The organism is Kribbella sp. NPDC051587, from assembly GCF_044453945.1.
Classification (GTDB): Bacteria; Actinomycetota; Actinomycetes; order Propionibacteriales; family Kribbellaceae; genus Kribbella.
In genome coordinates, this window is the sequence record NZ_JBITDE010000010.1 from 177214 (window position 1) to 290276 (window position 113063).

A 113063-nucleotide genomic window follows, 5' to 3' on the forward strand; every position below is an offset into this window, starting at 1 on the left:
CCGCGCTCAGCCACCCCGTCTTTAATCGGCCGCAGACATGCTCAGCCACAGCGAGACCTACCCGGCCGAGTCGCCTACCTGGCTGCGCCAACCACATTTTGGGGGTGTGCAGCTGCTGCGGTGGGTGTGCACAAGCTATGACCTGTTCACGTCCCCGAGGTCTTGTTCAAACCCCCGGTGGTTGGCGCCGCTCCGGCCGCCTGCGGCGGTCGACTGAAACCTTCGGGTGCGGCGGGGTAGATGGCTAAGGGGGATGGCGCGGTCGGCGACCCAGGCTTGGCGTTGTCTGAGCTTCCGGGCTGTGGCTGAGGTACGGGATGCTCGAGGGGTCTTGCGCTAGGGGTGAACTTTTCGGGTCCAGGTGACGAAAAAGTACCGAGCAACGTCATCGGGAGGTGTGGGCAAGTTGAGTGTGCAATCAGCCCACACGAATTGCCCACACATCCGTTGTAAATAAGGGGTTCTCGGCTCGAAAACTGTCGGTAGGCGTGGCTATGCTTTTGGGTATGGAGAACTTGGCGATGGCGCCGGTGTGGTCACAGAGTGGCAGCGAACTGCTGACCACTCTCGACAACCTGTACGCCGCCAAGTCCCTCATCGAGACCTACATCCTGCAAACCACCGGACGACTCGACGAAATGGGCACCGCCCAAGAACTCGGCGCCCGCGACACCGTCGAACTCGTCGCGCAGCGGTACCGGCTCGACCCCGCCGCCGTCCGCAAAGACCTGAAGCTTTCCGGTGCCCTCGGCAAGTACCCCGCCGTGACCGACGCGCTGCCCGACCCCACCGACCCAGCACACCCCGCGGTCCTGGACCCCGCGCTGGCCAAGGTGATCGTCACCACCCTGGAGAAAGCGCCCGCCTCGGTCCCGGTCGACGTACTAGAGGTCGCCGAAGAACAAATGGTCGACATGGCCCGCATCTCCAACCCCCGCGAACTGACCAAGTTCGGCCAAGAGGTCCTGGCCCGCCTCGATACCGACGGTGCTGAACCCGCCGAAGACGCAGCCCTCGCGAAAGAAACATTCCGGCTGCGGCAGGTCAACGGCGGGGTCAAGTTCTCGGGGTTCGTGGCCGGCGCCAGCGGCGAATTGTTGCTGACCCAGATCCACACCGGGGCCAAGCCGCACAAGACGGTCGATGGTGAACGCGACCCGCGGCCGCTCGACGTCCGTCAGGTCGACTCGTTCAAGGGAGTCTTGGATGCCGCCGCAGGCAACCCTGATCATCCGGGCGTACCGCACATCACCGTCACCATCGACTTCAACGACCTCAAAGCCGCGCTCCTCGCCAACACCCCCGAAGCCTTCCGCGGCGCCGACAACGAGTCCGGCGCTGGTGCGGTCGGTGAAATGGTGCTCGGAGGCAACCTGTCCGCCTCGGCCGTGCGGCTGCTCGCCTGTGACGCGACGATCCTGCCGATCGTGCTCGGTGGTGACTCACAACCGCTCGATGTCGGTACCGAGCAGCGCTTCGTCAACCGGTACCTGCGCCGCGCCTTGAACAAGCGCGACAAAGGCTGCGTGGTCTGCAAAGCACCACCGTGGATGTGCCACGCCCACCACATCATCTACTGGGCCGACGGCGGCCCCACCAGCCTTCAGAACCTCGTCTTGCTGTGCGCCGCCCACCACCGCGCAGTGCACGCGGGCCAATGGGCTGTCGCCATCACCGGCGGACAAGTCCACGTCACCCGCCCCGACTGGGCCGACCCACCACCCCACACTGACCCCGCCGCCATTGCCGCCCTACTCGCATGGGTCACGCCTGACCCAAGCACGGCTGCTGACAGCAGCGGGGGTGATGGGCTGTGCCCTGACCGCAAGGGCAGCGTTGTCGGTGCCAGCACCAACCCGATGTACGAGCAGTCGGCTCGACTTCCTGCCGGCAGTCGACTGCCCAGTCCGGAACTGGCAGCCGCTCGCGAGGCCTTCCGGACCCGGTTGAGGGCGATGGTGCCCGACTTCACCGATCCCTGGGGGACCGACCCCACACCAGCAGCCGGGCCGTAAGCCTCACCTACTTCCGTCCTGGATGGGCAGGTCGTCGAGGTCGGCCCAGGCCTCCCCAGACATCCTCGGGCCCGCGCGGGCGAGCGCCCGGCTCCATATCTTGTGGATCGCCGGGCACTGCTACGTGTCCGGACCCGCCCCGACGTACCGGCTTGGGAGTGCGGGGTCAGGGCCAGATGGAGGTGACCCATTCGGGGTGGTCGATGAAGGGGTTCCGGTTGTGTTGGTAGGTGGTGTAGATGACCTCGTTGCGGCGCTTCTCGAAGGCGTCCGGCGGGTCGGCGGCGGCCCAGGCCTTCAGGACGGAGAGCTTGCCGATGTAGGGCGCGGTGCCGTTGTTGACCGAGTTGTTGGGCTCGAGGTTGGCGAAGCCGTCGTCGCCTTCGTAGCGGACCGCCATGTAGAAGATCATCCGGGCGACGTCGCCACGGACGGCCGCGCGGGGGGCGAAGGAGTCGGCGTCGGCGGTACAGCCGGGGCATTCGGTGACGGCGGTGCCGCCGTTGTCGAAGTCGAGGTTGCCGCGGGACGAGTTGACCGAGACGTCCTCGGGGCGCAGGTGGTGGATGTCGGTACCCGGGCCGGTCGCCGTACCGAAGTCGCCGTGGGACTTGGCCCAGACGTGTTCACGGTTCCAGTCGTTGACGCCGCCGCCGTTGGTGCTCTTGCTCTGGGAGCGGCCGGAGTAGATCAGGATGACGTTGTTGGTGTTCGCCGGGTCCTGGTCGGTGTCCTTCAGGGCGTTCCAGGCCTGGTCGTAGGTGAGCTTGGTCTGGCTGGAGATGATCGTGTGCAGCGCGGACTTCAGCGCCGTGCCGCTCTTGCCCGCGGCGGCTGCGTAGTAGTCGCCCGGGTCCGGCGGATCACCCGGATCCGACCGGCCACCACCGGTGAACGCGGTCGCGTCCTTGAGACCCGGGTGCGAGAAGTACGCCGCCAGCGTGCCGGTGACGGTGATCTGCTTGCCCAGCAGAGTCGGGTTGCTCTGCAGCCCGTACGACGCCCGGAACGCGGCCGGGATCTGTACGTACAGCATCGACCCCGTGCTCGTCTGACTCGCGGAGTCCGCGAGAGCGAGGGCGTAGTCGTTCGGGAAGTTGCTGCGGACCACCGTGCTGGTGGCGGTCGGCTGGCCGACCACATACCCGGTGACGGAAGCGGTAGAGCCGTCCTGCCGGCCGATCGCCGTCGCAACGGTGATCGGGGTCGCGGCGGTCGACGGCGTGATGCCGAAGCCGAACAACGCGAGGACGGCGGTGATGATCAGGACCGGGCGGAGCGAGCGGGCCACAGCGACTCCCAGGGCGGTTGGGTGGGTCGCAGGTCAGCTTGCCCTTCCGCCCGGTATTGCGAAACGTCCCAGCACCTGAAGATTGCCGGACGATCCGGCAAACCACCGGGGTCAGGGCAGCTGCACCGACCCGAGTGGCTCCCCGCCCTTCGACGCGTAGACCAGGTACGAACCAGGCTGCTTGTTCCACTGGCCGCACCCACGCACGGTGAGCTTCACATCAGACACGTGCGAGGCACCCGGCTTCAGCACGACGTCCAACTGGACAGGTTTGGCCACTGCCTGACCGACCAGCTTCTGATCACCCCGCGCCGGCACGACGAGGTATTCCGTCGGCGCGTTCATGGTGTACAGGGTGAACTTGGTCCTGTTGGTGATCTTGATCTTGACGGTCCCGGTCCACGTGTTCTCGCCGGTCTGCTTCATGGCCCGCTGGGTCAGTTCCATTCTCAACCCTGCGGTCAGCTGAACATCCAGGTGCGGATTGCATTGCGCCGGTTGGTGCGTCGGGGCGGTGAAGCCACCGGCGACCGGAGCGTCCGGGGCACCCGGCAGTACGGCGTACGCGCCGACTGCGAGCGTGGTGACCGCGGTGACGCTGCCGGCGCCTATGGCGGCCGAGCGGACGCGGCGACGGCGGCGGATGGTGGGGAGCAGCGCACTGCCGTCGACGCTCACGTTCTCGGCCTCTGCGGCGGCATTGCGGAGCAGGTCTCGTAGGTCGGTCATTTCATCGTCTCCTCGGGTACGGCGAGCTGGGTGGCGAGCTTGGCGTGGGCATCGGACAGGTGGCGTTTGACCGTGCCTTGCGCGCAGCCGAGCTGATCCGCGATGTCGGGGACGGTCAGGTCCTCGTAGTACCGGAGCACCACGCACGCCCGCTGTTTCGGCGACAGCGTTGCCAGCGCCTGCCGAACGACGTCCGTGAGGAGCCGGTCCTCGTCGTGGTGTTCGGCGGGGTGGATGAGGAGGTGCCGTTTGGCTCGCCAGAGGCCGGCGCGGCGGTGGCCGTCGACGAACTGGTTGAGCATCGCGCGCCGGACGTAGCCCTCGAGCTGGGCGACATCGTTGCCGACGCGCATTCGGCTGAAGACCTTCAACAGACCGTCCTGGACCAGATCCGCCGCAGCCGCGGAGTCGCCGGTCAGCAGGTAGGCGTAGGCACGTAGAGCACCGCCTCGACCGGCCAGCAGTTCTTCGAAGGATTGTTCCCAGTCAGCCATCTGCACCCCTTTCGAGGATGAAGACGAACCAGGATGCCGGACCGTTGGGGGCAGCCAGAATTGAGTCGGTGGGGCGGTGAACGAGTGAGTGTCGTTCGCCGCCCCACCTAGGTGGCTGGGCCCCCATCAGGCCGCGGCTCTCACCGCGGGCTGCTTGCCCATCCACCAGTGAGGTGCCACTGGCGGGCGGTACCTCACCGTCGAAGTGCGGAAGCGTCCTCCTTCGTGGCGTGGTGCGGACGCCGTTTACGGACCGTACTCAGTCCGGCACAGGTTGTCCATGGGCAAAGCAGCCATCTCACGACATGACCCGATTGCTGACTCAGCAGGAGATGTTGTCCTGGTGGGTCGTGCCTGCGGTGCGGAAGTTGTTCACGCGGGTGGTGATCTGGGCAGGTGTCAAAGTTTCGTTCTTCGCGTAGTAGACCCAGTCGGCCGACTGGACGTAGTTGCTGGTGCCGCCGGTGTGCGCGTCGAGGTCGATGAACCACAGGTTGTAGTTCAGCGTCATCGGCCGCCGCGGGTAGACGTTGTGGCCGGCGTCGTCGGTGGTGTGGTCGGCGGCCAGCGCGCCGTCGATGTAGTACTTGACGTGCCCGCCGGCGACGACCGTGACGAGGGTGTGCCAGCCGTTGTGGCTGGAGTAGCGAGCGGTGCTCTTGCGCCAGCCGTCGAACGGGTCCACCTGGTAGGTGTTCCAGCTGGTAATGAAGTTGACCGGGCCGGTCTCGCCCCAGCCGCCGTTCGGCAGGTACTCAGAGATGTCGAGCTCCGAGTACGTCGGCTCCCAGTCGTAGTCCAGCGGCGAGATCGTGTAGAAGGTCTGGTTGATGTGGTCACCGTCGTTGCCGGTGGTCGGGGTGTCGCTGAACTTGAACCGGGTCGCGTAGGTGCCCTCGAAGAACCGCAGGGCGTTCTGCTGGACCTGCGCCTGCGTCGTACCGCCGGCGGTGCCGTTGGTCGCAGCCTTGAGCTGCAGCGACTTCTGGCCGTCCACGGTCGGGAAGGACACGTTGGCCGCGGTCCAGGTGTCCGGGATCCCGGGGCCGCCGGCGCCGGTTCGGACACTCCAGTCGTGGCCGGTGAAGTTCGGGTCGGTCCGCGACGTGTAGTTGAAGTCGTCGAAGAGCGCACCACATGCGGTCGCCTTGGCGACGGCTTCGGGGCGGGCGCTGGCGGTGGTCGCGGTCCCGGCGGCGAGGGCAGCCAGTACGACGGCGGCCGCGGTGAAGCGGATCTTGCGCGATCGAGTCATCGGGTTCACACACCTTCAGGTCTCAGGGCGGGCAATCTGCGATCGAGGGTGGTCTATCCAATTGGTAAAGTCAATGCGTAATGCAGGATCATTAATGCGCGGAAGTGGTTGACCACTGGTAAGATTCGCGGATGCGAAGGATCGAAGCGCGGGACCAGCTGCTGCGGCTGATCGAGGCGCGCAACCCCGGCGAGCCGTTGCCGTCGGAGCGGTCCCTGAGCGAGGAGCTCGGCGTCTCCCGGCCGACACTGCGGGCAGCCCTCGACGACCTGGCCCGCGACGGCCTGGTCATCCGCGAGCACGGTCGCGGCACGTTCACCAGCGCCCGCAAGATCCAGCAGGCGCTCGAGCCGACCGCTACCGGCGACTTCCAGGCACCGCTCGCTGAGGGTTCGCCATGGCCGAGCCACCTACTCAGCTTCGAGGTGGGTCCGGCCGGTGCCCGGCTCGGCCACAAGCTGGAGATGTCACCGGTCGACGACCTGGTCACCGCACTGCGGCTGCGAATCGTCGACGGTGCACCGATGTGCATCGAGCACATCCGGATCCCGGCCGCGTTCGTCCCGGGCATCACCGGCCGCGACTTCGAGCTCGGCTCGTTCTACGGCCTGCTGCGCTCGCGCTACAACGTCGCCCCGAAGGACGCCGTACAGACTGCTGAACCGACGGTGACGGATGGGCAGGAGGCCGAGATTCTCGGCGTACCGCTGCATTCGCCGGCCCTGCTCTTCGAGCGTACGACGCGCAACGCGGACCGCGCCGTGATCGAGTACACGCGCTCCATCTATCGCGGAGACCGGTACCGGATCACGACGCGGCTGACCTTCGACTGAGAGCTAGCCCTTCACGGCGCCGGCGGCGACACCCGAGGTGACGCGGCCCTGGAGGACCAGGAAGATCAGCAGGACCGGGAGCATGAACAACGTGGCCGCGGCCATCGTCGCGCCCCAGTCGGTGCCGAACGTGTTGCTGAACGACGACAGCCAGACCGGCAGCGTCCGCTGGTTCTGTTCCTTGATGATCAACAGGTTCGCGAACGCGAACTCGTTCCACGCGGTGATGAACCCGAACAACGAGGTGGACAGCAGCCCGGGCGCGAGCAGCGGGAACACGATCCGCCGGAACGCCTGGAACTGGTTGCACCCGTCCACCTGCGCGGCCTCTTCGAGGTCCGGCGGAATGGCGTTCAGGAATCCGCGCAGCGTCACGATCGTGAACGGCAACGTCATCATGAAATAGATCAGCGTGAGCATCGGCAGCTTGTCCAGCATGTCGGTGTCGCGCGCGATCACGTACATCGGGATCAGCAGTGCTTCCCACGGCGTCATCTGCGCGACGAACACCATCACGATGAACGCCTGCCGGCCCTTCCACTTCAGCCGCGCGACCGAGTACGCCGCCAGGCACGCGACGACGAGTGCGAGCAGGACGCCGCTGATCGCGACGAACGCCGAGTTGCGCCAGAACAGCCAGAACCCGTCCGCGTGCACCGCCGTACTGAAGTGGCTCAAGGTGACGTTGGTCGGGAAGAACGACGGCGTCTCGGCCTGGATGTCCTTGGTCGGCTTGAAGGCCGTCAGGATCATCCAATAGACCGGGAAGACCGCGAACGCGAAGACTCCCAGCGCGATGACGTTGAGGACTATCCGCTTCGGCTTCACAGTTCACCTTCTTCCTTGAACAGCTGGCGGAAGTAGGCCAGCAGTACGACGGTCAGCAGCAGCACCGTCACCATCGAGATCGCCGCACCGAGGTCGTACCGGTTCAGCGACTGGGCGATCTGGTAGGCGTAGACCGGCAGCGTCAGGGTCGCGTCACCCGGTCCGCCCTGGCTGATCACCCAGATCTGCACGAAGCTCTTGAAGACCCAGATCACCTCCAGGCACAGGATCAGCCCGAACATCGGCCGCAGGATCGGGAACGTGATCAGCCCGAACATCCGGATCGGCCCGGCCCCGTCCATCGACGCCGACTCGTAGATCTCCTTCGGCACCGTGGTGATCGCGGCGTACAGGGTGAGCGCCGCGAACGGCACCGACTGCCAGACGATCATGATCACGATGATCGCGAACGTCGACGTACCGTCCGCGAACCACGCGTAACCGTCGTACTGGGTGAAGCCGAGCTGGACGAGTACCCAGTTGACGACCCCGAGCTGGGACTGGAACAACCACTGGAACACGGTCGTTGCCGCCAGCACCGGAATCGCCCAGGCCAGCACCAGGCCGCCCATCACGAGGAAGCGCATCCACTTGCCCAGGGCATCGATCAGCAGCGCGACCAGGGTGGCCAGCACCATGATCAGTACGACGTTGATCGCGGTGAACGCGAAGGTCCGGCCGACCACCGACCAGAACTTGTCGTCGGTGAAGATCGCCCGGTAGTTGTCGATCCCGACGAACTCGGCGCCGCCGCGGATCAGCTGGGCGATGCCGAACTTCTGGAACGAGATGACCAGGTTCCGGATCAGCGGGTAGATCAGTAGGTACGCCATCCCCAGGACGGTCGGCGCGATGAGCAGATAGGGGAGAACCCGGGGGCGCCCCCGCCGGGCCCCGGCCGAAGGTTTCTCGGGCGGGGTGGCGGGGGCGGTCCGCTCGGCTTGAGCGAGAGCCACGGTTACTTTCCGCTGTTCAGGGCCTCGGTGATGATCGCGTCGGCCGCCTGGGCCGCCGCGGCCGGGTCACCGCCGGTGAGCACCTTGGTCTGGTACTCCTTGATCGGGTTCTTCGCCTCGACCGCTGCCCAGTTCGGCGAGTTCGGGGTCGCCTTGCCGTTGGCCGCACCGGCCGCCATCGCGCTGGTGCCCTCGTCGCCGGTGACCTGGGACGCGAGCGCCTTGCGGTTCGGCACGTACTTCATCGACTTGGCCAGGTCGACCTGCCACTTCTCGCCGGCCAGCTCCTTGATGAAGGTGTAGGCCGCGTCCGGAGCGTCCGACGCCTCCGGCACGATCAGGTCCGAGCCGCCGGTGAAGACCGCACCCGGCTTGTCGGCGGTCTTGCCCGGGATCGGGAAGAAGCCCAGCTTGTCCTTGAGCGCCGGGTTCGCCTGGGCGATCAGCTCGGCAGCACCCGGTACGGCGATCATCTGCGCGACCTTGCCCTGCGCGAACACGTCGGTCTGGGTCGGCTTGGCCTCGTCGGAGTCCTTCGGACCCTTGCCGAGCGCCTGGATCTGCTTGTAGAACTCCATGCCCTTGAGTGCCTCGGGCGTCTCGAGGGCGCCCTTCCAGTTGTCGCCGTCCTTGACCGCGAGGTCGCCGCCCTCGTCCCAGATGAAGCCGGACAGCACGTAGAAGTTCTGGCCGGGTAGGTAGATGCCCTGGTTGCCGCCGGTGTTCAGCTTGGCGGTGGCGGCCAGCCACTCCTCGCGGGTCTTCGGCGGGGTCTTGATCCCGGCCGCCGCGAACAGGTCCTTGCGGTAGACGACCACGCGGTTGGCCGCGTAGTACGGAACGCCGTACTGCTTGCCCTCGTAGTTGCCGGGGCCGGCCAGACCTTCGATCCAGTCGTCGCCCTGCAGGTCGCTCTTCTTGTCGGACAGGTCCCGGACACCGCCGGACGCGGAGTACTGCGCGACCTGGGTGTTGCCGACCTCGATCACGTCCGGCGCGTCCTTGCTGGCCAGCGCACCGATGATCTTCGGGCCGATCCCGTTCCACTCCTGGATCTGGACGTTCAGCTTCACGTCGGTGTGCTTCGCGGCGAAGTCATCGGTGAACCGCTTCAGGAAGTCGTCCGAGACGCTCCCCTTCATCAGCCACACGTCGATGGTCTTCGGACCGGAACTTGCGTCGTTCTTGTCGCCGGACGACCCACACGCCGCGAGGGCGGTGAGGGACAGGGCCGCGACAGCAGCCACGGCAAGCGAACGGAACTTCATGGATCACCCCTGGTATGAACCTGTTCCTGCAGAGGCCTCGAGAATTGCCCAGCCGTGACTGACGGGTCAATAGTTCAGAAGTGTCCGTTACTATTCTGTGAGAGCGCGATCGCGCTGGTTCACGCATGCTGGAGCGGCTAAACCGGTCAAGCTGTGCAGCGCAGGTTGCAGATGGCGCAACCACACCACTTCCGCACCTCGTGATGCCAATTAACGAACCAGTTGGCCGAGAACAGCGCCCGCAACGCCCGCGTCAGTGGCCCCGACGCCGGTCAGGTCGGCGACCGAACGACGTACATCCGGCCTTCCGTCGCGAAGCACCTCACCTACTGCGACGTCCGCCGTCGCCTCCACGACGCCAGCCCGGACGGCGTTGCCGAAGTCACCGTGATGGAGGCACTGGGTGTGGTCGTCGGTGGCGATGAACGCATCGGCGAAGACCTTCGGAGGCAACTCGCCCTTGCCCGGCATATCGGTCCCGATGCCCGTGATGTGCACGGCACCCCGGAACGCCTCCAGCGGCAACGGCTCACGAGCAGCAGTCGTCGTGATCACGCAGGGAGCGCCGGTCAATCCGTCCGGCGTCGCGTTGACACCTTCCGCGGTGAGAGCTGCGCACAGACGCTCAACGGCTTCCGGTCGACGTCCCCAGACCTTCACCCGAGTCAGTGGTCGCAGTTCGCGCAACCACAACACCTGCAGAAGCGCCTGCTCACCAGTCCCCAGTACGGCGACCTCGTCGACGCCGGATGGGGTCATCGCGTCGGTGATGAGCGCCCCGGCGGCCGCCGTACGCCATGCTGTCAGCTTTCCCTCATCTGCAAGGACTGCAGCCGGCTGGCCGTTGGTCGCATCCACGGCAAGCATCAGCCCGTTGTTCACTGATCCGAAGGTGCTCGCCACTTTCACCACGAAGTACGGCGTTCCGCCCACGTGACCGGCTTTCACATGGGTGTCACCGGCGTACTCGGGGAACTCGAGCACCATCGGCGCCGGCACCGACGTACGGCCCTCGGCATGCGCGATGAGCGCGGACCGCACCGCGTCGAACACGACCGCCGGCGTCGCTACCTGGCTGATCTCGTCAAGTCCGAAGACCCTCACCTGGCGTCCAGCCACGCGGACCACGCGGCGAGCGCCGGAGCGGGGTTGTGCCGTCCCAGGCCGACACGGAAGCGATCGGTCGGGGTTGCAGTCAGGTCGGAACGGTAGATGCTCGCGGGCAACAGCAGTACGCCGGTCTGCTCGACCAGCTCGGTGCACATCGTTTCCACGCCGTCCGTACCCAGGTAGCGCGGATAGGTCACGCACCCACCATCGGGGGCCGTGAACTCGAACAGATCCGGGTAGCGGTCGAAGAACTCGGTGAAGAGCGGGAGGTTCGTCGCGACGATCCCACGGTTGCGCTCGAGGATCTGGTCGCGGGCCCGGAGTGCGATCAGCGCGAGCACCTCACTCGGCGCCGAGTTGCAGATCGTCGTGTAGTGCTTGGCACGTTCGAGTCGATCCAGTACGGCGCGATCACGGCAGGCGATCCACCCGATCCGTAGCCCGGGCAGGCCGTAGGCCTTGGACATCACGTTCAGGGAGAGCGCCGTACCGGCGACATCTGTTGCTTGCGGCAACGACTCGCGGGTGAGCTCAAGCCCGCGATAGACCTCGTCGGAGAACAGCAGGATGCCGCGTTCCGCGCACAGCTCAACCAGCCGTTGCCACGCCTCGGGCGTCGGGACCGCACCGGTCGGGTTGTTCGGGAAGTTGACCGAGACCATCCGTGTGTTGGGCTTCAGCGCAGCTTCGACCGCATCGACGTCGAGCGCCCAGCCGTCCTCGGGCCGCAGCGCGACCCCGGTGACCGCCGCGACGGACAGCGGCACGGTCTCGGCGGCTTGGTAGTTCGGGGTGAGGACGACAAGGTGATCACTCGGCTCCAGCAAGGTGCGCATCGCAAGGTAGATCCCCTCCTCCGCACCTGCGAAGCAGAGGATGTCGTCCGCCTCCAACTCGTCGTACGTCGCCGCGATCGCCTCCCGCAGCGTCGGCAGTCCACGCGTCTCCGTGTAGCCGAGTGCCAGCGACTCCCAGCGCTCCCGTCCATCGTCGTCGGCCAGCGCGAGCAGCTCAGACATCGTGAGCGTCTGCGCGTCGGATGCGGTCAGGTGGTACCGCGCGGTGAACTCCCAGCGCGCGAAATGGGTCTCCAACCGGAAATCAGGCAGGGTCGGCATGCGGCTCCTTCCGAGCCTCGGCAAGCAGTTGATAGAGCGCAGACCGGGACACCTGCAACGCCCGAGCCACCGCAGGCACCGACCGCCGCTGGCTGAGCACCCCGGCCTTCTCGAGCCGCCTCAGCAGCTCCACGCGGTCAGCCCGCCCCAGCCGCTCAACCGGTACGCCGCGCTCCTGCACGTAGGTCGCGACCAGCTCATTGAGCGTCTCGGTCCAGTCGTGCTCAAAGAACACCCGCGGCTGCCCAGACACCGGCGCCGCGAAGGCCGCCAGCAACCGACTCGCACTCTCGAACGCAGTCCGGTCGACATTGACGCACAGCACGTAAGCCGCCGTACCGTCCTCATCCCGCAGTACGGCGCTCACACTCGACAGCCGGCGCCCATCCGGCAACACCTTCGGATACGGCCCATACGCATCGCGCGCCGTCTCACTCAGCTCGTCAAGCTCCCCAAGCAGCGACGCATCCCCGGGAACGCGCCCCGACAACGGATTCCAGATCGCCACGATCCGATCCGTCGCCGAGTCATGCAGCACCACCTCCGCATGAGGCGACAACAACCGCGCCAACACCTCACCCACCGGCGCAACCTGCTCAGGAGTCATGTCTCCAGACAATACGTCCACTTTGGACAAATTATCCAAACATCGGGCTACTCTCCGCCATCCCGGTCACCCACAGCCGCGCCAGTACGGCGGGGGCCCTCGCCCGCCGCTCCAACCCCGGGCCGGCCAGTACGGCCGGACAGTTGCCCGCCGCTCCAACCCCAGGCCGGCCGGTACGGCGGCGACGGTCGCCCGCCACTCCAACCCCGGGCCAGCCGGTACGGCGAGCATGGTTGCCCGCCGCTCCAACTGCGGCCGGGCACGCCGCCTGTGGTTCCTCGCCGCTGCGGCCGGCTTACAGTGACGGGTGGCTGGCGTCCGGCGCGGGGCTGAGGGAGATGGATCCGTCGCGACCGCGTCCACGTCGCTTGAGCTTCCGGGCTTCGGTTGCCGCCGGTAGCGAGCATGCCTGCAAAGTGACCCACCGCGCCGAACACCCCCACAAGCCCTCACCGGCCCTCACCCCTGATCCCCATTTGATGGGTTCACCCATCAGCTTCTGGGTTCTGCACCCGCATGCGAGTCCAGAACCCACCACCTCACGGGCTAACCCACCAAATGGCGACCGCAGGGGCCGCCGGGAGTACCCCCGCACCCGGCGATCCTCACCAGCCATCCCCATTTGATGGGTCCACCCATCAGCTTGTGGGTTCTGCACCCACATACGAGTACAGAACCCACCACCTCACGGGCTAACCCACCAAATGGCGACCGCAGGGGCCGCCGGGAGTACCCCCGCACCCGGCGACCCTCACCAGCCATCCCCATTTGATGGGTCCACCCATCAACTTGTGGGTTCTGCACCCACATACGAGTACAGAACCCACCACCCCATGGGCTAACCCACCAGATGGCGGTGACCGACATTCCTGGGGTAGTGCCGCGCCCGGCGACCCTCGCTCAGTGGTGGATTTTCGTCACCGAGTCCCCACAACTCCCCAATTAACGCGACCAACGCCCGCACTGGGGTCCGCCTGCTCGTTATCGGTGACTTTTTCGGCGCCTAGACCCGAAAAGTTCACCCATAACGCGAAACACGCCCCCTGCCGACCGCCCCCGTTCGCAGGCTGGAACGTTTTGTCCACATAGCGACCTGACCGTCTCCTCGGCGCCGATCTCGAACCTCAGCCACAGCCCGGAAGCTCAAGCAACGGGAATCGCGGTCGCCGACCGCACCATCCCCCTCAGCCCCGCGCCCACGCCAACCACCCGCCACTGTAAATCGGCCGCAGCGGCGAGCAACCACAAACCCACGCCCCCGGCCGCAGACGGAATGGCGAGCAACCACACACGCCGTACCGAACAGCACCCCGCCCCCCCAACATCCCCCTGATGCATTTGAACGGATATCCCCTGAAATGGTCCCTTCTCACCTCGAATTTCCAGGGGAGAAGGGACCACTTGCGGGGTTATCCGTTCAAATTGCCGGAGGTGGAGCGGCGGGAACGACGGCCGCGCCGTACTGGCCGAGGCGTACGGGCCACCAGTCGGGGGCGTGAACAGGAAGTGGTGGGCGGGGACAGGTCATAGCTTGTTCAAGGGCACGACAGGGAGTGCGAGCCCCGGCGAGCGCGGGTGGGTGGTGCGGCTAGTGGGCGGCGTCCCAGCGTTGGGCTCGGCGGAGGCCGTAGAGGAGGAGGCCGATGGAGATGGCGCCTACTACGGCGTAGGTGACTACGCCGCCGATTCCGTCCCAGGCGGTGTGGAGGGCGACGGCTAGGGCGTACATGCCGGCGAAGCCCGCCAGGTGTCTGCTGGTGGGGGCGCTGACGAACCGCCAGAGGCCCCAGCAGCTCAGGCCGGTCCAGGCGGCGTGGCCGGCGGGGGACAGGAGGCCGCGGACGAAGAGGGTCTGCTCGGCGGCGCCGACGTTTCCGCCCGACTGGAGCAGGGCGACGAAGGCGTAGCCCATCGTTTCCAGTACGGCGAAGCCGGTGCCGACCGCTACGCCGATGACGATCCCGCGTCCGATCGAGCTGCGGTAGCGGTGCCCGAAGAAGACCACCAGGATTGCGGGGACGACCAGTTTGGCCGCCTCCTCGATCAGGCCGACTCCGAGCATCGGGAGTGTGCCCAGTCGGCGCATGGCGTCGTACTCGAGTAGTCCGGCGACCACTACGCCCACCACGCCGCCGAATAGCAGGCAGCCGCCCAGGGTGGGGCCGTCGATCAGCCAGCGGCCGGAGCGGCCGGCCGCGAAGGTGACGAAGGTCAGCGGGACGACGAGGGCCCCGAGCAGGATCATCGTCGGGAAGAGGTTCGGGTTGTTGGTGTCGGCAAGTACTGCGAGGACCGCGAAGTACAGGGCCGCACCGACCAGCAGCGTGCCGAGCCACGCCCACTTCCGCACCGCAGACACAGTCATGTGCTGATGGTGCCGGTGCTGGCGTGGTTGCGCCATGTCGCAGGGACGGCAGTGATGGACAGGGCGGATCACCGTGACGAGATTGCAAACTCAACCCGAAGGGGTTGCCCCCAATCCTTGAACTTCACCCTCCGAACGAGGAGACCTGCCCATGCGCTCCCCACGGATCACCGCGGTCGCAGTCGCCGCGGTTCTGACCCTCGGCGTCGTACCGGTGACCCCGGCCGTCGCCGCGGCACCGCCCCCGCGCGCCAACAGCGCGCATCCGACCACCGCCTCGGTCACCCTGATCACCGGTGACGTCGTGTCGGTCACCGACGCGGGTAACGGCAAGAAGGCGGCCAGTGTCCAGCCGGCACCGGGCCGCGAACGCATCGCGTTCCACACCGTCGAGGCCGACGGCGGCCTCCGCGTCCTGCCGAGTGACGCCGTCCCGTACATCTCCACCGGAGTCCTCGACGTCGACCTGTTCGACGTCGACGAGCTCATCCGGGACGGGTACGGCGACGCTGCCGCCCAGCAACTCCCGTTGATCGTCAAGTACGCCGGTGGCCTCCGCAGCGCCTCCACACTCGCCGGTACGACGACCACCCGGCCACTGGAGTCGATCGGCGCCTCCGCGGTGTCCGCGGCCAAGGACCAACTGCCCACGCTGTGGAAGTCGCTCTCGGGCGCGCATGCGCTGAGCGGTGGCGTCAGCAAGGTCTGGCTGGACGGCAAGGTGCGTCCGGTGCTGGACAAGAGCGTGCCGCAGATCGGTGCGCCGGACGCGTGGAAGGCCGGCTACCAAGGCTCCGGCGTACAGGTCGCCGTACTGGACACCGGTGTGGATGCGCAGCATCCGGACCTGGCCGGCAAGGTCAAGGAAGCTCAGGACTTCTCCGGCAGCGAGACCGGACCGGTTGATCACTTCGGCCACGGCACGCACGTCGCAGCGACGATCGCCGGCACCGGTGCGGGCGCCGGTGGCACCCGCAAGGGGGTGGCGCCGCAGGCGGACCTGCTGATCGGCAAGGTGCTCAACGACGACGGCATCGGCTACGACTCGTGGATCATCGCCGGGATGGAGTGGGCGGCCGCGAAGGGCGCCAAGGTCGTCAACATGAGCCTCGGCGGAGAGGCGACCGACGGTACTGATCCGCTGAGCCAGGCCGTCAACGACATCACCGCCCGGACCGGCACGCTGTTCGTCGTTGCAGCCGGCAACGACGGCCCGAGTGACGAGACAGTCGGTACGCCGGGCTCAGCAGCCGCCGCACTCACCGTCGGAGCCGTGGACCGCGCTGACAAGCTCGCCGACTTCTCCAGCCGCGGACCGCGGCTGGGCGACGGCGGACTGAAGCCGGAGATCACTGCACCGGGTGTGGAGATCGTCGCGGCCCGCGCAGCCGGCACCGCCATGGGCAACCCGGTGGACAACCTCTACACCGCAGCCTCCGGTACGTCGATGGCCACGCCGCACGTGGCCGGCGCTGCGGCGCTCCTCGCGCAACAGCACCCGGACTGGAAGGCCGACCAGCTCAAGAACGCACTGGTCAGCACGGCGAAGACGCAGGCGAACCAGACCGTCTACCAGCAGGGCGCCGGCCGCGTGGACCTCACACGTGCAGTCGCTCAGCAGGTGTTCGCCAGCGGTGTGGCCGACTTCGGCCTGACCGCAGGCAGCCGTCAGATCACCTTCCGAAACGACGGCGCCACCCCGATCACGCTGGCACTGTCAACGGCAGTCACCAACCTCGACAGCGGTAAGGCAGAGTCCGACGCGTTCGGTCTGCCAGCCACCGTCACTGTCCCGGCGCACGGAAGCACCGACGTCTCACTCAACCTGGACGGCGCCAAGCTCGAGCGCGGTCTGCACAGTGGCTGGGTCACAGCGACCGGACCGAACGGAGTGCTCACCCACACTGCGGTTGGCGCCTTCAAGCAGGGCCCCAAGCACACAGTGACGTTGCGGGCGGTCGGACTGGACGGCAAGCCGACCGGTGTCCCGGTCATCTCGCTCTACGGCAGCAACGCGCGGTCCGACGTACTGGCTTGGATCGGTGACGGTCAGACCTACCAGGCCGAGGTCGAGGAGGGCACGTACCTGCTGCACTCGCTGGTCGAGGACTACGACCCGGAGCACGAGCAGGTCAGCCTGTTCACCGATCCGAACGTCCTGGTCGACAAGGACCGGGAGATCGTCATCGACGCGCGCAAGGCGGTACCGATCTCCATCGAGACCCCGAAGCCGTCCGAGCAGCAGTCGATCCTGAGCTACTACGTGCATCGCGAGTACCCGAACGGCCGCTCGATCAGCCACGGGGTGATGCACTTCAGCACCGTGCAACAGGTGAACGTGACGCCGACCAAGCCGGTCAAGGACGGCAAGTTCGAGTTCTCGTCCCGCTGGCAACTGGTCGCACCGATGGTCCAGACCTCGATGCCTGACCTCGACATCAACCTGCTGCACCAGTCGCCGTCGTACGAGGGCAAGCGGCGCTTCCCGCTCACCCTCAAGCCCACCAAGGGCGCACTGCTGGTCGAGCGCACCCGGGACGACGTGAGCGAGAGCGAGCAGATCGCGGCAGCGGCCGCTGCTGGAGCCGCTGCGATCATCCTGGTCCGTCCTGCTGATCAAGGCGCTTGGACGGTATGGCGGCCGACGGGCGATCGTGAACCCATCCCCGCGATGGTGACCACCAATGGGAACGGTCAGAAGCTGATCGAGCGGGCCAAGCGCAGCCACGCCACCATCGACGTCACGCTGACCACGTCGAGCCCCTACCTGTACGACGTACAGCAGGTCTCGACCGGATCGATCCCCAGCAAGATCGACTACCGGGTGACTGCGCAGAACTCCGCTCACGTGACCACGCGCTACAACGACAACGGTGGATTCGGCTGGGAGAAGGAGCAGCGGTTCGGCTGGCGTCCGTGGCAGGACTACTCCTGGAACGACTCGCAGCGGTTCGTCCAGACGCCCAAGGTCCGCGAGGAGTGGGTGACGTCCGGTGACTCGCTCTGGCAGCACCGGGTGAGCCACGGCTACGGCTGGGACACCATGAACCCACTCCAGGGCGGCATGACCGAGCGGCCGAAGAGCTACCGCGCCGGTACGTCGAACGAGACGTGGTTCGGTCCGGTCGTCCGGCCAGCCGCAGCGACCGGTGTGGTCTCCACCCGCACCGGTGACCGGCTCTCACTGCGCATCCCGACGTTCGTCGACGCAGACGGGCACTACACGATCGGTGAGACCACGGCAGCGTCCGCGACGCTCTCACGCAACGGCACTGTGGTCGCCCAGCTCCCCGACGCGTGGCAGGACGTCATCACCAGCAGCGGCGACGCGTCGTACCGGCTGGACCTCAGCACCGAACGGGACGATCCGGACGGTGAGTGGCTCTGGGGCACCAAGACTCAGACCAGCTGGGACTTCCGCTCAGCCAAGACCGCAGAGGACAAGGCGACGCCGCTGTCCCTGCTGCAGGTCGGCTACAAGGCACCGACCGACCTGACCGGCCGTGCGTCACGCACGCACCTCCTGGGCTTCGAAGCGCCGAAGGCCACCGGCCTGCAGGCGTGGGCGTCGTACGACGAAGGCAAGTCCTGGCAGCGACTCCCCGTGGTGGGTGCACTCGGCCACTACCTCGCCATCGTCACCAACGCCCGCAACACCGTCTCCCTCAAGGTCCAGGCGACCGGCACAGGCGGCACCAAGGTCACTCAGACCGTGATCAGGGCCTACGGCATCAAGTAGTCCCGGCCACCGGCCTGGTCAGATCCAGTCGCCCGTCTAGATCCAGTGACGGCGGGCGGCTTGGTAGGCCAGGCCGGTGCGGGTGTCCACGCCGGCGAGGCTCATCAGGCGGTCGAGGCGGCGCTGGACGGTACGGCGGCTGATGCCGAGCTGGGAGGCGATCGACTTGTCGGGGACTCCGGCGACCAGGAGTGAGAGCAGGAAGCGTTCGTTGTCGTCGAGGATCTCGGTCGTCGGCGACTGTGCGGAGTGCAGCGTCACCGGAGTGGCCATCTCCCAGTGGCTCTCGAACAGCGCCAGTACGGCGTCGAGGAGCTGACCGCGGTTGATCACAGCTGCGGTCGGCTCACCGATGCCTAGCTCGTCGTCGCGGACCAGTGGGCAGACTGCGGTCGCCCGGTCCACGATCGCGAGCCGGACCGGCAGGGAGGGGAGTGTCCTGGCCTCCTCACCCCAGCTGATGCCTTCCGCGATGGTGTCGAGCTCACCGGGGGTTTCGAGCAGCGCTCGCTCGTAGATGGCGCGATAGCGCACGCCACGGGACAGAGCGCCGTACTCCTCGGTGTTCTCGGCGCCTTGCATCGCCAGCGGGTTCGCACGGCAGAACCAGAGGATCTCCTCGCGGGCAGACTCCTGCAGGTCGCGGAGCCGCTCGCGCAGTGCCGTCGCGCCGACGACGACCTCGACCAGGTGGTGGGCGTCGCGACGGCTCGCACTGGCCCGGAACTCCTCGCTCAGCAACGCCACCGTCTTGCGGGCTGCTTCGAGGGACTCCTGACGGCGCAGGAGCGTCGTACCGAGTGCGACGTCCGGAGGCAGCGCGCGGAACACCGGCTCGTCGGCGGACTGGCTGACCGCGACCAGCCCCTTCGCCTGCAACCGCTGCAGCAGCTCGTCCGCCTCGTGCGGCGGCAGCTCGGCCACCTCCGCCAGCTCCGCGGAGCGCGCGGCCGACAAGCCGACCAGCAGCCGGTAGGCCCGTTCTTCCCGGGCGTCGAGCAACAAGCCGTCCTGCATCGATTCACCTCCCGACCACCAGCTAACCAGTCCGGCTGCGCCCACGGCGACCGTTTTCCGTGCGGCTTTGATCAAACTCTTACTGGCACTGATCAGACATGACACTTCTGCGCCATCACGAGCAAGGTGAGCGACCGTCACTGCACAGATACGTTCCCCACCCCACCACCCCGATCTGGCCAGTCAGTTGTCAGCGGACCTCGCCGCCGCCGAGTCGTCCCGCCGTTCGAATCGAGAAACTCATGAGCCTGACCGACCTGGCCGGCATCGCCGGTCTCATCAGCGCGGCCCTGCTGGCCCTGTGGATGCTCCTCGGCGCCCCGAACCTCCGCCCCACCGCACAGACCGGACGGCACCGGCGCCCGCGGGCTTAGTTGCCGAGGCCAACATTCCCGCGCCGGTCCGCGGTTCTGTCGGCGCGGGCTGAGACGGTAGGGCGATGACGGGGATTCGCATGGCCATCGCTCAGCCGACCATCACCGCGGACGCGGCCGCGAACGGGAAGAAGGTCCGTTCGCTGATGCGGAAGGCGGCGGCCGGGCGGGCGCGGCTGGTGCAGTTCCCCGAAGGCATGCTGAGCGGTTACGCCAAGGAGCAGATCGGCGACTGGTCGCAGGTCGACTGGGACAGCGTCCGGTCAGAGCTCGAGCAGATCATGGCGCTGGCCGCCGAGCTGGAGATCTGGGTCGTGCTCGGCTCCGCGCATCCGCTGACGCCGCCGCACCGCCCGCACAACAGCCTGTACGTCATCTCCGACGCCGGGCTGCTGGTCGACCGCTACGACAAGCGGTTCTGCTCGCACACCGAGCTCACGCACTTCTACACGCCCGGCTTCGAGCCGGTCGTGTTCGACGTCGACGGCTACCGCTTCGGTGCGCTGATCTGCGTCGAGATCAACTTCCCGCAGCTGTTCAGTCAGTACGAGCGGCTCGGGGTCGAGTGCCTGCTGCTCTCGGCGTACCCGGTCGATGTCGGCTTCGAGCTGAAGGCCCGGGCGCACGCCGCGATCAACTGCTACTGGATCGCCATGTCGCTGCCGGGCCAGACCATCGACCTGATGCCGGCCGGCCTGATCAACCCGGCCGGCATCTACACGACCCAGGTGCTCGGCACCTCCGAGCTCGCCTTCGCCACCATCGACCGCGACGACCAGACCGTCGCCGGCCCACTCAAGGGCGCCCGCCCCTGGCGCGCCGCCGCGACCAAGGGCGACATCTACCGCGCCCGCGCCGTCACCGACCCCCGCTCGGCCAACCGGACGGCCCTGTGAGCGACGACACCCCCGGGGCAACAAAAAATCCCGGTCTCTCGACCGGGATTCCTGCTTGGCATTCGCTGTGCGCGAGGGGGGAGTTGAACCCCCACGCCCTTTCGGGCACACGGACCTGAACCGTGCGCGTCTGCCTATTCCGCCACCCGCGCGCTGCTGCTTGGATCATGTCTGTGACCTGTCCTTGCAACGAGAAGGAACATTAGCACGGGAATGTCGAGTGCTTCACATTGCGGGTTCGGTCGAACCTCCCGTTACGATCGATCGTCGTACCCGGTGTGTCCGCCACGACCGGTGGATACGGACCGTGGACCGACCGTGGAGGAGGAGGCGTGCGACCGCTGCAGCGCTTCGAGCGACGTCTGGAGGGCATCGTGAGCGGTGTCTTCGCGCGTGCGTTCAAGGGCGACGTCGAGCCGATCGAGCTGGCCGCGGCGCTCAAGCGTGAGATCGACAACACCGCCCGGATCCTGTCCCGGGACCGGCGGCTGGTGCCGAATCACTTCACCATCGAACTGGGCCCGGGCGATTTCGAGCGCCTGAACGCGTACGGCCGGACCCTCAACCACGAGCTGTCCAACGAGCTCCGGGACCATGCCGACATCCAGCGGTACACGTTCTCCGGGCCGATCGAGATCGAGCTGACCCAGCAGGACGACCTCCCGACCGGTAAGTTCCGGGTGGTCAGTGCAACCGTCGGGACACCACAACGGCGGAGCCCGTCCTATGAGCAGCCCTACCAGCAGGAGCCCTACGTGCCGCCGAACGACGGCCAGACGGTGCTGCAGAGCGCCCCGGTCCCCCCACCGCCCGTACCGCAGCCACAGCGCAGCGGCCACCCGCAGGTGATGCTCGAGGTCAACGGGCGTCGCCGGCCGGTCAACCCGCCGGGCGTCGTGCTCGGCCGTGGCACCGACGCGGACATCCAGATCAACGACCCCGGGGTGTCCCGGCGGCACGCGGAGATCCGGCTGATGCCCGAGGGCAACGGCGGGATCCGGGTGGTGCTGGTGGACCTCGGGTCGACCAACGGCACGCTGGTGAACGGCCGTCGGGCGGCCGAGGTCGAGCTGGTCGACGGCTCGACCGTCCGGATCGGCAACACCACCATGACGTTGCGGCTGGCGGACGAGCCGATGCCTCAGCCGCCGAGCAGCGGGTGGTGACCGCACCACCATGTCGGAACTGACGCTGACCCTGATCAAACTGGGGTTCCTGGCCCTGCTGTGGATGTTCGTCCTGGCCGTGCTGTCCGTGATTCGCTCCGACCTGTTCGGCGCGAAGGTGGACAGCCGGGCCGCGGCGGCCGTCGTACCGGCGACGGCCCGGACCCCGAAGCCGGCCAAGCCGGTGAAGAAGCGCAAGGGCCTGCCCGGCTCGGTGACGATCGCCGACGGGCCGCAGGCGGGGGTCGGCGCGACCCTGGTCGAGGAGCCCGTCGTGATCGGCCGTGGCTCGGACTGCCAGATCCGGCTCGACGACGACTACTCCTCCACCCGGCACTCGCGGCTGTTCCTGTCCGAGGGTCAGTGGTGGGTCGAGGATCTCGGCTCCACCAACGGGACGTACCTGGACGGCCAGCGGGTGACCCGCCCGGTGCCGGCCGAGATCGGTGGCTCGATCCGGATCGGCCGGACGACGCTGAACATCGCGAAGTAGGCCTGCCTCGATGACCCTGTCGCTCGACTACGCCGCACTGTCCGATGTCGGACGGGTGCGCCGCAACAACGAGGACTCGGCGTACGCCGGTCCGCACCTGCTGCTGCTCGCCGATGGAATGGGTGGCGCGGCAGCCGGTGAGGTGGCCAGCGCGGCGGCGGTCCAGGTGATCCGGCGGCTCGACACCGCCACCATCGGCGGCGAGGACATGATCGAGGCGCTGGCCGGCGCCGTGCACCGGGCCAACGAGCGGCTGTCCGAGCTGGTCGAGGAGGACCCCGAGCGCGAGGGCATGGGGTCCACCGTGACCGCGCTGATGTTCGACGGTCGGCAGCTCGGCCTGGCCCACCTCGGCGACTCCCGCGCGTACCGGATGCGGGACGGCCTGCTCTACCAGCTCAGCCACGACCACACCTTCGTGCAGTCGCTGGTCGACGAGGGCCGGATCTCCCAGGAGGAGGCCTTCACCCACCCGCACCGCAACCTGATCCTGCGGGTGCTGGACGGCCGCCCGGACTCCGATCCCGACCTGCAGATCCTGGACGTCCAGGCGGGCGACCGCCTGATGCTGTGCAGCGACGGCCTGCCGGACTACGTCGCCGCCGAGGTGATCGCCGCCTCGATGGCCGACGGTACGCCGGACTCGGTCGTCGTCGAGCTGATCACCCACGCGCTCGAAGCCGGCTCGAACGACAACATCACCTGTGTCGTGGCCGACGTGGTCGAGACCGCACCGGCCAGCGGCACCACGCCGCAGCTGGTCGGGGCCGCGGCCGAGCTCGCCCAGGGCGGCACCGGTCGCGGTGAGGCGACCACGCTGGTCCCCGGTGGCAGCAACAGCGGTGGCAGCGGTCGCGGTCGCGCCCTCGACCCCGAGGAGCTGCGCTACGCACCCCGGCCACCGAAGCGGTTCCCATGGCTGCGCCGCATCGTGGCAGTGGTGATCATCCTCGGTCTGCTCGGTGGCGCCGGCTGGATCGGGTATCGGTGGACCCAGGACCAGTACTACGTCGGCGCCGACGGTGGCTTCGTGGCGATCTATCAGGGTGTGGACGCGGAGATTCCCGGCCTGAACCTGACGAAGGTGTACGAGAAGCAGCAGCTGCAGGTGGACAAACTCCCGACGTACAACCGCCAGCAAGTGGAGAGCAACATCGAGGCTGACGATCTGTCCGGCGCCCGCGCGATCGTGAGCGAGCTGCAGCGCACTGCCGAGGAGTGCGCCAAGAAGCTCACGCCGACGCCCAAGCCGAGCACGACGCCCACCAAGCCACCCGCCTCGAAGGGGCCGGTCTCGAAGGCGCCGACCACCGCGCCGACGAAGGCCCCGTCCGGTACGCCGAGCACTCCGGCCGGCGAGGCCAACCCGGACGACTGCGACGGCGTCAAATGAGCATTGCCTCCACGTCGGTCATCCAGATCATCCCGCGCACCCGGCGCGGGGTGGAGCTGTTCCTGCTCCTGATCGCCGTCGGGATCTCGGTCGGCGCCTATGTGAACATCGGCATCACCGCCCAGGGCGGTGTCCCGGCGAGTACCGGACCGTACGCCGCCGGGATCGGCGTCCTCGCCCTGATCGCCCATCTCGCGCTGCGCTTCCGGGCACCGTACGCGGATCCGGTGATCCTGCCGTGCGCGGTGCTGCTGAACGGCCTCGGCGTCGCGATGATCCACCGGATCGACCTCGGCCTGCCGACGATCGGCAGGGACAAGGGCGTCCCGTTCGCACCGCAGCAGATCACCTGGACCGCGGTCGGAGTGCTGCTGTTCGTCGCGGTGATCATCGTCATCCGCGACCACCGCCGGCTGCAGGCCTTCACCTACACGCTCGGCCTGGTCGGTCTGGTCCTGCTCATCCTGCCGCTCGTGCCGGGCATCGGCGCGAACATCAACGGCGCCTCGATCTGGATCCGGGTCGCCGGGATGTCGTTCCAGCCCGGTGAGTTCGCCAAGGTCTGCCTGGTCATCTTCTTCGCCGGCTACCTGGTCGTGAAGCGCGACGTGCTGACGCTGGCCGGTCGCCGGTTCCTCGGTCTGGACCTGCCGCGGGCCCGTGACCTCGGCCCGATCCTGATCGCCTGGCTGGTCAGCCTGGGGGTCCTGGTCTTCGAGAGCGACCTCGGCTCCTCGCTGCTGTTCTTCGGCCTGTTCCTGTTCCTGCTGTACGTCGCGACCGAGCGGGCCGGCTGGCTGATCATCGGTGGCCTGCTGTTCGTGGCCGGCGCGTACTTCGCCTACCAGACCTTCGGGCACGTCACCAAGCGGATCGACGACTGGCTGGACCCGTTCTCGATCGACGGCGGTCAGATCGCCGGCGGCCTGATGGGTCAGGCCTGGGGCGGCATCCTCGGCCGCGGTCTCGGCCAGGGCCAGCCGTTCCGGACGCTCTACTCCAACAGCGACATGATCATCTCCTCGATGGCCGAGGAGCTCGGGCTGACCGGGCTGATCGCGATCCTGCTCGTCTACACGCTGATCATCGAGCGCGGCCTGCGGACGGCGCTCGGCTGCCGGGACATCTTCGGCAAGCTGGTCGCGACCGGTCTGGCGATGTCGTTCTCGCTGCAGGTCTTCGTGATCGTCGGCGGTGTCACCGGCCTGATCCCGCTGACCGGTCTGGCCACCCCGTTCATGGCCCTGGGCGGTACGTCGCTGGTCGCGAACTGGGCGATCATCGCGCTGCTGCTGCGGATCAGCGACCAGGCCCGCCGCCCCCAGACCCCAGCCGCCCCAGTGTCCGACGAAACGATCGCGATGGCGGTGCAGAAGCAGTGAATGCGGCAATCCGAAAACTCGCGGTGGCGGCGATGGTGCTGATGCTCGCCCTGATGGCGAACTCGACGTACCTGCAGGCGTTCCGGTCCAACGAGATCAACGGGAAGAACAACAACCGGCGGGTGCAGGACTCACAGTTCTCGATCGACCGCGGCCCGATCCTGATCGGGACCAACAGCCCGATCGCGAAGAGCGATCCGGTGAACGACCGCTACAAGTACCAGCGCACCTACTCCAACGGACCGGTCTACGCCCCGATCACGGGCTACTACTCCTACGTGTTCGGCCGGGCCGGGATCGAGCTGAACCAGAACTCGGAGCTGAACGGTTCCGACCCGTCGCTGGCCTTCCGCCGGATCATCGACGTGATCAGCAACCGTCCGCAGCAGGGGGCCAGCGTCGGTCTGACGCTGAACGGGGCCGCCCAGATGGCGGCGTACAAGGGACTGGGCGACAAGAAGGGCGCGGTCGTCGCGATCGAGCCGAAGACCGGCAAGATCCTGGCCCTGGCGAGCACCCCGTCGTACGACCCGAACCAGCTCGCATCGCACGACCTGGACAAGGCACAGGCCTACTGGAACAAGCTGGCCAAGGACCCGGACAAGCCGGCGCTGAACCGGGCCGCCCGCGAGACCTACCCGCCCGGCTCGACGTTCAAGCTGGTCACCGCCGCGGCCGCGCTCTCCAGCGGCCAGTACACGCCGGAGACCAAGGTCAACTCGCCGGCCGAGCTGCCGCTCCCGCAGACCACCACCCCGTTGGTGAACGAGGACCGCAAGAACTGCGGCGGCAGCAACAACGCGACCCTGACGATCGCGCTGCGCTACTCCTGCAACACCGCCTTCGGCAGCGTCGGCATGACGCTCGGCGCGGACGCGCTCCGCGACCAGGCGGCGAAGTTCGGCTTCGGCGAGCGCCAACTGCCGGAGCTGTCCGGTGTGGCCAGCGCGTTCCCCGCGGACCCGAACCAGCCGCAGACCGCGCAGTCCGCGATCGGCCAGTTCGACGTCCGCGCGACGCCGCTGCAGATGGCGATGGTCGCCGCCGGGATCGCGAACAAGGGCGAGGTGATGAAGCCCTACCTGGTCCAGAGCGTGAAGACCGCGAACCTGAAGACGGTCTCCGAGACCAAGCCGGAGTCGCTGCACCAGGCGGTGACGCCCGAGGTCGCGGCGCAGCTGACCGGCATGATGATCGACGTGGTCAAGAACGGCACCGGTAAGAAGGGCCAGATCGACGGCATCGAGGTGGCCGGCAAGACCGGTACGGCGCAGACCTCGCCCGAGCGCCCGCCGTTCGCCTGGTTCACGGCGTTCGCGCCGGCCAACGACCCGCAGATCGCGGTCGCGGTGATGATCGAGTCGGCCGACGTCGCGCGCAACGACATCGCCGGTGGCGCGCTGGCCGCGCCGATCTCGAAAGCGGTGATGGAGGCGGTGCTCCAGCGATGAGCACCATACGGAATGATGCGTGCACAGAGCGTCTTTCCAACGGGGATCCACTGGTGGCGGCCGCTACCGTGGGCAAATTGAGTGTGTTTCCGGACAGGTTGGAAGGCTGAGGTCATGACATCGCAGGCACGTCTCGTCGGCGGCCGGTACGAAGAAGGCGAACCGCTCGGCCGCGGCGGCATGGCCGAAGTGCGCCGGGGGATCGACAACCGGCTCGGCCGAGCCGTCGCGATCAAACGGCTGCGGGTCGACCTGGCCAGCGACTCGACCTTCCAGGCGAGATTCCGGCGGGAGGCCCAGTCGGCCGCCTCGCTGAACCACCCGACGATCGTCTCGGTCTACGACACCGGCGAGGAGCCGGACCCGAACGGCTCCGGCATCACCATCCCGTACATCGTGATGGAGCTGGTGACCGGCAAGACCCTGCGTGACCTGATCCGCGAGGGCCGCAAGATCATGCCCGAGCGCGCCCTGGAGATCACCTCCGGTGTGCTCGAGGCGCTCGACTACAGCCACCGGGCCGGCATCGTGCACCGCGACATCAAGCCCGGCAACGTGATGCTGACCCCGCAGGGTCAGGTCAAGGTGATGGACTTCGGCATCGCCCGCGCGGTCGCCGACACGACGTCGGACATGACCCAGACCGCGGCCGTCATCGGTACGGCGCAGTACCTGTCGCCCGAGCAGGCCCGCGGTGAGACCGTGGACGCCCGCTCCGACCTGTACTCGACCGGCTGCCTGCTCTACGAACTGCTCGTCGGCCGGCCGCCGTTCGTCGGTGAGTCGCCGGTGTCGGTGGCCTACCAGCATGTCCGGGAGCAGCCGCTGCCGCCGTCGTCGTTCGATCCCGACATCCCGCCGGAGGTCGACGCCGTCGTCCTCAAGGCGCTGGTGAAGAACCGCGACGAGCGTTACCAGAGCGCGAACGAGATGCGCCAGGACCTGCACCGCGTGCTCGCCGGCCAGCAGGTGACCGCGCCGATGGCCGCGGTCGCCGAGACCCGCGCGATGGCTCCGACCCGGGTCGCGCCCGCCGCGGCGACCCAGGCGTTCCGGCAGACCGGCGACGACCTGCTGCCGCCCGGTGGTGGCGACGACGAGATCGCGGACGCCCGGGCCCGTCGTAACCGCGGTCTGGCCTACTTCCTGCTCGGCCTGGCGATCGTCGCGATCGCGATCGGTGGCTACGCGCTGATCAACCACCAGGGGAACAAGGGCGACAACCCCGGCGGCGGCTCGGCCAGCACCCCGGTGGCGAACAAGGTCGCCGTACCTGATGTCAGCGGGCTGACCACCGCGCAGGCCAAGGCGAAGCTGGCGGAGGTCAAGCTGGTGTTCGCGCAGGGTGACTCGGTCCCGAGCCAGACCGTCGACAAGGGCAAGGCCATCTCGTCCACGCCGTCATCCGGCACGGAGGCCGAGGAGAACTCGACCGTCACGGTGGTCTTCTCCTCCGGTCAGCAGGAATTCGGCGTGCCGGACGTGATCGGTCTGTCGGAGGGCAAGGCCCGGTCCAAGATCGAGGGCGCGCCCGGTGCGTTCAAGGTCGCGGACAAGAATGTCGAGCAGGACTCCGACAAGCCGGCCGGCACCGTGCTCGACATCAGCCCGGACCCGAGCAAGAAGTACGGATCCGGTACGACGTTCACGCTGACCGTGTCCAGCGGCAAGGTGATGGTCGAGGTACCGAACCTGCTGACCGCGTCGGCCGACGACGCGATCGCCCAGCTGAAGGCCAAGGGCTTCGTCCCCGGCCAGAAGTACGGCGAGGACCCGAACTCGCCCGACGGCACCGTGCTCGCGCAGAGCGTCGAGGGTGGCAAGACGGCACCGAAGGGCAGCACGATCACGCTGACCATCAACCGGCTGCCGGATACCCCGCCGACCGGGGATCCGAGTGGCGACCCGAGCGACCCGACGAACACGCCGATCATCGGCGGCTGACGGAACGGCAAAGCCCCTGCGAACTCCGGGTTCGCAGGGGCTTTTGTTTGTTCAGTACGTCGTCGGCGCGCGCCGGATCACGATCTCCTCGCCGTCGGCGGTCCGGACCGCGACCGCGTGCAGTCCTGGATCGCCGGGGACGAACCGCAGTGGCAGCGCATCGAAGGTGTCCGCGCCGATGTGTTCACGGAACAGCTCGCGATCGCCGGCCACCTCCAGCCAGGCCACACCTTCCGCCGTACGGCGGCCTGTCACCGCGCGGCGAGCCGGGTTCTTGTCCGGATCGTCGCGGAAGTACCAGTTCGGCAAGCCTTGCTGCCGGGCCAAGCGCGCCACCTCGCCGGACGGCGTGTTGGTGACAATCCGCTGGGTTCCGTCGGGTTCGCGACGTCCCGGCCGGACCTGGACCTCGCTGCCCAGCCGCGCGGCGACCTCGTCCAACTCCTCGCGGGTGTCCGCGCGCAGGCACCAGAACATCCACCGGTCGGAACCATCGGCAGTGGCCCGCTGGAACAGCTCGGCCGGGCCCTCGACGGCGCCGGTGACACCCTCCACCTCCAGGTACACGTCGCCGCCCAGCGGAAAGATCCAGTTGCTCAGGCCGCCGCCGGCGAACACCCCGCCTTCGTAGTTACCGAGCCCGGTCGCTTCGGCCAGCCGCCGGACGCCGTCGGAGAAGTCCGGGACGGCCAGCGCCATGTGGTCCAGGTGGAACAAGGGAGCGCCTCCAGGTCAGCTGACGAGCGGGGCCATGCCGGCCGAGCGCTCGACTGCCTCGGGGTCGCCGCACATCTCGAGCCAGTTGGCGAGCATCCGGTGACCGCCCTCGGTGAGCACGGACTCGGGGTGGAACTGGACGCCCTCCACCGGCAGGTCGCGGTGCCGGGCAGCCATGATCACGCCGGCCTCGGTCCGGGCCGTCACCTGCAGCTCGTCAGGCACGGTGTCCTGCTCGATGGCCAGCGAGTGGTAGCGGGTCGCGGTGAACGGCGACGGCAGCCCGCTCAGTACACCGGCGCCCTCGTGGAACACCTGGCTGGTCTTGCCGTGCAGCAGCTCATCCGCGCGGCCGACGACACCGCCGTACGCGACGCCGATCGCCTGCAGCCCGAGGCAGACGCCGAAGATCGGCACCTCGCCGCCGGCCTCCTTGACGATGTCCACACAGGCACCGGCCTCTTCCGGGGTGCCGGGACCGGGGGAGAGCAGCACCCCGTCGTACGCCGTGACCTGGTCAGGAGTGACCTCGTCGTTGCGCAGCACAATGGTCTCGGCCTGCAACTGCTGCAGGTACTGCACGAGGTTGTAGACGAACGAGTCGTAGTTGTCGACGACGAGGATCCGCGGCATGCGGTCCATTCTGACAGGCTCAGCGGCCGCCCGTGGCCGTCGGGCTCACGGTGGGTGTCCGGTCGAACCCGGGCACGGCCGCGCTCTGCAGGTCCAGGGTGCCTTCGTAGGCCGGCATCGCGATCGCCGACTCGGACTTCACGTCGTACCCGAGCTGGAACTTCACCACGTAGTCCTGCAGGTTCTCGATGTACTTCGAGTCGTCCAGCGCCTGCTGCAGCTTCCGCCGGTCGCCGATCGCCGTGATCTTGTACGGCGGGAGATACGGAACGCCGTGGAGGACGACCGAGTTGCCGACGCACTTGATCCCGGTCGTCGAGATGACCCGGTGGTTCTGGATCGAGAGCGCCTCCGCGCCGCCGGCCCAGAGCGCGTTCACCACGGCCTGGATGTCCTGCTGGTGGATGACCAGCCAGTCGGCGTCGACGTCCGGGTTGTCCCGGACCACTTCCTTCGGCGCGTCCTTGAGCGTCACGGTCAGCCCGGGACCGGTCACCGGCGTGATGCCGACCGCGTCGGACAGGTTCTTGAGCCGCTGGGCCACCTTCGGATCGATCGAACCTTGCTGCGTCTGCAGCTTCTCGATGTCCTGGGTGAGCGTGGCGTGCTGCCGGACCAGGGCCGCGCTGCGGCGGCTCTGCTCCTCCACCAGCCCGGCCAGGGTGGTGTTCCGGCTGGGGCGCAGATCGGTCCCGCGGGCGCTGGTGGCACTGGTCGCGAACAGCAGACCGGCGCACAGCAGGGCCAACGGCACCCCTGCCCGCCACAGCGAAATCCGCTTCCACTGACGCACCAGTCACCTCCAGATCGCTCTCTGCACTACGCTAACCCGGGACCGGACCCGACAGGTCCGTGCCTCCTGGCCCTCAAGAGGTCAGCTTATGCGTCCTTACAAGGAGTTCAGCCGTGCCCGAGTCGAGCAGCCGTAACAAGAAGAAGACCGACAAGGTCAAGACCGAGAAGACGCCGAAGCAGCCGCGCACACAGAGCCGGGTGTGGGTGGCTCCGCTGATGCTGGCTTCCTGGCTGCTCGGCCTCGCCTGGCTGGTCGTCTTCTACGTCGCCGGCCAGGACGTGCCGCTGATGAAGGACCTCGGCAACTGGAACCTGCTGGTCGGCATGGGCCTGATCGCGCTGGGCTTCGTCGTCTCCACCCAGTGGGTCTGACCTCCTCCTGAAGCACGGACCTCAGCCGGCCACGGGGCGCACCGTGCCGAGATTCGTGGTGAACTGACGGAACACGGGCGCGAACTGCGCCCAGCTCGGCGGAGTCTCCGGGTTGAACGCGAAGACCTGCTTCGCCCGTACGGCGGGCAGCCGGGCGAACGTGGGGTATTTGGCCGCGTCGGTGAGATACGGCTCGGTGTTGCGCCCGTCGTACAGGATGACGTCGGCGGGGTACTTGTCGGCGAGCTCCCAGGACACGCTCTCCCAGGTCGGCTTGGCCGGGTCGACCTTGGGGACGACGAACCCGACGCCGAGCTTCTGCAACTGCGACAGCCCCATGAACGCGGCCGGGTTGCCGAAATAGAGGCCGTCGGCACCCCCGGACAGGAACAGGACCTTGAGTCCCTTCTGCTGGGCGGCCTGGTCGGTGACCGCCTTCGACGCGGCGCCGAACTCCTCCTTGGCCTTGACCACCGGCGCGGCCTTCAGGTCCGCGCCGAGCGCGGTCGCGAGAGCGACGTACCGGTCGATCACGGTGTCGACGGAGTGCAGCTGGTGCTCGATACCGAGCGACGGGCAGATCGCCGCGATCCCGGCGGTCGATTCCTTCGGGACGTACCAGAGCTCCGTCGTGAGGTAGGTCGGGGCGATCAGCAGGTCGGGCTTCAGCGCGGCGAACTTCTCCAGGCCGAACTCGCCGTACGTCTCGCTGATCGAGGTCACCTTGGTGACATCGACGTTGCCGGCCAGGTCCGAGGCGGTGCCGTCGGGCTTCTTGGACTGGCCGAACGTGCCGACCGGACGCAGGCCGAGGTCCCACAGCGCGGCGGCGGACGAGAGCTGGGCGACCAGCGTCGCCGGGCGGGACGGCCGGGTGATCTTCACCCCGCGGTCGTCGGTGAACTCCCAGGGGCCGGTCGTGGCGGGCGGCTGGTCCTTCGAGTTGGAGCAGGCGGTGAGCACGACGGCTCCCGCTCCGAGCAACAGGCTGCGCCGGGAAAGCGCCATCGGGCCACTCCTTCACAGGGGAAAATAAGGCAAGCCTTACCTTAGATCACAGCCGTTCGTCGGAGTTATCCACACCCGTATCCCCAGCTGTGCACACCGTTTTGGCCGACTTATCCCCAGGTTGAGCCCAGGTTTTCCACCGTTTCCACCGCGAACTGGCCGAAATCTGTGGATAAAACGGGTTTGGGTGCCCACTGTTTCCACACCGTTCATCTCGATCTGGCGCTCTACGTACAGCTATGCGTATAGTTGTACTTATGCCGAACAAGACGATCTACGTGTCGGACGACGACCTGGCGCTCTACAAGCGCGCGCAGGAGCTGGCCGGCAACCTGTCCTCGGCGATCTCGATCGCCCTGCGCAAGTACGTCGAGCTGGAGGAAGGCCGGCTCGCGGGGTACGACGAGATCACCGTCCGGGTCGGTCGCGGCTCCGGACGCAAGCAACGGTTCTCCGGAGTGCTGCTCGCCGAGGGTGGCCGATCCAGCAGTTCCGGTTACGAGGCCTTCAAGGTGTACCGCAGCCGGACCGGAAAGTTCGTGCTGCACGCCGATCGCAGCAAGCAGTTCACCCAGAGCGGTGACGACGAGAAGTACCTGACCGGCTGGCGCTCCTGGGTCGGCAACTGGAGCACCGACCAGTCCTGGAGCATGGCCCAGGGCGAAGCAACCCTCGAGGTCGTCGACACCGTCGAGGAGCTGCGTGACCTGATCCCCGAGGACCTCTACGCACTGGTCGAGATGGCCGCCGACCAGCCCGCGGTGGAGGACCTCGACATCTAGTCCCCCACACTCTCCCAGCCGATGCCTGCCAGGTAGCTCGGCCGATCGAACACACCCTTTTCCACCCACACCACACCCCAGGGCGGCGCAAGCCTGCCCGGAAACAGGAACAGTCATGCCCGTAGCGATCGAAGCCCGCGGACTGCACAAGTCCTACGGCGACAAGCTCGTCCTCGACGGTATCGACCTGACCGTTGCCCAAGGCACCATCTTCGCCCTGCTCGGGCCGAACGGCGCCGGCAAGACGACGGCGGTCCAGATCCTGTCCACGCTGATCACCGCCGATGCCGGCCAGATCCGGGTGGCCGGACACGACCTGTACGCCGATGCGGACGCCGTCCGCGCCGCGATCGGGGTCACCGGCCAGTTCTCCGCGGTCGACGGTCTGCTGACCGGCCGGGAGAACCTGATCATGATGGCCGACCTGTACCACCTCGGCCGCGCGGCCGGCCGGGAGCGGGCCGACCAGCTGCTCGAGCAGTTCGACCTGGTCGACGCCGGAGCGAAGCTCGCGATGACGTACTCCGGCGGCATGAAGCGCCGGCTCGACCTGGCGATGACGCTGGTCGGCAGTCCGCAGATCATCTTTCTCGACGAGCCGACCACGGGTCTCGACCCGCGCAGCCGGCACAGCATGTGGACGATGATCCGGGAGCTCGTCGCCGGTGGCGTCACGGTCATGCTCACCACGCAGTACCTGGAAGAGGCCGACCAGTTGGCCGACAGGATCGCCGTACTGGATCACGGTCGCCTGGTCGCGCAGGGGACGCCGGAGGAGCTCAAGCGGCTCGTGCCCGGTGGACACGTCCAGCTCCGGTTCAACTCGCCGGACGACTTCACCCGCGCTGGTCAGGCGCTGCCGACCGCGCTGCCCAACCAGGATGCGTTGACGCTGCAGGTGCCGAACGACGGCAGCGTGCACGCGCTGCGCGATCTGCTGGCCCGGATCGAGACCGCCGCGGTCGACGTCAGCGAACTCACCGTCCACACCCCCGACCTCGACGACGTGTTCTTCGCCGTCACCCACTCCGAAGAGAAGGTAGCCCGCTGATGAGCACCACGTCGTACGCCCTGGCCGACACCGGCACCATGCTGCGCCGCAACCTGCGGCACTCGCTGCGCTATCCGTCGCTCGCGATCGGTGCGGTCGGGATGCCGATCATCATGCTGCTGCTGTTCGGACTCGTCTTCGGCGACACCTTCTCGGCCGGGATCGGTGGCGGCGGGTTCGATTACCTCAACTTCCTCACGCCAGGTCTGCTGTTGATGTCGATCGCGTCCGGGACGATGTCACCCGCGATCGGCGCGGCCGTCGACATGACCGAGGGCATCGTCGCCCGCTTCCGCACGATGGCGATCTACCGGCCGTCCGTGCTGGCCGGGCACGTGCTGGGCAACGTCGTACTGACCACCATCAGCCTGGCCTTCGTGATCGGCTTCGCGATCCTGATCGGCTTCCGCCCGAACGCCTCCCTGGTGGACTGGCTACTGGCCGCCGGGTTGCTGATCCTGGTCACCATCGCGCTCACCTGGTTCGCGATCGCGCTCGGCCTGATCAGCAAGACCGCCGAGGGCGCGAGCAACATCGTGCTGCCGATCAGCTTCGTGCTGCCCTTCCTCAGCAACACCTTCCTGCCGCTGGAGTCGATGCCGAGCGGCATCCGGTGGTTCGCCGAGTACCAGCCGTTCACGCCGATCATCGAGACGCTGCGCCACCTGCTCGTCGGTGCGCCGGCCTCCGCCGGCTCGGGTTGGCTCGCGATCGCGTGGTGCATCGCGATCACGATCGTCGGCTACTTCTGGGCGCAGAAGAGCTACAACAAGGGCACGGCGGCTTAGGAGGGTGCGCCGAGTTGGTTGGCCCGGGTGCGGACGTGGGCGGGGACCAGCAGATCGCAGTCGGAGTTGGTGATCGGCTCGTCGGCAACGACCCGGAGCGGGACCACGCCGGTCCAGTGCGGGAGGTCCACGTCCTCGGGTTCGTCATTAGCCTCACCGGAGCGGGTCTTCACGGACGCCTCGGTGAGGTCGAGCGCGAGCACCGACGTCTTGGCCAGCTCCTTGCGGTTCGGCGCCCTCGTGCCAGAGGAGCGACCGGGGACTAAGTGGTCAACGATCCTGTTCAGGCCGTGCAGCTTCTCCTCCGGGTCGGTGATCAGCCGCGGTACGCCGAAGATCACCGCCGACCGGTAGTTGACCGAGTGATGGAACGCCGAGCGTGCCAGGACAAGCCCGTCCGCATGAGTGACCGTCACACACACCGTCTGGTCCGGCGCGGCGACCACACTGCGCGCCGCCACCGACCCGTGCAGGTACAACGTCCCATCCGGTCCACGGTCGAGGTCCACGCCGTACGCCGTCGGCAGGACCAGCGGTGCACCGTCGACCACGACACCGAGGTGACAAAACATCCCCTCGGCCAGTACGTCGTACAGGGCCTCCCGCTCCGTCGCGCCACGATGCTTCTCCCGGCGCAACGAGGTCCGAGCGGTCGGCTGCAGCGGCGTCGTCGTGGTCATATGTCCAGCGTGACGGCCGGAGTGGCATGCTGGCACGGTCCATTCCCACGCGAATCGAGTAGTCCATTCGTGGAGAGTTCACTCCCGCTCGTGATCGACCGCAGTGCTGGAACAGCGCTGCATCTGCAGCTGGCCGAGCAGTTTCGGGCGGCGGTGATGGACGGTCGCCTTCAGGCTGGACACCGGCTGCCGTCGACTCGGGAGGTGGCGCGGCAGCTGGGGGTTTCGCGGGCGGTGGCGCAGGCGGCGTATGACCAGCTGCATGCGGAGGGCTGGATCGAGGGGCGGACGGGGGCCGGGACCTTCGTCACGGATGTCGCGCCGCTGCGGCCGGCGGAGCCTCGCCGTACGACGGTTCGGCCGGCGCCGGCCGCTGAGCTGCTCACGCTGCGTCCCGGCATCCCGTTCATCGACCCGACGCCGGATCCGGGCTGGCGCCGCGCCTGGCGGGAGGTCTCCGCCCAGTCACCACCTCGCGGGTACGACGATGCCGCCGGCCTCCCGGCATTGCGAAGCGCGCTGGCCGAGCATGTGGGCCGGGTGCGCGGGATCGCGTGCGGACCGGAGAACATCCTGGTCACGAACGGGACCGTGCACGGGCTGCGGCTGTTGCTCGCGGTGACGCGACAGCCCGGGGACCGGATCGCGATCGAGGACCCCGGCTATCTCAACGCGGTCGCCGCCGCGGCGGACCACCGGCTCGAGATAGTCGACGTACCGGTCGATCGGGACGGCCTGCAGGTGTCGGCGCTCACCGACGATCTGCCCGCGGTCTACGTGACGCCGTCGCACCAGTATCCGCTCGGCGGTCGGCTACCCGTTGCCCGACGCAACGAGTTGATCCGGTGGGCACGCCGTACCGGCGCGATGCTGATCGAGGACGACTACGACAGCGAGTTCCGCTTCGACGTCGCGCCACTCCCGGCGCTCGCGCAGCTCGACCTCGATCGCGTCGTCCACCTCGGCACGCTCTCCAAAACCCTCAGCCCGGCCCTCCGCCTCGGCTGGCTCGTCGCCTCCGAACCCACCGTCGACCGCCTCACCACCTTCCGCGCGAACTCCGGCGACTGGCCCGGCTGGCCGATGCAGGCCGCCCTCCTCGCCATGCTCCGCGACGGCTACCTCGACCACGCCATCCGCAAACACCGACGCCGGTACGCCGAACGCCGTACCCGCACGTGTTCCGTCCTCGCCCCCTACGGCCGAATCATCGGCCAAGACGCCGGCCTCCACATCACCCTCCTCCTGCCCGACCACCTCGACGACCGCAAAGTCTCCGCCCAAGCCCGCGAAGCCGGCGTCGCAGTAGCCCCCCTCTCCGACTACCGCCGCTCCACCCCAGGCCCACCCGGCCTGGTCATCGGCTACGCCACCCCCACCACAGAGGACCTCCATCAGGCCCTTGTGATCCTGACCGAAGTCCTGACCCAGGTCGGCAGCTAGGGCTGTACGACGGGGGTGTCGCCGGACCAGGTGAGTTCGGCGATGTGCATGGTGCGGCCGCGGGGGTCGCTGCCAACCTGGGTCGGGTCCCAGGCGTGGTAGACGAAGTAGTCGTGCTCGCCGACCGGAAGGACCATGTTGTGGCCGGGGCCGCCGGGACCCGAGAGGATCGGGTCGCCGGACTTGGTGAAGGGTCCGAGGGGGCTCGGGCCGACTGCGTGGCCTACTGCGTAGTCGGCGCGGTCGAAGGCGTTGGCTGAGTAGAAGAGGTGGTAGCGGCCGTTGCGTTCGACCAGGTAGGGCGCCTCGACGAGGGCGCCTTCCCAGGGGAGGTCTTGTTTGATCAGGCGGTACGACGGGCCGGTGCGGGCGAGGCCGTCGTCGGTCAGGCGTTGGGCGTAGATCCAGGTGTCGACACCGATGGCGTTGCCGTCGTTCTTCCAGAGGAGCCAGTCGCGGAAGGGGGACGCATCGATCGAGCCGCCCTCGTCGGCTTGGCTGATCAGGGGACTTGGCGATTTGTCGACATAGGGACCTTCGGGGTTCGCGGACTCGGCGACACCGACTGCCTGGTGGCCGGTGGCCGGGTCGGCGGAGGTGTAGTACATCAGGTAGCGATGGGGGCTGTGGGCAACTACCTCGGGAGCCCAGACGCGGCCGGGGGTGGTCCACGCCGGCAACGTGGGGAGCGCGTCGCCGACGGGCTCCCACACCTTCAGGTCCGCCGACCTGAGGGTTTGCACGTTGCCGAGCGGCCCGTTCGTCGCGAACGCGTAGAACACGTCGGCTACCGCCAGGACGAACGGGTCGGCGAAGTTCTCGCCGTAGACCTCCATCTCACTTGCTCTCGTAGAACCGCAGGTAGTCGAACGTCGCCACCGGCGGCGGGTTCGCGCCGGTGAACTCGCCGTGCGCGAAGAGCCCGAGCTTGGCCGGAGCCGACAGCACCCACGACGCACCCCAGGTCCAGTGCTTGCCGTCGACGCTCGTACCCGCCCGGTAGACGTGCTCACCAGCCGCGTTCTTGTGGTACGCCAGCCGCATCCACTGCGTCGGCGCCGACCGCCCGATCGCGGCACCGCCGTAGCTCGTCGCGCCGTCCGACGCCCGCGCCACCAGCTCACGCCCGTACTCGATCTGCCGCGTCTTCCAGATCGCCACGTTCCCGAGCCGCGCGAAGTCGTTGTCGTTCAGGTAGGCGATCATCCCGGCCTGCTGGTAGTTGCGGACATCCCCCGATCCCGTATCGAGGTGCAGCTTCGTCTCCGCGATCCAGCTGTCCCCGGCAGGCGTGCTGTGGAACAGCAATCCTGCGTTGTTCCCGGAGCCGACCAGGTCCGCGTTCTCCAACGGCCACGACAGCTTGCCGTCGGCAACGACCGCCTTCGCGTCCGGACGCACCCACGACCACTCCGCACCGAGCGGACCACCGAAGTCATCACCCGCGAGCAGCTTCCCAGTCTCCGGTACGGCGGCCAACCGTCGTACCGGCGTTGCCACCGGCCGCACGGTCAGGTTGTCGACCTCGGCCGAACCGAGCCACCGCACCGGCGCAGCCTTCAGCTTCAACCCCGGTACGACGAGTTGTGCCTCGGCGTACACGTCACCCAGCCCGGCGTCGTTCACGCGCGCGGTCACTGTCGAGCCCGACACCTGGACGACCAGCTTGTTCCACTGCGAGCGGTCGAAGTCGGCCGGCAACGCAGCAGACGCCATACGACGTCCTGCCGCGACCGTCACCTTGCCCTGAGCCACGGTTGCCACAACCTGGTGACCACCGAGCACCGTACTGAACGAAGAGCCCAACCGAACGTCAGCCTCCACCCGCACCGAACCAGCCGCAGCGGACTTGCGGGTCTGCGCGGCTCCGGCGATCGCTGCGGTCGGACCACCGAGCGCATCGCCCGGGCGCCTCGACGCGAACAGCAGACCGCCGGCCGGGTCGGTCGAGTTGATCCCCAGACCCGATCCGGTGACAGGTGCCGGGACCGGACCCTCGGACGGACCGGCACCGGCCCTGGTCCGCGGCCAGCCGTCGATCCAGTCGATGTTGTCGATCAGCATCGGCCGCCGGTTGATCCCGAACGGGTCGGTCAACCAGGCCTGGTTGCGATCGATCGCGTGGTAGACGATGTGGTCCTGACCGGCCGCGTCGGTGATGAACGCGTGATGCCCGGGCCCGATCCACTTGTTGCCGTTCTGCGTGATGACCGTCGTACCGCCGACGCGCGATTCCGTCATCGCGACACCGTCCGCGTCCAGGAACGGACCCTTAGGCGAGCGAGACCGACCAGCGAAGACCGAGTAGCCGGTCGTCGGGCCGGCGCAGCAGTTCATCGACGACGCCATCAGGTAGTAGTAACCGTCGCGATAGACGACGTACGAGCCTTCGTAGCGGTCGCCGATCGTCACCTGGGTCGGTTCGCCAACCGCATGCATACCGTCCGGGGACAGTTCGGTGACCGAGATGCCGCCATAGAAACCGCCGTAGTACATGTACCGCTTGCCGTCGGCCGCGGTCAGCAGCGCCGGGTCGATGGTGTTGTACCAGCCACCGTTCCCGTCCGACTTCGGCGTGACCACTGGACCGTCACCAGCGGTCCACGGTCCGGCCGGCGTCGGTGCAGTCGCGACGCCGATCGCAAAGTCGCCGCCGGGGTTGGCTGCGGTGTCTGTGACGGTGAAGTACATGACGTACTTGCCGTCGAAGTACCGGATGTCCGGTGCCCAGAAGAACGAGCCCGGTGCCGCCCAGGACGGCTTGGTCTGGTCGTTGAAGACCGTGCCCAGGTACTCCCAGGAGCTGAAGTCCTTGGTCCGCGCCATGTGCATCAGGCCGAACGGGCCGTTCGCGACCAGTGGGTCCGAGGTGGCGTAGGCGTACCAGTAGCCGTCCCGGCCCTGGATGATCGACGGGTCGGCGAAGGTGTCGGCGAAGCTCGACGAGATCGCGTTGGTGGTGGTCACTGGTGGAGGTGCAGCGGTGGCGGCCGTCGTACCGGCGGTCACCGCGGCAACGGCAAGAGCTGCGGCCAGGAGTTTCACGGGCGGGTTCCCCTCTTAGGTCAGCTGAATCAGATGCCACGAAGCCGGTGGCAGCGTGGCGGTGCAGACGCCGTCGACGATCTCGGTCCCCTCGATCACCCGGGGTACCACCCGGTCCGGATCGTCGGCCGTGTTCACGGCGGTGCGGTCGTCGTCGTACAGGGCAAGGTGCTGAGCGACCTTCAGGCCGCCGACCGGGATCTCCAGGTCGACCTTGTCGGTCTCGCTCCGGTTCACGACGAAGATGGCGATCTCGCCGGTTTTCTCGTCGTACGTCGCCGTGCTCCACAGCGCGGGGACACGGCCGAAGGCCTTCGTGTCGATCTGCGGTGCGTCGCTGATCGCGGTCTGCAGCACGGTCGGACCGGCGTACTTCGCGGTCAGGGCGAACGGGTGGAAGATGCTCTGCCGCCAGGAGCGACCGCCCGGCTCGGTCCGGATCGGGCCGATCACGTTGACCAGTTGCGCAAGGCAAGCGATCTTCACCCGGTCGGCGTGCCGGAGCAGGGTGATCAGCAGGCTGCCGACCACGACCGCGTCGTCGACCGTGTAGGTGTCCTCGATCAGCGGGCCGACCTCACGGATGCCGAGGCCGAGCTCACCGGGGAAGTCCTGCTGACGCCAGACGTTCCACTCGTCGAAGGAGAGCGTGATCTCCTTCTGGCTGCGCTTGAGCGCCTTGACGTGATCGGTGGTCGCGATCACCGACGAGATCATCCGGTCCATGTCCTCGGCCGCGGCCAGGAAGCTGGTCTGGTCACCGTCGCGGGGTTCGTAGTACGCGTGCAGGCTGATGTGGTCGACCAGCTCGTAGGTGCGCTCGAGGACGATCCGCTCCCATTCGCCGAACGTCGGCATCCCGGCGTTGCTGGATCCACACGCGACCAGTTCGAGATCGGGATCGACGCGGCGCATCGCGTTCGCGGTCTCCTCGGCCAGCCGCGCGTACTCCTCGGCGGTCTTGTGGCCGATCTGCCAGGGCCCGTCCATCTCATTGCCAAGGCACCAGACCTTTATCCCGTACGGCGCCTCGTGGCCGTTGGCGACCCGGCGGTCGGGGAGCTCGGTGCCGGCCGGCAGGTTGGTGTACGACAGCAGCTCCACGGCCTCCTTGATGCCGCGGGTGCCGAGGTTGACCGCCCAGACCGGCTCGACCCCGGCCTTGCCGGCCCAGGCGACGAACTCGTCGGTGCCGAACTGGTTCGGCTCGATCGCCCGCCAGGCCAGGTCCAGCCGACGCGGTCGCTGGTCCTTGGGACCGACGCCGTCCTCCCAGTCGTAGTTCGAGACGAAGTTGCCGCCGGGATAGCGGACCGCGGTCACGCCGAGCTCGCGGACCAGGTCGAGGACGTCGCCGCGGAAACCGTCCGCGTCGGCGGCCGGATGCCCGGGCTCGTAGATCCCGGTGTACACACAGCGGCCCATGTGTTCGACGAACGACCCGAACAACCGCCGGTCCACCGCGCCGACGACGAACGCCGGATCCACCACCAGCCGGGCCATGAAACCTCCACCAAAGAGAGCATTACAACGTTTACCGTGGATTCTTACAACGATTGACATCCGCGGTAAAGGGTTCACCGTGCGCGAGCGTGGCACACTCGGGCGACAGGTCGGTGACAGGAGGTTCGGATGGCGACCAGGCTGAGCGATGTGGCGGCGCGGGCCGGGGTGTCGGTGAAGACGGTGTCGAACGTGATCAACGACTACCCGCACATCACCGCGCACACCCGGGCCAAGGTCGAGGCCGCGATCGCCGACCTGGACTACCGGCCGAACGTGAGCGCCCGGTCGCTGCGCAAGGGCCGCTCCGACTTCATCGCGCTGGCGATCCCGGAGATGGCCTCGCCGTACTTCGCCGAGCTCGGCGCCGCGTTCTCCCGGGCCGCCAAGAAGCGCGGCATCACCGTGCTGATCGAGCAGACCGAGGGCGAGCCGGCCGCCGAGCAGATGGTCCTGGACGGGATGCGCGGTCAGCTGATCGACGGCATCGTCTTCTCCCCGATCACCAGTACGCCGGCCAAGATCGGTGCCGCGGTGGGCAGCGGGAAGCCGCTCATCCTGCTCGGCGAGCGGACGACCGGCGGCACGTTCGATCACGTCGCCGTCGATTCGGTCCAAGCGGCGTACGACGCGACCACGCATCTCGTCTCGCTCGGCCGGACCCGGATCGCGGCCGTCGGTGTCGGTGGCGGCGGCGCGTCGGGGACAGGCGCCGTACGACGTCGTGGTTATCGGAAGGCGTTGAAGGCGGCCGGGCTCACCCACGACCCGGCACTTGAGCTGGCCGGCACCGGCTATCACCGGCTGGACGGCGCGGCCGCGATGCGCCAACTGTTGGAGCTGCCCGAGCCACCGGACGCGGTGTTCTGCTTCAACGACCTGCTGGCGCTCGGCGCCCTGCGCACGCTGGCCGATGCAGGCCTGTCGGTCCCGGACGATGTGGCCGTCGTCGGCTTCGACGACATCGAGGACGGCCGCTATCACTCGCCATCCCTGACCACGATCTCGCCGGACAAGGAATGGCTGGCCGACCAGACCGTCTCCCTCCTGCTCGAGCGGATCGGCGGGAGCGGTGAGGCTGCGCGTCGCAACCTCACCGTCCCTTACACACTAGAGATTCGCGAGTCGAGCGCCGGTTAGAAGGTTGACGAGCAGGTTGTGAGGTTGGCCGTCACGCTCGCGCCGCGGGCGACGGTGACCTGACGGGTCTCCAGCACCTGGCCGGTCGGGCGCTCACAGGTCAGCGTCCACGACTCGGTACCGCCACCGTTCTGGATGGTGATCGGTCGCGTGGACGGGTTGGTGTGCCACGTGTAGGTCCCACCCGCGGGCACCGTCATCGTGGTCTCCAGGACGTCGGGCAGCAGCGTGCCGTTCCACGTCTTGGTGTTGAAGGATTTCTTCAGCCGCAGTACGGCGCCGGCCGGGCCGGTACCGGTGACGATCGAGTGCCGGGCCGGGTTGATGGTGGACTCGGCGGCGAGCAGGTACGCCTCACGGTTCCCCTTGCCCGCCGTACTGCCGGAGCCGAAGTACATGTTCACGACGTTCGAGAACGCCGGGTGGAAGCTGCTCGCGCCGTGCTCGAAGGTGAACCCGAGCCCACCGGTTGCGTAGTACGACCAGTCCTCGGTGGTGCCGGTGGTGTCGTACAGCTGGTACGCCTTCTGGCTGGTGTAGCCGTTCTGCGCGGCCATCAGGTCACCGAGGGACTTGTACATCGCCTCGTCCGGAGTGTTCGCCGCACTCGCGTAGCCCGGCTCACGCAGTACCAGGTTGGAGTAGGTGTGGTTGGTGATCAGCGTGGTCACCTGCTGCGAGGAGACCAGCGCCTGGATGTTGCGCGACTCCGGCTCGCTGAACGCGCTCGCACCCCGGTAGGTCTCGCTGGTCAGGCTGGTCGACGCACCCGGACCGCCCCAGAAGCCGGAGTAGTTGCGGTTCAGGTCGGTCCCGCGGGACTGGTTCGACGACTGCGCGCACTGGCCGGCGGTCGGGATCTGCCCGTTGGTGATCCGGCAGTTCTTCCGCTTCATCTCGTAGCCGAGGGTGCGGCTCAGGTTGAAGCCGTCCGGGTTCACCACCGGCACGATGATCACCTTGGACTTCTCCAGGATGTTCGTGATCCGGGTGTCGGTGCCGTCGTTCTTCAACAGGTCGTAGGCGAACTCGATGGTCAGCTCACCCGACGGCCACTCGCGCGCGTGGTGCAGACCCATCATCACGAACACCGGCTTGCCGCTGCTGGTCGCGACGTTGTGCGAGATCTCCAGGCCCTGGACGGTCCGGCCCTCGAGCGACTTCTCCTTGAGGTTGAACAGCTTCGCCTTGGTCGGGTACTGCTGCGCCAGGCTCGCCAGGTCGTTGGTGAAGTCCGCCAACTGCCGGTACGCCGTCCTGCCACTGGGCAAGGTGGCCAGCACGGCTTTGTTCTTCACCGCCTTGGCGTACTCGGCGTCGGCCTTCTCGCGCTCGCGGTCGGCGCCTTCCAGGTCGTCCTCCAGGACCGACCAGGTGAACCCGGCCAGGGTCAGCAGCCGGAGATCACTCTTGCCATAGGCAACAATGTCGGTGTACGTCGGACCGGCCGACTCGGCCAGGTCGAGATCGAGGCTGGTCAGTCGCTTACGGTCGGACTGCGTCGGGGTGTTGACCCGGAGCAGCTGGATCAGCTCGTCGTTCTGCTCTGCCACGGCCTTGCGGTCCGGTGGCGCCGAGGCCTGCACGGCGGCAGGCAGTTGGCTCCCGGCACCGACGGCGAGGACGGCCGCCAGTGCGAGGGGAACGAGTCGAGTCCATCGGGCGGGACGGAACACGATGACCTCCAGTAGTTGAGGCATTGCATGCGGTAACTGGAGCGTAGAGGTCGCACCCCTCCCGCGGAAGCGATTCCCCGCGCGGCGAGGGCTAACCTTCGCCCCCTCTCCCCGCAACGTCCGAACAACCGGAGGGCCCGTCTCCGCTCCTTCGGACGTTAGGCCCGGCACCCCGTCAACGTCCGAAGAGGTGCAGTACGTCGTCAGCGTGTCTTCGGACGTAACGCTTGACCCCCGTTACGTCCGAAGGATCGAAGGGCCCGTCTCCGGTTTTTCGGACGTTACGCCCGGCACCCCGTTAACGTCCGAAGGATCGGAGGGCCTGCCTCCGGTTTTTCGGACGTTATGGCGGGGCGGGGTGGGTGCGCTGGGTTTGCGGGGAGTTGCTGCCGCTAGGTGGCAGTAGATCCGCGCAAAGGGTGGGGCGGGGGTGGGGGGATCGCCCGCCTTCGGCGGGCACTGGGCCTTCGGGGGTGCGCGTTGCGGTGGCTGGGGTGGGTGGCGAGGCCCGGCGAGTGGCGTACTGGTTGTTTGAGGTTCTGGGTTGTGGCTGGGGTTTATGCGGGGGTTGCTTGTTGGGTTGGGGAGGGTTTTGTGCCGGTGTGGGCTGATGTGCTCCCCACTCCCACTCGAACTGCGGCAGCAACCACGGCGGCGGGCCACCTGACCCGACCTCGGCGCCGCTGGCGGCAACCACAGCCCGGAACCTCAAACAACCTGTACGTCGATCGCCGGGCCTCGCCATCCCCCTCAGCCCAAGACGGCCTCAGCCACCCTCCACTGTCAATCGGCCGCAGCGGCGCTTAACCACGGCGGACGGATGCCGGCCGCATCGGAGCGACGCAGTGCCGGAGAAAGCGACGCGGTTAGGAGAGGCCGGCCAGTTGGGTGGCTAGGTTGCGGGTTGCGCTGGGGGAGCCGGCGACTAGGCGGAGTACGGCGTTGCGGAGGGGGCGGACTGGTCGGGGGACGTTCGCCAGTCGGGTGAGACGGTGGGCCAGGGCGATCACGCGGACCGCCTCCGCGCGGCTCTGTTCGGCGTACCGGTCGAGGGCGGTGTCGTCGCCGGTTTCGAGGGCGAGAGAGAGGGCGTTGGCTAGCGCGACGGCGTCTCGGATGCCGAGGTTCATGCCTTGGCCGCCAGCCGGGCTGTGGGTGTGCGCGGCGTCGCCGGCGAGCAGGACGCGGCCGGAACGGTAGGAGTCAGCCACCCGTTCGTGGATCCGGAACCGGGATCCCCAGACGACCTCGGTCACCTTCGGCGCACCTGCACGCGGGCCGCGCTCGGTGAGGAGGTGCTGGGCGTACGCGAGGTCCGGGTGTTCCGGCGCATCGGCCACCTCGGCGACCAGCCGGAACGAACCGTCCGCGAACGGCGCGACCACGAGCAGCCCGGCCGAACCGAAGTACAGGGCAACCTCGTCGGCACTCAGTCCACCGCCGACGCGGATGTCGACGAGGCTGCAGGACAGCGAGAGCGTGTCGCCGGGCATCTTCATTCCGGCGAGCTCGCGGATCGTGCTGTGCATGCCGTCGGCAGCGACGACGTACTGGGCGTCGATCACCTCACCGGTATCGAGGGTGACGTGCGCGCCCTCGGCATCCTGAGTCAGCCCGACGGCCGACCGCGGCCGCAGCACCTCACCGCCCAGCTCGATCAGCCGGTCGAGGAGGACCTTCTCGGTCACCGGCTGCGGAACCATCAGCGTGAACTGGTAGTCGGACGGCAACTCGCGCATGCTGACCGGCACGAGCATCCGGTCCCCCTCGCGAATCGCGAAGTCCTGCAGCGGCAGACCGAGCTCGATCAGGCGCTTGCTGACGCCGATCTGCTCCAGCACCTCCAGCGTCCGCGCGTGGACGACCGCGGCCCGCGAGGTGTTCGCCCCGGCGGCCAGCTTGTCGACGACCACCACGCTGTGCCCGTCCTGCCGCAGTGCGGCGCCCGCCGCGAGCCCGACCGGTCCGGCACCCACCACCACGACCTCGGCGTTCATCGTCGCCTCCTGTTTGTCAACGCTTGTTGATTTCGACGATAGCACGGAAGTCAACGGTTGTTGGCATATGCTGCAGCCATGGCGGAGCGGAAATCGGAGCGGACCCGGGCGGCGATCCTGACGGCGGCGCGGGAGCGGTTCGGCGCCGACGGGTACGAGCGCGCGACGGTCCGGTCGATCGCGGCGGACGCGGCGATCGATCCGGCGATGGTGATCCGGTACTTCGGCAGCAAGGAGAAGCTGTTCGCGGAGGCGGCCGAGTTCGACATCCGGCTGCCCGACCTGAGCGACGTACCGGCCGCGGACGTGGGGACGACGCTCGTCCGGCACCTGTTCGTCCGGTGGGAGAGTGACGACACGCTGCGGGTGCTGCTGCGGACTGCGGCGACCAACGAGACGGCAGCCGAGCGGATGCGCACGGTCTTCGCCAGTCAGCTCGCTCCGACCCTGAGCCGCCTGGCTGTCGATCAGCCTGAGCTACGCGCCGGACTGGTCGCGACGCAGGCTCTGGGGTTCGCGTTGTGCCGCTACATCCTCCAGTTCCCGCCGGTGACCGCGCTGTCGGCAGACGAGGCTGTTGCGATCCTCGCGCCGACCATCACGCACTACCTGACGGGACCGCTCAGCTGAGCCAGGCACTGACAGCGGGCAGCGTCTCCGCGAGAGGCGGCAGGTGCGGGTGCCACTTGGTCTCCCACTCCAGTGAGAGCGGGTAGTCGGTGCCCTCGAGCGCGCGGAGCAGGTCCTGGATCGGGAAGTCGCCGTCCTCGATGGCCACCGGCCGGTAGTTCTGCTTCGAGTCGCTCTGCTTGATCTGGACGAACTCCAGCCACGGCTGCAGCAGTGCGAACGACTCGGCCGGAGTCTCGCCGTGTGACCAGGTGTGCGCGCTGTCCCAGATCACCCGCGCGTTGTGGCCGGCGACGTTCGAGTCGATGAGCGTCAGCAGGGCTGCCATCTTCTGGCCGGCCGAGTGCGAGTCGTGCGTCTCCAGCAGGATGCGGGACTCCTTAGGCGCCGTCGCGATCCGGTCGAGGGCACGGAATTCGCCCGGGCTCGGAGCGTCCGTCGTACCGGGGTCGTCACCGGGGAAGACGCGAACCCCACGGGCGCCGAGGTCGGCGGCGAGCTCAAGGTGCGCCTCGAGCGGCTGCTCCTCGACCGCGCAGAGCTTCACGTAGCTGCTCAGCGCGAGGATCTCCAGACCGGCGTCCTCGATCCGGCTGCGGAGTTCCTGCCGCTCGGCTGCCGTCAGGTCGACGTGGGTGAACTCGTCCGGCGCGGTGCGCAGTTCGAGCCCGGTCACATCGTTGCTCTGGGCAAGCTTCAGGACCTCGTCCAGGGGTGCGCCGTGGCAGCCGAGGGTCGAGAAGGCGATCGGCACGATCAGGTCCAGCGACGGCGCGGGTGGGTCCGCGGTCCAGCCGGGTGCTCCGGCTCGGCGGGCTGCTCCGGCTGGTACGACGGGTACTCCGGCTCCGACTGCTGTCCGTAGGACTCGGTGCCGTAGCTGTAGCCGCTCTCGTACGACGTGGCCGGCTCGGTGTACTCGGAGCCGCTGTACGAGCTCGGGGTGTAGGAGTCGTACGACGAGCTCGACGGTGCGGCCGGGTCGTAGGCGCTGCTCGTGTAGTCCGAGTTGTACCCGTACTGCGGGTTGGCGTCGTAGCTGGAGTACTCCGAGGTGTACGACGACGTGTAGTCCGTGGCCGGCGTCTCGTAGGACGAGTAGCTGGTCGGCTCGTACGACGCGGCCGGGTACTCCGGGGTGCTGTAGGAGGTCTCCGGCGTGTACGACGGTTCCGGTCCGTACCCGGGGACCGGGGGGAGCGGCTTCGACGGCGTCAGGAAGTCGTCCTGCTGCGACAGCACCGGCGCCGGCTCGTAGTACCCGGCGGCGGGCGTCTCGATCACCGACGGGCTGTCCACCGCAACCCGAGCGGCCCGGCGGCCGCGCGCAACAGGGGGCGCGGGCTCAGGCTCGGGTGCGGACTCGACCGACGGTGAGGTGGTCGAGGTCAGGTAGTCAGAGGTGGTCTCGTACGACGTGTAGGGCTCGGAGTAGCTGCTCGCCCACGACGGCTCCGGGTCGGCCTGCTGCTCGGGCTGGTATGCGTACGGGTCCGGCTGGATGCTGCTGGGCTGCGCGGGCTCCTGGCTCATCCAGCGGCTCTTGGCCGCGGCCAGCGGGTCCTCGTCGCCCAGGAACTCACTCCAGGACGGCTTCAGCGGCTGGTACGCCGTCTGCTCGGCCGTGTGGCTCTCGTCCTGCCAGGTCGAGACGGCGTCGAACTGCTGGGTGGACGGTCCGGCGTCGACCTGCGGCTCGTTGGCCTGCCAGTTGTTGTCGGCGACCGGAGCGAAGGGGCTCCACTTGGGCGCCTCCTCAGCCGGCTCGTTCGCACCGAAGGGACTGCCACCGGGGGCGGCTGCACCATCACCGGGGAACGCGCTGCCTGCTGCCGCGAACGGGCTGGCGGCCGGCGGGGCAGCCTCGGCTGCCGGAGCGAACGGGCTGCCGGCCGCGGCCGCTGCGGCACCGCCGCCGGCCAACTGCAGCTCCGGCTGCCGCTCCAGGCGCCGGGTCGGCGACGAGGCCAGACCGGCCTGCGCCGAAGCGGCGATCGGCTCGGCGATGGCCGGCTGCTCGTCGGTGTCGTCGTTCGCATAGGTCGGTACGGCGGTCAGCTTGGGCTCGCGCTGGTCCCACCAGGGGGTCCACTCGCGCTCGGTCTGCATCGCGGTGATCTTCCGGATCACCAGCGTCGCGGCCACTGCCGACACCGCGGTCAGCAGCAGGGACGCCGTACCGGCGAGGGCGATTCCGCGCAGCGATCCGACCGTGGCTTCCATCCACATCAGGAAGCGGCGGACCACCACGTCGAAGGTGAGCGCGCCGATCCAGGCGACCCACCAGAAGGAGGTCAGGGACGGCGTCCGGAACCGGCGCAGGTCGTCGGCGTAGACCGGGGTCTTCGGGTCACTGGCGAGCCAGACGTCGTCGACGATCTGCTTGGGGTACCAGAGGTTGGGGCCGGGGACGAACCAGCTGGCCAGCACCCAGCCGTGGCTACGGCGGTGGTCGGCCTGGCAGAAGACCTCGGAGTTGACCCGGGCGCGCCACAGCCAGATCACGAAGACCACGGCCGCGGCGACGGAGATGATGACGTTGGGGATCGCGGTGAACTTCGCGATCGCGTCGGCCCGATTGAGATCCGCGTCGTCGACGTTCGGCATGCCACCGAGGTAGCGGTGGACCACGGAATACGTGTTCCAGTCCGACCAGGTGGAGAGCAGGTGCGTGACAGTCGACGCTCCCAGCAGTCCGATCGCGATCTTGCCGACCGTACCTACCTGCTGGAACTCTTCAGTCGCGTGCGGCTGCCACTCATCGTCTGGGCTCTGCACAGATGACAGAACTGTGGGTTGCGGGTGGCTCACGTCGTGCGTCCCTCGCGTTGCCGGAACTCCGTCTGTTAGTCGGTTCGGCCAGAACCTGCCCCCGCATGACCGAGCCACATTGATACCACGAAGTAGGTACGCCAAGGGAGCCGGTCCCAGCACGGAGGGTATCGACTTAACGTGTTCTTTTCGTACGGCCATCACCACTTGTAACGACGGATCCGACGGTGTGTAACGGTTTGGTTTACCGCGCAGGAGGTTGGCTCAGGTTGCCGGTGGCAACCGGAACGCTTGTTGTCCCTGGTCAGACGCCCACCAGGGCACCCAAGGACGGTTCGCCTGCAGGTCGTCGATGTGCGCGATCAGCTGAACGGCGAGCACGGCCGCCGCCGAGGTGGAGACCGCCGAGATCGTGGACAAGATCACGTTGGTCCGCAGGTCCCCGACCGAGTTCGTGCCACCGAGGACACCGCGCTGGACGATGTTCCCGGAGACCAGGCCGACCACCCATGTCAGCCACCACACCCAGACCAGCCGCGTCCCGGGCAGGTCGCGCAGTGACTCGGTCTGCGGCGGAGTCCGCGGGTCGCTGGCCGCGACGATGTCGTCGACCACCTGCTTGGGGTACCAGAGGTTCACCACCGGGCAGATCCAGCTGCCGAGCACCCACCCCCGGGTGAACCGGTGCTCACCCCGGCAGAACATCTCCGCGTTCCACCGCACCCGCCACAGCCACACGATGAACACCGCCGCCGCCGCGAACAGCGCGATCGCCGAGACGATCCCCAGCGATCCGGAGAACAGATCCGCCTCCGCGAGCCGATCCGGATCATCGGCGTACCGCTCGACCGTCCGATAGGAGTACCAGTCCGACCAGGTGGTCGCCCACGTGGTCACCGTGACGACGCAGATCAGTACAGAGGAGGCCAGGCCCATCGTCCGCTCGGAACTGAACCATCGGTCCAGCGGCGGTTGCGGCGGCCGGCTCGGCATGGCACCAGATGTAGCACAACACCGCGTGACCGGGCGAGAACATCAAGTCGTCGTACGACGAAGTGTCGGTGGCAGCGTGGAGGATGGGTGGCATGCGCTGGTGTGTGGTTGATTCGCCGATCGGGGAGCTGTCGCTTGCCGTGGACGACACCGGGTTGTGCCGGGTGACCTTCCAGCGGCTTGACCACCCGGCCCAGAGCGATCCGCTGTTGGAGCGGACGGCTGAGCAGTTGGCGGCGTACTTCGCCGGCGAGCTGCAGGAGTTCGACCTGCCGCTGTCGGTGCGCAGCGGCACGCAGTTCGAGCGGGCGGTCTGGAAGCAGCTGTCCCAGATCCCGTACGGCGAGATGCAGACCTACGGCGAGGTCGCGAAGATCGTCGCCGACGACGTCGGGGCGTCGCGGGCGGTCGGGACGGCGTGCAACCGCAATCCGCTGCCGATCGTGGTGCCCTGTCACCGGGTCGTCGGAGCGGGCGGGAAGATGGTCGGTTTCGGGGGCGGGATCCCGACCAAGCGGCACCTGCTGGAGCTCGAGGCCCGGGTCAGTTTCGAGACCCTGTGGTCGTGACCGCACACGCAGCGAAACCTGACGAAGATCTGACACCGACATAGCCTCGTTCGGCGCGCCTCGTTGGACAGAGCAGGACTACGGTTGCTATCAGCGATCGATTGGTCACGTTTGAAGTGGTCGATTGGTCGCGCCCTCCACCTGCCCTGGGAAGACGCCCACATGACGAAGACCCGCTCCACCACCCACCCCCACCCCGACCTGAGCGCGCTGATGGACAAGAGCGCCGAAGAGTGGTCCGCGCCCGAGATCCAGGACGCCGCGCGGGCGGCGATGCAGACCCATGCGCCGGATCGCGAGCCGATCACCCGCACCAAGCGGTTCGGCATCCTGCCCTGGGCGCACCGCAACCACGCGCTCTGCACCCACTGCGGCGGCACCTATCCCTGCATCACCCACCGCTATGCGACCCAACTGCTCTCCGCCGGCCGGTACACGATGGCCACCGGTCCCGAAGAGTCCGAGCCGCAACCGCGCTGATAGCTGGACACACGAAGGGCCGCTACCCCAGTGGGGAAGCGGCCCTTCGTGATTGCGGTGCTGGATCAGGAATCGGACGGCTTGGTGTCCGTCGACTTCCTGGGGGTGGCGGCCTTCTTCGCGGTGCCGTTGGACGCGGCCTTGACCTCCTCCTCCGCCTTGGCCTCGTCGGCCTTGGGGGTCTCCGCCTTCGGAGCCGCCGGCTTCGGCGTCTCCGTCTTGGGAGCCGTGTGGCCGTTGGCACTCTGTTCCGTCGAGGCTTGGTGACGCGGAGCCGCCGCCGAGCTGTAGTCGCGACCGCTGGTCGGCGTCGACTGCCAGGCCGGCTCCGGCGGGGTCAGCAGCTTCTTGACGGCTGCGGCCGCGAGCGCGCCGAAGCCGAGCAGCAGCACCGCCGTACGGAGCTTGTGGCTCTTCTTCGGTGCGTCGATCTCACCGCGCAGCGCGGCCTTGGTGGCCTTGCCCCGGCGCGAGCTCTCCTCGATCACCGGCTCGGCCGCGGCAGCCAGCGACGCGAGCGCCGCGGAAACCTTCGGCAGCACGTCGTCGTTGAACCGCTCCCGGGCCTTCTCGGCGGCCTGCTCGGTGGCAGGTCCCACCTTGGACAGGGCGTCGTCGATCCGCGGCCCGGCCTTCTCGACCGCGACGTGAGCCAGGTGCGCGCCCCGCTCGACAGCCTTTTCCGCGTACGGCGACACCTTCTCCCGTGCGGTGCCCACGGCCGGACCGAACCTCTCCGACGCCGTTTCGGCGAACGGCCGGACCCGATCCTTGGCGATCTCGATCCGGCCCTTGGACTTCCTCAAACCCACAGTGCCCTCCATGGACGCAACTGATACCGCTCTGGACAAATCCGGTCTCATCTGCATCGTAGCCGTACCCACCTGTCAAACCCCCGGTGCCGCGAAATCTTGGGTGGACGTGACAGGATCGATGGCGTCAGATGTAACTACCGAGGAGCGACTCCCGTGGCCGAAGAGCTGTACGCAACCCTGCAGACGACGATGGGTGACGTCGTCATCCGGTTGTTCCCGAACCAGGCACCGAAGACCGTGGAGAACTTTGTCGGTCTGGCCGAGGGCACCAAGGAGTGGACCGACGCCCAGACCGGGCAGCCGAGCCACGAGAAGTTCTACGACGGCCTGGGCTTCCACCGCGTCATCAAGGGCTTCATGATCCAGGGCGGCTGCCCGCTCGGCACCGGCACCGGTACGCCGGGCTACTCGTTCGACGACGAGATCCACCCCGAGCTGCAGTTCGACCGTCCGTACCTGCTCGCGATGGCGAACGCCGGCATCCAGTTCGGCAAGGGCACCAACGGCTCGCAGTTCTTCGTGACCGTGACGCCGACGCCGCACCTGAACCGCAAGCACACGATCTTCGGCGAGGTCGCCGACGACGCGTCGCGCAAGGTCATCGACGAGATCGCGGTGGTTCCGACCGCGGCCGCCGACCGGCCGATCGAGCCGGTCGTGATCAACCACGTGGTCATCGAGCGCAAGAACGCCTGATCCACCCCGCGGGACCGGTCAGCGGACCGGTCCCGCCGCCTGTTCCCGGAGGACCACCGCGTGACCGAACCGCCTGCCGGCCCTGTCTGCTACCGGCACCCGAACCGGCCCGCCGGCGTCCGGTGCCAGCGCTGCGACCGTCCGATCTGCCCGGACTGCATGAACAGCGCCGCGGTCGGTTTCCAGTGCCCGAACTGCTACAACGAAGGCGTCCGGTCGATCCCGCGCGCCCGCACCTCGCTGGGCGGTATCCAGCGCGGTAACCCGCAGGTCATCACGATGACCGTGCTGGCAATCAACGTGCTGGTGTTCATCGCGGTCCGCGTCGGCAGCCCGCAGCTGCTGAACGATCTGGTGATGGTCCCGGTCCTGACCGAGTCCGAGCCGTGGCGGCTGCTCACGTCGGCCTTCACCCACGTGCAGATCTTCCACATCTTCTCGAACCTGTTCATGCTGTGGCAGATCGGTCCGCCACTCGAGCAGATGCTCGGCCGGCTGCGCTTCACGATCCTCTACCTGCTGTCCGCCCTCGGCGGCAGCGTCGCGGTCTGGATCCTCAGCGCCCCCGGTACGGCGACGCTCGGTGCCTCCGGCGCTGTCCTCGGCCTGGTCGGTGCCCTGCTGGTCGTCAGCCGCGCCCGCAACCTCGACGTCACCTGGATCCTCGGCTACGTCGCGGTCACCGCCGTCCTCTCCTTCCTGATCCCGAACATCTCCTGGGAAGGTCACCTCGGCGGGTTCATCACCGGCGCGGCGGTCGCCTGGCTCTTCCTCCAGGACACCGAACGCCGCCGCAGGAAAGCCCGCCGCTAGCTCACCCGGGTTTAAGGCCTAGGCCACAATTGGCGCTCGGTTCTGTGAAGGACCGTGACACCTTCCAGTGAGCCGTGTCCTATAGAGGCATGTCCCGACGGGGGACCCAGGCGGTTAGGACACTTTGATGAGCCCACGAGCTGTGGACAAACGTGCCCGGCCCGGAAATGAGCCGGCCCAGTTACCTGAGGATGAGGCAGCTGTCTCCGAACTCATGCCAGAGGTACCGCTCATGCAGAGCCGCGTCGTAGGCCTGCTGCACGGTGCCACCTCCCGCCACGGCCTCCAGCAGGAGCAGGTGGGAGGCGTCGGGAGCGTGCATGCCGGTGATGAGTCCGTCGACGACGGCAGCGGGGTGGTCGGGACCGAGGACGAGGTCGGTCCAGCCGCGCGCGGCGACGACTGAGCCGTCAGCCGCGACCGCTGACTCGATCGCCCGGACCGCAGTGGTTCCCACTGCCACGATGCGACCGCCGTTGCCCTTCACCCAGTTCACCAGTCGCGCGGTGTGCTCGGGTACGTCGTACCGCTCGGGCAACGGCGGTTCGTGGCTCTCCAGCGAGGAGACGCCGCAGTGCAGCGTGATCGGTGCGATCAGCACCCCCTGAGCGGCTAGCCGGCTCACCAGCTCGAAACTGAACGGCCTCGCCGCACTGGGCATCTCTGCGCTGCCAGGGTCGCGTGCGAAGACAGTCTGGTACGACGCGATCGGCCAGCGCTTGTTGACATAGCTATAGGTGATCGCGCGCCCATGCCGTTGCAGGTAGCCGACCATGTCGGTCACCGGCGGCTTGGCTCGCCACAGTCGGTTGGAGTCCGACTGGTAGGGAGCCAGCAGTGTGAGGATGCCGCGTGGCAACTCCACCTGGTCGCCCGACGTACCGCCCAACATCGGTGCACCGCCGTTGCGCAGCTCGACCACCCAGTTGCCGTCGTCGAGTGCGGTCGAGAAGTGCACGACCACTGGTGCCACACCGGCGCCCGTGATCCAGGTGCCGTCGACTGCGGCCGCCAACGTGCCAGATGTGTTCACCAGCAGGAGATCCCCGGGCCGCAGGTGGTCGCCGATCCGATCGAAGCGGGTGTGCGTGATGGTCGACCCCTCCGCGACCAGCAGCTTCACCTGATCCCGCGCCAGCCCACGCGCCTCCGGTGGTTCGGTGGCGTTCAGTGAGTCAGGTAAGACGAATCTCGTCTGGGGATGCACTGTCACGAGGTCACCGCCGGTGCGAACTCGGCCGCGCGGTAGCGACCACTCGCCGGCCGCTGGTCCAGCAACGCCAGAAACGCCGGTACGACGGTCGCCGGCTCGGGCCGGTCCGAGATGTCCTCACCCGGGAACGCGGCCTGATGCATCGCCGTCCGGAGATCACCGGGGTCAACGGCGTACACGGCCAGTGACTTGTGCTCTTCGCCGAGGACTCGGGATACGTGGTCGAGTGCGGCCTTGGCCGAGCCATAGCCGCCCCAGCCTTCGTAGGCCTCGGCTGCTGCGTCGGAACTGATGTTGACCACCACTCCGGTCGCCGAGGTGAGCTGCGGGAGCAGGGCCTGCGTCAGAGCGAGTGGTGCGACCACGTTGACCTCATAGACGCGACGTAGCTCGTCAAGGTCCGCAGAGCCCAACGGCTGCAGGGGACTGGGCCCGAGGTAGCTCGCGTTGTTGATCAGCAGGTCGAGCCGGCCGAGCTCGGCAACGGCATCAGTCAGGTCAGTGCGGTGCTGAGGATCGGTCACGTCCCCGGCAAGCGGTACGACGTCGGTGCGATCGGCCAGGGCGTCGGCGGCGTCCTTGAGCGCGTCGGCACCACGAGCGTCGATGACCAGCGTCCAGCCCCGATCGGCCAGTCCGTGTGCGAGCGCGAGTCCGAGGCCGGCGGAGGCGCCGGTGATGAGGGCAACAGGACGGTTGGCGGGTTCAGGAGTCATGCCCGCAACTGTCATACCTCAAGTCAACTTGAGGTCAAGAGGATCCCAGGATTGAGCACCCGCGCCGGATCCAGCACGCCCTTGACCGCCTGCAGTACCTCGACCGCCAGCGGGCCGATCTCCGCGGCGTAGGCCTCCCGGTGATCCGTCCCGACCCCGTGGTGGTGGCTGATCGTCCCACCGGCTTCCGCGATCGCAGCGTTCGCGGCGAGTTTTGCCTTGTGCCACTGGTCGATCGGCTCGTCGTTCTGCGCGCAGATGATCGTGAAGTACAGCGAGGCGCCGGTCTCGTACACATGTGACACGTGACAGAGCACGAGCGGCGGAGTGCCTTGGTCGCTGAGCGCCTTCACCAGTGCGTCGGTCACTGCAGCCTTCAGCGCGGGAATGCGCGACCAGAACGCCGCAGTCTCGAGCGTCTCGACCAGTGCACCCTCGTCGAGCAACGGATCCCGCAGGTACGGCGCTTTGTACCGTCCGACCCGCCAAGCCTCGCCGGCCTCCTCACCGAGGTTCTGACCACCAGCTGCGGCCAGGACGTCACCCGTCGCCTGCTTGTACGGACCGTCGAAGCCGATGATCGCCAGTGCGCCGCCCGGACCACCTGGGTTGTTCACCGCGGTCTCAGCCTCGTCCGACAACCGGAGCACGGTCGGCAACGGCCCGTCCTGCGCCAATCGCCGTACGGCGGTCAGTCCTTCGTCGAAGGTGTCGAACCGCCAGCCCTCGAAGTGCCGCTCGGTCGGCCGCGGCCGGACTCGGACCACCACCGAGGTGATGATGCCGAAGGCGCCTTCGGACCCGAGTACGAGCTGGCGCAGGTCCGGCCCGGCAGCCGACATCGGCGCCCGGCCGAGCTCGACCGTCCCGCGCGGTGTCGCCAGCGTCAGCCCGACCACCATCTGGTCGAACCGGCCGTAGCCCGCGGATGACTGCCCGCTGGACCGAGCGGCGGCGTACCCGCCGATGCTTGCGCCCTCGTAGGACTGGGGGAAGTGCCCGAGCGTGTAGCCGTGCTTCGCGAGCAGCGCCTCGGCCGCGGGACCACGCACACCGGCCTGCAGCGTCGCCGTCCGCGAGATGTCGTCGATCTCGAGCAGCTGATCCAGCCGGCCGAGGTCCACGGTGACGAACCGCCGGGATGCGGCGAGCCCGCCGACGACCGACGTACCGCCTGAGTAGGGGACGACGGCCAGGTCATGCTCGGCACACGCGGCGAGCAGCGCCAGCACCTCGTCGTGGTCGGCCGGGAAGACGACAGCGTCGGGCATGTCTGAGGTGTCGCCGGTGCGATGCCGCAGCAGGTCAGGAGTCGAGTACCCACGGGTGTGCTTCCAGCGGGCCGTGAGGTCGGTCGAGACGTGCTCGGTCCCGACGACGCCGGCCAGAACGGCCACCTGGTCGGCCGACAGCCCCGGACGGTCGGTCGGAGCGACCGGGCCGGACTCAGGCCGTCGTACGCCGAGGTGGTGCAGCGCGGCCAGCGCCGGGGCCGGCACCTCGACCGAGACCTCAGGGTCGCCCCAGCGTCCAGGCGTGAGTTGCGCCACCGGCAGGTCGGATTCGGTCATGTGGGCTCCTCATCACTCGCCTGCCGGGGTAGCGTCCTGGGCAGATGAAACCCCTGATTCCACCTGCCCAGGACTGTTCCCGGGCGTCGAGTCGCTGATACACTCTGACGTGTGATGTCTCAGCGTAGCAGCGAATCAGGGTCCGAGACCAGCAGTCGTCCCACGCCCGCCAATGCGATCGGCGAGGAGCGGATCCTGGACGCGGCGTACGAGCTGTTACTGGCGATCGGGATGCGCCGGATGACGATGGCCGACATCGCCCGGCACGCGGAGGTTTCCCGCGCCACGCTGTACCGGCGCTGGCCGAACGTGCAGGCCGTGGTCGCCGCCCTGATGACCCGGGAGTGGACCACCGCGCTGATGTCGGCGTTCTCGCCGGACGCCGCCGACGGCCGGACCCGCCTGGTCGAGGGCGTGGTCGAGGTGGTCGCGCACACCCGGACGCACCCGCTGATGCGGAAGATCATCGAGCTGGATCCCGAGTTCCTCACGCCGTACCTGCTGGAGCGCCGCGGCAGCAGCACGGTGGCGCACCTCGCTCTGGTCGAGGCGGGGATCAAGGCCGGTCAGGAGGACGGCTCGATCCAGGACGGCGACTACGTCTGGCTGGCCCGGCAGATCATCCTGGTGTCGCTCGCCTCGGCGGTGTCCGGTCCGGTGATGGCGTCGAAGGAGGAGTACCCGAAGCTCGACGAGCAGCTCCGCGACATGCTGAACAAGTACCTCACGCCATGATCTCCTCCATCGGCAATGCGAGCCTGAACGCGGCCCGCCGGACCCGCGAGCTCGACTGGCTGGAGACGACCGGCAAGGTAGACGTCCTGGTCATCGGCGGTGGCGTGACCGGCGCCGGAGTCGCGCTGGACGCGGCCGCCCGCGGTCTGACCGTTGCCTTGGTGGAGAAGCACGACCTGGCTTTCGGGACCAGTCGCTGGAGCTCGAAGCTCGTGCACGGAGGTCTGCGCTACCTGGCCTCCGGCCACGTCGGCATCGCCTACGAGAGTGCGGTCGAGCGTGGCATCCTGATGAAGACGACCGCGCCGCACCTCGTGCACCCGGTCCCGCAGCTCGCGCCTTGGTTGCCGCAGGCAAAGACTTCGCAGGCGGCCCTGGTGCGTGGCGCGTTCCTCGGCGGCGACCTCCTGCGCACGTTCGCGCGCACCAGTGACGACTACCTGCCGCACTCGCGCCGAGTCAGCTCGGCCGAGGTGATGCGCTACGCACCGACGCTTAGGCCCGAGGGACTCCGCGGCGGCTTCCTCACCTGGGACGGCCAGCTGTACGACGACGCCCGGCTGGTGATCGCGATCGCGCGGACAGCAGCGCAGTACGGCGCTCGCGTGCTGACCCGGGTCGCGGCCACCGAGGTGACCGGCCAAGGCGCCGTACTGGTCGACCAGCTGACCGGTCACCGGCTGAACGTCGATGCGACGGTGGTGATCAACGCGGCCGGGATCTGGGCCGGCCAGCTCACCGACGGCATCAAGCTCCGGCCGAGCCGAGGCAGCCACCTGGTTTTGCCACAGGCTGCGTTCGGTGGACTGTCGGCGGTGCTGACCGTCCCGGTGCCAGGGGAGCTGCGCCGGGTGGTGATGGCGATCCCCGCGCCGGACGACCGCGTGTACGTCGGCCTGACCGATGAGGACGCGCCTGGTCCGGTGAGCGACGTACCGCGGGCGACCGAGGCCGAGATCGACTTCCTGCTCGACACGATCAACCGTGCGGTGCAGCTACCGCTCACCCGGGCCGACCTGCTCGGCACGTACGCCGGACTGCGGCCGCTGCTCGACACCGGGCACGGCAACAAGACGGCCGACATCTCCCGGCGGCATGCGGTGATCACCGGGCCGGACGGGCTGGTGACGATCGTCGGCGGCAAGCTGACCACCTACCGGCGGATGGCGCAGGACGCACTCGACACCGCGCTCAACGCGTCCACTCTGGACCCGCAGCAACCCTGTCTGACCCATCGGATCCCGCTGGTCGGTGCGGCCGACCGGGTCCGGCTCGCTGCCGTGGCCGCGCCTCCACGATTCGTCCAGCGGTACGGCGTCGAGGCGCCGACCGTCCTCGAGGGCGGTTCGGCGGACCCGATCGCGGCCGGTCTCAGGACGACGTACGCGGAGCTGCTGTTCGCGGTCCGGCACGAGGGCGCGCTCGACGAGGACGACGTCCTCGACCGGCGGACCCGGATCGGGCTGTCCGCGGCCGACCGTGAGCTGGCTCTCCCCGCGGTCCGGGAGGCGTTCGCGGCCGTCTGATCGCTCCCTCCTCGGGTTACCGTTACTGAGGGGAGGATGACGATGACACAGCCGTACCCCTATCCGGGGCCGCCTCGGTACGGGCCGTACCAGATCGTGCCGCCGCGCTACCGGCGGTTGCGGACGCCTGCCATCGTCGCGATCTCGTTGATGGGGCTGACCGCTCTGCTCACCGCGCTCCAGTCGGTCCTGATGTGGCGGTCCTACGACGAGATCAAGAACTTCATCTTCCTGAACCTCACCGAGGAAGAGTTCGACACCAGTGTGCGCACGATCGCCGGCGGCGGCTGGGTGGTCCAGATCCTCGGCTACCTGATGTTCGGGACGTGCATCGCCTATCTGCTCTGGCTCTGGTACGCCCGAGAGAACAGCGACTTCCTGAACTCGACGCTGGCCCCGCGTCCGCCGGCGAACCCGCGGCCACCCGGTAAGGGTCTGCACCGGCACAACGCCGGCTGGTTGATCGGAGCGTGGTTCTGCCCCGTCCTCCAGTTCTGGTATCCGCTGCAGCTCGTCGAGGACGTCGTCGTGGCCAGCGAGCCGCTGGAGCAACCAGGTGCTGCCCGCAGCCAACAGACTCGTGCGCTGCTCTACGCGTGGTGGGCCAGCTGGTGCGGCTACTGGGTGATCGTGATGACCGGTCTGCTGGCAGCACTCGTCGCTACCATCGTCTTCTTCGTCAAGCTGGTGCAGTCGACCGACGACGCGGGTCAGAGTGTCTCGTTCTACGGCCTGCAGGACGTGATGGTGCAGGTCGCGCTCTGGGTCGACATCGGCTTCACGGTGGCGGCACTGCTGATGGTCGTCGCCACGGCGGCCTCAGCCCTGTTGATGCTCCAGGTCGGGCAGTGGCAGCAGCAGCGCGCCACACCGCCGCCCTACGTCCCCGTCCAGGACTACCGACCGCCGTCGTTCCCGTCGTACCGGCCGCTGTCGTAGAGCACGACCGCGGTCGCGTCGTCGTACCGTTTCCAGCGGACTGCGGTGGCGGCCGCGTCGTACCTGCGGACTCGACGGATCAGCGCCGCCGGTCCTTCGGTGGTGAGCACAGTCATCAGGTCGGACCACGTGTGTCCGTACTGCTCGACGTACCGGGAAGCACCATCACTCAGTACGCCGATCGCCGCGACCTCGCCGCGGTCCGTCGTACCGGTGACTGCTTCGTACGCCGCCTCGGGGCTAGTGCTCGCCACCCAGAAGCCGCCGGGGGCGTTGCGGAGTCGGCGGACGCTCTCGACTGTCCGCTCGGGCAGGTGCTCGAGCCGGTCATCGCTGTGGACAGTCACGACACCATCGGGGGTGCGGTAGACGACAGGTGAGTCAGCCAGCACCAGATGCTCGACCCGGTCCGGCCCCACGCGCACCATGGCGACTGTGGACGATGGACTGTCCCGATTGGTGAGGTCACACGTGTCCGCATGCTCTGCACACACTGCAACGATCGCCTCAGCCAGTACGTCGGGCAGTGGCGCGGTCGACGCGGTCAGCAACGGCGGAGCGACATACCGGGCGATTCGACTGACCAACCAGGCCACCGTGTGCCGGCAACCGGAGCTCACGCCGGGGAACGGAGTGGCGCCGTCGAGCACCACTGCGAAGTCAGGACCGGTCAGGACCAGGTCTTCGTTCACTGCGGGCGGACGGCGATCCGGTGCGGGCTGGCAGCTCGAGCGGATCTCCACCCGCTCAGTCTGCCCGGGGTGCGGCCCAACTGTCGGCGAGGGACTGCTCCAGCGCGATCTTCGGCGACCAGCCGAGCCGCTCCCCGATCAGTCCGATGTCGGCCTGCTGCCACGGCGCACCCAGTACGCCGTCCTGCATCGGGTCGTCGACGATCCGGGCCGGCTGGCCGCTCAGCTCGAACAGCTGACCGGCCACGTCGCGAGCCAGCGTCGCCCGGCCGGTCCCGACGTTCAGCACGGCCGGAAGCTTGGCGTCCGTCAGCGCGACCGCGAGGACCGCCTCGGCCACGTCACGCACGTCGATGAAGTCGCGCCAGACATCGAGGGCCCCGACATCGATCTGCTGGCGATCGCGGAGGTCCTCGATCACTCGGCCGGTCACCGTCGTCGCCGGCGCTCCAGGCCCGTGCACGTCGAAGATCCGCAGTACGACGGCGTCGGCGCCGTTGCGTTGAGCCCGGACGGTGAGCTCGGAACCGGCCAGCTTGGTCAGCCCGTACGGTCCGGTCGGCCGGAGCGCGGCTCCCTCGGACTGACTAGCGCCGTGCGGACCACCGCCGTACTCGGCCGCCGAACCGAGTTGCACGAACCGCGCATGCCCGGCGTTGTCGCGGGTCGCGGCCAGCAGCGCCTCGACCGCGGTGACGTTCGCGGCGACCAGACCGGCCGCGTCACCTTCGGTCGCACCGACCGCGTTGATCACCACCGTCGGCTTGTAGAGGCCGATCTGGGTCTCTAGCGCGTACAAATGCATCGTCGCCAGGTCGCAGCGCAGGTGTGGTTCACCCCGATTCCGGCTCAGTCCGCGATACTCGACGCCCCGATCGGCGAGCAGCGCACAGATCCGGGCACCGAGGAAGCCACTGGCGCCGAACACCATCACCCGCTCTGATCCACTCACTCCTCCATCGTGCGGCCCGTAGTTGTCGGTCGGCTGAAGGCATCATCACAACCTGACTCGTAAGCATCACAACTGACTGTCAGACCCGAGTGGCAAGGTGGGGTCATGAGCAGGCGTAGTGGGGTGCCCACCGAATCGACGGTGCGCGAGTGGGACGATCCGGAGCCGTCCGGGGAGACCTATCGGCGAGTGCAGTACATCGACACGGACCTGACCGAGGTGGACAACCGCGGCGGGGTGTTCGAGGAGTGCACGTTCCGCGGGGTGCGGTTCAACGCGTCGACGCACACCGACGCCGCGTTCGTGAACTGCACGTTCGTCCGCTGCTCGCTGTTCGACGCCACGTTCACCGGGTGCAAGCTGGTCGGCAGCTTCTTCGACGACTGCACCTACAACCTGCTGAAGGTCTCCGGCGGCGACTGGTCGTTCACCGGCCTGCCCGGCGCGGACCTGCGCGGCACCGAGTTCCACGGCACCAAGCTGCGCGAGGCGGATCTGACCGGCGTACGGGCGGCCAAGGCGGTCCTGCGGGATGTGGACCTGTCCGGGGCATCGCTCCAGCGGGCCGACTTCACCGGCGCCGATCTGCGCGGCTCGGACCTCTCGACGCTCGACCCGCTGACCGTCGTACTGCGCGATGCGCGGATCGATTTAACCCAGGCGATGGTGGTGGCGACCGCTCTCGGGCTGGATGTGCGCCCCTAGCCTGTGGATAACTTTACGTAGTTGAGGCGTCATCCCCCGGATTACCCACAGGCTGTGGATAACCTTCCGGATAACTTCCTCCCGCGTCAGCTCAGCGGACGCGCACCATCGGGCGGAGACCGTTGGACGATTTCGCGGCGACCGGGGCCGGGCGGAGGTGCCGCGCGAGGGTGCGAGGCCGTACGACGACCATGGCCGCGTGCTCGACGACGTACGGGCTGGGCACCAGGTGACTGCGTCGCGCGATGGACTGTACTCCGACCACCACCCCGACACCGCAGAAGGCACCCGCCGTGTTGGCGATCAAATCATGCAACTGACAGGACCGGCCGAGCTGGGGGATCAGCGCCTGCACCGCCTCGACCGAGGCCGACAGCCCGATCCCGGCGGCGATGCCGTCCCCGGGCCGGCCGCTCGCCAGCGCCAGCAGCCCGGCGGCCGGGATGAACAGCAGCACGTTGAGCAGACCCTGCTCGGACGTCAGCCCGCCGGTCGTCGCCAGGTGCGTGCCGCACTGGCCGACCACCGAGCTGATCCGGTGCGGCGTCGGGCTCAGCGTCGCCGCCAGTACCAGCGCGAACGCCGCCGGCATCCCGAACGCCGCGAGGCGAGGGGCCAGGGCCCCCGGCCGCCGCAGCGACGAGAGTGCGACCGGCAGTGCCATGCCGGTCAGCACGAGCCAGATGTCGAGTAGATGTGGGATGCCGCGATAAGTCTCGAGCACTCGTCGGACCCTCCCGTGGTCGACCGCCTGCCTCGATCTCTTCCTCCCTTCGACGATCTGCCGTCGCGTGCACCAACCACCAGGCTTGTCCGGACATCTGCACGCAGCCGCAAACAACCCGTGACAAACCGAGCACAAACTGTCACGCCATATCGGTGCTCAAGGCAACGATCTTTTGCGATGGGCCAAGGGCACAGCACAGCCGCTCACCGCTGCCGCGGCACGTCCGTCGGAACACACGGCCCGAACGAGCCGGTCTTGGGGGCCGCGAAGATCAGCCGATCCCGCGGGCCGAACCCTTCGCCTTCGATCAACTGCGTCGCCCCGTGGCGGCGATAGTCGGCCGGCCGAAGCACCAGCGTCCCTATCTGCCCGGTCGCGCGATCGTTGAGCCACCCGATCTGGAACCTGAATCCCGATGATTCCCCGGACGGGGTCCGGCGACAGAACTTGCCCTTCGGGACGAAGTCCACCACGGCAGGGATACCGGCCGCCCGCAGTCGCTTCTGCAGTCCTTTGTCGTCCTCGACCCGGTAGATCGTCACCCGCACCGTGCCGTCGGGCTGCGTGACGACGGCGTACGCGGGAGAGGTCGTGTGCTCACCACCGAGCATCGGTACGGCGACCGCCGTACCGGCCGCGAGGGTCAGGCAGGCCGCGATCCCGACCAGGAGCCGCTTCGGGCGCTTGCGGCGGATGTCGGCCGGCCGCTCGGCGACGACCGTGCGGAGCTCGGCCAGCAGCTTGTCTTCGAAAGTGTTCATGGGGTCATCTCCGGGTGAGTCGGTACCAGGTGGAGTGACTGCGACCTGAGCCGGCCGCGCGCGCGATGCAGCCGCACGCGCAACGTCGGGAGGCGGATACCGAGCACCCGCGCCGCGTCCTCCGGCGGGAGCCCGTCCAGCGCGACCAGCTCCAGCGCGGCGCGCTCGCCGTCCGGCAGCTCGCTCATCGCCTGCAGCAACGCCCGCGCCGAAGCCTCGGCGTCGATCCGCTCCTCCAGCCGGATCACGTCGTCCGCGGTCAGTAGCCGCCGGCCCGAGATCCGCTGATTGGCCCGCAGCTCGCGGGCCTGCCGGCGCTTCTCCGCCGAGACGACGTTCCGCGCGATCCCGTAGAGCCAGCCGATCGGCGTACCGAGATTGACCCGGTACCCGCTCGCCGCGTCGATCGCGGCCAGGAACACGTCCGCGGTCAGATCCGCCGCCAGGTACGGGTCGTCCACCCGCCGGGCCACGAACCGCTGGATCCGCTCGATGTGTTCACGGTAGAACGCCTCGAACACTTCGGGATCTCGCCCGATCTCAGCTGTCTCGGTCACGTCCGTCCTTCCGTCGCAGTCGGAAGTACTTGGTCCGAGCGTGGTCCGACGTTACGTCCCGATCAGGTCGGGCGGTGTTCCTCGACCGCCGCGGCCGCCCGCTCGTCCCCGTCCGCCCGCAATCCCGCGATCACCCCGTCGACATCCGCGGCCGACCGGTTCTGCGACAACTTCACCTTCGCCTCGACCCGCGTGATGGCGAGCTCCACGCCCACGATCGCCCGGAGCTGCCCCTTGATGAACTTCTCCGGCGCATCCTCAACCGACCACGGCTCGCTCCGCGGCCCCTCGTGCAGACCGGTCAACCGCCGTACCAGCTCGCCCACCCACTCCGGGTCGTCGTGCACGGTCAGCTCGCCGTACACATGCGCTGTGACGTAGTTCCACGTCGGTACGACGCGCCCGTGCTCCCGCTTGGCGGCGTACCAACTCGGCGTCACGTATGAGTCGACGCCATGCATGATCACCAGCGCCTCACCTCTGACGGGCCGTTGCCACTGCTCGTTGTTCCGCGCCAGATGCCCCTGCAGCACCCTCCGCTCGGCGTCGTACACGAACGGCAGCATCGTCGCCACCAGCCCGCCGTCCGTCATCGTCACCAGATCCGCCGCCCCATGCCGGCTCAGCAACTCCTCGACCACAGCCTCATCAGCAGCAAAATGCGCGGGCACATACATCCGAACTCCACTTCCCTCGGTTCTACCCTCTACCGTGCCCGCCGCAGTTCACCTCGCACAGGTCCAATCCAACCCACCTTCCCCACCCAACCGGCCTACGGTGCTGTCGTCAGGAGCGGTTCAGGCGGGCTAGTTCTGCGGTGGCTCGGGACTGGCCTTGGGGGTCGTGAGTGGTGGTGGCCAAGGCCAGGGCGGCGAGGGCTGACTCCAGGGCGGCTGGCGTGGCCTGGGATCGTTGGATGGCCGCGAGGGTGATCAGGGCATCCGTCTCGATCAGGCGGAGGTTGTACTCGTGAGCCGTGGCATGCGCCGTACGGGCGTGGGTCTCAGCGGTGGGGAGGTTGCCGAGGGCCAGGTGAGTCCGGGCCAGCGCCAGGTGAGCCTCGGTCGTCGGCTCCCGTTCGGTGGAGCCCTCGGCCAGGTCGAGGCTCTGGGTGTGGTCGGTCAGCGCAGCTGGGTAGTCGGAGCGCGCCTCATGGACTGCACCTCGAGCCCGGTGGGCGTTGGCCTGGCTCAGCGGACTGCCGGAGACACCGGCCAAAGTGACGGCGCGGTCGGCCAAGTGGAGTGCCTCGTCGAGCGAGCCGGTTGCCGCCAGTACTTCGGCCAGCAGGGCAGCCGCTGCGGATTCACCGGCGTGGGCACCGATGGTGGCGGAGAGGTCAACGCCTTTGCGAGCGTGCAGAAGAGCTTCGTCCAGGCTTCCCAGGCGGAGCATCAGCTGCCCGAGGTTCGTCGAGTGCCGGGCTTCGGCGACCCGGTCGGCGGTGTCATGGGCCAGCTCGAGCGCCTCGTGCAGATAGTTGCCGCAGGCATCTAGATCGCCCAGGGACCAGGACAGCGTGCCCAGGTTGCCGATGGTGATCCCGATCTCGTCGGAGTCACCGGCCCGGCGGGCGATGGCGAGCGACTCCTCGAAGTACAGGGCGGCTTCGGCCAGCCGGCCGAGGTTGTGGTGGATCAGGCCGAGGTTCGACAAGGCTTCGGACTCGACGACGGGCCAGTTGCCGGTCCGCGCCAGCGACAGTTGCTGATCCAGGTGCTCCGCGGACCGTTCGTAGTCGCCGCGGATGCCGAAGGCCACCGCGAGGCCGCCATGGCAGCTCATCCGCGCCTCGATGTCATCGGCTTCCTCGGCCGCCGCGAGTGCGACCTCGAGGACGCTGACGAGTTCGGAGATGTCCTGGCGCAGCGTGTGATAGCGCCGAAGACGTTCGCCCAGGGTCCAGGCGATCGGAAGCGGACCGGTGGCCGCGGCAGCGCGCAGTACGGCGGCCAGGTTCGACCGCTCGAGGTCCAGCCAGGCCATCGCGGAGGAGTCGGTGAAGGTCGGCGTCTCGGGAGCGCCGGTCAGATCGAAGGTGAACGGGCGCGGGCGGATCGTCCGGATCGCGGCATCGGCCGCGGCCAGGTACCACTGGTACAAGGCGACCCGGGCACCCGCCAGGTCAGCGGCGGACTCCTCCTCCAGAACGCGGCCGGCCGCGAAGGTCCGCAGCAGGTCGTGCAACCGGAACCGATCGTCGCCCAGTTCCTCGACGAGGTGGTTGCCGACCAGGAGCCCGAGGCTGCGGCGGCCCTCCAGTTGCGAGACACCGGCGATCCGGCAGGCGGCGGTGAGGTCGAAGTCCGTCCCGGGATGAAGCCCCAGCCGCCGGAAGAACCGCGCCTCCGGCAGGGGCAAGGCGTCGTACGACGAACTGAAGACCGCGCGCAGTGAGGTCGCCGGGTCGCCGTCCCCGGTGTCCAGTACGTCGAGCCGGTCGGCCGCGTGGGCCAACTCCGCGGCCACCGACGCCAGGGGCCTCCGCGCGGCGAGATCCCCGGCGAGAGCGAGGGCGAGCGGCAGCCCGGAGCAGGCGCGGGCGATCGTGCTGGCCGCGGCTGGATCGGCGGCGACGCGGTCCTCCCCGGCGAACTGTCGCAGCAGCAACAGACCCTCGTCCGGGTCGAGGAGCGAGACCGTGACGCGGATGGCGCCCTCGCGAACCGACAGGCCGCGGAGCTGGTTGCGACTCGTTACGACGGTCATGCAGTTCGCCGAGCCCGGCAGCAGCGGCCGGACCTGGTCCGCGTTCAGCGCGTTGTCGAGGATGATCAGGACCCGGCGCTGATCGAGCGTGCTGCGGAGCAGGGCCGAGCGTGCCTCGACCGTGTCGGGCAGCTGGGTCAGCCCCAGCCCGGCCAGCAGGTATTCGAGCGCTCGACCGGTCTCGACAGGAGCGTCCGGACCATAGCCGCGCAGGTCGAGGTAGAGCTGACCATCAGGAAACTCAGCCCGTACGTCGTGCGCCCAGCGCACCGCCAGCGCCGTTTTTCCCACTCCGGCGACGCCGTCGACGGTGGCGAGCGGCCGGCTCTTCGACAGCTGTGCCAGCAGTGCGGACCGGCCGGTGAAGGTACCGATATCCGGCGGCAGTTGCGCGGGAACGGCGTACAGACCGGTGGTGATCGCGCCCGTCGCGCCGCTCGGGCGGTAGTGCGCGATGAACTGCGCGCGGTCCGTGTCGGCGAGGCCGAGGCTGTTGGCGATCACCCCGAGCGAGTGCTTACGCGGCCGCGCGACCAGGCCGCGCTCGATGTCGGAGATGCTGCGGACGCTCAGGCCCGCCCGCTCGGCCAGCTCCTCCTGCGTCATCCCGGCCGCCACCCGCAGGCGCGCCAGCAGACCGGACTCACCCCGCCTGTCCTGGACCCCCGTCACGATCTCGGATCGTACTCGCGGTGGCGGCCATGGTCGCCTGCTCGCGTTACTGCCGGTGAAACCTCCGGTCGAACTTCGTGGTCGGCGCGGGTCGGTGGTGGTCTGCTGGCGGGCGAATCCCCGACGAGAGGCAGCAGCGATGAAGAAGACGATGACCGCTCTGGCCGTCGCGACCGTGGCAGCGGCGGCGGTCCTCACCGCCCCGGCGGCGAGCGCGGCCACCGGTTGCACCAAGAACACGAACAACAGCATGTACACCTGCGGTGCCTGGGGCACCGACATCCAGGTCCACAAGATCGCCGGCCCGGGCTACGCCTTCGGTCACGTCGACGCCACCGGCGGGAAGTTCCCGTGGGTGTTCTGCAAGGAGAAGGGGCAGAGCATCACCTACGGCGGCTACACCAACAACTGGTGGCTCCGGGGCAACCCGTTCCCGGACTGGAAGTTCAGCGGCGAGTACGTCAGCGCCATCTTCCTCACCCAGTCCGCCAACGAGCCACAGGGCCTTCCGCTCTGCTGATTCCGCTGACCTCCTGCGCAGGCCCCCTCGGACACGTAAAGTGTCGCGGCAGATACCGAGGGGGCCCGCCCATGCTCCGCATTCACTTCACTGCCGACGATCTCGCCCGGACCAGGATCGCTCCACACCCTGACCTGCTCTGGGAGACCCTGCTCAGCCTGAACCTGGTCCAGAGCACCGAAGGCGAGCTCTGGTACGGCGGCTGGCGGCGCCGGGTGCGTCGGGAGCTCAGCCCGAATGTGGCCCGGCTGCTGTTCGAGCTGACGCCGCCGATCGGGTACTCGCCCGACTTCCTCACCCCGGCCGAGCCACCCGAGCAGCTCGCGGACTCGCTCGACCGGCTGGTCAGCGCGCCGCGGACCCAGGTCCGGGCCGACCTGGAGTACCTCGGCACCCGACAGTCGAGCACCCCGTGGACCAGGGCACTGGCCGATGGCGACCGCCGCACGATGGGCACCCTCGGCCGTGCGGTCGACGCCTACCACCGCACGGCGATAGCGCCGTACTGGCAGGTCGCCGCACGTGACCTGGCCACGGAGCGGGCCTACCGGCGCCGGCAGCTGCGGGAGACCGGGATCGAGGGCATGCTCGCCACGCTCACCGACCGCATCCGCTGGCAGTCACCCGTGCTGGAGATCCCGGACTTCGCTGACGAGGACCTGTATCTCGACGGGCGCGGTCTGCTGCTGCAGCCGTCGTACTTCTGCTGGCAGGTGCCGACCAAGTTCCGGAGCGGCGATCTGCCGCCAGTGCTCGTCTATCCGATCCAACACAGCGTGGCCATCACCGGCGCGACCCAGGTTGAGCCGCCGTCTGCTCTGGTCGGTCTGCTCGGTGCCACTCGCGCACGGCTCTTGGAGGCGACCGCTCACACCGTCACCACCGGCGCGCTGACCGAGACTCTCGGTCTGTCGTTCTCCGTCGTACTGCGGCATCTCGGCGTACTGCGGGAGGCCGGACTGGTCGAGTCCCGCGCCTGTGGCGACGTCGTACTGCATCAACTGACGGTGCTCGGCCTCGGCCTGCTGCAACAACCTGTGACCTGAAACCACATGCGGAACTTCCTGGTCGCGTAGAGCGCCGCGGTGGTCTGCTGACGCCGCAAACCTCCATGCGTCAGACCGAGGAGATCCCGTATGAAGAAGAAGCTCGCGGCTGCTCTGCTGTCCGCTGCGGCCGTCACAGCCTTCACCGTCGGCACCGCGACCAGCGCGGACGCCGCTACCGGCTGCACGAAGAACACGAGCGGTACCTACAAGGGCGCGTACACCTGCGGCGCCTGGGGCACCAGCATCCAGCTCCACGACCACCCCGGGTCGGGTGGAGTGCTCGGAACGGTCAACGCCACCGGCGGTAAGTTCCCGTGGGTCCTCTGCAAGGTGAAGGGCCAGACCGTCTCGTACGGCGGCTACACGAACAACTGGTGGATCGACACCGCCGCACTGCCCGACTGGAAGTTCAGCGGCGTCTACGTCAGCGCCATCTTCCTGACCCAGTCCGCGAACGAGCCGGCAGGGCTCCCGCTGTGCTACTGAAGGCTGCCCTGACAGGCGCACTACTGCTGGCCGGCGCGGTGACGGCCAGTACGCCGGCCGCCGCCTCCGCCCCTGTCGACGGCTACGTCTGGGCCAGCCAGGTCAACATCCGCGGCGGTGGATCCGCCTGCACCGCCAGCCCCGGCCGGACCACGTGCCCGTCGGTACTGGGCCGCTACGGCCCCGGCGCGGTCGCGGTGTTCTGCCAGAAGAAGGGTGAGGCGATCAGCGACGCCGGCTACAAGTCGTCGTACTGGAGCCTGATCCAGACGCCCGTGCCAGGGCCACGGGGGAGTTGGCTCGGCGGCTGGGTCAGCAACGTCTACCTGCGCGGGGACGCCATCCTCGCCAACGTCCCGTTCTGCTGAGGGAGTTCATGATGCGAAAGATTCTCTCCGTGCTCCTCGCGTTCGTGGCGGGAGTGACGGCGCTGTCGCTGGCGCCCACTGCCGCCCAGGCAGCGACCTGCTCGCACGGAACGAGCGGCAGCGGCCAGTCCGTGTACTACTGCCCGATCTGGATCCCCGCCGGCGGTGCACCGGTCTATGCCTCGACCAGTACCGGCTCCGGCGTGGTCGACCACCTGGACACCGGCGGTACGGCGAACTGGTTCTACTGCAAGCAGGACGGCGGTACGGCGACTGCTTCGGGCTACTCGTCGAAGAGCTGGGCCAAGACCGTGGGCGACGACCACGGTGCGACCGGCTGGGTCCCTGCGGTCTACTTCAGTGGAGCCGAGAACTACTGGAACGGTCTGCCCGACTGTGCGTCCGCACCGCCGCCAGGTGATGTCTGCACGAAGGGCACCAACTCCAGTGGGGCAACGGTCTACTACTGCCCGATCTGGGTGCCCTCCGGCGGTACGCCGATCTACAGCTCGACCAACACCGGCTCTGGCGTAGTCGACCACCTCTTCATCGGCGGCAAGGCCAACTGGTTCACCTGCAAGGCGACCGGCGGTAGTGCCCACGTCTCGAGCTACACGTCGAACAGTTGGGCCAAGACGGTCGGCGACTCGGCAGGAGCGACCGGCTGGGTGCCGGCGGTCTACTTCACCGGTGCGGAGAACTACTGGAAAGGCCTGCCCGACTGCGGCACGGTACCCCCGCCTCCGCCACCCCCGCCGTCCGGCGGAACGGCCAGCGGCTCGGCCTGCGAGACGACCTTCACCAACATCCCGGCACGGGCGCTGGCGATGATTCAGCAGGCCTGCTCACAGCGCAACTACATCTACTCGTGGGACGGCGGGCACGCGGCCAGCCCAGGACCGACGTACGGGGCCTGTGTGGACGGCGACGCCTGGAACGACTGTCACGTGATCGGCTACGACTGCTCGGGGCTGGTGCGGTACGCGTACTTCAAGGCGACGGGCACGGACGGGCTGAACGGCTACACGTGGACGCAGTGGGCCAAGGCTCACAACATGCCGCACAAGGCCGAGCTCACGAACGCCCAGCAGTCCTCACTGCAGCCGGGCGACATCATGTGGTTCGGTCCGAGTGGGCCGAGTACACACCATGTGGCGATCTATCTGGGCGGCGGAAAGGTGATCAACGCCTTCCACTCCACCGAACACATCGGAGTCACCACCTACAACCACACCGACTTCCTCGGCGCGGTACGGGTCTGGTGACCTCAGGGCGCGGGAGGCAACCACATGATCGTGGTTGCCTCCTCCGCCTCTGATGCGTGCGGGACAACCACGACCTGGTGCTCGTCCTCGTACAGGACGCGGCCGGGGTCGGCGGACTCGTAGCGCTCGCACGGGAGGTTGTGAGCGGCAAGGACCGCCAGGTACTGCGGGATCGGGTCGAAGAGGTGGGTAGCCGTGATGCGGAACCAGGACGCCGCCAACAGGTTGTCCGCATAGACAGTCGGGTCGACAGTCGACGGGTTGGTGTACGTCGCGTCGTACCAGGCGTTCGTCGTACGGCGGAAGTCCTCCTCCTCGGCGGTGAGGAGTCCGCGGTGGCCGAGCATGTTGACGAGACCGAAGATGCCGATCCGCCGACCGCGCCGATCGGGGACCGGACTCTGGTAGCGCACGAAAGTCATCCCCTGATTGTGCGTGAGACGCTGGGGGAGTGGAGACGCGCCTGGACACTGCCCGCATCCGTGCTGCCCGCGCCGTCATCGACCCGGTCTTTCTCGACACGCCTTTCTACGAGTGCGAGGCGCTTCCGTTCGATAGCCGCGTGAGCATCAAGCTCGAGACCGCGAATCCCGTGCGCAGCTTCAAAGGCCGCGGCACCGAACTTGTCGTCGACGGACTCGAGGGGAACGCCGCCGTCTGCGCCAGCGCCGGCAACCTCGGCCAGGCCCTCGCCTGGTCAGGACGCAAGCGTGGCCTGGACATCACAGTCGTCGCCTCCCGCTTCGCGACACCCGCCAAGCTCGACCGCATCCGCGCCCTCGGCGCCACCCTCGAACTCGTCGACGGCGACCACGAACTCGCCCGCGACCGCGCCGCGGAGATCGCCCGGACCACCGGCATCCGGCTCGTCGAGGACAGCCTCGATCTCGAGACCTGCGAGGGCGCAGCCACCATCGGCCTGGAACTGCTCGCCTCAGGCGTCGCCTTCGACACCGTCCTGATCGCCTTGGGCGGAGGTGCGATGGCGACCGGGATCGGTCACGTCCTGAAGGACCTCGCCCCGTCCGTCGAGGTCATCTGCGTGCAGCCCGCCGGCGCACCCGCCATGACCCTGTCCTGGCACGAACGCCGCGTCGTCACCACCGAGTCCACCAACACGATCGCCGACGGCGTAGCCGGCCGACGCCCCATCCCCGAGGTCCTGACCGACCTCCTCCACGTCGCGGACGACGCCGTACTCGTCGAAGAGTCGTCCATCATCAGCGGCGTCCGCCTACTCGCGACCCACGCCAGCCTAGTCGCCGAACCCTCCGCCGCCCTAGGCCTAGCGGCCCTCCTCGAGAACCCCACCCGCTTCGCCAACCGCCACGTAGTCACCATCCTCTGCGGCAGCAACACCAACCCACCCGACCACCACCGCTGGCTCCAACCCGAGCCTATGGTCGTGTAATGCCTGAAGTACTGAATTCAGCGCTGCCACGCGCCATCGTCACCCTGCTCTCGACGCCGAGATCACTGGCCGACCTCGCCAACCTGCTCGAGGTCACCGATGCTCGGGTGCTCTGGTACCTGACCAGACTCGCAGCCACCGGCCGAGTCACCCAGTCCGACGGCCGCTGGTCGCGAACCCAGCTAGGCATCGACTATCTGGCAACCCCACAACCCAGCAGCGAGGACCACACGATGCTGCCCGGGCGCACGACGTACGACTATCAACAGGCCTTCGCAGACGCGCAGGCCGGCATGTTCGGGCCCACCTATGTCCAAGCCGGCGGTGAACACGCTGGACGCGTCTCCTATGCCCGAGCCGTCGAGTTTCACCAACGCCTGCAGGACCTCATCGCCGAATACTTCGCCCCGGAATCCATCGACCGGGCGGCGACTCCGAAGTACGGCTTCCACTGGGTGCTGACCCCCACCGACCTGCACCCCCTGAACGACGGCCAATGACCACCATCTACCTGATCGTCGGCCTCCCCGGCGCCGGCAAAACCACCCACGCCAAACACCTCGAGCTCACCGCTCCCGCCCTCCGCCTCACTCCCGACGAGTGGCAGATCGCGCTCTTCGACGGCGACAACCCGTCCGACAAGCGCGACCTCGTCGAAGGCAAGCTCATCCAGCTAGGCCTCCGCGCCGCCCACCTAGGCACCAACGTGGTCTTCGACTTCGGCTTCTGGGGCACCGACGAACGCTCCGCCCTCCGCGCGATCGCCACCGCCCTCGGCCTCACCAGCCACGTCGTCTACCTCCCCATCACCCCCGAAGAACAACGCCACCGCATCCTCCACCGCTTCACCACCACCCCCCACCAAACCTTCCCCATCACCGACACCGAACTCACCCAATGGCGAGCCCAGTTCCAACCCCCCACCCCCGCAGAACTAGCCGGCCACCCGATCCCACCGCCCCCACCACCCCACCCCACCTGGTCCCACTGGGCCTCCCACCGCTGGCCCTCCCTCCCCAAAGACTGGTAGCGCCAAAAAACAGACGCGAGCCAAGTGGCACCCACGTGATGATGGTGCGATGCCTCAACAACACTCACGCCTCGTGCCGGGCGGCCGGGCTTTCTACGACACCGAACGCCTGTGGGAGTTGGCAGCAGGGCTTCCCGTCGAGCCTGTCCTCATCGACGACATCAAGGAGTTCGACGAGAACTGCTGGTTCGGCGACGGCCCCGTCACCTGCCGCATGGTCGCCCAACACGTCGACCGCATCAACAAAGCCGACCTCAGCTACCCCGTCATCCTCTCCGCCGACGGCCGCCTCATGGACGGCGGTCACCGCATCGCCAAAGCCTGGCTCGCCGGCTCCACCACCATCAACACAGTCCGCTTCCCCACGGACCCAGAACCCGACTACATCAAGCAAGACCCCAACTAACACGACAAGACACCCCGGTCCGCGCTCCACAGACGCGAGCCTTGCCTGGCGTTCACTCTCAGTTACTCATCGAATCCACAGTGGGCTAAATTCCCGCTATGCGTGTTGGCGTGTATGTGGATGGATACAACTTGTACTACGGCGGCCGCGACCTCTGCGGACGAAGCCAGCCTGGTTGGCGATGGCTGGACATCCGCAAGATGGTCGACGGCGTGCTCGCTCGAAAACCGAGGTGGCCAGCGGCATCGATCGATCGACTCGTCTACTGCACGGCTCGGATCGACGTACGAACGAACGCGTCCGGCCAGGCCGACCAAGAGACCTACCTCAGAGCGCTCGCCACCGGCGGTTATGTCGACCACATCGAGTACGGCAGGTATGTAGCGAGGACGAAGGTCGCGCCGCTTGCCACGAAGGACAACCGCGGTCGCCCGATCCTCGTGACCTCGAACTGGCCGGTCATGGTGCTGGACTCGTCGTCGAAACCTGTTCATGACGCGCAGTTCCTGGTCAGCGTATTGAACACCGAAGAGAAGGGCTCGGATGTCAACGTCGCCTCACACCTGCTGATCGACGCACTGACGGGCGCTGTCGATGCCGCTGTCGTGGTGTCGAACGACAGCGACCTCAAGCTTCCGATCCAGAAGGCTCGCGAACTCGTTCCCGTCGGGCTCATCAACCCCCAGCGGGGATACCTGGCGGGCGATCTCAAGGGGCAGCCGACCGACGGAGTAGGGAATCACTGGTGGCATCAGCTAGGTCCCTCAGATTTCACCGCGTCGCAGCTCCCACCACAAGTCGGCTCCCACAGTCGCCCTGCGGGCTGGTAGCCGACGCCAACCGGCGACGCCCGGTATCTGGCGGAGTTAGCATCTGAGACAGCTTCTGGCGCAACTTGTCAGTCATATTCTGACGAGCTAAAGTTTCCTCCATATCCACCCGTCCCTTCGTGGGGCGGGTTTTTAATTGCCCGGCGGGCATAGCTGACGCGGGGATAGAAAGTCCATCGCGCGACGCCCGGCCGGACCTGCCCTGGCGAAATCCCGTGGCCATGAGCTGGGCGAGGTTGCTAGGTTCCCGTGCGTGACCAGCCGAAGCAACGACGACCTCATCGAGGCGGCCGTGGCCGTGCTGAATCCCCACCTGGTCGGTGATCGAATCTTCGGCGACGTGGCGTCAGCGCTCATCACTGACGCCGGCAACGTGTACGTCGGTGTCTGTATCGACACCACCTCCGGCACCGGATTCTGTGCCGAGCACGCAGCGATCGCCGCCATGGTGACCGCCCGCGAGCACAAGATCGCGAAGATCGTCGCCGTCTGGCGAGACGACAACAAAGCCAAGGTGCACGTCGTCCCACCCTGCGGCCGCTGCCGAGAGTTCATCCACCAGATCGACCCGGCAAACCTCGACACCGAAGTCATCCTGGGACGAGACCGAACCTCAAAGCTCCGCGAACTTCTACCCGCCACCGACTGGCCCGCCCCACTGGACTAGGCGCGGGAGTTCAGACCTCTCGGCTCCACTAGAACCAGCTCGCATCTTGCCTGCCTCATCCGAGGGTTACCCATAGCCACCTTCCCCGTACGGCGGCGGCCCGCCATCGCGTGGTCGCCCGCGGGCGGTAGCCCGCAAGTCCGCGCGGCAGCGCGCAGAACTCGGGGTGGGCGGGGCGGCTGCGGAGCAGGCGACGAAGGAGTCGGCGTAGCTGGCGCGGGGAAAGAACTATCCCAACCGCGGCGCCCAGCCCCAGCAGGCCGATGCGAAGCGAGGCCCAAGGGGGTGCGGGTGGCGAAGCCCCCGCTCGCGCCAAGCGAAGCGCAGGCGCACAAATGACGAAGGCGACTCGTCTCCGCGCTTTCCGCGGAGACGAGTCGCCTATCGGCTTCGTGGAGACGAGGGGACTTGAACCCCTAACCCCTGCCTTGCAAAGGCAGTGCTCTGCCAGTTGAGCTACGCCCCCGTGGTGGGGTGGTCAGCGGCCCGGGGTGACCGGGTCGACAGCCTCGGCCCAGAGGTCCTTGTCGGCGCGGGACTGCTGGGTCTTCTTGTAAGCGAAGTATCCACCGATGCCGGCCAGGAGCACCAGCAGGATCTTTCTCAGCACCGCGGGACTCCTCGGATCGGGGGTTTCACGATCTGGTGGGCCTAACTGGATTTGAACCAGTGACCTCTGCCTTATCAGGGCAGCGCTCTAACCAACTGAGCTATAGGCCCGTATCTACGGGGTGGAACCTGGGAGAGATTACCGCACCAGGTGCCTGTCTCCCAAACCGGTTCCGGCCGGACCCTGACGGGCCCGGCCGGGAGGTCTCAGTCCTCCGACGCGAGCGTGACTTCGAGGCCGCCGAGGAGCGTGGCGGCGATGTTGTAGAGGAAGGATCCGAGGGTGGCCAGGGCCGTGATGATCAGCACATCGGCGCAGGCGAGGAGGGTGGTGAAACCCATTACCTTGCCGGTGTTGATGTAGTTCTCGATCCGGAACGGCTCGGTGTTCGGGTTGCCGAGCACCTCGGTGACGGTGCTGTTGATGTTGTCGAAGACACCGGCGGCACCGATCGCGGACCAGACGATGAAGACGGCGACCCAGGTCACGATGCCGAAGGCGATCGCGAGCAGGAACGCGGTCTTCATCACCGACCACGGGTCGATTCGCGACATCCGCAGGCGGGCCTTGCGGGTCTGCGAGCGGCTGGAGAGCTTGCTGTCGCCGACCTCGACGCTCTCGGTGTCGGACTTGCCGGTGACGGCGGCTGCCTTGTCCAGGACGGCCTGGCGGGCCGCACTGACCTTGTCACCGAAGGTCTCGGTCTTCTCGGCGGTCTTGCCGGTCAGCCCGTACGACGATCCGCCGGCCGCCGGTGTGGTCGTGGCCGCGGGCTTGCCCGGGGACCACGGTTCCGGGCGGCCCGGCGTACTGGGTGCTGGGGTCGGTCGGGTCGTGCTCGGCTGGCCCGGGCCCGCCGGGCGGACCGGCGGTTGCTGCGCGGGGCGGACCGGGGCACCGGCGGTGCCCGGCCGCTGCTGCTGCGGGCGGAGCTCTGCGGCTGGACGCTGCCCGTTCGGGGCAGCGCCGCCGGAGCGACCGTTGGAAGCCGGAGTGGCCGGCGTGGACTGCTTCCCGCTCGGCGCGGGGCGCTGAGACTTGGAGCTGTCCGCACCTTCGGGCCAGGTCGGCCTCGCGCGGTTGGTCATCAGTTACCCTCCTGGCCGGCTTCGTCGTCTTCGACGGTAGCCGGGCCGTTCACATCCGTCGAACGCTCGTCGGTAGTAGTGACGCTCCCAGACGGGGTTTCGGTTGTCGAAGCGTCCACATCCTGGGCATCCGTGGACACGACAGCCCCCTCGGCGCCCTCGACAGCCTCGGCGTCGTCCGCCCCTTCGACGGTCAGATCGGTGTTCCGGGCGATCGCGACGACCGCGTCGGACTCGCCGACACCGGCGAACCGGACGCCCATCGTGTCCCGGCCCTTGACCGGCACGCTGTCGACCCGGCTGCGCACGACCTGGCCGCTGGCCTTGATCGCCAGCACCTGGTCGTCCTCGACCACGACGATCGCGCCGACCAGCGAGCCGCGCTCGTCGTTCAGCTTGACCGCCTTGATGCCGAGTCCGCCGCGACCCTGCTGCCGGTACTCCGAGACCTTCGACCGCTTGGCGTACCCGGCGTCGGTGACGGTGAAGACGAACTGCGCGTCCTCCTCCGAACCGGCTCGGATGACCGCCATCGACAGCAGTTCGTCGCCGTCGCGGAACTTCATGCCGGTGACGCCGGAGGTGGCCCGGCCCATCGGGCGGAGCTGCTCGTCGTTCGCGGTGAACCGGATCGACTGGCCCTTCTTGGAGACCAGCATCAGGTCGTCCTCGGCCGAGGCCATCTCGGCGCCGATCAGCTCGTCGTCGTCGTCGCGGAAGTTGACCGCGATGATGCCGCTCTGCCGGGCCGAGTCGTAGTCGGTCAGCGCCGTCTTCTTCACCAGACCACGCTTGGTGGCCAGCAACAGGTACGGCTCCTGCTCGTAGTCGCGCAGCGTCAGGACCTGCGCGATCTCCTCGTCCGGCTGGAACGAGAGCAGGCCGGCGACGTGCGAACCCTTGGCGTCGCGCGCCGACTCGGGCAGCTGCCACACCTTGGCCCGGTAGACCCGGCCCTTGGTGGTGAAGAACAGCATCCAGTGGTGGTTCGTGGTGGTGAAGAAGTGGCCGATCTCGTCCTCGGCCCGCATCGTCGCGCCGCGCACGCCCTTACCGCCGCGGTTCTGGGTGCGGTAGAGGTCGGTCTTGGTGCGCTTGGCGTACCCACCGCGGCTGATCGTGACGACCACGTCCTCGTCCGGCACCAGGTCCTGGACGGACAGGTCGCCGTCGGCGGCGATGATCTCGGTACGACGGTCGTCGCCGAACTTCTCGACGATCTCGGCCAGCTCGTCGCGGACGATGTTCCGCTGCCGGACCGGGTCGGCCAGGATGTCCTCGAGGTCGGCGATGATCGCCTCGAGCTCGTTCAGCCGGTCGACGATCTTCTGCCGCTCCAGGGCGGCCAGCCGGCGCAGCTGCATGTCGAGGATCGCCTGGGCCTGGATCTCGTCGATCTCCAGCAGGCTGATCAGGCCTTGGCGCGCCTCTTCCACGTCCGGGCTGCGGCGGATGAGGGCGATGACCTCGTCCAGCGCGTCCAGCGCCTTCACGTATCCACGGAAGATGTGCGCGTTCTTCTCGGCCTCGCGCAGGCGATAGCGGGTACGGCGCTGGATGACCTCGATCTGGTGGTCGATCCAGTGCGTGATGAACAGGTCCAGGCTGAGCGTGCGCGGGACACCGTCGACGAGCGCGAGCATGTTGCAGCCGAAGGTGTCCTGCAGCTGCGTGTGCTTGTAGAGGTTGTTCAGGACGACGCGCGGCTGGGCGTCCCGCTTGAGCACGATCACCAGGCGCTGACCGGTCCGCGACGAGGTGTCGTCACGGATGTCGGCGATCCCGGTCATCTTGCCGGTGTTCACCAGCTCGGCGATCTTCTGCGCCAGGTTGTCCGGGTTGACCATGTACGGCAGCTGGCTGACGACCAGGCTGGTCCGGCCCTTGGCGTCTTCCTCGATGTCGACGACCGCGCGCATCGTGACCGAACCACGGCCGGTGCGGTAGGCGTCGTCGATGCCCTTGTACCCGACGATCAGCGCGCCGTTCGGGAAGTCCGGGCCCTTGATGTTCTCCATGCACGCCGCCAGGACCTCTTCCTGGGTGGCGTCCGGGTGCTCCAGGCACCACTGGGCCGCGGCGGCAACCTCGCGCAGGTTGTGCGGCGGGATCTGCGTCGCCATGCCGACCGCGATGCCGGCCGAGCCGTTCACCAACAGGTTCGGGAACCGGCTGGGCAGGATCACCGGCTCCTGCGAGCGGCCGTCGTAGTTGGGGCGGAAGTCGACCGTCTCCTGGTCGATGTCGCGCACCATCTCCATCGCCAGCGGGGCGAGCCGGCACTCGGTGTACCGCATCGCGGCGGCCGGGTCGTTACCCGGGGAACCGAAGTTGCCCTGGCCCTGGATCATCGGCGCCCGCATCACCCACGGCTGCGCCAGCCGGACCAGGGTGTCGTAGATCGCCGAGTCGCCGTGCGGGTGGTACTGACCCATCACGTCACCGACGATGCGCGAGCACTTGGAGAAACCGCGGTCGGGCCGGTAGCCGCCGTCGTACATGGCGTAGAGGATGCGCCGGTGCACCGGCTTCAGGCCGTCGCGCACCTCGGGCAGCGCGCGGCCGACGATGACGGCCATCGCGTAGTCGAGGTACGACTGCTGCATTTCCGTCTGCAGATCGAGTGGCTCGATCCGGTCGTGTCCAGGAGAAACTGGGGTCTCGGTCATCTGATGCTCGTCCCGTTCGTGTCAGACGTCGTACGTCGCTGAAGTCGGCGCTGGAGTGGTGATGGCGCCGCACCGGCGGCGCCGCCACACTCAGATGTCAAGGAACCGGACGTCCTTGGCGTTGCGCTGGATGAAGTTCCGGCGAGCCTCGATGTCGTCGCCCATCAGGGTCGCGAAGGTCTCGTCGGCGCGGGCCGCGTCGTCCAGGGTGATCTGCAGCAGCACCCGGTTGGCCGGGTCCATCGTGGTCTCCCACAGCTCCTGCGCGTTCATCTCGCCCAGACCCTTGTAGCGCTGGATCGCGTTGTCCTTCGGCAGCTTCTTGCCCGCCTCGATGCCGGCCTCGAGCAGCCCGTCCTTCTCGCGCTCGGTGTAGGCGAGCTCGGGGGTGCCGTTGCTCCAGCGGATCTTGTACAGCGGGGGCTGCGCGGCGTAGACGTGACCGCGCTCGATCAGCGGCCGCATGAACCGGAACAGCAGGGTGAGCAGCAGCGTGCGGATGTGCTGACCGTCGACGTCGGCGTCGGCCATCAGGACGATCTTGTGGTACCGCAGCTTCTCCTCGTCGAAGTCCTCGTGGATGCCGGTCCCGAGGGCGGAGATGATCGCCAGTACTTCGTTGTTCTGCAGGACGCGGTCGATCCGGGCCTTCTCGACGTTCAGGATCTTGCCCCGGATCGGCAGGATCGCCTGGTACTTCGGATCCCGGCCACCCTTGGCGGAGCCACCGGCCGAGTCACCCTCGACGATGTAGACCTCGCACTCTTCGGGGTTGGTCGACTGGCAGTCGGACAGCTTGCCCGGCAGTCCGCCGCCACCCAGCAGACCCTTGCGGTTGCGGGCCAGGTCGCGCGCCTTGCGGGCCGCGATCCGGGCACTCGCGGCCGCGGTGGCCTTGCGGATGATCTCGCGACCCTCCTGCGGGTTCTGCTCGAACCAGGCACCGAGCCGGTCGTTGACGACCCGCTGGGTGAAGCCCTTGACCTCGGTATTGCCGAGCTTGGTCTTGGTCTGGCCCTCGAACTGCGGGTTGCCCAGCTTGACCGAGATGATCGCGGTCAGGCCCTCCCGGATGTCGTCACCGGTGAGCCTGTCCTCCTTCTTCTTGATCATGCCCTGGTCCTCGCCGAACGAGTTGACCAGCGAGGTGAGCGCGGCCCGGAAGCCCTCTTCGTGGGTGCCGCCCTCGTGGGTGTTGATCGTGTTGGCGAAGGTGTGCACCGACTCCTGGAAGGAGCCGCTCCACTGCATCGCGACCTCGAGGCTCAGCGATCCGTCGGCCTGGGCGGCCTCGAACGCGATCACGTCGCGGTGCACGGTCTCGCGGATGCCGGTCAGGTACTTCACGTAGTCGACCAGGCCGTCGTCGTACTTGAACGACTGCTCGACCGGGTTGCCGTCCTCGGTGTGGTCCGGCCGCTCGTCGCGGATGACCAGCTCGAGGCCCTTGTTCAGGAACGCGTACTCGCGGAAGCGGGTGGTCAGCGTCTCGTACGAGTAGACCGTCGTCTCGAAGACGTCCGGGCTCGGCCAGAAGGTGATCGTGGTGCCGGTGGAGTCCGCCGTACCGACCTCGGCCAGGTCCTCGTCGGGGACACCGATCGTGAACGTCTGGGTGTAGGCCTTGCCGCCCGTGCGGACGTCGACCTGCAGCCGGTTGGACAGCGCGTTCACGACGGAGACACCCACGCCGTGCAGACCACCGGAGACCTTGTACCCGCCGCCGCCGAACTTGCCACCGGCGTGCAGGACGGTCAGTACGACGGTCACCGCCGGCTTGCCCTCGGACTCGACGATGCCGACCGGGATACCACGGCCGTTGTCGACGACCCGGACGCCGCCGTCGGGCAGCAGGGTGACGATGATCTTGTCGCAGAACCCGGCCAGCGCCTCGTCCACCGCGTTGTCGACCACCTCGTAGACCAGGTGGTGCAGACCCCGCTCACCGGTGGACCCGATGTACATACCGGGGCGCTTGCGGACCGCGTCGAGCCCTTCAAGGACCTGGATCGCGCTCGCGTCGTATTCCTTCTCGACGACGCTGGACTGGATCTCGGTCAGTAGTGCTTCTTCTTCGATGCCTTGCGCTTGGCTGCCGGTGTCCTCTGCGGACGTTGTTTCGTCGATCTCGGTCGGCTCGTCGGTCACCGGCTGTTGTCCTCCTCGGACCCCGCGTTCGCGAGGCATCGCGGCCCTGTCACTGCACAGTGGGAGCGGCCACTACAGTGTTGTCAGGGGCGCAGCTCGTCGTACACGGTCTATCTTACCCGTCGACCAAGGCAGAACCTGCCACCAGCCGCCCGAAACTCACCTCAGGGCGTCTTTTCGCCCTCCTCGCCATGTCCCCTCTCGCGGGTGGGGGGCCGGAAAGCGCTCACGGGCGCTCAGTGGCCTCCGGCAGTTTCACCACTGACCCGGTACGGCGGCGCCGGGTCCGGACCGGTCCAGACCGCCCCGCGCGCACCCGCCGCCCCTTAGGATCGCTGCCGTGGAGAGTCTCGACGACGTCATCGACGACCTGATCGCCGACCGGGTGATCCGGCGGCATCGACGGATCTGGCTGATCGTCATCGCGGCCGTCGTCGTCCTGGCCCTGCTGGTGCTGGCCACCGGCGGGTGGAAGGAGAAGACCGGTCGCTCGGTGCCGACCCTGATCGTCACCGCCGACGCGCCGGCCACCGTCACCGCCGGCCGCTGGGAGTACAGCTTCAGCAAGGCCGAGATCGTCCGCGAGCCCAAGACCGAGTACTCCGCGGCCAAGGCCGAACTGCTCGTCTACTTCGAGCTGCGCAACATCGACACCGAGGACAAGCGGAGCGTCTACCTCAACGGCGACCTGGTCCGGCTGGTCCCCGGCGGTGGCAAGGACCTGGTGAAGTCGAACGGCGCCACCTGCCGGGGCGAGATCGGCTGGGTGATCGTCTACGGGCTGCCGCCGGAGAGCTGCTTCACCAAGTTCGAGATCGAGCCGGACTTCAGCGCGGACCAGATCGAGGTCGGCATCCTCGCCGAGCAGTACATCTCGGACAACGGACTGCTCGGCGCCGACGAGGACCCGTACTGGCATTCGCCCGAGGCAGCGGCCGTGGTCCGGCTGAAGCCGACCGTCGTGATCAAGGACGAGGAGAACTAGGAGTGAAGCTCTACCGCCCCGCGACCATCCTGGTCGGCGTCCTCTTCGTCCTGATCGGCGGCCTGACCCGCCTGGCCACCCCCGACCATGTGTTCGACGAACAGAACATCGAGATCAGCAAGGGCACCATCGGTCAGCCGCTGCGGTTCGGCAAGGAGGCGTCGCTGACCATCGTCCGGATGCAACTGGCCAAGTCGGTGCTCGACGCCAACTCCTCGTCGGACGACAAGCCGATCGAGACCAACGGGGTGTTCGTCGCGCTGGAGTGGGAGAGCACGGCCGGCGTCGAGAAGCCGGACAGTCCCCTGCCCTCGCTGACCTCGAACGGGGATGCGACCTACGCACCGATCGGGCTGACGTACTCGGGCATCGAGTTCGGAGCCGCGGGCTTCACGACCTCCGGCGCGATCGTGTTCGAAGTCGACCCGACCCAGCTCGAAGGCCTCACCCTGAACGTCAAACCACAGCAGTTCTGGAACGTGCTGAACCGCAAGGTGTCGGTCGATCTCGGCATCCCTGGTCCCGAGAGCGCGCAGCGGCTGCTGGACGGCGCCGTGGCTCAGTACGTGCTCCCCAAGCAGGATGTCCGGGTGGCTTCATGAAGGATACGAGCCGCGTCGCCCGGCTGGCGGCCCAGATCTCGTTGTTGCTGGTGCTGCTGGCGACCAGCTGCTTCCTGATGCTGAGGAGCTACCTCGGCGACCCCGAGCAGAACTTCAACGAGGGTGCGATCCAGCAGGTCGTCGCCAAGGGGCCGGTCACCATCGGCAAGGTCGGCTGGCAACTCGACTCGATGACCGTCTACACCCGGCTGGTCGATGCCAAGGGCAAGCAGATCTCGGTCCTCCGGCCGGCCGGCGCGGTCATCATCGTCGCCCAGGTGCGGGTCACCCCGCTGGACGGCCTGCGGCTGGAGGACGGCGGCTTCCTGTGCGGCACGAGCCTGCGCGACGACCGCGGGAACATCTGGGCGCCGACGAACGCTTTCGACTTCCCGGTACCGACGACCTGCTCCGACGACGACCACCCGATGGTCCGGAACAAGGCGAACAAGCTCGCGCAGATCTTCGTCGTACCCCAGGAGGCCGTGCCGCACCTGCAGGGTCTGCTGGTCACCAACCGCGACGACTACGAGCGGTTCCTGATCACCCTCTGAGGGTTCAGGCCGGGACCGGTACGGCGGTCTTCCGCGCCGCGGCCATCTCGGCACGGCGATCGCTGCCGACCGAGATGCACAGGTCGAACGCCGCCGCCAGCAAGGCGATCCGGATCGGCTCGAAGATCAGGCTGCGGATCAGGTCGGCGATCTCGTGGTTCATCAGACCCCAGCGCTGGCCGTGGATCCCGATCGCGCGCTGGATCAGCACGAACAGCCAGTCGTCGCCGAGCAGCCAGACCGTGTAGAGCATGCAGACCACACCGAGGAAGACCGGACCGACCCGGACCAGCAGCCGGAACGCGTTCAGCGTCGGGTAGAACTTCTCCCGGAACCCGCCGAGCACGAGATCCGGTGCTTTGTTGGTCAGGGCAACGAACCGGTTCGGCTGCGGCGCGTCCGGTGCGACCCGGCCACCGAACCGTCGCTCCAGCCGGGTGCCCGTGAACACGCCCTTGCTCGACAGCACCCGGTGCCCGAACACCACGGTCGTGATCGCCAGCCAGGTCAGTGGTTCGGCGACGCCCAGCTTGAACAGCGGCCAGAGCGTCTCCCAGGTGAAGCCCCAGAGGAACTCGATCCCGGCCGGCAGCGGAATCTTGATGTTGGCCCAGAAATCCTTCCAGCCGTCCCACCAGTCCACCGACCAGTACCAGAAGTTGCGCTCGCGGAACCAGTTCTTGCCGTCGTCGATCGCGTAGGAGGACACGACGACGGTGAGCAGCAGGAAGAAGGACTCCGCCCAGACCTGCGCGAACTTCACCGGCCGGCTCGGCCACTTGTCGTCCACCGCCTGCAGGGCTCGCCGCAGTACCAGCAGAATGACGATCGCCGGCAGGTACTTGTGCCAGGCGCCGTTGTTCAGCTCGAAGAACGCGGATCCCGCCTGCAGACCGCGCTCGACGCTGTTGCTCGTCGACAGCTCCGTGACCTGGCCCTCGAGGAAGCCCCACGCCGACCACACCGCGACCAGCGGCAGCAGCGTGACCGCGATCAACTCGAGGAAACCCTGCTGCGTCGGGTCCGACGTCTCCTCGGACTTGTTCCGGGCCGCGTCGCGCCACCGGTACAGCGAGCTCGCGCAGGTCCGGATCATGCCGATCGACGCGGTGATCTGGATGAGCACACCCACCGCGAAGACGCCGACGCCCAGGCTCCCGTGCGAATGCTCGTCCAGCCACACCGCGGCTCGAGTACAGGCCTTGAAGCCTGCATACCCCACCAACCACCAGGTGGTCAGAGGCAGCAGGTTCCGCCACCAGAGCCGGAACGTGTCTCCGATCAGCTGGACCATCTCGCGGAAGCCATCGACCAGGGTGCGCATCGCGCCCGATCCTAGGTCATCCCAGGTCCGACAAGCGCCCTGGAACTTGAACGGGGTGGTCAGCCGTAGGTGTCTCGGGGGCCGCGGCCGCCGCGGACTGTGCGGGGGCCGCGACGCCAGCTGGGGGCGTGGGGCCCTTGGACGTTGACCGCGGTGACGGTGCCTTCACCTAGTTCGGCGTTGAGGCGTCGTACCAGGTCGGGGGCCAGGAGCTTGAGCTGCGTGGCCCAGGCGGTGGACGACGTCCGGACGGTCAGGATGTTGTTCTCGTAGGACTCCGGCGTGCAGTGCTGCGCCGTCTCGGGGCCGACGATGGTGGGCCAGCGAGCCATCACGCCGTGTACGGCGACGTCGACCTCCCAGCCCTGGTCGCGCATCAGCCGGCCGAGCGTGTTGGTCAGCTTCTGCGGGTCCCGGTCGTCGGGGCGCGCGCTGCTGATCTGCGCGCCCTCGATGCGCGGCCGGCGGCGGCGCTTGACCGGCTTGAAACCGCCGTTCGCCGCCTGCTGCTTGAGCCGGCCCGCGAGCGATTTCGCCAGGTCCAGTCCCTGCTTGTCGTGCTCGTCCTCCTCCGGCAACTCCGGAGCGACGGCGCTCTCGTCGTCGCTCTCAGAGGAATTCCGGGGTTCAGGCACGACGGACGGTCCCGTCGCCGACGTCGAAGCGCACTCCACTGAGCTCGGCGGGCACGTCCGCGCCGACCGCAGCGGTGACCAGTACCTGCTCAGCCGGGGCGACGAGCTCGGCCAGCCGATCGCGGCGACTGGTGTCGAGCTCGGCGAACACGTCGTCCAGGATGAGCACCGGTTCACCCCCGTCCGCCCGCAGCAGCTCGTACGACGCCAGTCGCAGCGCGAGCGCATACGACCAGGACTCACCGTGACTCGCATACCCCTTCGCGGGCAAGTCCCCAAGACCCAGTACGACGTCGTCGCGGTGCGGGCCGACGAGCGACACCCCACGGTCGAGTTCGTCCTGCCGCTTCTCGTGCACCGTGGCGAGCAGGACCTCGGCGAGTTGCTCGCGGGAGGTGACACCGGGCTCGAGCGGGATCGACGACTTGTACTCGAGCCGCGCATCACCCTTGCCCCGGGCAACGGCGTCGTACGCGTCGGCTGTCAACGGACGCAGCGCTTCCAGCAGCTCCAACCGCGTGGCCAGCAACTCCGAACCGGTCCGCGCCAGGTTCGAGTCCCACACCTCGAGCGTGCGCAGCTGTGCCTCGGCGGAGCTGGACCGATTCTGCCGACGGGCCTGCGAAGCGCTGCGCAGCAAGGAGTTCCGCTGCTTGAGCACCCGGTCGTAGTCAGCCCGTACGCCGGCCATCCGCGGCGCTCGCAGGGTCAGCAGCTCGTCGAGGAACCGCCGCCGTTCCGACGGGTCGCCCTTCACCAGCGCGAGATCCTCCGGCGCGAACAACACGGTCCGGAGCAACCCGAGCACTTCTCGTGGCCGCGGTACCGGCGAGCGGTTGATCCGGGCCCGGTTTGCCTTCCCAGGATTGATTTCCAGCTCGACCACGACGTCGCGGTCGTACTGGCTACGGATCTCGGTCCGCACGATCGCCCGGGGAGCGCCGGCCCGCACCAGCGGTGCGTCGGTCGCCACCCGGTGCGAACCGAGGGTCGCGGTGTAGTGGATCGCCTCGACCAGGTTGGTCTTGCCGTGCCCGTTCGGCCCGACGAAGGCCGTCACGCCCGGAGCGAGCTCGACCTCCGCCTGCTGGTAGGACCGGAAGTCGAGCAGACCCAGGGCGGTGACATACACCTCAGTGCTGGACCGGTGGCGTCGCGTACGACGGGTCGGCCGCGTCGGCACCCTTCACGGCGTGCCCACCGAACTGGTTGCGCATCGCGGCGATCGCCTTCATCGCCGGCGAGTCGTCCTGCCGGGACGCGAACCGCGCGAACAGCGCCGCCGCGATGGCCGGCACCGGTACGGCGTGGTCGATCGCGGCCTCGACGGTCCAGCGACCTTCGCCGGAGTCATCGGCGTACCCGCGGATCTTCTCCAGGTGGGTGTCGTCCTCGAGTGCGTTGACCAGCAGGTCGAGCAGCCAGGACCGGATCACCGTGCCCTCGCGCCAGGAGCGGAACGCCTCCGGCACGTTGTCGACGATGTCCGCGGCCTCGAGCAGCTCGTAGCCCTCGGCGTAGGCCTGCATGATCCCGTACTCGATGCCGTTGTGGACCATCTTCGAGAAGTGGCCCGCGCCGACCTTGCCGGCGTGCACGAAACCGAACTCGCCCTCAGGCTTGAGCGCCTCGAAGACCGGCATCACGGTGGCGATGGTGTCCTTCTCGCCGCCGCACATCAACGCATAGCCGTTCTCCAGGCCCCAGACACCGCCGGAGACGCCGCAGTCGGCGAACTTGATGCCCTTCTCGGCCAGCTGCGCGGCCCGGCGGGTGTCATCGGTCCAGCGGCTGTTGCCGCCGTCGATCACGATGTCGCCGGGGGAGAGCAGCTCGGCCAGCTCGGTGACGACCGGGTCGATGGCCTGGACCGGCACCATCACCCAGACGACCTTCGGCTGGTCGGACGCGGTCAGCTTGCCGACCATGTCGGCCAGGTCCGTCGCGTCGGAGATCTCCTGGTTGTGGTCGAAGCCGACAACCGTGTGACCAGCGTTGCGGATCCGCTGGCGCATGTTGCCGCCCATCTTGCCGAGACCGACAAGGCCGAGCTCCATCGTGAATCCCCTTGTTCTGTTGGCGTTCAGCTGTTCAGGCGGACCGGCATCAGCACGTACCGGAACTCGCTGATCGGGTCACCTTCGAAGTCTCGCACGCCGGTCAGCTCGGCCGGCTTGGTGGCCTGCGTGAACGCTAGGTGAGCAACCGGCGTACCGATCGCGCCGAGGCCGTCGAGCAGGTACGTCGGGTTGAAGCCGACCGTCACCGGTTCGCCGACGACGCGGGCCTCGATCGACTCCGAAGCCTGTGCCTCGTCACCGCTGCCGGCGTCCAGCGTCACGCTGTCCTCGGCGAAGGTCAGCCGGACCGGAGCGTTCCGCTCGGCGACCAGGGCGACGCGCTTGACGGCCTCGACCAGTACGGCGGTCTCGATCCGGACCCGGGTCGCGATCGCGGCGTCGGTCGGGATGATGCCGCGGACCTTCGGGAACTCGCCGTCGAGCAACCGGGTGGTGGCCCGGCGGTTGCCCCCGGACACCTCGCCCTCGAAGCCGACGATGCCGTCACCCGAACCCGGGGCAGCCAGCGAGACCGTGACGTCCGAACCGGTCATCGCCTTGGCGGTCTCCGACAGCACGCGGGCCGGCACCAGTGCGGCGGCCGAGGCGTCGGGGGACTCGGGGTTCCACTCGAGCTCGCGGATGGCCAGCCGGTAGCGGTCGGTCGCGAGCAGCGAGATCGTGGATCCCTCGATCTCGACCCGCACACCGGTCAGCACCGGGAGAGTGTCCTCACGGCCGGCCGCGGTGACCACCTGCGAGACCGCCTGCGCGAAGACGTCGGCCTTGATGGTGCCGCTGGCCGCCGGGAGGTCCGGCAAAGCCGGATATTCCTCTGTGGGAAGCGTTTGGAGCGTGAACCGCGAGCTGCCACAGGTGACCTGTGCCTTCGCGCCGTCCACGGAGAAGTCCACCGGCTGGTTCGGAAGACTCTTGGAGATGTCGGCGACGAGCCGGCCGGAGATCAGGCACTTGCCGGTGTCGGCCACCTGTGCGGGCACGGTGACGCGGACCGAGGTCTCGTAGTCGAAGCCGGACAGGGTGATCTGTCCGTCCCCGGCCTCGACCAGTAGGCCGGCAAGGATCGGAACGCTCGGACGACTGGGCAAGCTACGCGCGGCCCAGGCCACCGACTCGGCCAGTACGTCGCGCTCGACGCGAAACTTCACCGCGGGGTGCCTCCTGATTCGGCTGGGTGCCAGGCAGATCCTGCCACGTGCACGGGTGGTGTTTGCCCATCGGGGATGACGTGGCGCTTTCGGGCGGGTCGCGTCTGCATCGGCTGAAGGGGTCTGTGGGTGGTGCGGGGGACCCAGCCTGACAGGTCTCGGCAATCGACGCGAGACGAGGTTTTCCCCAGGTTGGGCCGTTCGTTCAATTTGTGGACTCAGATTCCTCTACAGGTTCCATAAGGTTCTTAGCACCTGTGGATCCTGTGGGAAACCGGAGACTTCGCAGGTCAGACACCGAATTGGCCTGTGTACGCCGTGTGGACGACCACCGCTTCGTCTGTTGACGGCCGTGGATGAACTTTTCTGTCCCCACAGGGCGTCCACAACACACACCGAGGTTTCCCACAGTTTTCCACAGCTGTGTCCCCAACCTGTGTGCCCGATCGGTGGCGTTGCCTACTGCTGTTTCGCCTGGTGTTTGATCCGGTTCGTCAGCTCGGTCACCTGGTTGAAGACCGAGCGCCGTTCGGACATCAACTGCCGGATCTTTCGTTCGGCGTGCATGACCGTGGTGTGGTCGCGGCCGCCGAACTGCTGCCCGATCTTCGGCAGCGACAGGTCGGTCAGCTCGCGGCACAGGTACATCGCGATCTGCCGGGCCGTCACCAGCACCCGGCTCCGGCTGGATCCACACAGGTCGTCGATCGACAGACCGAAGTACGAGGCGGTCTGGCCCATGATCATGCTGGCCGTCACCTCGGGCTTGCTGCCTTCGGGAATCAGGTCCTTCAGCACGATCTCGGCCAGGCTCAGGTCGACCGGCTGCCGGTTCAGGCTGGCGAACGCGGTGACCCGGATCAGTGCGCCCTCGAGCTCACGGATGTTGGTCTGCACCTTCGACGCGATGAACTCCAGCACCTCGGGCGGCGCGGTCAGCCGCTCGGTCGCCGCCTTCTTCCGCAGGATCGCGATCCGGGTCTCGAGGTCGGGCGGCTGGATGTCGGTGATCAGTCCCCACTCGAACCGGTTCCGCAGCCGGTCCTCCAGCGCCTCGAGGCGTTTCGGCGCCCGGTCGGAGCTGATGACGATCTGCTTGTTCGCGTTGTGCAGGGTGTTGAAGGTGTGGAAGAACTCCTCCTGGGTCTGGATCTTGCCCTCGAGGAACTGGATGTCGTCGATCAGCAGAACGTCGACATCTCGATACCGGCGCTGGAACTGGGATGCCTTGTCGTCGCGGATCGCGTTGATGAAGTCGTTGGTGAACTCTTCGCTCGACACGTACCGGACGCGGGCCCCGGTGTAGAGACTGCGGACGTAGTGGCCGATCGCGTGCAAGAGGTGCGTCTTGCCCAGACCGGAGTCTCCGTAGATCAGCTGCGGGTTGTACGCCTTGCCCGGTGCCTCGGCGACGGCGACGGCGGCCGCGTGTGCGAACCGGTTCGAACTACCGATGACGAAGGTCTCGAACGTGTACTTCGGATTGAGTCGCGCCTCGCCCTGTGCCTCGGTGGCCGGCTGGGCCGGTGCCGGTGCACCCGGAGGCCGACTGTCTGGACCGGACTGGTGGCCGAACGGCTGCTGTGCCGGCTGACCGAACGGCTGGTTCGGCTGCGGTGCGTACTGCTGTGCGGCGGGCTGCTGCTGTTCGTACGTCGGCGCCTGGTCCTGACGCGGTTGCGTCATCGGCTGCTGCGTCGGCTGGGCGTAGGGCTGCTGGTGGCTCTGGTCCGGATAGGTCAGCGCGGACTGGATGGTCGGCTGGTACGAACCCTCGGTCCGCATCGGCTCCCGGACGACCGGCGCCGGCGGTGCCTGCGGCTGCAGCTCCGGGTCAAGGGACGGGTCGACAGTGACGGCGATGCGGATGTCCCGGCCGAAGCTCTCGGACAGGATCCGCTCGAGGTCGGGCCGCAGCCGCGTCTCCAACTGACCACGGGTGAAGTCATCAGGTACGGCGACGATGGCGGTGCTCTCGTGCAGCGTGACCGGGCGCGAGTTGGTCAGCCAGGCGCGCTGGTTCGGCGGCAGGCCTGCCAGCACCCGGTTCCACGCGTCACCGAGATCCATCACGGGTGCAGCCACTTCGGCGCGCACCGGTGCCTCGACCCGGGGAGCCGGGGGAGCGACCGGAGCCTGGGCAGCGACTGGGGCAGCGACCTGGGCTGGGGCTGGGTTGCTCGGGATGGTGTTGTCGGCCTCTGCACGTCCATCACCTTCGTTCCGCATCGGCCCGGAGGCCGGTCCACCGCTGACACCCCAGTCGGGTGCCGTGTTCGGTGTCGCGCCAGGTGTTGCACTCGCTTCTTGCTGTGGTGCGCTCTGGGGTGGGTTCAGTGGTGCGCTCGGCGTGTGGGGCTCCGGCGTCTGGTGGATCGGCTGCTGCTCGGCGACTCGTTCTACAGAACGCTCCACCGGAGGCTCGATCGGACGCTCGGGTGCAGGCTCGGGCCGGCTGTACGACGGCTGCTCATCGCGAACCGGTTCGTCTTCCGGCTCGGGGTGGTACTGGCCGCTGTTCCAGCTCGCGGTCTGGTCGGTGCGCCAGCTCGAACTGGAGACCGGCGGGGCGGGAGCGAAGTACGACGTACTGGTCGGCAGCTCGGTGGCTGCGCGCTCGAGCTCGGTGCGGTAGACGGAGGCCGGGTTGTACCGCGGTTCCAGCGGCTCGGGCATCGGGATCGGGAGCGACGGGCTGAGGTGGTTCTCCTGCCGGGGCTCCGGCTGCGGGGCACGTCGGCGTACGGCCGGCGGGGGAACCAGGAAGTCGAGCTGGTCCGGGGTGGGAGCCGTTGGGAGTTCGGAGCGGAAGTCGGTGCTGGGTTCGGGGCGCAGGTCCGCGCTCGTCGTACCGGGCTGTTCGTCGGAGCCGAGGGTGTACCGGTTCAGCGGCGGCTCGCCGTCGCGGCGGTACTTGTCCTCAGGTTGGTCCACTCCTGTGTAGTCCGCCGCCGTGTACTCAGTACCGGCGGAATGGTCCTCGACCACGCGTTGCTCCCCGAATTCCATCGCTGCGGTGGCCGGTGCCCTCCGGGGTGCTGATCCGGTGGCGCGACCTTGGACCCGACACCGCACTGTCCACACGGTTGTCCACAGTTGTGAACGACGGCTGGATCGGGTTGGTTACCGATGACGGAGGCAGGACCTCTGGTGTGAGGGGCTGACGCTAACAAGTCTGCCCACGCTGCTTCAAGCCGTCATCCACAGGCTATGAAGTGCAAATTGGGGGCAACCTGCGGCGTGTCGGGTGGACGCCGGAGCGTAGTCATGGTGCGTGGTTGCAGTTGGTGATCAGTCTGATCACTGTGTGACGACGGGGGATTTCCACCGCCATCCACTATTCTGTCCACAGGGCCTGTGGATAATTCTGGGGATACCTGGTTTGACCTGTCCACAGGCGCCCACGTACCGTGGATCGGTCGGTGTTGAACCGGCCCTTTCGTGCTGCGCTCCCGGCGGGACCACCTCAGGATTCCGATGGCGTGCAGGACCGCATCAGCGGTAGCTCCGATCCCTGGAGCTGCCGACCATCGAGTTCTCGAGTAACCGGAGTCATTCCAGTGAGCAAGCGGACGTTCCAGCCGAACAACCGTCGCCGGCACAAGAAGCACGGCTTCCGTCTTCGGATGCGTACCCGTGCGGGTCGCGCCATCATCGCCGCCCGTCGGGGCAAGGGCCGCCAGCGCCTCGCGGCCTGAGCGACCCTTCGACGGTGACCACCCCGTGTTGCCTGCGTCGAACCGGTTACGCCGGTCCGACGAGTTCCGTCGCGCCGTCCGTAGTGGCCGGCGAGCGGGACGGCGCGCGGTGGTGGTTCATCTGTTGCCCTGGTCCGGTCCGGACAGCCTCCGGCCCGAACCCGCTCGTGTCGGATTCGTGGTGAACAAGGCGGTGGGCAACGCGGTTCTGCGGAACCGGGTCCATCGCCGTCTGCGCGCCGTGATGGCATCCCGTCTTCCGGAGCTTCCGGCCGGCAGCCTGACCGTCGTCCGTGCCCTTCCGTCGTCGGCCTCGGCGTCGTACGACGAACTGGTGGCGGACGTCGACGGCGCGCTGCGCAGGTTGTCCGGTGCAGGATGAGGATCGGTCTCGTGCTGCGCAACCCGGTCAAGGCCGGGATCATCGGTTTTCTGAAGCTGTATCGGCTGTTGATCAGCCCGCTGTACGGGCAGGTGTGCAGGTTCTACCCGAGTTGTTCGGCGTACGCCCTCCAGGCGGTCGAGCGCCACGGTGCGGTGCGCGGTAGCTGGCTGGCGGCGAGGAGACTCGCCCGCTGCCACCCGTGGAACCCCGGCGGCTACGACCCCGTTCCACCCACAGATGTCGACCACCGCGGAGAGTCCCTCTCCGCCAACCAGCCCGGACCGTCGGCCGACGCCGGGCCTGTGCAGCGAGGTGCTTGAGTGACGCTTCTGGCCATCCCCGGTTTGATCCCCGGATTCGCCTTGTGGGACGGGCTTGTGGGCCTGTTCAACACGGTGATGACGCCGTTGTACTGGGCCGTTTCGGCGCTGCTCGTCGGCTGGCACTGGCTGCTCGGCCACGTGTTCGACCCGGACGGCGGCTGGGCCTGGGCGCTGTCGATCGCCGGCCTGACCATCGTGATCCGGACGCTGCTGATCCCGCTGTTCGTGCGGCAGATCCGTTCCAGCCGGAACATGCAGCTGCTGCAGCCGAAGATGAAGGAGCTGCAGAAGAAGTACGGCCATGACCGGGAGAAGCTCGGTCAGGAAATGATGAAGCTGTACAAGGAGACCGGGACCAACCCGTTCTCCTCGTGCCTGCCGCTGCTGCTGCAGTCGCCGATCTTCCTGGCGCTCTTCCGGGTGCTGGACTACGCGGCCAAGGGCCAGTGGCACAGCGAGATCATGAAGTCGCACGTCGACTCGCTGCAGCACGCGAAGATCTTCGGTGCTGAGATCTCGCAGACCTTCCTGAAGGCGAACGGCGACGGCGCCGGCAACGTCAAGATCGTCGCGATCGTGCTGATCATCCTGATGACGGCGACGATGTTCACCACCCAGCTGCAGCTGATGCGCAAGAACATGCCGAAGGAGGCCCTCGAGGGCCAGGCGGCGCAGATGCAGAAGATCATGCTCTACGTCTTCCCGGTGTTCTTCCTGATCGGTGGCTTCAACTTCCCGATCGGTGTGCTCATCTACTGGTTCGTCTCGAACCTGTGGACGATGGGCCAGCAGTTCTACGTCATCCGCCGCAACCCGGCGCCCGGCACTCCGGCGTACGACGCCATGGAGGCCCGCAAGCGTGAGCACAACAAGCGCGCCGGCCGTCCGGCCGACGAGGGCCTGGCCGGTGCCGGCGATGCCGAGGGCGACACCCTGACCGACCGTCGTCCGGGTCAGCGCCAGCAGCCGAAGCGCCAGTCGCGCAGCGACCGTAAGACCGGTCCTGTCGCGGGTGAGCCGGCCGCCTCGTCCAACGGCCAGGCCGCGGACGCGCCGACGTCGAGCACCCCGCAGCAGAACGCTGCCAAGAAGCCTCAGGCCGGTGCTGCGAAGAAGCAGCCGGCCGGCAAGAAGGGATCGGGCGCCAAGCGCCAGCCCGCGGCGAAGACCGCCGCGCAGCGCCGGGCCGCCCAGAAGAAGCCGGGCTCGCGCTGATTGCGCCTGCCGCTGAGCTTGCTGCTGTGCCCTTGTTGCGATTGACCCTGGGTCCCCGTGGGGCGGGCCTCGACATGATGAAGGAGTTGCCGTGAGCGACGGCCTGGAGAACACCGAGTCGGCGAAGCCGACCGCTGCGGACCGACTGAAGGCCCTGGAGGCGGAGAGCGACATCGCTGCCGACTACCTCGAGGAACTGCTCGACATCGCCGACCTGGACGGCGACATCGATATGGACATCGACGGCGATCGGGCCGCGGTGTCGATCGTCGGCGCGGACCTGAAGAACCTGGTCGGTGAGAACGGCAAGGTCCTGGAGGCGCTGCAGGAGCTGACCCGGCTGGCCGTCTACCGGGAGACCGGTGAGCGGTCGCGGCTGATGCTGGACGTCTCGAACTTCCGGGCCAATCGGAAGTCGGAGCTGGAAGAGGTCGGCCGCAAGGCCGTCGACGAGGTGAAGGCCTCCGGCGCCGCGGTCAAGCTCGACCCGATGACGCCGTTCGAGCGCAAGGTCGTCCACGACGTGGTGGCCGCCGCCGGCCTGACCAGCGAGTCCGAGGGCGAGGAGCCCCGGCGCCGCGTGGTCGTCCAGCCCGCATGACCGATTCCGATTCCGTTTCACGTGAAACGCCGCCGCTCGTGGAGAACCTTTATCCACGGGCGGCGGCGCCGCTTGCGGCCTATGCCGAACTGCTGGCCACCGAAGGCACCCTGCGCGGCCTGATCGGCCCGCGCGAGGTACCCCGGTTGTGGGACCGGCACCTCCTGAACTGTGCCGTCCTCGAACGCCTGATCCCCGAGGACGCCTCGGTGGCCGACATCGGCACCGGTGCCGGCCTGCCCGGCATCGTGCTCGCGATCGTCCGTCCCGATCTGCACATCGACCTGGTCGAACCCCTGCTGCGCCGTACGACGTTCCTGGACGAAGCGGTCGAGGCACTCCAGCTCGAGAACGCCACGGTGGTCCGAGCCCGGGCCGAGGATCTGCCCCGGGCGTCGTACGACGTAGTGACTTCGCGGGCAGTTGCGCCGTTGGGCAAACTGGCGGGGTGGTGCCTGCCGCTGTGTGCCGAAGGGGGACTGATGCTGGCGATGAAAGGCTCGTCCGCGGAGGAGGAGTTGGAGGCCTCCGAAGACGAGTTGTCGGCCCTCGGAGCCGAGCTCTGGCACATTCATCAACTCGGCACGGATGAACTGGCCCAGCCGACGACTGTCGTGAGTATTGTGGCCGGACGTGCTGCAGGGGGATCCCGGGGCGGCCGATCAGCATCAGGTAAACGGCACAGGAGGTGAGTGGGTTGGTGAGTCGTGCCCTCGGGTGGCCCGAGAAGAGCACCGGGCAACCGAGCAAGTCACAAGGCATCGGCTGGCCAACAGACTCCTCCCCGACCACCGTCACCATCGCCGAACCCCCGGCTGGATCCCCTCTCGCCGAGGCCGCCCCCGCAGACAGCACCTCCGTCGACAACATCTCTGTAGACGCCCCCACGCATGTCGCCCCGGCGGACAGCACCCCGGCGGACAGAGTCTCTGTAGACGCCCCGACGGAGGTCATCCCGACGGACGCTGCTCGCATTGAGAGCGCGTCGCCCGATGACCCCACATCCCGGTCTGCCAGTACAGCAGAGTCGCTAGGCAGCGACGCGGCCTCCTCCGAGACTGCTCTCTTGGACGCAAGTCCCGCGCAGCAGCCATCAACAGACGCAACACCCGTCGAGGCCGCTCCTGTGGACGCGGCCCGTGCAGACGCCGCCTCTGTGGACGCCGCTCCTGTGGACGCCGCCTCTGTGGACGCCGTTCCTGTGGACGCGGCCCGTGCAGACGCCGCTCCTGCAGACGCCGCTCCTGTGGACGTCGTTCCTGTGGACGCTGCTCCTGGAGACGCGGTCCCTGCAGGCGACATCCAGGCAGACGCCACCTCCAGTGAGTCCGCGTCCGGCGATGCGACCGCGTCCGCGACCGCTCACCCAGATGCCCCCACCGCGGAGCCGACTTCAACGGATTCCGCTCGCGTGGAGGGCACTCCATCTGACGTCCCGCCTGTGGATGTGATCCACGCAGACGGCGCTTCCTCTGCCTCCTCTGAGGCTGCCGCGGCCGAGGTCGCTCCCACCGACGTTGCTCCCGCCGGGGTTGCGCCCATCGAGCCGGCCCCGGCGGTGGCTGCTCCCTTCGTGGTCGCCGCTGGTGACGCCGACCTCGTGGAGGCCTCCACCGAGCTCGCCTCGGACGACGCGCTCCCCGCGGAGGCGCCGGTGGGGCAGAGGTCCCCAGATGGCGTTGCCCCGAACAGCACTACCTCTCCGGAGGCGGCCCCTGCGGAGATGACGTCCGCGGAGATGACGTCTGCGGGGGCCACCTCTTCCTCGGCCACAACCCCGGTCGCCACCTCTCCTGTTGCTATCCCCTCGGACGCCCCATCACTGGACGCCGCCTGGCCGATCGCCACCTCCTCGGATGCCACCTCCTCGGATGCCACCTCCTCGGATGCCACCTCCCCGGACGCCACCTCCCCGGACGCCACCTCGCCGGACGCCAGCGGGCCGCTCGACAACTCGGACGGCACCTCCTCGGACGATGTCCCCTCAGATGCCTTCCCAGCGGTTGCCACCTCCTCGGGGGTCAAGCTCCCGGGTGATGCAGCTTCTGTGAACTCGGGTTCGGCGGCTCCTGTGGAAGGCGCTCCGGCCGATTCCGCTTTCGGGGGAGCGTCTGCGGGTAGCCCTGGATATCGGCCGCCGGCTGATGGGGCGGGGCTTCGGGCCGCTGCGGCCAGTGGTCTCGATCTCACTCCGCCAGCCACGCCGGATCCCGTTTCACGTGAAACGGTGAGTTCGGGAGATGATGGCGTTTCACGTGAAACGGCGTCCCTGGTCGATGCCGACACGGACCTTGCCGGGTCTCCACCGCCTGTGGATGACGACCGCACGAAACTGCCCTCTTACGCGGGGATTCGTCCACAGAGGCCTGTGGATGAAGCTGGGGGCAGACCCGCACCAACCCCCACTGACATCCTCTTCGGGCCAAGTCCCGCACCTATTGGAATGGGCGCTATGACTGCCGCACAGATCGCCGCGCGGGCCACGTCGGACGAGCTTCAGCGACGACTTCTCGAGACTCCGATCGCCGCCGCCACCGAACGGACCCTGCTGGTGAATGAAGGACGCACAATGGGCCGCGAGTTCCCGCTGCCCGCCGAGACCCGGGTCTTCGTCGTCGCCAACCAGAAGGGCGGCGTCGGCAAGACCACCACAACGGTGAACGTCGCCGCCGGCCTGGCGCTGTACGGCGCGCGGATCCTCGTCATCGACCTGGACCCGCAGGGCAACGCCTCGACGGCTCTCGGCATCGACCACTCGGAAGGCACCCCCGGTGTCTACGAGGCGATCATCGAGAACGAGCCGCTGAGCAAGCTGCTCCAGCCGTGTGCTGAGCACCCCGGCATCCAGGTGATCCCGGCAACCATCGACCTGGCCGGCGCTGAGATCGAACTCGTCAGCATCGTGGCCCGGGAGAGCCGCCTGAAGCGTGTCCTGGACGCGCACCTGGCCGAGACCGAGGCTGCCGGCGAGAAGTACGACTATGTCTTCATCGACTGCCCGCCGTCGCTCGGTCTGCTGACCGTCAACGCGCTGACCGCAGCCCGCGAGGTACTGGTTCCGATCCAGAGCGAGTACTACGCGCTCGAGGGTCTGTCCCAGTTGCTGCGCCACATCGACATGGTGAAGTCGCACCTGAACCCGGGTCTCGACGTCTCCACCATCCTGCTCACCATGTACGACGCCCGTACCAAGCTCGCCGGTGAGGTCGCTGCCGAGGTTCGGGGTCACTTCCGGGACGCGGTACTGCGGACCGCCGTCCCGCGCTCGGTCCGGATCTCGGAGGCACCGAGCCACGGCCAGACCGTGCTCGCCTACGACCCGGCCTCGGCCGGTGCACTGTCGTACCTGGAGGCTTCGCGTGAGATCGCCATGCGGAACAACCTCGAGGGAGCCCGATGAACACCCGACTCGGCCGGGGCCTGGGTGCGTTGATCCCCAGCAATCCCGCTCCCGGCACTCCGCCGACCCTCGGTAGTAAGTCGCATTCGATCCCCGGCGCACCGCCGATCGCGAAGCCCGGTCCGGAGTTGGCTGCGGTTCCCGGCGCCGAGTTCGCGGAGATCGAGGTCGGGAAGATCACCCCGAACCCGAAGCAGCCGCGCTCCGTCTTCGACGAAGAGGCGATGGAAGAGCTCGTCCACTCGGTGAAGGAGATCGGCCTCCTGCAGCCGATCGTCGTCCGCCGGCTCGACGACGACAAGTACGAACTGGTCATGGGCGAGCGCCGCTGGCGCGCCACCCAGGCCGCCGGCCTGACGACGATCCCCGCGATCGTGCGGGACACCTCCGACGACGTCATGCTCCGCGACGCGCTCCTGGAGAACCTGCACCGCAGCCAGCTGAACCCGCTCGAAGAAGCAGCTGCGTACCAGCAGATGCTCGACGACTTCGGCTGCACACAAGAGGTTCTCGCGAGCCGCATCGGTCGGTCCCGCCCGCAGATCTCCAACACGCTCCGGCTGTTGAAGCTCCCTGCCGGCGTCCAGCGCCGCGTAGCCGCCGGTGTCCTCTCAGCCGGTCACGCCCGCGCGCTACTCGGCCTCCCGAGCGGCGACGCTATCGAGCGCCTCGCTCAGCGCATCGTCGCCGAGGGCCTGTCCGTCCGCACCGTCGAAGAGATCGTCGCCCTGGGCGACATGAACGGCGACGAGCCCACTCCCGCCCGTCGGCGCAACAAGCCCGTAGCCCCGCGCCTGGTGGACCTGGCCGACCGCCTCTCCGACCGCTTCGAGACCCGCGTCAAGGTCGACCTCGGAAAGTCGAAGGGTCGCATCACTGTCGAGTTCGCCACCATCGACGACCTCGAACGCATCGTCACCCTCATGGACCCCAACAAGCCCACGGCCTAATCGTCGAGTCGATCCGATGACCGTCGACGGAATGTCCTCGCCGCGCTAGCTGTGGCCGGACAGCGCCGACGGTCCCGAATCGAGCAGTGGACGGGCCGCAGCGGTCGACGAGCCGCAGCGGTCGACCAGGCGAGCGGTCTATGTGGCGAGCGGGACCGTGAGCCGACGACGCTCGGGAGCGACCGTCGAGGGCTAAGGACGACGAAGGATTCAGGGACGACAAGGGTCGCCGGCAGCAGGATCGCTCGGGCCGCCCCGGATACGGGCAACCGTTCCCTCCCGATCCCACGGCCTAGGCATCACCTCCTACGGCCACGCCATCCCGGAGCGTCTGCGTGGATGGGCGAGCGACTGTGGTCGGCGGATGCGTAAACTCCACTCCCTCAGCGATCTCCGAGCTGCCTTCAGCGGATCTCTCAGGTGCCTCGATGTGAACCAGCCAACCCTGACTACGAGCGCCTTCTGCGAGCGTTCACTCTGCTGGCGAGGGCGGCAGGAGATGCGGGTGTCCGGTCCCCGCAGCTGCCGTCGCTCTGACGGGAGCACGACCGCTTGGGCCTGTGGCTGAGAGGGGGCGCGCTCGTCGGCCGGTATTCGCTCCTGACGGCTGACGAGCTGTACTTCCGCTCGACAGATGGGTCGTCCCCTAAGCGGCGGGCGCCTCAATGGCGTGGGGAGAAAGTTAGCCCGCCGAGGCCCAACGTCCTCCTCGAGCCTTACGCACACCGCAGTAGCTACGGCGTACCAGCTGCCAGCCGCCAGGCACCAGCCATCAGATCCGTCGCACGAGGCATCGGCAATGCAGCTGTGAGCCGCAGTCACCAGTACGTGGGGTGCTCGTCGGACTCGCGATCATGCTGCTCGGCACAGGGAATCGCGCCGCACGACAAATGACTCTCGCCGGGCCGCAGGTCGACGATCGCAGCCGAGCCGAGCTGATGTTGCAGCTTGTACGGCGGACCGCGCCGCAAGGGGCTGGGACTCCGGCGACTCGATGCCTCGTCTCCACCGTCATGGGCAGAACGGCGCTGCTGACTGAGCGGCGGTGAGGAGACGTTGGTCGGGGGCAGGCGAGCCGGCCTTGGCGGATGACCGGCGGGTTGGGGTCTACAACGGCGAGGTGGTTACGACGCGGACGGGGATGGCGAATCATGCTCGGAGGCTGGGCTGGGCTGGGCTGGGCTGGGCTGGGCTGGGCTGGGCTGGGCTGGGCTGGGCTGGGCTGGGCTGGGCTGGGCTGGGCTGGGCTGGGCCGGGGACAGCACGGGGGAAGGGAAGCGCTCGGCTGGGCAGGCCCGAGCGGGGGAGGGTAGGTGCTCGGTCGGGTGGGCGGCGAGCGGGGGTGGTCTGCTGGCGCCGTGCGGGTGGTCGGGTGGTGATGAAGCTGATGGGGATGGCGGCTCGTGCTCGGAGGCTGGGCTGGGGTGAGCCTCTTCTGAACTACGCCGACCCGGGGCTGGGGTACGGCACGGGAGAGGGAAGTGCTCGGCCGTGCGGGATGTGAGCAGGGGAAGGGGGGATGCCCGGCTGAGTGGATCCAGGCTGGTGGTGTCCCGGGGCTGAGTGACTCGCGGTGGTGCGTCTCCGAGGGTGATTGCTGGCGGGCCGATCTACCCACAGGGGGGTTGCGATGCTGTGGATGCGGTGGGGATGGCGAGCGGACTGCGGCTCGAGCCGGGGTGACGCCTGTGGTCGTCTCGTCTGACCTCCGCCGACCTGGGATGGGGGAGGGAGGTACTCGACCAGGTGGGACGCGAGCGGGGGTGGTCTGCTGGCGTCGTCCGGGTCGTCGGGTGGTGAGGTCGCGGATAGGCCGTCAGCGGGGTTGGGTGTGCGGGCGATGAAGGCGGTGAACGCGGGGACCGGGTGTTCGGCGGTTGGGCGGTTGGGAGGGGCGATATTCCTCTGTGGGACGGATTCTGCGGGCCGGAAGGGCCGGTGCATTTTTCGACGGGCTCGTTTTGAGGGCGCTGAGGATCGTGTTCACAGAGGAATATCGGGACTCCGGGAAGCGCATAGATATGTCGACAAAGCTACTTGATGACACGCGGCGTGGTTCCACGTGAAACATTGCGGGTTGCGCGGATGAGGTAGGTGGCTGGGAGGTGGGTGGCGGAGGGGCCTAGGCCGTCGTACATGTCGGCGATGGGGGACTCGGTGAAGTGGGTGAGGTGGAGGCCGGCGGAGAGGAGGGCGGTGATGATGTCGGAGGGGGGCCAGACGAAGGCGGTGAAGGGCGGAGGGTTTGGGGTGTCGCGGGCGCCGGTGGGGAGCTTGGCGTTGTCGATGGTGGAGCGCGGTGTGGTGCGGCCGAAGTAGTTGGTGGTGACAGTGGCTGTGCTCGGGCCGGTCACGGCGAGAACTTCCCAGATGGGGTGGTGGTCGGCGAGGAGGATCGAGCCGTCGGGGCGGAGGCGGTCGGCGATCAGTGTGGCCCAGGTGGTGAGGTCGGGGACCCAGCAGATAGCGCCCCAGCTCAGGTAGATGAGGTCGAGGTCGGTCAGGTCTGCGAGGAGGTCGAGCATGTCGGCCCGGCGGAAATCGACCGGGATACCTGCCTCGGAAGATTTCGTCCGGGCGAGGTCGATGGCGACCTCGGAGATGTCGACGCCGGTGACCGAGGCGCCGAGGTTCGCCCAGGAGAGGGCTTCGTCGCCACAGGAGCAGGCGAGCTGAAGAACCCGGCGGCCCGTGACATCGCCTGCGACCTCCACCTCCTCGGGGCTGAGCGCAGAACCGCCGTCGGCGAAGAACTTGGCCGGCTGACCGAGCCGCTCGCCGTGAATTGAGTTCCAGCTGGCCCTGTTGGCTGCAGTGATGTCACGGAGCCGAGGGTCGACCAGTTGCCGTTCGGCGCCCTCCGGGCCGGTGGAGTCACGGAGCAATGGCGCGCCAGTGGGATCGGCCTGAGAGGCACCCAGGAGATCGGTGGCGCCCAGGGTGACCGTCTCTGGCGGAGCAGCGTGGCCGGAAGCCGTCGTTCCCGATGAGACGGCGTCGGTGGAGCTGTGGGGCGGAGGTGGGTCGGCGGTCGGTGGCATGAAGCCGACGGTAGGGCGGGGCGGCGGACCGTCCAAACGGTTTAGCGGCCGACTAGTTCATGGATCGGTCGGCGGTGGGTGTCATCGTGCCGACGGTAGAGGCGGGGCGGCGGGCCACCCAAGTGCTTTGTTGGCCGATAAGACGGTGTCGGCGGAGGCGTGGGCCGGTGCGTCGGCGGTGGGCGCCATGGTGCCGACGGTAGGGCGGGCCGCCCAGGTGGTTTAGCGGCCGAGGAGTTCGCGGGTCGGTCGGCGGTGGATGCCGACGGCAGGGCGGGGCGGCGGGCCGCCCAAGTGCTTTTGGTGGCCGGTGAAACGGTGTCGGCGGAGGCGTGGGGCGGGTGGGTCGGCGATAGACGGTAGGGCCGAGCGCCCAAGTGGTTTTAGTGGCCGAGGAGTTCGTGGGTGGTCTTGCGCTCGGCGTAGAAGGACAGGAACGGGATGGTGCCGGCGATCGCCATCAGGACCAGGCGGGGGAGCGTCCAGCGGACCCGGCGGAAGAGGTCGAAGGTGGCCAGGAGGTAGACCACGAAGAGGAAACCGTGGAGGGGGCCGACGACGTTCATGGCCGCGGGGTTGTCGGCGAGGTACTTGAGGGGCATGGCGACGAACAGCAGGACGAGCAGCATCACGCCGACGATGTAGGCGATCACCCGGTAGCGGGTCAGCGCGCCGCGGACGGCGGGGGTGAGCTGGGTGTTGGCGGTGGCGTCGGCTGGTGAAGTCACGCTGAAACGGTACCGCTCGACCCCACAGGCTCAACCGGGCGGTCCGCCTCAGCGGGCCCGTCGTCCAACCCTGGCTCGTCCTCGTCGGAGCCGCGGTGGGCGTCGAGGACCATCCGTGCCCACATCCATAGTGTGAAGGCGGCGAAGATCCACCACTGGAAGGCGTACGCCACGTTCCGCAGGCCGGCGTGATCCGTCGGCGGAGCAGGCGGTGTCACCGCGGTCGGCGCCGGTGAAGGAACGGTGCCGGAGTCCAAGGCAGTCTGTACGACGAACGCGTCGTACAGGCGGTAATCGACCATGTGGACGAGCGTGGGGATTCGGAGTGACGAGAGCACTCGGCCCTTGGCGGCATCGCCGGATGAGTCGGCGGCCTCGGAGGACACGACCGAACCGGACAACTGCACCGGCCCACTCGGAGCAGCGGCAGCGGGATCACTCACAGACGCGATCCAACCGCGGACGACCATCACCGCGCCGTTGTCGAGCTTCACCGGGCTGACTACCCAGAAGCCGTTCTCGTCGCCGTTGCGACGGTCGGCGATGAAGACCTGGTCAGCGGCGGGACCCCAGGTCCCGGAGACCGTCACGCGTCGGCCAACCGCCTTGGCCGGAAGGCCTTCGTCGACGGAGAACAGCGACTGCAGAGCGACCGGCGCTGCCTGGGCCTGCTTGGCCGTCGCCTCGGCAGTCTTTGACCGATAGACGTCGAGCTGCCAGACGCCGAGGACCGACATCACCGCAGCGATCGCCAGCGCGAGCAGCAGCAGCGCCGACCAGCGTGGCGAGAATGCCGTCCGCCAGAGCGGTCGTTCCGGTGTCATCTCAACGAGCCGCGGCCGCAGCCAGCAGGTCGCGGCAGAGCACCCCGAGCTCGATCCCAGCGGCCTCGGCGGCGAGCGGGACCAGCGACGTCTCCGTCATCCCCGGCGCCACGTTCACCTCCAGGAACCACGGCACCCCGTCCGCGTCGACGACCAGATCCGACCGCGACAAGTCGCGCAATCCCAGCGCCACATGGGCGGTCACAGCTGCAGCAGCGCAAGCGCCCGCGACCTCAGCAGCCAACCGAGCCGGTACGACGAACTCCGTCGCACCCGCCGTGTATCGGGCCTCGTAGTCGTAGAACCCCGAGTCCGGGACGATCTCGACCGCAGGCAGCGCACGCGGTCCGTCGCCGGTGTCCACCACGGTGACGGCGACCTCGATGCCGTCGACGTACCGCTCGATCAGCGCGACAGGCCCGTACGCGTAGCAGTTCACCATCGCCGACGGCAGCTCTTCGGCCGAGCGCACGATCGATGCACCCAGGGCCGAGCCACCGCGAGCCGGCTTCACCACGAGAGGCAGACCGATTTGGCCGACGACGGCCTCCATCAAAGCAGCAGCGCCCAGCTCGCGGAAGGTGTCGTGACCGAGCACGACCGACTCCGGCGTCCGCAGTCCTGCCTTGCCGACCATGGTGGCCGCGACCGGCTTGTCGAAGGCGGTGCGGCACGCGGCCGCATCAGCGCCGACGTACGGAACGCCGTACAGGTCGAGGACCTGGCGCAGGGCGCCGTCCTCACCGGTCACGCCGTGCAGCACGGGGAAGATCGCATCGGGTGCGTCCTCGCGGAGCCGGTCGACCAGGCTCGCGTCGACATCCCGCTGCTCGACCTCGACGCCCACGCTGCGCAGGGCGTCGGCGACGCGGCGGCCCGAGCGCAGCGAGACATCCCGCTCATGCGACAGTCCGCCGGCCAGTACCAGCACTCGACCCAGATCACTCATCACACATTTCCCGATCACTCGAAGGCGACATCCGGCGGGCGCCGGTCCCGAGGCCCACTGGAACGGTACCGCTACCGAATCAACGATCCCCTGTCGCCCGGAGATCCATAGCGCAACCTTTGCCCAGAAGGGCTAACTCAACTCCGGCCCCGGCGCTTCGTAGCCGTGGCTCGCACCTGGGGTCAGCGGCCCGAACGTCTGCCGCAGCTCCAGCTCCTCGTTGATCACCGCGGCCAGTCGCGAGATGCCCTCGGTGATCCGCTCCGGCGTCGGGTGACAGTACGACAACCGCATGCACTGCGAACCGAAGCCGTCCGCGAAGAACGCCGTACCGGGCACGTAGGCGACGCGTGCCGTCACCGCTCGGGGCAGCATCGCCTTCGCATCAAGGCCTTCCGGCAACGTCAGCCAGACGTAGAAGCCGCCACCCGGCCTGGTCCAGGTCGTTGCCGCCGGCATCTTCTCGGTCAGGGCCGCGAGCATCGCGTCCCGGCGCTCGCGATACATCTCGCGGAACTGCTTCACCTGGCCGAGCCAGTCGTGCCTGGTCAGGTACGACGAGATGGCCAGCTGACTGAACACCGGCGGACACAGGGTGGCCGATTCCTGAGCCAGCACAAGCTTCTCCCGCACCGCGTGGGGTGCGACCACCCACCCGACCCGGAAGCCCGGAGCAAAGGTCTTGGAGAACGAGCCGAGGTAGATGACGCCCTCGCGGTCCTCGGCACGCAGCGCGCGCTGGGGCTCGCCGTCGAAGCCGAGCAGACCGTACGGGTTGTCCTCGAGGATCAGCAGGTTGGCCTGCTGGCAGATCTCCAGCACCCGCTTGCGGCGCTCGTCGGACAGCGAAACCCCGGCCGGGTTGTGGAAGTTCGGGATCGTGTAGAAGAACTTGATCTTCTTCCCTGCGGCGCGCACCGACGCGATCGCCTGCTCCAGTGCCTCCGGTACGACGCCGTTGTCGTCCATCGCGACATGCACGACCTCGCACTGGTACGCACGGAAGACACCGAGCGCACCGACGTACGACGGCGCCTCGACGATCACGACGTCACCCGGATCGCAGAACACCCGCGTCACCAGGTCGACCGCCTGCTGACTGCCGACCGTCACGCAGATGTCGTCCGGATGAGCCTCGATCCCTTCCAGCCGCATCACGTCGCAGATCTGGTCCCGTAGACCGGGATCACCCTGGCCGGAGCCGTACTGCATCGCGACGGCGCCGTTGTCGATCACCAGATCGCGGACCGCGCTGCCCACCACGTCGAGCGGCAGACCGGCGATGTTCGGCATCCCACCGGCGAGTGAGACCACTTCGGGCCGGCTCGCGACCGAGAACAGTGCGCGGATCTCCGATGCCGTCATGCCCTTGGTCCGTGCTGCGTACCGGTCGACATAACTGTCGAGACGGGTTTGCCGGACGTCGGGCACGTCAGTACTCACGAAGCCACTCCACAGGTCTACGAGGGGAAGGTCACCAGGCTAACCCCGATAGCCCGAACGCGCCTGGGCTGTGGAACGGCGCGACCTCTCACTACCATGCCTTATAGGGGCAGTACGGCGGAAGGCGGACGGGTATGAGCGTGGGCAAGACTGTCGGCGTCGCGGCCGGTGGGGTGCTACTGGGTGTGCTGGCCGGGTTCGCCGGTGAGCTCTTCCGGCGGCAACCAGCCGCGAAGGTGCAGCAGCGGTACGTCGCCCCCCGGGCGGCCGAGACGCCGGAGGTGCGGCCACCGGCTCCCGCTCCGGCCCCGGCGACCCGCTGAGTGGACGGGTACGCAAAGTGATCGAACTAACAGTCCACATCACGGCCACCTGATGACCCGCCGGCTGGAACCGCTGACTCTCGCTACGCTCGGCGAGATACCGGCGCCATGCCGTGACTGCGTCTTCTGGGAGCTTGACCCGGTCGCCGCCCGCCAAGCCGGCCGTAACGGTGACACCGCACTGGAGAAGGAAGCGTGGCTGTCCCAGCTCCTCCTCGACTGGGGCCCGGCCGGAGTGGTGATGTACGTCGACGACGAGCTCGCCGGCTACGCGATCTACGCGCCCTCGGTGTACCTCCCGCGGATCCAGGCGTTCCCGACCGCACCGGTCAGCCCGGATGCCGTCGTACTGGCGACGGGGCGGATCCTGCCGCGGTACCTCGGGCTCGGCCTCGGCAAGGTGCTCGTCCAGGCGGTCGCGAAGGACGTGCTGAAGCGCGGCTTCCGGGCGCTGGAGGCGTTCGGGGACTCGCGGTGGGACGGGCCCGGCTGCGTCTGGCCGACCGACTTCCTGCGAGCGGTCGGCTTCGGCGTCGTCCGCGAGCACCCGCGGAACCCACGACTGCGGCTCGATCTGCGGTCGACGATCACCTGGCGCAGCGAGATGGAGGCGGCGGTCGAGCGACTGATGGGCGCGATCCGGCCGGAGCAGACGCCGCCGGTCACAGTCCGGGAGTCCGCACCTCCGGCCCGGACGCCCTGATGCTCTGGCGGCTCCTCGCCGACGTGATGCTGGTGCTGCACGCCGCCTTCCTGCTGTTCTTCGTCGCGGGCGGATTCCTCGCCTGGCGGTGGCCGAAGGTGGTGTGGGCGCATCTGGCGGTCGCGATCTGGAGTCTGGCGATCGTCATCATCGACTACGACTGCCCGCTGACCGGCGCCGAGAAGTACTTCCTGCGCCGCGGTGGTGAGGACGTCTACGCCGGCGGCTACATCAACCACTACCTCAACGGCACGATCTGGCCCGAGGGCGCGACACCGGTGGCGGAGAAGGTCGGCTTCGCGCTCATCGTGCTCTCGTACGTCGGCTTCTTCGTTCTGCGGAGCCGGCGGCGATCGAGGGTCGGTTCAGTGAAATCCCCGACGTGAAGCCTCGTCGGTTGCCGGACAATGAGGACGTGTCCGTCGACGAGTATCTGGTGGGTCTGCGCAAGGCCCTGCCCGGCCCCCGCCGGAAGAAGGCCGACCTGCTGGCCGAGGCTCGCGACCATCTGATCGATGCCACCGAGGCGTTCGAGGCGGACGGATTCGACCGTACGGCGGCCGAACGCGCCGCAGTCGCTGATTTCGGCGAGCTGTCCGACGTGGTCCCGGCGTACCGGGACGAGCTAGCGGTCGCGCAGAGCCGCAACACGGCTGCGCTGCTGCTGGGCGTGATGCTCCTGCAGCCGCTGATCTGGCAGCCCGGAGTGTGGGCGTGGAACCAGGATGTGAGCGGGCCGAGCGATATGGCTGTCCAGCTCGAGCACTGGGTCCGCTGGATCGGCGGCCTGTCGATCGCCGGTGCGGTGGTCGCGGTGCTGGCCACCGGCTTCGGTCAGCGGATCGGCGTCGTACGACGGTACGGCCGTCGGATGACCGCCGTGTTCGCGATGGGCAGCGCGGGGGTGGTCAGCGCAGGCGGAGTGTTGATGACGCTCGAGTCGAGCTCGACCTCCGGGCACCTCGACGTGATCCCGGTCAGTGCCTTCGTGCTGCTGCCGTTGTCGCTCGTCGGAGCGCAGGCGCTACGCCTCGTTCGGGCGTAGGACCCCTTCGACCACGGTGCGGAAGGTCAGCCACTCTTCCTTGCCGGAGGCAAGCATCTTCTGTCCGGAGGACGTGAGCTGATACGTGCGCCGCTTGCGGCCGCCGACCGTCTGCCACTCGCTGGCCAGGTAACCGGCGCGCTCCAGCCGGCGCAGGGCCGGGTACAGCGTGCCGGTCGGCAGATCGAGGGCGCCACCGCTGCGCTCGAGCAGCGCCTCCATGATCGCGTACCCGTGCAACGGGTCGTGCTCGACGACCGCGAGGATCATCGGGTCCAGGTGCCCGCGCAGAACATCCGCTTTCATGTAGGCAGTCTACTCATATCGCGAGCTCCACACCCGGGCTTTGTAGATCTCCGCCCCCGGAATCGTCCGAGTGGCCGCCGGTACGTCGAAGCGCACCGTGTCGGTGCACCAGGTGGTCCGGCAGCCGCTCTTCGGGGTCGTGCGCACCTCTTGGGCGTTCGGCATGCTGTTGATGCTCTTGATCCCGGCCTCGTTCAGCGTCGTCACGATCGTGGCCGTGGACTTGCTGACTTGGTAGATCTTCGAGCCGGTCGAGACCCACAGCAGGTCATGGTTCTCCAGGACCGGAGTGAGGTCATGGCCGCCGGCGGTCAGTCCGGGGACCGAGGCGACCTCGGTCAGTTTGGGAGCGGCCGCCGTACCGGAGATCTTCAGTGCGGCGAGTTTGGTACCACCCAGCACCCACAGCACCTGTCGCGTCGGGTCCCACTGGACGCCGTGCGCGTCGGGCAGCGGGTAGCTGACATAGGCCGCGGAGGCGGAACCCTGCGACGCCGTGTAGACGCGGACGAAGCCACCGTTGCTGGCGGCAACAGCTACGTTCCCGTCCGGCAGCAGTTCGGCGCTGTGCGGATTGTTCGCCGAGCCGACGTTGGTCGCCCACAAGCGCTGACCGCTCGGGTACCCGATCAGCGCGGCGAGACCACGCGAGTCCGTGACGACAGCGACGTACGCCGTGCCCTTCATCCGCAGCTTCACGTCCGACGGCAGTCCCCAGGCACCGGTCAGGCCCGAGAACCCGTTGGCGCTGGTCGGGGACCAGGTCCACTTGAGGGCGGCCGCCGTACCCCAGTTGGCCACGGCAGGATCGAGCAACCGGATCCGGGCAGCGGACGGGCTGTCGTAGCTCTGATCAGTGACAGCCACCAAGCGGCCGGCCTCGGCGGTCGGTGCAGCCGGCGCGGCCTGCGCTGTCGGTGCCGAGGTGAGTAAGGAAGTGAGCACACAGATACTGCCGAGCAGGCGGAACATGGCAACCCCCAGGTCGGAATGTCACGGCACACAGTAGTCGTGCCGTGACAAACTCACTAGACCGTGAGTTGACCGAAGCGCAGCATGCCGGTCGCCGCGTCCTGCTCCGGCGGAAGGTAGACGCGCTGGATGGCGACCACGATCGACTCGGCGATCACATCGCGGAAGGTCGGGTCGGCCAGGCGCGCGGAGTCGTGCGGGTTGGTGACGTACCCAATCTCCAGCCGGACTGCAGGCATCTTGGTCCGGCGCAGCAGGTCCCAGGTCTTGGCGTGGGTGCGGCAGTTCAGCAGGTCGGTGCGGGCGACGATCTCGCGCTGGACCAAGCCGGCGAACTGCTCGCCGACGCTCGACGAGGCGCCGTGCAGGTCGTTGCCGTAGAAGTACGTCGCGACACCCTGAGCTTCCGGGTTCGCGGAGCCGTCGGTGTGCAGCGAGACGCAGAGGTTGGCGTCCGTCTCGTTCGCGAAGGCAGCGCGGGCGAGCTCGTCCGGCCCCTGATCGCGGCCACGAGACAGATAAGCCCGTACGCCGGTCGCTCCCAGGCGCCCCTCGATTCGGGCGGCAAGGTCGTAGGCGACGTCGGACTCACGCAGCCCGAAGCCCTCCCAGCCGTAGTCGAAACCGCCGTGGCCCGGGTCGATCACCACGGTCTTGCCGGACAACCGCGGGCCGGCCGCGCGAACGGCCTCCGAGGCGCGCAGGGCGTCCGGCCGGCCGCCGGTCGCCATCGGCTTGATCCGCTGCAGCGCCTTGAACGTCGAGGGGCCACAGGTCCCGTCAGCGGGCAGGCCCATGTTGCGCTGGAACTCGGTCACCGCGCGCTGGGTGTCCGGTCCGAAGATGCCGTCGATCCGGGCGACGGCGAACCCGAGCTCCTGCAGTTTGGCCTGCAGGGCCTGGACGTCGTCCCCGGTCTGCGGGTGCGAGACGACGAACGTCAGCAGCCGGTCACCCAGCCGCCAACGGGCGTCGTCGATCGCACGGTAGGTCTGCGGGCCGACGATCCCGTCGATCATCAGCCCGCGTTGCTGCTGGAAGCCCCGGACGGCGTGCGCGGTCGCTTCGTCGTAGACGTCATGACCGCCGGTCAGCAGCCCCAGTCGCTGCAGCTTGCCGATGATCTCGGCCACTGCCTCACCACTGTCGCCGATCCGGTACACGCCGTGCGGGCTAGCCATATGTACTGCTCCCTTGCCGTGGCGGACGGAGGTCCTACCTTGAAGAATTACGCCGTGAAGTCGGCGAGCTCCTTCAGCAGTGCCGCCTTCGGCTTGGCGCCGACGATGGACTTCGCGAGCTCACCGTTCACGTAGACGTTGATGGTAGGGATACCGGTGACACGGTAGTTGCTCGGGGTGACCGGGTTCTCGTCCACGTTCATCTTCAGGAAGGTCAGCTTGTCGCCGTGGTCCTGGTTCAGCTCCTCCAGGATCGGCGAGACCTGACGGCACGGGCCACACCACTCGGCCCAGAAGTCGACCAGGACCGGCTTGTCGCTCTTCAGCACGGTCGCGTCGAACTCGGCGTCGGTGACGGCATTCATCTTCTCGCCCACGGCGATATCTCCTTCAGAGGTTGTGAGGTTTAGACGGTGACAGGCTCGGTGGCGTCCGCGGCCGCCACGGTGTGCTCGAACTCGAGCGTGGCGAGCCAGCGCTCGGCGTCCAGTGCGGCCGCACAG

General features: G+C 68.0%; 109 protein-coding genes, 3 tRNA genes and 1 pseudogene (1 of these 113 running past the window's edge). 52 read left to right on the forward strand and 61 right to left on the reverse strand.

The window, feature by feature from the left end:
- Window positions 1-506: 506 nt before the first annotated feature.
- Entirely contained in the window at window positions 507-2015 is a 1509-nt protein-coding gene (locus ACIA49_RS30320) for a DUF222 domain-containing protein (RefSeq protein ID WP_396381052.1), read from the forward strand.
- 166 nt (window positions 2016-2181) lie between these two features.
- Here ACIA49_RS30320 and ACIA49_RS30325 read toward each other — a convergent pair whose 3' ends face one another.
- The 4 genes from ACIA49_RS30325 to ACIA49_RS30340 form a co-directional block, all read right to left on the reverse strand.
- The gene (locus tag ACIA49_RS30325) at window positions 2182-3306 is read right to left on the reverse strand and encodes an endonuclease (protein ID WP_396381054.1); all 1125 of its coding nucleotides are present in this window, start codon (window positions 3304-3306) and stop codon (window positions 2182-2184) included.
- Between the two features lie 111 nt (window positions 3307-3417).
- The gene (locus tag ACIA49_RS30330; RefSeq protein ID WP_396381055.1) at window positions 3418-4035 is read right to left on the reverse strand and encodes a hypothetical protein; all 618 of its coding nucleotides are present in this window, start codon (window positions 4033-4035) and stop codon (window positions 3418-3420) included.
- The gene (locus ACIA49_RS30335; protein ID WP_396381056.1) at window positions 4032-4529 is read right to left on the reverse strand and encodes a SigE family RNA polymerase sigma factor; all 498 of its coding nucleotides are present in this window, start codon (window positions 4527-4529) and stop codon (window positions 4032-4034) included. The genes ACIA49_RS30330 and ACIA49_RS30335 overlap by 4 nt, the downstream gene beginning before the upstream one ends.
- Before the next feature lie 322 nt (window positions 4530-4851).
- Entirely contained in the window at window positions 4852-5784 is a 933-nt protein-coding gene (locus ACIA49_RS30340; RefSeq protein ID WP_396381057.1) for a glycoside hydrolase family 16 protein, read from the reverse strand.
- Between the two features lie 131 nt (window positions 5785-5915).
- Here ACIA49_RS30340 and ACIA49_RS30345 point away from each other — a divergent pair, with 131 nt between their 5' ends.
- Complete coding sequence (locus ACIA49_RS30345) at window positions 5916-6617, forward strand: GntR family transcriptional regulator (protein WP_396381058.1); 702 nt, start codon at window positions 5916-5918, stop codon at window positions 6615-6617.
- A 3-nt stretch (window positions 6618-6620) separates the two neighbouring features.
- Here the strand turns inward: ACIA49_RS30345 and ACIA49_RS30350 are convergent, their stop codons facing one another.
- The 7 genes from ACIA49_RS30350 to ACIA49_RS30380 all read right to left on the reverse strand — a co-directional run bounded on the left by ACIA49_RS30350 (window position 6621) and on the right by ACIA49_RS30380 (window position 14869).
- On the reverse strand, window positions 6621-7445 hold the full coding sequence (locus ACIA49_RS30350; protein ID WP_396381059.1) for a carbohydrate ABC transporter permease: 825 nt from the start codon (window positions 7443-7445) through the stop codon (window positions 6621-6623).
- A complete protein-coding gene (locus ACIA49_RS30355; protein WP_396381060.1) occupies window positions 7442-8278 on the reverse strand; it encodes a carbohydrate ABC transporter permease in 837 nt (278 codons plus the stop codon). The genes ACIA49_RS30350 and ACIA49_RS30355 overlap by 4 nt, the downstream gene beginning before the upstream one ends.
- Window positions 8279-8403: 125 nt before the next feature.
- Window positions 8404-9669 (reverse strand): extracellular solute-binding protein, encoded by a 1266-nt coding sequence (locus ACIA49_RS30360; RefSeq protein ID WP_396381062.1) that lies wholly within the window; start codon window positions 9667-9669, stop codon window positions 8404-8406.
- A 210-nt stretch (window positions 9670-9879) separates the two neighbouring features.
- Window positions 9880-10773 (reverse strand): ornithine cyclodeaminase family protein, encoded by an 894-nt coding sequence (locus ACIA49_RS30365; protein WP_396381063.1) that lies wholly within the window; start codon window positions 10771-10773, stop codon window positions 9880-9882.
- Entirely contained in the window at window positions 10770-11897 is a 1128-nt protein-coding gene (locus ACIA49_RS30370) for an aminotransferase class I/II-fold pyridoxal phosphate-dependent enzyme (protein ID WP_396381064.1), read from the reverse strand. Before ACIA49_RS30370 ends, ACIA49_RS30365 begins: the two co-directional genes overlap by 4 nt.
- Window positions 11881-12504 carry a transcriptional regulator gene (locus tag ACIA49_RS30375; protein ID WP_396381066.1) on the reverse strand — a complete coding sequence of 208 codons (624 nt, stop codon included), beginning with the start codon at window positions 12502-12504 and terminating at the stop codon, window positions 11881-11883. The genes ACIA49_RS30370 and ACIA49_RS30375 overlap by 17 nt, the downstream gene beginning before the upstream one ends.
- A 1588-nt stretch (window positions 12505-14092) precedes the next feature.
- Window positions 14093-14869, reverse strand: a complete 777-nt coding sequence (locus ACIA49_RS30380) for a PrsW family intramembrane metalloprotease (RefSeq protein ID WP_396381068.1) — start codon at window positions 14867-14869, stop codon at window positions 14093-14095.
- A gap of 151 nt (window positions 14870-15020) precedes the next feature.
- Here ACIA49_RS30380 and ACIA49_RS30385 point away from each other — a divergent pair, with 151 nt between their 5' ends.
- Window positions 15021-18608, forward strand: a complete 3588-nt coding sequence (locus ACIA49_RS30385) for a S8 family serine peptidase (protein WP_396381070.1) — start codon at window positions 15021-15023, stop codon at window positions 18606-18608.
- Between the two features lie 36 nt (window positions 18609-18644).
- On the opposite strand, the gene ACIA49_RS30390 is transcribed toward ACIA49_RS30385, so the two are convergent.
- A complete protein-coding gene (locus ACIA49_RS30390; protein WP_396381072.1) occupies window positions 18645-19625 on the reverse strand; it encodes a helix-turn-helix domain-containing protein in 981 nt (326 codons plus the stop codon).
- A gap of 242 nt (window positions 19626-19867) precedes the next feature.
- On the opposite strand from ACIA49_RS30390, the gene ACIA49_RS30395 reads away from it, so the two are divergent.
- On the forward strand, window positions 19868-19999 hold the full coding sequence (locus tag ACIA49_RS30395; RefSeq protein WP_396381074.1) for a hypothetical protein: 132 nt from the start codon (window positions 19868-19870) through the stop codon (window positions 19997-19999).
- A 65-nt stretch (window positions 20000-20064) separates the two neighbouring features.
- A complete protein-coding gene (locus ACIA49_RS30400) occupies window positions 20065-20895 on the forward strand; it encodes a carbon-nitrogen hydrolase family protein (protein ID WP_396381075.1) in 831 nt (276 codons plus the stop codon).
- Window positions 20896-20963: 68 nt separating this feature from the next.
- On the opposite strand, the gene ACIA49_RS30405 is transcribed toward ACIA49_RS30400, so the two are convergent.
- Window positions 20964-21047, reverse strand: a tRNA-Leu gene (locus tag ACIA49_RS30405).
- A gap of 180 nt (window positions 21048-21227) precedes the next feature.
- Between ACIA49_RS30405 and ACIA49_RS30410 the strand changes: the two genes are divergently transcribed.
- From ACIA49_RS30410 to pknB, 6 genes are all read left to right on the forward strand, one after another.
- Window positions 21228-22061: an FhaA domain-containing protein gene (locus tag ACIA49_RS30410; protein WP_396381076.1), complete on the forward strand. Its 834-nt coding sequence runs from the start codon at window positions 21228-21230 to the stop codon at window positions 22059-22061.
- A 10-nt stretch (window positions 22062-22071) separates the two neighbouring features.
- A complete protein-coding gene (locus ACIA49_RS30415) occupies window positions 22072-22554 on the forward strand; it encodes an FHA domain-containing protein (RefSeq protein WP_396381078.1) in 483 nt (160 codons plus the stop codon).
- Window positions 22555-22564: 10 nt separating this feature from the next.
- Window positions 22565-23947 carry a PP2C family protein-serine/threonine phosphatase gene (locus tag ACIA49_RS30420; protein ID WP_396381080.1) on the forward strand — a complete coding sequence of 461 codons (1383 nt, stop codon included), beginning with the start codon at window positions 22565-22567 and terminating at the stop codon, window positions 23945-23947.
- Complete coding sequence (locus ACIA49_RS30425; RefSeq protein ID WP_396381082.1) at window positions 23944-25329, forward strand: FtsW/RodA/SpoVE family cell cycle protein; 1386 nt, start codon at window positions 23944-23946, stop codon at window positions 25327-25329. Before ACIA49_RS30420 ends, ACIA49_RS30425 begins: the two co-directional genes overlap by 4 nt.
- Window positions 25326-26780 carry a peptidoglycan D,D-transpeptidase FtsI family protein gene (locus ACIA49_RS30430; protein ID WP_396381083.1) on the forward strand — a complete coding sequence of 485 codons (1455 nt, stop codon included), beginning with the start codon at window positions 25326-25328 and terminating at the stop codon, window positions 26778-26780. Before ACIA49_RS30425 ends, ACIA49_RS30430 begins: the two co-directional genes overlap by 4 nt.
- 114 nt (window positions 26781-26894) lie before the next feature.
- Window positions 26895-28724 (forward strand): Stk1 family PASTA domain-containing Ser/Thr kinase, encoded by a 1830-nt coding sequence (pknB, locus tag ACIA49_RS30435; RefSeq protein WP_396381085.1) that lies wholly within the window; start codon window positions 26895-26897, stop codon window positions 28722-28724.
- A 51-nt stretch (window positions 28725-28775) separates the two neighbouring features.
- On the opposite strand, the gene ACIA49_RS30440 is transcribed toward pknB, so the two are convergent.
- From ACIA49_RS30440 to ACIA49_RS30450, 3 genes are read right to left on the reverse strand one after another with little or no spacing between them, the layout of a single operon-like run.
- Window positions 28776-29441, reverse strand: coding sequence for a VOC family protein (locus tag ACIA49_RS30440; RefSeq protein WP_396381086.1), 666 nt, complete (start codon window positions 29439-29441; stop codon window positions 28776-28778).
- 15 nt (window positions 29442-29456) lie between these two features.
- Window positions 29457-30074, reverse strand: a complete 618-nt coding sequence (locus tag ACIA49_RS30445) for an aminodeoxychorismate/anthranilate synthase component II (RefSeq protein WP_396381088.1) — start codon at window positions 30072-30074, stop codon at window positions 29457-29459.
- A gap of 19 nt (window positions 30075-30093) precedes the next feature.
- Window positions 30094-30867, reverse strand: coding sequence for a DUF881 domain-containing protein (locus ACIA49_RS30450; protein WP_396381090.1), 774 nt, complete (start codon window positions 30865-30867; stop codon window positions 30094-30096).
- A 113-nt stretch (window positions 30868-30980) separates the two neighbouring features.
- On the opposite strand from ACIA49_RS30450, the gene ACIA49_RS30455 reads away from it, so the two are divergent.
- A complete protein-coding gene (locus ACIA49_RS30455; protein ID WP_396381091.1) occupies window positions 30981-31241 on the forward strand; it encodes a cell division protein CrgA in 261 nt (86 codons plus the stop codon).
- A 21-nt stretch (window positions 31242-31262) separates the two neighbouring features.
- On the opposite strand, the gene ACIA49_RS30460 is transcribed toward ACIA49_RS30455, so the two are convergent.
- On the reverse strand, window positions 31263-32249 hold the full coding sequence (locus tag ACIA49_RS30460) for an ABC transporter substrate-binding protein (protein WP_396381093.1): 987 nt from the start codon (window positions 32247-32249) through the stop codon (window positions 31263-31265).
- Between the two features lie 257 nt (window positions 32250-32506).
- On the opposite strand from ACIA49_RS30460, the gene ACIA49_RS30465 reads away from it, so the two are divergent.
- The 3 genes from ACIA49_RS30465 (at window position 32507) to ACIA49_RS30475 (ending at window position 34870) form a co-directional block, all read left to right on the forward strand.
- Complete coding sequence (locus ACIA49_RS30465) at window positions 32507-33031, forward strand: EXLDI protein (RefSeq protein WP_396381094.1); 525 nt, start codon at window positions 32507-32509, stop codon at window positions 33029-33031.
- Between the two features lie 115 nt (window positions 33032-33146).
- Entirely contained in the window at window positions 33147-34082 is a 936-nt protein-coding gene (locus ACIA49_RS30470; protein ID WP_396381095.1) for an ATP-binding cassette domain-containing protein, read from the forward strand.
- Window positions 34082-34870, forward strand: coding sequence for an ABC transporter permease (locus ACIA49_RS30475; RefSeq protein WP_396381096.1), 789 nt, complete (start codon window positions 34082-34084; stop codon window positions 34868-34870). The genes ACIA49_RS30470 and ACIA49_RS30475 overlap by 1 nt, the downstream gene beginning before the upstream one ends.
- On the opposite strand, the gene ACIA49_RS30480 is transcribed toward ACIA49_RS30475, so the two are convergent.
- Window positions 34867-35550: a pyridoxamine 5'-phosphate oxidase family protein gene (locus ACIA49_RS30480; protein ID WP_396381097.1), complete on the reverse strand. Its 684-nt coding sequence runs from the start codon at window positions 35548-35550 to the stop codon at window positions 34867-34869. The two genes, ACIA49_RS30475 and ACIA49_RS30480, sit on opposite strands and share 4 nt — an antisense overlap.
- A gap of 69 nt (window positions 35551-35619) precedes the next feature.
- Here ACIA49_RS30480 and ACIA49_RS30485 point away from each other — a divergent pair, with 69 nt between their 5' ends.
- A complete protein-coding gene (locus ACIA49_RS30485; protein ID WP_396381098.1) occupies window positions 35620-36993 on the forward strand; it encodes a PLP-dependent aminotransferase family protein in 1374 nt (457 codons plus the stop codon).
- Here ACIA49_RS30485 and ACIA49_RS30490 read toward each other — a convergent pair.
- From ACIA49_RS30490 to ACIA49_RS30500, 3 genes are read right to left on the reverse strand one after another with little or no spacing between them, the layout of a single operon-like run.
- On the reverse strand, window positions 36990-37829 hold the full coding sequence (locus tag ACIA49_RS30490; protein ID WP_396381100.1) for a glycoside hydrolase family 43 protein: 840 nt from the start codon (window positions 37827-37829) through the stop codon (window positions 36990-36992). The two genes, ACIA49_RS30485 and ACIA49_RS30490, sit on opposite strands and share 4 nt — an antisense overlap.
- Before the next feature lies 1 nt (window position 37830).
- A complete protein-coding gene (locus tag ACIA49_RS30495; RefSeq protein WP_396381101.1) occupies window positions 37831-40038 on the reverse strand; it encodes a family 43 glycosylhydrolase in 2208 nt (735 codons plus the stop codon).
- A 15-nt stretch (window positions 40039-40053) separates the two neighbouring features.
- Window positions 40054-41541 carry an alpha-N-arabinofuranosidase gene (locus ACIA49_RS30500; protein ID WP_396381102.1) on the reverse strand — a complete coding sequence of 496 codons (1488 nt, stop codon included), beginning with the start codon at window positions 41539-41541 and terminating at the stop codon, window positions 40054-40056.
- A 129-nt stretch (window positions 41542-41670) separates the two neighbouring features.
- Here ACIA49_RS30500 and ACIA49_RS30505 point away from each other — a divergent pair, with 129 nt between their 5' ends.
- Complete coding sequence (locus ACIA49_RS30505; protein ID WP_396381103.1) at window positions 41671-42681, forward strand: LacI family DNA-binding transcriptional regulator; 1011 nt, start codon at window positions 41671-41673, stop codon at window positions 42679-42681.
- Here the strand turns inward: ACIA49_RS30505 and ACIA49_RS30510 are convergent.
- Together ACIA49_RS30510 and ACIA49_RS30515 are read right to left on the reverse strand one after the other, a co-directional pair.
- Window positions 42678-44381, reverse strand: coding sequence for a M14 family metallopeptidase (locus ACIA49_RS30510; protein ID WP_396381105.1), 1704 nt, complete (start codon window positions 44379-44381; stop codon window positions 42678-42680). The genes ACIA49_RS30505 and ACIA49_RS30510 overlap by 4 nt on opposite strands.
- Before the next feature lie 842 nt (window positions 44382-45223).
- A complete protein-coding gene (locus ACIA49_RS30515) occupies window positions 45224-46354 on the reverse strand; it encodes an FAD-dependent oxidoreductase (RefSeq protein WP_396381106.1) in 1131 nt (376 codons plus the stop codon).
- A gap of 78 nt (window positions 46355-46432) precedes the next feature.
- Here ACIA49_RS30515 and ACIA49_RS30520 point away from each other — a divergent pair, with 78 nt between their 5' ends.
- Window positions 46433-46984: a TetR family transcriptional regulator gene (locus ACIA49_RS30520; RefSeq protein ID WP_396381108.1), complete on the forward strand. Its 552-nt coding sequence runs from the start codon at window positions 46433-46435 to the stop codon at window positions 46982-46984.
- On the opposite strand, the gene ACIA49_RS30525 is transcribed toward ACIA49_RS30520, so the two are convergent.
- The 3 genes from ACIA49_RS30525 to ACIA49_RS30535 form a co-directional block, all read right to left on the reverse strand.
- Window positions 46977-47738 carry a sugar phosphate isomerase/epimerase family protein gene (locus ACIA49_RS30525; protein ID WP_396381110.1) on the reverse strand — a complete coding sequence of 254 codons (762 nt, stop codon included), beginning with the start codon at window positions 47736-47738 and terminating at the stop codon, window positions 46977-46979. The two genes, ACIA49_RS30520 and ACIA49_RS30525, sit on opposite strands and share 8 nt — an antisense overlap.
- 2 nt (window positions 47739-47740) lie before the next feature.
- The gene (locus ACIA49_RS30530) at window positions 47741-49762 is read right to left on the reverse strand and encodes a DUF4328 domain-containing protein (protein WP_396381111.1); all 2022 of its coding nucleotides are present in this window, start codon (window positions 49760-49762) and stop codon (window positions 47741-47743) included.
- A gap of 258 nt (window positions 49763-50020) precedes the next feature.
- On the reverse strand, window positions 50021-50749 hold the full coding sequence (locus ACIA49_RS30535; protein ID WP_396381112.1) for a DUF4328 domain-containing protein: 729 nt from the start codon (window positions 50747-50749) through the stop codon (window positions 50021-50023).
- Between the two features lie 68 nt (window positions 50750-50817).
- Between ACIA49_RS30535 and ACIA49_RS30540 the strand changes: the two genes are divergently transcribed.
- Together ACIA49_RS30540 and ACIA49_RS30545 are read left to right on the forward strand one after the other, a co-directional pair.
- Window positions 50818-51318: a methylated-DNA--[protein]-cysteine S-methyltransferase gene (locus ACIA49_RS30540; RefSeq protein ID WP_396381113.1), complete on the forward strand. Its 501-nt coding sequence runs from the start codon at window positions 50818-50820 to the stop codon at window positions 51316-51318.
- A 162-nt stretch (window positions 51319-51480) separates the two neighbouring features.
- A complete protein-coding gene (locus ACIA49_RS30545; protein WP_396381115.1) occupies window positions 51481-51798 on the forward strand; it encodes a hypothetical protein in 318 nt (105 codons plus the stop codon).
- Window positions 51799-51863: 65 nt separating this feature from the next.
- On the opposite strand, the gene ACIA49_RS30550 is transcribed toward ACIA49_RS30545, so the two are convergent.
- Window positions 51864-52610, reverse strand: coding sequence for a DUF5324 family protein (locus tag ACIA49_RS30550; RefSeq protein ID WP_396381117.1), 747 nt, complete (start codon window positions 52608-52610; stop codon window positions 51864-51866).
- A gap of 156 nt (window positions 52611-52766) precedes the next feature.
- Between ACIA49_RS30550 and ACIA49_RS30555 the strand changes: the two genes are divergently transcribed.
- Both ACIA49_RS30555 and ACIA49_RS30560 read left to right on the forward strand, forming a co-directional pair.
- Window positions 52767-53309 carry a peptidylprolyl isomerase gene (locus tag ACIA49_RS30555; protein WP_391544148.1) on the forward strand — a complete coding sequence of 181 codons (543 nt, stop codon included), beginning with the start codon at window positions 52767-52769 and terminating at the stop codon, window positions 53307-53309.
- A gap of 60 nt (window positions 53310-53369) precedes the next feature.
- The gene (locus ACIA49_RS30560) at window positions 53370-54122 is read left to right on the forward strand and encodes a rhomboid family intramembrane serine protease (protein ID WP_396381119.1); all 753 of its coding nucleotides are present in this window, start codon (window positions 53370-53372) and stop codon (window positions 54120-54122) included.
- A gap of 181 nt (window positions 54123-54303) precedes the next feature.
- On the opposite strand, the gene ACIA49_RS30565 is transcribed toward ACIA49_RS30560, so the two are convergent.
- The 3 genes from ACIA49_RS30565 to ACIA49_RS30575 are packed head-to-tail and all read right to left on the reverse strand — an operon-like array spanning window position 54304 to window position 57622.
- Window positions 54304-55335 carry an S-adenosylmethionine:tRNA ribosyltransferase-isomerase gene (locus ACIA49_RS30565; protein ID WP_396381120.1) on the reverse strand — a complete coding sequence of 344 codons (1032 nt, stop codon included), beginning with the start codon at window positions 55333-55335 and terminating at the stop codon, window positions 54304-54306.
- Window positions 55332-56051 carry an SDR family NAD(P)-dependent oxidoreductase gene (locus ACIA49_RS30570; RefSeq protein ID WP_396381122.1) on the reverse strand — a complete coding sequence of 240 codons (720 nt, stop codon included), beginning with the start codon at window positions 56049-56051 and terminating at the stop codon, window positions 55332-55334. The genes ACIA49_RS30565 and ACIA49_RS30570 overlap by 4 nt, the downstream gene beginning before the upstream one ends.
- A 23-nt stretch (window positions 56052-56074) precedes the next feature.
- Window positions 56075-57622: an FAD-binding oxidoreductase gene (locus tag ACIA49_RS30575; protein ID WP_396381124.1), complete on the reverse strand. Its 1548-nt coding sequence runs from the start codon at window positions 57620-57622 to the stop codon at window positions 56075-56077.
- A 114-nt stretch (window positions 57623-57736) separates the two neighbouring features.
- Between ACIA49_RS30575 and ACIA49_RS30580 the strand changes: the two genes are divergently transcribed.
- The 3 genes from ACIA49_RS30580 to ACIA49_RS30590 are packed head-to-tail and all read left to right on the forward strand — an operon-like array spanning window position 57737 to window position 60822.
- On the forward strand, window positions 57737-58357 hold the full coding sequence (locus ACIA49_RS30580) for a TetR/AcrR family transcriptional regulator (RefSeq protein WP_396381126.1): 621 nt from the start codon (window positions 57737-57739) through the stop codon (window positions 58355-58357).
- Entirely contained in the window at window positions 58354-59883 is a 1530-nt protein-coding gene (locus ACIA49_RS30585; RefSeq protein WP_396381127.1) for a glycerol-3-phosphate dehydrogenase/oxidase, read from the forward strand. Before ACIA49_RS30580 ends, ACIA49_RS30585 begins: the two co-directional genes overlap by 4 nt.
- A 42-nt stretch (window positions 59884-59925) precedes the next feature.
- Window positions 59926-60822 carry a DUF4328 domain-containing protein gene (locus ACIA49_RS30590; RefSeq protein WP_396381129.1) on the forward strand — a complete coding sequence of 299 codons (897 nt, stop codon included), beginning with the start codon at window positions 59926-59928 and terminating at the stop codon, window positions 60820-60822.
- On the opposite strand, the gene ACIA49_RS30595 is transcribed toward ACIA49_RS30590, so the two are convergent.
- Both ACIA49_RS30595 and ACIA49_RS30600 read right to left on the reverse strand, forming a co-directional pair.
- Window positions 60780-61565, reverse strand: a complete 786-nt coding sequence (locus ACIA49_RS30595; protein ID WP_396381131.1) for a protein phosphatase 2C domain-containing protein — start codon at window positions 61563-61565, stop codon at window positions 60780-60782. The two genes, ACIA49_RS30590 and ACIA49_RS30595, sit on opposite strands and share 43 nt — an antisense overlap.
- 4 nt (window positions 61566-61569) lie before the next feature.
- Window positions 61570-62466: an NAD-dependent epimerase/dehydratase family protein gene (locus ACIA49_RS30600; protein ID WP_396381133.1), complete on the reverse strand. Its 897-nt coding sequence runs from the start codon at window positions 62464-62466 to the stop codon at window positions 61570-61572.
- A gap of 105 nt (window positions 62467-62571) precedes the next feature.
- On the opposite strand from ACIA49_RS30600, the gene ACIA49_RS30605 reads away from it, so the two are divergent.
- On the forward strand, window positions 62572-63171 hold the full coding sequence (locus tag ACIA49_RS30605) for a pentapeptide repeat-containing protein (RefSeq protein ID WP_396381134.1): 600 nt from the start codon (window positions 62572-62574) through the stop codon (window positions 63169-63171).
- 91 nt (window positions 63172-63262) lie between these two features.
- Here the strand turns inward: ACIA49_RS30605 and ACIA49_RS30610 are convergent, their stop codons facing one another.
- The 5 genes from ACIA49_RS30610 to ACIA49_RS30630 form a co-directional block, all read right to left on the reverse strand.
- Window positions 63263-63895, reverse strand: coding sequence for a VanZ family protein (locus tag ACIA49_RS30610; protein ID WP_396381136.1), 633 nt, complete (start codon window positions 63893-63895; stop codon window positions 63263-63265).
- A gap of 206 nt (window positions 63896-64101) precedes the next feature.
- A complete protein-coding gene (locus ACIA49_RS30615; protein ID WP_396381137.1) occupies window positions 64102-64659 on the reverse strand; it encodes a hypothetical protein in 558 nt (185 codons plus the stop codon).
- Window positions 64656-65216, reverse strand: a complete 561-nt coding sequence (locus ACIA49_RS30620) for an RNA polymerase sigma factor (RefSeq protein ID WP_396381139.1) — start codon at window positions 65214-65216, stop codon at window positions 64656-64658. Before ACIA49_RS30620 ends, ACIA49_RS30615 begins: the two co-directional genes overlap by 4 nt.
- Before the next feature lie 62 nt (window positions 65217-65278).
- On the reverse strand, window positions 65279-65893 hold the full coding sequence (locus ACIA49_RS30625) for an FMN-binding negative transcriptional regulator (protein ID WP_396381140.1): 615 nt from the start codon (window positions 65891-65893) through the stop codon (window positions 65279-65281).
- A gap of 109 nt (window positions 65894-66002) precedes the next feature.
- Window positions 66003-68597 carry a tetratricopeptide repeat protein gene (locus ACIA49_RS30630; protein WP_396381142.1) on the reverse strand — a complete coding sequence of 865 codons (2595 nt, stop codon included), beginning with the start codon at window positions 68595-68597 and terminating at the stop codon, window positions 66003-66005.
- A 139-nt stretch (window positions 68598-68736) separates the two neighbouring features.
- Here ACIA49_RS30630 and ACIA49_RS30635 point away from each other — a divergent pair, with 139 nt between their 5' ends.
- The 5 genes from ACIA49_RS30635 to ACIA49_RS30655 all read left to right on the forward strand — a co-directional run bounded on the left by ACIA49_RS30635 (window position 68737) and on the right by ACIA49_RS30655 (window position 72285).
- A complete protein-coding gene (locus ACIA49_RS30635) occupies window positions 68737-69117 on the forward strand; it encodes a hypothetical protein (RefSeq protein WP_396381143.1) in 381 nt (126 codons plus the stop codon).
- Between the two features lie 71 nt (window positions 69118-69188).
- Entirely contained in the window at window positions 69189-70163 is a 975-nt protein-coding gene (locus ACIA49_RS30640) for an ArsR/SmtB family transcription factor (protein ID WP_396381145.1), read from the forward strand.
- A gap of 90 nt (window positions 70164-70253) precedes the next feature.
- Window positions 70254-70652 (forward strand): hypothetical protein, encoded by a 399-nt coding sequence (locus ACIA49_RS30645; protein WP_396381146.1) that lies wholly within the window; start codon window positions 70254-70256, stop codon window positions 70650-70652.
- A complete protein-coding gene (locus ACIA49_RS30650; RefSeq protein WP_396381148.1) occupies window positions 70643-71020 on the forward strand; it encodes a hypothetical protein in 378 nt (125 codons plus the stop codon). Before ACIA49_RS30645 ends, ACIA49_RS30650 begins: the two co-directional genes overlap by 10 nt.
- A gap of 11 nt (window positions 71021-71031) precedes the next feature.
- The gene (locus tag ACIA49_RS30655; protein ID WP_396381149.1) at window positions 71032-72285 is read left to right on the forward strand and encodes a C40 family peptidase; all 1254 of its coding nucleotides are present in this window, start codon (window positions 71032-71034) and stop codon (window positions 72283-72285) included.
- 2 nt (window positions 72286-72287) lie between these two features.
- On the opposite strand, the gene ACIA49_RS30660 is transcribed toward ACIA49_RS30655, so the two are convergent.
- A complete protein-coding gene (locus ACIA49_RS30660) occupies window positions 72288-72707 on the reverse strand; it encodes a hypothetical protein (RefSeq protein ID WP_396381151.1) in 420 nt (139 codons plus the stop codon).
- A 29-nt stretch (window positions 72708-72736) separates the two neighbouring features.
- Here ACIA49_RS30660 and ACIA49_RS30665 point away from each other — a divergent pair, with 29 nt between their 5' ends.
- From ACIA49_RS30665 to ACIA49_RS30690, 6 genes are all read left to right on the forward strand, one after another.
- A complete protein-coding gene (locus tag ACIA49_RS30665) occupies window positions 72737-73696 on the forward strand; it encodes a threonine/serine dehydratase (RefSeq protein ID WP_396381152.1) in 960 nt (319 codons plus the stop codon).
- A complete protein-coding gene (locus ACIA49_RS30670; RefSeq protein WP_396381153.1) occupies window positions 73696-74196 on the forward strand; it encodes a hypothetical protein in 501 nt (166 codons plus the stop codon). The genes ACIA49_RS30665 and ACIA49_RS30670 overlap by 1 nt, the downstream gene beginning before the upstream one ends.
- On the forward strand, window positions 74193-74726 hold the full coding sequence (locus ACIA49_RS30675; protein ID WP_396381154.1) for an AAA family ATPase: 534 nt from the start codon (window positions 74193-74195) through the stop codon (window positions 74724-74726). Before ACIA49_RS30670 ends, ACIA49_RS30675 begins: the two co-directional genes overlap by 4 nt.
- A gap of 49 nt (window positions 74727-74775) precedes the next feature.
- Window positions 74776-75132, forward strand: coding sequence for a hypothetical protein (locus ACIA49_RS30680; protein WP_396381156.1), 357 nt, complete (start codon window positions 74776-74778; stop codon window positions 75130-75132).
- A 98-nt stretch (window positions 75133-75230) separates the two neighbouring features.
- Window positions 75231-75962: a hypothetical protein gene (locus ACIA49_RS30685; protein WP_396381157.1), complete on the forward strand. Its 732-nt coding sequence runs from the start codon at window positions 75231-75233 to the stop codon at window positions 75960-75962.
- Window positions 75963-76215: 253 nt separating this feature from the next.
- On the forward strand, window positions 76216-76629 hold the full coding sequence (locus tag ACIA49_RS30690) for a cytidine deaminase family protein (RefSeq protein ID WP_396381159.1): 414 nt from the start codon (window positions 76216-76218) through the stop codon (window positions 76627-76629).
- Between the two features lie 393 nt (window positions 76630-77022).
- Here the strand turns inward: ACIA49_RS30690 and ACIA49_RS30695 are convergent.
- The 6 genes from ACIA49_RS30695 to gyrB form a co-directional block, all read right to left on the reverse strand.
- A tRNA-Ala gene (locus tag ACIA49_RS30695) sits at window positions 77023-77095 on the reverse strand.
- A gap of 12 nt (window positions 77096-77107) precedes the next feature.
- The gene (locus ACIA49_RS30700; RefSeq protein ID WP_238176512.1) at window positions 77108-77239 is read right to left on the reverse strand and encodes a DLW-39 family protein; all 132 of its coding nucleotides are present in this window, start codon (window positions 77237-77239) and stop codon (window positions 77108-77110) included.
- A 33-nt stretch (window positions 77240-77272) separates the two neighbouring features.
- Window positions 77273-77349: transfer RNA gene (locus ACIA49_RS30705), tRNA-Ile, on the reverse strand.
- 96 nt (window positions 77350-77445) lie between these two features.
- Window positions 77446-78327, reverse strand: a complete 882-nt coding sequence (locus tag ACIA49_RS30710; RefSeq protein WP_396381162.1) for a DUF3566 domain-containing protein — start codon at window positions 78325-78327, stop codon at window positions 77446-77448.
- Entirely contained in the window at window positions 78327-80996 is a 2670-nt protein-coding gene (gene gyrA, locus ACIA49_RS30715; RefSeq protein WP_396381164.1) for a DNA gyrase subunit A, read from the reverse strand. The genes ACIA49_RS30710 and gyrA overlap by 1 nt, the downstream gene beginning before the upstream one ends.
- A 90-nt stretch (window positions 80997-81086) precedes the next feature.
- Window positions 81087-83183 carry a DNA topoisomerase (ATP-hydrolyzing) subunit B gene (gene gyrB / locus ACIA49_RS30720; protein ID WP_396381165.1) on the reverse strand — a complete coding sequence of 699 codons (2097 nt, stop codon included), beginning with the start codon at window positions 83181-83183 and terminating at the stop codon, window positions 81087-81089.
- Between the two features lie 301 nt (window positions 83184-83484).
- On the opposite strand from gyrB, the gene ACIA49_RS30725 reads away from it, so the two are divergent.
- The 3 genes from ACIA49_RS30725 to ACIA49_RS30735 are packed head-to-tail and all read left to right on the forward strand — an operon-like array spanning window position 83485 to window position 85285.
- Window positions 83485-84129: a hypothetical protein gene (locus ACIA49_RS30725; RefSeq protein WP_396381167.1), complete on the forward strand. Its 645-nt coding sequence runs from the start codon at window positions 83485-83487 to the stop codon at window positions 84127-84129.
- A 2-nt stretch (window positions 84130-84131) separates the two neighbouring features.
- Window positions 84132-84731 carry a hypothetical protein gene (locus ACIA49_RS30730; RefSeq protein WP_396381168.1) on the forward strand — a complete coding sequence of 200 codons (600 nt, stop codon included), beginning with the start codon at window positions 84132-84134 and terminating at the stop codon, window positions 84729-84731.
- Window positions 84728-85285 (forward strand): hypothetical protein, encoded by a 558-nt coding sequence (locus ACIA49_RS30735; protein WP_396381170.1) that lies wholly within the window; start codon window positions 84728-84730, stop codon window positions 85283-85285. The genes ACIA49_RS30730 and ACIA49_RS30735 overlap by 4 nt, the downstream gene beginning before the upstream one ends.
- A gap of 4 nt (window positions 85286-85289) precedes the next feature.
- Here ACIA49_RS30735 and ACIA49_RS30740 read toward each other — a convergent pair whose 3' ends face one another.
- From ACIA49_RS30740 to dnaA, 6 genes are all read right to left on the reverse strand, one after another.
- Complete coding sequence (locus ACIA49_RS30740) at window positions 85290-86609, reverse strand: hypothetical protein (RefSeq protein ID WP_396381172.1); 1320 nt, start codon at window positions 86607-86609, stop codon at window positions 85290-85292.
- A gap of 59 nt (window positions 86610-86668) precedes the next feature.
- Entirely contained in the window at window positions 86669-87244 is a 576-nt protein-coding gene (locus ACIA49_RS30745; RefSeq protein ID WP_396381173.1) for a DUF721 domain-containing protein, read from the reverse strand.
- Window positions 87237-88376, reverse strand: a complete 1140-nt coding sequence (recF, locus tag ACIA49_RS30750; protein WP_396381175.1) for a DNA replication/repair protein RecF — start codon at window positions 88374-88376, stop codon at window positions 87237-87239. Before recF ends, ACIA49_RS30745 begins: the two co-directional genes overlap by 8 nt.
- 1 nt (window position 88377) lies before the next feature.
- Entirely contained in the window at window positions 88378-89301 is a 924-nt protein-coding gene (gene gnd / locus ACIA49_RS30755) for a phosphogluconate dehydrogenase (NAD(+)-dependent, decarboxylating) (RefSeq protein ID WP_396381177.1), read from the reverse strand.
- Window positions 89302-89327: 26 nt separating this feature from the next.
- Window positions 89328-90473 (reverse strand): DNA polymerase III subunit beta, encoded by a 1146-nt coding sequence (gene dnaN, locus ACIA49_RS30760; RefSeq protein ID WP_396381178.1) that lies wholly within the window; start codon window positions 90471-90473, stop codon window positions 89328-89330.
- A gap of 459 nt (window positions 90474-90932) precedes the next feature.
- Window positions 90933-92702: a chromosomal replication initiator protein DnaA gene (gene dnaA / locus ACIA49_RS30765; protein WP_396381228.1), complete on the reverse strand. Its 1770-nt coding sequence runs from the start codon at window positions 92700-92702 to the stop codon at window positions 90933-90935.
- A gap of 1331 nt (window positions 92703-94033) precedes the next feature.
- On the opposite strand from dnaA, the gene rpmH reads away from it, so the two are divergent.
- The 6 genes and pseudogenes from rpmH to rsmG all read left to right on the forward strand — a co-directional run bounded on the left by rpmH (window position 94034) and on the right by rsmG (window position 97387).
- Window positions 94034-94171 carry a 50S ribosomal protein L34 gene (gene rpmH / locus ACIA49_RS30770; RefSeq protein ID WP_130386492.1) on the forward strand — a complete coding sequence of 46 codons (138 nt, stop codon included), beginning with the start codon at window positions 94034-94036 and terminating at the stop codon, window positions 94169-94171.
- Between the two features lie 25 nt (window positions 94172-94196).
- Entirely contained in the window at window positions 94197-94553 is a 357-nt protein-coding gene (rnpA, locus tag ACIA49_RS30775) for a ribonuclease P protein component (RefSeq protein WP_396381180.1), read from the forward strand.
- Complete coding sequence (gene yidD, locus ACIA49_RS30780; protein ID WP_396381182.1) at window positions 94550-94876, forward strand: membrane protein insertion efficiency factor YidD; 327 nt, start codon at window positions 94550-94552, stop codon at window positions 94874-94876. Before rnpA ends, yidD begins: the two co-directional genes overlap by 4 nt.
- Before the next feature lie 15 nt (window positions 94877-94891).
- Window positions 94892-95875 (forward strand): annotated as a pseudogene (gene yidC / locus ACIA49_RS30785) (membrane protein insertase YidC); the annotation flags it as partial.
- A gap of 310 nt (window positions 95876-96185) precedes the next feature.
- The gene (locus ACIA49_RS30790; RefSeq protein WP_396381184.1) at window positions 96186-96695 is read left to right on the forward strand and encodes a protein jag; all 510 of its coding nucleotides are present in this window, start codon (window positions 96186-96188) and stop codon (window positions 96693-96695) included.
- Window positions 96692-97387, forward strand: a complete 696-nt coding sequence (rsmG, locus tag ACIA49_RS30795) for a 16S rRNA (guanine(527)-N(7))-methyltransferase RsmG (RefSeq protein ID WP_396381186.1) — start codon at window positions 96692-96694, stop codon at window positions 97385-97387. The genes ACIA49_RS30790 and rsmG overlap by 4 nt, the downstream gene beginning before the upstream one ends.
- A 670-nt stretch (window positions 97388-98057) precedes the next feature.
- Here the strand turns inward: rsmG and ACIA49_RS30800 are convergent.
- Window positions 98058-98720 (reverse strand): hypothetical protein, encoded by a 663-nt coding sequence (locus ACIA49_RS30800; RefSeq protein ID WP_396381187.1) that lies wholly within the window; start codon window positions 98718-98720, stop codon window positions 98058-98060.
- 427 nt (window positions 98721-99147) lie between these two features.
- Here ACIA49_RS30800 and ACIA49_RS30805 point away from each other — a divergent pair, with 427 nt between their 5' ends.
- Both ACIA49_RS30805 and ACIA49_RS30810 read left to right on the forward strand, forming a co-directional pair.
- Window positions 99148-100095, forward strand: a complete 948-nt coding sequence (locus tag ACIA49_RS30805; protein ID WP_396381189.1) for an AAA family ATPase — start codon at window positions 99148-99150, stop codon at window positions 100093-100095.
- Window positions 100092-101045: a ParB/RepB/Spo0J family partition protein gene (locus tag ACIA49_RS30810; RefSeq protein ID WP_396381191.1), complete on the forward strand. Its 954-nt coding sequence runs from the start codon at window positions 100092-100094 to the stop codon at window positions 101043-101045. Before ACIA49_RS30805 ends, ACIA49_RS30810 begins: the two co-directional genes overlap by 4 nt.
- A 2033-nt stretch (window positions 101046-103078) precedes the next feature.
- Here ACIA49_RS30810 and ACIA49_RS30815 read toward each other — a convergent pair.
- The 5 genes from ACIA49_RS30815 to ACIA49_RS30835 form a co-directional block, all read right to left on the reverse strand.
- Window positions 103079-104086 carry a class I SAM-dependent methyltransferase gene (locus ACIA49_RS30815; protein ID WP_396381192.1) on the reverse strand — a complete coding sequence of 336 codons (1008 nt, stop codon included), beginning with the start codon at window positions 104084-104086 and terminating at the stop codon, window positions 103079-103081.
- A 383-nt stretch (window positions 104087-104469) separates the two neighbouring features.
- On the reverse strand, window positions 104470-104814 hold the full coding sequence (locus tag ACIA49_RS30820; RefSeq protein WP_396381193.1) for a DUF3817 domain-containing protein: 345 nt from the start codon (window positions 104812-104814) through the stop codon (window positions 104470-104472).
- Window positions 104811-105638: an SURF1 family protein gene (locus ACIA49_RS30825; RefSeq protein ID WP_396381195.1), complete on the reverse strand. Its 828-nt coding sequence runs from the start codon at window positions 105636-105638 to the stop codon at window positions 104811-104813. Before ACIA49_RS30825 ends, ACIA49_RS30820 begins: the two co-directional genes overlap by 4 nt.
- Before the next feature lies 1 nt (window position 105639).
- Window positions 105640-106587, reverse strand: coding sequence for a D-alanine--D-alanine ligase (locus ACIA49_RS30830; RefSeq protein WP_396381196.1), 948 nt, complete (start codon window positions 106585-106587; stop codon window positions 105640-105642).
- A gap of 132 nt (window positions 106588-106719) precedes the next feature.
- Complete coding sequence (locus ACIA49_RS30835) at window positions 106720-108030, reverse strand: PLP-dependent aminotransferase family protein (protein WP_396381197.1); 1311 nt, start codon at window positions 108028-108030, stop codon at window positions 106720-106722.
- A gap of 134 nt (window positions 108031-108164) precedes the next feature.
- Between ACIA49_RS30835 and ACIA49_RS30840 the strand changes: the two genes are divergently transcribed.
- From ACIA49_RS30840 to ACIA49_RS30855, 4 genes are read left to right on the forward strand one after another with little or no spacing between them, the layout of a single operon-like run.
- Window positions 108165-108353, forward strand: a complete 189-nt coding sequence (locus tag ACIA49_RS30840) for a hypothetical protein (protein WP_391544099.1) — start codon at window positions 108165-108167, stop codon at window positions 108351-108353.
- 52 nt (window positions 108354-108405) lie between these two features.
- A complete protein-coding gene (locus ACIA49_RS30845; protein WP_396381199.1) occupies window positions 108406-109056 on the forward strand; it encodes a GNAT family N-acetyltransferase in 651 nt (216 codons plus the stop codon).
- Window positions 109056-109442 (forward strand): DUF2784 domain-containing protein, encoded by a 387-nt coding sequence (locus ACIA49_RS30850; protein WP_396381201.1) that lies wholly within the window; start codon window positions 109056-109058, stop codon window positions 109440-109442. Before ACIA49_RS30845 ends, ACIA49_RS30850 begins: the two co-directional genes overlap by 1 nt.
- Window positions 109443-109471: 29 nt before the next feature.
- Complete coding sequence (locus ACIA49_RS30855) at window positions 109472-110101, forward strand: permease prefix domain 1-containing protein (protein ID WP_396381203.1); 630 nt, start codon at window positions 109472-109474, stop codon at window positions 110099-110101.
- On the opposite strand, the gene ACIA49_RS30860 is transcribed toward ACIA49_RS30855, so the two are convergent.
- The 5 genes in view from ACIA49_RS30860 to trxB are tightly spaced (at most 56 nt apart) and all read right to left on the reverse strand, a layout consistent with a single transcriptional unit that may run on beyond the window.
- Complete coding sequence (locus tag ACIA49_RS30860; RefSeq protein WP_391544096.1) at window positions 110081-110407, reverse strand: PadR family transcriptional regulator; 327 nt, start codon at window positions 110405-110407, stop codon at window positions 110081-110083. The genes ACIA49_RS30855 and ACIA49_RS30860 overlap by 21 nt on opposite strands.
- Window positions 110408-110416: 9 nt before the next feature.
- A complete protein-coding gene (locus tag ACIA49_RS30865) occupies window positions 110417-111379 on the reverse strand; it encodes a DUF6528 family protein (RefSeq protein WP_396381205.1) in 963 nt (320 codons plus the stop codon).
- 56 nt (window positions 111380-111435) lie between these two features.
- A complete protein-coding gene (locus ACIA49_RS30870) occupies window positions 111436-112560 on the reverse strand; it encodes an N-acetylmuramoyl-L-alanine amidase (RefSeq protein WP_396381207.1) in 1125 nt (374 codons plus the stop codon).
- Between the two features lie 47 nt (window positions 112561-112607).
- Window positions 112608-112937: a thioredoxin gene (trxA, locus tag ACIA49_RS30875; protein ID WP_396381209.1), complete on the reverse strand. Its 330-nt coding sequence runs from the start codon at window positions 112935-112937 to the stop codon at window positions 112608-112610.
- Window positions 112938-112966: 29 nt separating this feature from the next.
- On the reverse strand, window positions 112967-113063 hold the end of the coding sequence (trxB, locus tag ACIA49_RS30880; protein ID WP_396381210.1) for a thioredoxin-disulfide reductase. It continues 890 nt past the right edge of the window; only the last 97 of its 987 coding nucleotides appear in the window; its start codon lies off the right edge, out of view; the stop codon is at window positions 112967-112969.

Coding starts and splice junctions, on each gene's coding strand:
- ACIA49_RS30320 (WP_396381052.1), top strand. CDS start 507: ATGGAGAACTTGGCGATGGCGCCGGTGTGGTCACAGAGTGGCAGCGAA.
- ACIA49_RS30330 (WP_396381055.1), bottom strand. CDS start 4,035: ATGACCGACCTACGAGACCTGCTCCGCAATGCCGCCGCAGAGGCCGAG.
- ACIA49_RS30335 (WP_396381056.1), bottom strand. CDS start 4,529: ATGGCTGACTGGGAACAATCCTTCGAAGAACTGCTGGCCGGTCGAGGC.
- ACIA49_RS30340 (WP_396381057.1), bottom strand. CDS start 5,784: ATGACTCGATCGCGCAAGATCCGCTTCACCGCGGCCGCCGTCGTACTG.
- ACIA49_RS30345 (WP_396381058.1), top strand. CDS start 5,916: ATGCGAAGGATCGAAGCGCGGGACCAGCTGCTGCGGCTGATCGAGGCG.
- ACIA49_RS30355 (WP_396381060.1), bottom strand. CDS start 8,278: ATGGCGTACCTACTGATCTACCCGCTGATCCGGAACCTGGTCATCTCG.
- ACIA49_RS30360 (WP_396381062.1), bottom strand. CDS start 9,669: ATGAAGTTCCGTTCGCTTGCCGTGGCTGCTGTCGCGGCCCTGTCCCTC.
- ACIA49_RS30370 (WP_396381064.1), bottom strand. CDS start 11,897: ATGCCGACCCTGCCTGATTTCCGGTTGGAGACCCATTTCGCGCGCTGG.
- ACIA49_RS30375 (WP_396381066.1), bottom strand. CDS start 12,504: ATGACTCCTGAGCAGGTTGCGCCGGTGGGTGAGGTGTTGGCGCGGTTG.
- ACIA49_RS30380 (WP_396381068.1), bottom strand. CDS start 14,869: ATGACTGTGTCTGCGGTGCGGAAGTGGGCGTGGCTCGGCACGCTGCTG.
- ACIA49_RS30385 (WP_396381070.1), top strand. CDS start 15,021: ATGCGCTCCCCACGGATCACCGCGGTCGCAGTCGCCGCGGTTCTGACC.
- ACIA49_RS30390 (WP_396381072.1), bottom strand. CDS start 19,625: ATGCAGGACGGCTTGTTGCTCGACGCCCGGGAAGAACGGGCCTACCGG.
- ACIA49_RS30395 (WP_396381074.1), top strand. CDS start 19,868: ATGAGCCTGACCGACCTGGCCGGCATCGCCGGTCTCATCAGCGCGGCC.
- ACIA49_RS30400 (WP_396381075.1), top strand. CDS start 20,065: ATGACGGGGATTCGCATGGCCATCGCTCAGCCGACCATCACCGCGGAC.
- ACIA49_RS30415 (WP_396381078.1), top strand. CDS start 22,072: ATGTCGGAACTGACGCTGACCCTGATCAAACTGGGGTTCCTGGCCCTG.
- ACIA49_RS30420 (WP_396381080.1), top strand. CDS start 22,565: ATGACCCTGTCGCTCGACTACGCCGCACTGTCCGATGTCGGACGGGTG.
- ACIA49_RS30425 (WP_396381082.1), top strand. CDS start 23,944: ATGAGCATTGCCTCCACGTCGGTCATCCAGATCATCCCGCGCACCCGG.
- pknB (WP_396381085.1), top strand. CDS start 26,895: ATGACATCGCAGGCACGTCTCGTCGGCGGCCGGTACGAAGAAGGCGAA.
- ACIA49_RS30445 (WP_396381088.1), bottom strand. CDS start 30,074: ATGCCGCGGATCCTCGTCGTCGACAACTACGACTCGTTCGTCTACAAC.
- ACIA49_RS30460 (WP_396381093.1), bottom strand. CDS start 32,249: ATGGCGCTTTCCCGGCGCAGCCTGTTGCTCGGAGCGGGAGCCGTCGTG.
- ACIA49_RS30465 (WP_396381094.1), top strand. CDS start 32,507: ATGCCGAACAAGACGATCTACGTGTCGGACGACGACCTGGCGCTCTAC.
- ACIA49_RS30470 (WP_396381095.1), top strand. CDS start 33,147: ATGCCCGTAGCGATCGAAGCCCGCGGACTGCACAAGTCCTACGGCGAC.
- ACIA49_RS30475 (WP_396381096.1), top strand. CDS start 34,082: ATGAGCACCACGTCGTACGCCCTGGCCGACACCGGCACCATGCTGCGC.
- ACIA49_RS30480 (WP_396381097.1), bottom strand. CDS start 35,550: ATGACCACGACGACGCCGCTGCAGCCGACCGCTCGGACCTCGTTGCGC.
- ACIA49_RS30490 (WP_396381100.1), bottom strand. CDS start 37,829: ATGGAGGTCTACGGCGAGAACTTCGCCGACCCGTTCGTCCTGGCGGTA.
- ACIA49_RS30500 (WP_396381102.1), bottom strand. CDS start 41,541: ATGGCCCGGCTGGTGGTGGATCCGGCGTTCGTCGTCGGCGCGGTGGAC.
- ACIA49_RS30505 (WP_396381103.1), top strand. CDS start 41,671: ATGGCGACCAGGCTGAGCGATGTGGCGGCGCGGGCCGGGGTGTCGGTG.
- ACIA49_RS30510 (WP_396381105.1), bottom strand. CDS start 44,381: ATGCCTCAACTACTGGAGGTCATCGTGTTCCGTCCCGCCCGATGGACT.
- ACIA49_RS30515 (WP_396381106.1), bottom strand. CDS start 46,354: ATGAACGCCGAGGTCGTGGTGGTGGGTGCCGGACCGGTCGGGCTCGCG.
- ACIA49_RS30520 (WP_396381108.1), top strand. CDS start 46,433: ATGGCGGAGCGGAAATCGGAGCGGACCCGGGCGGCGATCCTGACGGCG.
- ACIA49_RS30535 (WP_396381112.1), bottom strand. CDS start 50,749: ATGCCGAGCCGGCCGCCGCAACCGCCGCTGGACCGATGGTTCAGTTCC.
- ACIA49_RS30545 (WP_396381115.1), top strand. CDS start 51,481: ATGACGAAGACCCGCTCCACCACCCACCCCCACCCCGACCTGAGCGCG.
- ACIA49_RS30570 (WP_396381122.1), bottom strand. CDS start 56,051: ATGACTCCTGAACCCGCCAACCGTCCTGTTGCCCTCATCACCGGCGCC.
- ACIA49_RS30575 (WP_396381124.1), bottom strand. CDS start 57,622: ATGACCGAATCCGACCTGCCGGTGGCGCAACTCACGCCTGGACGCTGG.
- ACIA49_RS30580 (WP_396381126.1), top strand. CDS start 57,737: ATGTCTCAGCGTAGCAGCGAATCAGGGTCCGAGACCAGCAGTCGTCCC.
- ACIA49_RS30585 (WP_396381127.1), top strand. CDS start 58,354: ATGATCTCCTCCATCGGCAATGCGAGCCTGAACGCGGCCCGCCGGACC.
- ACIA49_RS30590 (WP_396381129.1), top strand. CDS start 59,926: ATGACACAGCCGTACCCCTATCCGGGGCCGCCTCGGTACGGGCCGTAC.
- ACIA49_RS30605 (WP_396381134.1), top strand. CDS start 62,572: ATGAGCAGGCGTAGTGGGGTGCCCACCGAATCGACGGTGCGCGAGTGG.
- ACIA49_RS30615 (WP_396381137.1), bottom strand. CDS start 64,659: ATGAACACTTTCGAAGACAAGCTGCTGGCCGAGCTCCGCACGGTCGTC.
- ACIA49_RS30625 (WP_396381140.1), bottom strand. CDS start 65,893: ATGTATGTGCCCGCGCATTTTGCTGCTGATGAGGCTGTGGTCGAGGAG.
- ACIA49_RS30635 (WP_396381143.1), top strand. CDS start 68,737: ATGAAGAAGACGATGACCGCTCTGGCCGTCGCGACCGTGGCAGCGGCG.
- ACIA49_RS30640 (WP_396381145.1), top strand. CDS start 69,189: ATGCTCCGCATTCACTTCACTGCCGACGATCTCGCCCGGACCAGGATC.
- ACIA49_RS30645 (WP_396381146.1), top strand. CDS start 70,254: ATGAAGAAGAAGCTCGCGGCTGCTCTGCTGTCCGCTGCGGCCGTCACA.
- ACIA49_RS30655 (WP_396381149.1), top strand. CDS start 71,032: ATGCGAAAGATTCTCTCCGTGCTCCTCGCGTTCGTGGCGGGAGTGACG.
- ACIA49_RS30660 (WP_396381151.1), bottom strand. CDS start 72,707: ATGACTTTCGTGCGCTACCAGAGTCCGGTCCCCGATCGGCGCGGTCGG.
- ACIA49_RS30670 (WP_396381153.1), top strand. CDS start 73,696: ATGCCTGAAGTACTGAATTCAGCGCTGCCACGCGCCATCGTCACCCTG.
- ACIA49_RS30675 (WP_396381154.1), top strand. CDS start 74,193: ATGACCACCATCTACCTGATCGTCGGCCTCCCCGGCGCCGGCAAAACC.
- ACIA49_RS30680 (WP_396381156.1), top strand. CDS start 74,776: ATGCCTCAACAACACTCACGCCTCGTGCCGGGCGGCCGGGCTTTCTAC.
- ACIA49_RS30685 (WP_396381157.1), top strand. CDS start 75,231: ATGCGTGTTGGCGTGTATGTGGATGGATACAACTTGTACTACGGCGGC.
- ACIA49_RS30710 (WP_396381162.1), bottom strand. CDS start 78,327: ATGACCAACCGCGCGAGGCCGACCTGGCCCGAAGGTGCGGACAGCTCC.
- gyrA (WP_396381164.1), bottom strand. CDS start 80,996: ATGACCGAGACCCCAGTTTCTCCTGGACACGACCGGATCGAGCCACTC.
- gyrB (WP_396381165.1), bottom strand. CDS start 83,183: ATGCCTCGCGAACGCGGGGTCCGAGGAGGACAACAGCCGGTGACCGAC.
- ACIA49_RS30735 (WP_396381170.1), top strand. CDS start 84,728: ATGAAGGATACGAGCCGCGTCGCCCGGCTGGCGGCCCAGATCTCGTTG.
- ACIA49_RS30740 (WP_396381172.1), bottom strand. CDS start 86,609: ATGCGCACCCTGGTCGATGGCTTCCGCGAGATGGTCCAGCTGATCGGA.
- gnd (WP_396381177.1), bottom strand. CDS start 89,301: ATGGAGCTCGGCCTTGTCGGTCTCGGCAAGATGGGCGGCAACATGCGC.
- dnaA (WP_396381228.1), bottom strand. CDS start 92,702: ATGCGGAACGAAGGTGATGGACGTGCAGAGGCCGACAACACCATCCCG.
- yidD (WP_396381182.1), top strand. CDS start 94,550: ATGAGGATCGGTCTCGTGCTGCGCAACCCGGTCAAGGCCGGGATCATC.
- rsmG (WP_396381186.1), top strand. CDS start 96,692: ATGACCGATTCCGATTCCGTTTCACGTGAAACGCCGCCGCTCGTGGAG.
- ACIA49_RS30805 (WP_396381189.1), top strand. CDS start 99,148: ATGACTGCCGCACAGATCGCCGCGCGGGCCACGTCGGACGAGCTTCAG.
- ACIA49_RS30810 (WP_396381191.1), top strand. CDS start 100,092: ATGAACACCCGACTCGGCCGGGGCCTGGGTGCGTTGATCCCCAGCAAT.
- ACIA49_RS30815 (WP_396381192.1), bottom strand. CDS start 104,086: ATGCCACCGACCGCCGACCCACCTCCGCCCCACAGCTCCACCGACGCC.
- ACIA49_RS30825 (WP_396381195.1), bottom strand. CDS start 105,638: ATGACACCGGAACGACCGCTCTGGCGGACGGCATTCTCGCCACGCTGG.
- ACIA49_RS30830 (WP_396381196.1), bottom strand. CDS start 106,587: ATGAGTGATCTGGGTCGAGTGCTGGTACTGGCCGGCGGACTGTCGCAT.
- ACIA49_RS30840 (WP_391544099.1), top strand. CDS start 108,165: ATGAGCGTGGGCAAGACTGTCGGCGTCGCGGCCGGTGGGGTGCTACTG.
- ACIA49_RS30845 (WP_396381199.1), top strand. CDS start 108,406: ATGACCCGCCGGCTGGAACCGCTGACTCTCGCTACGCTCGGCGAGATA.
- ACIA49_RS30850 (WP_396381201.1), top strand. CDS start 109,056: ATGCTCTGGCGGCTCCTCGCCGACGTGATGCTGGTGCTGCACGCCGCC.
- ACIA49_RS30860 (WP_391544096.1), bottom strand. CDS start 110,407: ATGAAAGCGGATGTTCTGCGCGGGCACCTGGACCCGATGATCCTCGCG.
- ACIA49_RS30865 (WP_396381205.1), bottom strand. CDS start 111,379: ATGTTCCGCCTGCTCGGCAGTATCTGTGTGCTCACTTCCTTACTCACC.
- ACIA49_RS30870 (WP_396381207.1), bottom strand. CDS start 112,560: ATGGCTAGCCCGCACGGCGTGTACCGGATCGGCGACAGTGGTGAGGCA.